The organism is Thermosynechococcus vestitus BP-1 (assembly GCF_000011345.1).
GTDB classification, from domain to species: Bacteria; Cyanobacteriota; Cyanobacteriia; order Thermosynechococcales; family Thermosynechococcaceae; genus Thermosynechococcus; species Thermosynechococcus vestitus.
On the sequence record NC_004113.1, the window covers coordinates 1,596,698 to 1,712,040 of the forward strand.

At 54.4% G+C, this 115,343-nt stretch carries 107 protein-coding genes and 2 tRNA genes (2 of these 109 running past the window's edge); 59 read left to right on the forward strand and 50 right to left on the reverse strand.

Translation table 11 applies throughout. From position 1 onward, the window contains the following. The 4 genes from psbB to TLL_RS07780 form a co-directional block, all read left to right on the forward strand. Positions 1-814, forward strand: the 3' portion of a protein-coding gene (psbB, locus tag TLL_RS07765; RefSeq protein WP_011057370.1) for a photosystem II chlorophyll-binding protein CP47. 719 nt of this gene lie to the left of the window's left edge; only the last 814 of its 1,533 coding nucleotides appear in the window; the start codon falls outside the window, past its left edge; it ends in the stop codon at positions 812-814. Between the two features lie 19 nt (positions 815-833). After that, positions 834-932: a photosystem II reaction center protein T gene (locus TLL_RS07770; protein ID WP_011057371.1), complete on the forward strand. Its 99-nt coding sequence runs from the start codon at positions 834-836 to the stop codon at positions 930-932. A 147-nt stretch (positions 933-1,079) separates the two neighbouring features. Then, positions 1,080-2,486, forward strand: a complete 1,407-nt coding sequence (locus tag TLL_RS07775) for a histidine phosphatase family protein (RefSeq protein ID WP_011057372.1) — start codon at positions 1,080-1,082, stop codon at positions 2,484-2,486. A gap of 3 nt (positions 2,487-2,489) precedes the next feature. Next, on the forward strand, positions 2,490-3,779 hold the full coding sequence (locus tag TLL_RS07780) for a dihydroorotase (protein WP_011057373.1): 1,290 nt from the start codon (positions 2,490-2,492) through the stop codon (positions 3,777-3,779). On the opposite strand, the gene fumC is transcribed toward TLL_RS07780, so the two are convergent. Then, a complete protein-coding gene (fumC, locus tag TLL_RS07785; protein WP_011057374.1) occupies positions 3,707-5,110 on the reverse strand; it encodes a class II fumarate hydratase in 1,404 nt (467 codons plus the stop codon). The two genes, TLL_RS07780 and fumC, sit on opposite strands and share 73 nt — an antisense overlap. 547 nt (positions 5,111-5,657) lie before the next feature. On the opposite strand from fumC, the gene TLL_RS07790 reads away from it, so the two are divergent. Further along, a complete protein-coding gene (locus TLL_RS07790) occupies positions 5,658-5,906 on the forward strand; it encodes a transporter (protein WP_011057375.1) in 249 nt (82 codons plus the stop codon). Between the two features lie 84 nt (positions 5,907-5,990). Beyond that, positions 5,991-6,620: an imidazole glycerol phosphate synthase subunit HisH gene (hisH, locus tag TLL_RS07795; protein ID WP_011057376.1), complete on the forward strand. Its 630-nt coding sequence runs from the start codon at positions 5,991-5,993 to the stop codon at positions 6,618-6,620. Between the two features lie 61 nt (positions 6,621-6,681). Here hisH and TLL_RS07800 read toward each other — a convergent pair whose 3' ends face one another. Then, on the reverse strand, positions 6,682-7,992 hold the full coding sequence (locus TLL_RS07800; protein ID WP_231833749.1) for a PrsW family glutamic-type intramembrane protease: 1,311 nt from the start codon (positions 7,990-7,992) through the stop codon (positions 6,682-6,684). Between the two features lie 206 nt (positions 7,993-8,198). Between TLL_RS07800 and TLL_RS07805 the strand changes: the two genes are divergently transcribed. After that, positions 8,199-8,271: transfer RNA gene (locus TLL_RS07805), tRNA-Ala, on the forward strand. 14 nt (positions 8,272-8,285) lie between these two features. Here the strand turns inward: TLL_RS07805 and TLL_RS07810 are convergent. Both TLL_RS07810 and chlG read right to left on the reverse strand, forming a co-directional pair. Beyond that, complete coding sequence (locus TLL_RS07810) at positions 8,286-9,212, reverse strand: RluA family pseudouridine synthase (RefSeq protein ID WP_011057378.1); 927 nt, start codon at positions 9,210-9,212, stop codon at positions 8,286-8,288. 9 nt (positions 9,213-9,221) lie between these two features. After that, entirely contained in the window at positions 9,222-10,217 is a 996-nt protein-coding gene (gene chlG / locus TLL_RS07815) for a chlorophyll synthase ChlG (RefSeq protein ID WP_164920891.1), read from the reverse strand. A 203-nt stretch (positions 10,218-10,420) separates the two neighbouring features. On the opposite strand from chlG, the gene TLL_RS07820 reads away from it, so the two are divergent. The 5 genes from TLL_RS07820 to TLL_RS07840 all read left to right on the forward strand — a co-directional run bounded on the left by TLL_RS07820 (position 10,421) and on the right by TLL_RS07840 (position 14,307). Beyond that, positions 10,421-13,480 carry a CHASE2 domain-containing serine/threonine-protein kinase gene (locus TLL_RS07820; protein ID WP_164920892.1) on the forward strand — a complete coding sequence of 1,020 codons (3,060 nt, stop codon included), beginning with the start codon at positions 10,421-10,423 and terminating at the stop codon, positions 13,478-13,480. 139 nt (positions 13,481-13,619) lie between these two features. Further along, positions 13,620-13,874, forward strand: a complete 255-nt coding sequence (gene psbE / locus TLL_RS07825; protein ID WP_011057381.1) for a cytochrome b559 subunit alpha — start codon at positions 13,620-13,622, stop codon at positions 13,872-13,874. Positions 13,875-13,881: 7 nt separating this feature from the next. Continuing rightward, positions 13,882-14,019 (forward strand): cytochrome b559 subunit beta, encoded by a 138-nt coding sequence (psbF, locus tag TLL_RS07830; protein ID WP_011057382.1) that lies wholly within the window; start codon positions 13,882-13,884, stop codon positions 14,017-14,019. A gap of 12 nt (positions 14,020-14,031) precedes the next feature. Beyond that, on the forward strand, positions 14,032-14,145 hold the full coding sequence (locus tag TLL_RS07835; protein WP_011057383.1) for a photosystem II reaction center protein L: 114 nt from the start codon (positions 14,032-14,034) through the stop codon (positions 14,143-14,145). A gap of 42 nt (positions 14,146-14,187) precedes the next feature. After that, the gene (locus TLL_RS07840; protein WP_071823295.1) at positions 14,188-14,307 is read left to right on the forward strand and encodes a photosystem II reaction center protein J; all 120 of its coding nucleotides are present in this window, start codon (positions 14,188-14,190) and stop codon (positions 14,305-14,307) included. Here TLL_RS07840 and TLL_RS07845 read toward each other — a convergent pair. After that, positions 14,304-15,200, reverse strand: a complete 897-nt coding sequence (locus TLL_RS07845) for a carbohydrate ABC transporter permease (RefSeq protein WP_011057385.1) — start codon at positions 15,198-15,200, stop codon at positions 14,304-14,306. The two genes, TLL_RS07840 and TLL_RS07845, sit on opposite strands and share 4 nt — an antisense overlap. A gap of 74 nt (positions 15,201-15,274) precedes the next feature. Here TLL_RS07845 and TLL_RS07850 point away from each other — a divergent pair, with 74 nt between their 5' ends. The 4 genes from TLL_RS07850 to TLL_RS12940 all read left to right on the forward strand — a co-directional run bounded on the left by TLL_RS07850 (position 15,275) and on the right by TLL_RS12940 (position 20,230). After that, a complete protein-coding gene (locus TLL_RS07850) occupies positions 15,275-16,309 on the forward strand; it encodes a ribose-phosphate pyrophosphokinase (protein ID WP_164920893.1) in 1,035 nt (344 codons plus the stop codon). A gap of 36 nt (positions 16,310-16,345) precedes the next feature. After that, positions 16,346-17,902: a bifunctional phosphoribosylaminoimidazolecarboxamide formyltransferase/IMP cyclohydrolase gene (gene purH, locus TLL_RS07855; RefSeq protein ID WP_011057387.1), complete on the forward strand. Its 1,557-nt coding sequence runs from the start codon at positions 16,346-16,348 to the stop codon at positions 17,900-17,902. Positions 17,903-17,911: 9 nt separating this feature from the next. Next, complete coding sequence (locus TLL_RS07860; protein WP_011057388.1) at positions 17,912-19,006, forward strand: metallophosphoesterase family protein; 1,095 nt, start codon at positions 17,912-17,914, stop codon at positions 19,004-19,006. An 84-nt stretch (positions 19,007-19,090) separates the two neighbouring features. Continuing rightward, on the forward strand, positions 19,091-20,230 hold the full coding sequence (locus tag TLL_RS12940; protein ID WP_011057389.1) for an AI-2E family transporter: 1,140 nt from the start codon (positions 19,091-19,093) through the stop codon (positions 20,228-20,230). A gap of 1,252 nt (positions 20,231-21,482) precedes the next feature. Here the strand turns inward: TLL_RS12940 and apcD are convergent. After that, positions 21,483-21,968, reverse strand: a complete 486-nt coding sequence (gene apcD / locus TLL_RS07875) for an allophycocyanin subunit alpha-B (protein ID WP_164920894.1) — start codon at positions 21,966-21,968, stop codon at positions 21,483-21,485. Between the two features lie 209 nt (positions 21,969-22,177). Here apcD and serS point away from each other — a divergent pair, with 209 nt between their 5' ends. From serS to TLL_RS07890, 3 genes are all read left to right on the forward strand, one after another. Further along, the gene (serS, locus tag TLL_RS07880) at positions 22,178-23,470 is read left to right on the forward strand and encodes a serine--tRNA ligase (RefSeq protein WP_011057392.1); all 1,293 of its coding nucleotides are present in this window, start codon (positions 22,178-22,180) and stop codon (positions 23,468-23,470) included. Then, positions 23,440-24,810: a UDP-N-acetylmuramoyl-tripeptide--D-alanyl-D-alanine ligase gene (locus TLL_RS07885; RefSeq protein WP_011057393.1), complete on the forward strand. Its 1,371-nt coding sequence runs from the start codon at positions 23,440-23,442 to the stop codon at positions 24,808-24,810. Before serS ends, TLL_RS07885 begins: the two co-directional genes overlap by 31 nt. Before the next feature lie 48 nt (positions 24,811-24,858). Next, a tRNA-Asn gene (locus tag TLL_RS07890) sits at positions 24,859-24,930 on the forward strand. 1 nt (position 24,931) lies between these two features. Here TLL_RS07890 and TLL_RS07895 read toward each other — a convergent pair. The 9 genes from TLL_RS07895 to TLL_RS07935 all read right to left on the reverse strand — a co-directional run bounded on the left by TLL_RS07895 (position 24,932) and on the right by TLL_RS07935 (position 32,490). Then, positions 24,932-25,546: a response regulator gene (locus TLL_RS07895; RefSeq protein ID WP_011057394.1), complete on the reverse strand. Its 615-nt coding sequence runs from the start codon at positions 25,544-25,546 to the stop codon at positions 24,932-24,934. Between the two features lie 118 nt (positions 25,547-25,664). Beyond that, positions 25,665-26,573 carry an AAA family ATPase gene (locus tag TLL_RS07900; RefSeq protein WP_011057395.1) on the reverse strand — a complete coding sequence of 303 codons (909 nt, stop codon included), beginning with the start codon at positions 26,571-26,573 and terminating at the stop codon, positions 25,665-25,667. Further along, positions 26,566-27,471, reverse strand: coding sequence for a bifunctional riboflavin kinase/FAD synthetase (locus tag TLL_RS07905; RefSeq protein ID WP_231833751.1), 906 nt, complete (start codon positions 27,469-27,471; stop codon positions 26,566-26,568). Before TLL_RS07905 ends, TLL_RS07900 begins: the two co-directional genes overlap by 8 nt. 159 nt (positions 27,472-27,630) lie before the next feature. After that, entirely contained in the window at positions 27,631-27,891 is a 261-nt protein-coding gene (locus tag TLL_RS07910) for a 2Fe-2S iron-sulfur cluster-binding protein (RefSeq protein ID WP_011057397.1), read from the reverse strand. Next, complete coding sequence (locus TLL_RS07915; protein WP_011057398.1) at positions 27,888-28,883, reverse strand: aspartate carbamoyltransferase catalytic subunit; 996 nt, start codon at positions 28,881-28,883, stop codon at positions 27,888-27,890. The genes TLL_RS07910 and TLL_RS07915 overlap by 4 nt, the downstream gene beginning before the upstream one ends. Next, complete coding sequence (locus TLL_RS07920) at positions 28,880-29,398, reverse strand: phosphoribosyltransferase (RefSeq protein ID WP_011057399.1); 519 nt, start codon at positions 29,396-29,398, stop codon at positions 28,880-28,882. The genes TLL_RS07915 and TLL_RS07920 overlap by 4 nt, the downstream gene beginning before the upstream one ends. Positions 29,399-29,403: 5 nt before the next feature. Beyond that, positions 29,404-30,339, reverse strand: a complete 936-nt coding sequence (locus TLL_RS07925; RefSeq protein WP_011057400.1) for a phytoene synthase — start codon at positions 30,337-30,339, stop codon at positions 29,404-29,406. Continuing rightward, complete coding sequence (gene pds / locus TLL_RS07930; RefSeq protein WP_011057401.1) at positions 30,323-31,756, reverse strand: 15-cis-phytoene desaturase; 1,434 nt, start codon at positions 31,754-31,756, stop codon at positions 30,323-30,325. The genes TLL_RS07925 and pds overlap by 17 nt, the downstream gene beginning before the upstream one ends. Before the next feature lie 98 nt (positions 31,757-31,854). Next, a complete protein-coding gene (locus tag TLL_RS07935) occupies positions 31,855-32,490 on the reverse strand; it encodes a chorismate lyase (RefSeq protein ID WP_164920895.1) in 636 nt (211 codons plus the stop codon). A gap of 127 nt (positions 32,491-32,617) precedes the next feature. On the opposite strand from TLL_RS07935, the gene TLL_RS07940 reads away from it, so the two are divergent. From TLL_RS07940 to TLL_RS07950, 3 genes are read left to right on the forward strand one after another with little or no spacing between them, the layout of a single operon-like run. After that, positions 32,618-33,274 carry a Mo-dependent nitrogenase C-terminal domain-containing protein gene (locus tag TLL_RS07940; protein WP_164920896.1) on the forward strand — a complete coding sequence of 219 codons (657 nt, stop codon included), beginning with the start codon at positions 32,618-32,620 and terminating at the stop codon, positions 33,272-33,274. 19 nt (positions 33,275-33,293) lie between these two features. After that, positions 33,294-34,634, forward strand: a complete 1,341-nt coding sequence (gene rimO, locus TLL_RS07945) for a 30S ribosomal protein S12 methylthiotransferase RimO (protein WP_011057404.1) — start codon at positions 33,294-33,296, stop codon at positions 34,632-34,634. Between the two features lie 58 nt (positions 34,635-34,692). Beyond that, positions 34,693-35,931 (forward strand): sensor histidine kinase, encoded by a 1,239-nt coding sequence (locus TLL_RS07950; RefSeq protein ID WP_164920897.1) that lies wholly within the window; start codon positions 34,693-34,695, stop codon positions 35,929-35,931. On the opposite strand, the gene TLL_RS07955 is transcribed toward TLL_RS07950, so the two are convergent. After that, the gene (locus TLL_RS07955) at positions 35,901-36,755 is read right to left on the reverse strand and encodes a DNA-formamidopyrimidine glycosylase (RefSeq protein ID WP_011057406.1); all 855 of its coding nucleotides are present in this window, start codon (positions 36,753-36,755) and stop codon (positions 35,901-35,903) included. The genes TLL_RS07950 and TLL_RS07955 overlap by 31 nt on opposite strands. An 11-nt stretch (positions 36,756-36,766) precedes the next feature. Then, complete coding sequence (locus TLL_RS07960) at positions 36,767-36,997, reverse strand: photosystem I reaction center subunit IV (protein WP_011057407.1); 231 nt, start codon at positions 36,995-36,997, stop codon at positions 36,767-36,769. 199 nt (positions 36,998-37,196) lie between these two features. Here TLL_RS07960 and TLL_RS07965 point away from each other — a divergent pair, with 199 nt between their 5' ends. After that, positions 37,197-37,544: an STAS domain-containing protein gene (locus TLL_RS07965; RefSeq protein ID WP_011057408.1), complete on the forward strand. Its 348-nt coding sequence runs from the start codon at positions 37,197-37,199 to the stop codon at positions 37,542-37,544. Positions 37,545-37,557: 13 nt separating this feature from the next. On the opposite strand, the gene TLL_RS07970 is transcribed toward TLL_RS07965, so the two are convergent. Genes TLL_RS07970 through TLL_RS07985 form a run of 4 tightly spaced genes read right to left on the reverse strand, consistent with a single transcriptional unit; the run spans position 37,558 to position 40,988 of the window. Beyond that, on the reverse strand, positions 37,558-38,619 hold the full coding sequence (locus TLL_RS07970) for a 3-deoxy-7-phosphoheptulonate synthase (protein WP_011057409.1): 1,062 nt from the start codon (positions 38,617-38,619) through the stop codon (positions 37,558-37,560). A gap of 35 nt (positions 38,620-38,654) precedes the next feature. Beyond that, positions 38,655-39,791 carry an LptF/LptG family permease gene (locus tag TLL_RS07975; RefSeq protein ID WP_011057410.1) on the reverse strand — a complete coding sequence of 379 codons (1,137 nt, stop codon included), beginning with the start codon at positions 39,789-39,791 and terminating at the stop codon, positions 38,655-38,657. Between the two features lie 2 nt (positions 39,792-39,793). Continuing rightward, positions 39,794-40,582 carry an LPS export ABC transporter ATP-binding protein gene (lptB, locus tag TLL_RS07980; protein WP_011057411.1) on the reverse strand — a complete coding sequence of 263 codons (789 nt, stop codon included), beginning with the start codon at positions 40,580-40,582 and terminating at the stop codon, positions 39,794-39,796. Next, a complete protein-coding gene (locus TLL_RS07985) occupies positions 40,542-40,988 on the reverse strand; it encodes an LptA/OstA family protein (RefSeq protein ID WP_011057412.1) in 447 nt (148 codons plus the stop codon). Before TLL_RS07985 ends, lptB begins: the two co-directional genes overlap by 41 nt. A 59-nt stretch (positions 40,989-41,047) precedes the next feature. Here TLL_RS07985 and holA point away from each other — a divergent pair, with 59 nt between their 5' ends. After that, positions 41,048-42,055 carry a DNA polymerase III subunit delta gene (gene holA, locus TLL_RS07990; RefSeq protein WP_164920898.1) on the forward strand — a complete coding sequence of 336 codons (1,008 nt, stop codon included), beginning with the start codon at positions 41,048-41,050 and terminating at the stop codon, positions 42,053-42,055. On the opposite strand, the gene TLL_RS07995 is transcribed toward holA, so the two are convergent. Then, the gene (locus tag TLL_RS07995) at positions 41,992-42,447 is read right to left on the reverse strand and encodes a hypothetical protein (RefSeq protein WP_011057414.1); all 456 of its coding nucleotides are present in this window, start codon (positions 42,445-42,447) and stop codon (positions 41,992-41,994) included. The genes holA and TLL_RS07995 overlap by 64 nt on opposite strands. Positions 42,448-42,825: 378 nt before the next feature. Between TLL_RS07995 and TLL_RS08000 the strand changes: the two genes are divergently transcribed. From TLL_RS08000 to TLL_RS08015, 4 genes are read left to right on the forward strand one after another with little or no spacing between them, the layout of a single operon-like run. Continuing rightward, positions 42,826-43,077, forward strand: coding sequence for a hypothetical protein (locus TLL_RS08000; protein ID WP_164920899.1), 252 nt, complete (start codon positions 42,826-42,828; stop codon positions 43,075-43,077). Between the two features lie 59 nt (positions 43,078-43,136). Continuing rightward, positions 43,137-43,460, forward strand: coding sequence for a metal-sensing transcriptional repressor (locus TLL_RS08005; protein WP_011057416.1), 324 nt, complete (start codon positions 43,137-43,139; stop codon positions 43,458-43,460). A 27-nt stretch (positions 43,461-43,487) separates the two neighbouring features. Further along, positions 43,488-43,781: a YggT family protein gene (locus TLL_RS08010; protein WP_164920900.1), complete on the forward strand. Its 294-nt coding sequence runs from the start codon at positions 43,488-43,490 to the stop codon at positions 43,779-43,781. Further along, positions 43,781-44,638 carry a DNA adenine methylase gene (locus tag TLL_RS08015; protein ID WP_011057418.1) on the forward strand — a complete coding sequence of 286 codons (858 nt, stop codon included), beginning with the start codon at positions 43,781-43,783 and terminating at the stop codon, positions 44,636-44,638. Before TLL_RS08010 ends, TLL_RS08015 begins: the two co-directional genes overlap by 1 nt. 21 nt (positions 44,639-44,659) lie before the next feature. Here the strand turns inward: TLL_RS08015 and TLL_RS08020 are convergent, their stop codons facing one another. Continuing rightward, entirely contained in the window at positions 44,660-45,556 is an 897-nt protein-coding gene (locus TLL_RS08020) for a hypothetical protein (protein ID WP_011057419.1), read from the reverse strand. A 182-nt stretch (positions 45,557-45,738) separates the two neighbouring features. Here TLL_RS08020 and TLL_RS08025 point away from each other — a divergent pair, with 182 nt between their 5' ends. Next, on the forward strand, positions 45,739-46,731 hold the full coding sequence (locus tag TLL_RS08025) for an IS481-like element ISTel1 family transposase (protein ID WP_165442174.1): 993 nt from the start codon (positions 45,739-45,741) through the stop codon (positions 46,729-46,731). On the opposite strand, the gene TLL_RS08030 is transcribed toward TLL_RS08025, so the two are convergent. Both TLL_RS08030 and TLL_RS08035 read right to left on the reverse strand, forming a co-directional pair. Beyond that, positions 46,712-46,939 (reverse strand): hypothetical protein, encoded by a 228-nt coding sequence (locus TLL_RS08030; RefSeq protein WP_011057420.1) that lies wholly within the window; start codon positions 46,937-46,939, stop codon positions 46,712-46,714. The genes TLL_RS08025 and TLL_RS08030 overlap by 20 nt on opposite strands. Further along, on the reverse strand, positions 46,936-47,469 hold the full coding sequence (locus TLL_RS08035) for a GIY-YIG nuclease family protein (RefSeq protein WP_011057421.1): 534 nt from the start codon (positions 47,467-47,469) through the stop codon (positions 46,936-46,938). Before TLL_RS08035 ends, TLL_RS08030 begins: the two co-directional genes overlap by 4 nt. A 388-nt stretch (positions 47,470-47,857) precedes the next feature. Here TLL_RS08035 and rodA point away from each other — a divergent pair, with 388 nt between their 5' ends. The 4 genes from rodA (at position 47,858) to TLL_RS08055 (ending at position 50,444) form a co-directional block, all read left to right on the forward strand. Continuing rightward, complete coding sequence (rodA, locus tag TLL_RS08040; RefSeq protein ID WP_164920901.1) at positions 47,858-49,132, forward strand: rod shape-determining protein RodA; 1,275 nt, start codon at positions 47,858-47,860, stop codon at positions 49,130-49,132. 54 nt (positions 49,133-49,186) lie between these two features. Then, the gene (locus TLL_RS08045) at positions 49,187-49,354 is read left to right on the forward strand and encodes a DUF3285 domain-containing protein (RefSeq protein ID WP_011057423.1); all 168 of its coding nucleotides are present in this window, start codon (positions 49,187-49,189) and stop codon (positions 49,352-49,354) included. An 18-nt stretch (positions 49,355-49,372) separates the two neighbouring features. Beyond that, a complete protein-coding gene (ybeY, locus tag TLL_RS08050) occupies positions 49,373-49,855 on the forward strand; it encodes an rRNA maturation RNase YbeY (protein ID WP_011057424.1) in 483 nt (160 codons plus the stop codon). A 136-nt stretch (positions 49,856-49,991) separates the two neighbouring features. Beyond that, on the forward strand, positions 49,992-50,444 hold the full coding sequence (locus TLL_RS08055; protein ID WP_164920902.1) for a diacylglycerol kinase family protein: 453 nt from the start codon (positions 49,992-49,994) through the stop codon (positions 50,442-50,444). 30 nt (positions 50,445-50,474) lie between these two features. Here the strand turns inward: TLL_RS08055 and ychF are convergent, their stop codons facing one another. The 5 genes from ychF to TLL_RS08080 form a co-directional block, all read right to left on the reverse strand. Further along, on the reverse strand, positions 50,475-51,566 hold the full coding sequence (gene ychF, locus TLL_RS08060; RefSeq protein ID WP_011057426.1) for a redox-regulated ATPase YchF: 1,092 nt from the start codon (positions 51,564-51,566) through the stop codon (positions 50,475-50,477). 235 nt (positions 51,567-51,801) lie between these two features. After that, positions 51,802-53,217, reverse strand: coding sequence for a type I glutamate--ammonia ligase (gene glnA / locus TLL_RS08065; protein WP_011057427.1), 1,416 nt, complete (start codon positions 53,215-53,217; stop codon positions 51,802-51,804). Positions 53,218-53,301: 84 nt separating this feature from the next. Further along, a complete protein-coding gene (locus TLL_RS08070) occupies positions 53,302-53,724 on the reverse strand; it encodes a DUF2085 domain-containing protein (RefSeq protein ID WP_231833753.1) in 423 nt (140 codons plus the stop codon). A 276-nt stretch (positions 53,725-54,000) separates the two neighbouring features. Further along, a complete protein-coding gene (locus TLL_RS08075; protein WP_011057429.1) occupies positions 54,001-55,359 on the reverse strand; it encodes a glycosyltransferase family 4 protein in 1,359 nt (452 codons plus the stop codon). A 59-nt stretch (positions 55,360-55,418) separates the two neighbouring features. Next, a complete protein-coding gene (locus TLL_RS08080; protein ID WP_011057430.1) occupies positions 55,419-56,495 on the reverse strand; it encodes a glycosyltransferase family 4 protein in 1,077 nt (358 codons plus the stop codon). A 344-nt stretch (positions 56,496-56,839) separates the two neighbouring features. Here TLL_RS08080 and TLL_RS08085 point away from each other — a divergent pair, with 344 nt between their 5' ends. From TLL_RS08085 to TLL_RS08100, 4 genes are read left to right on the forward strand one after another with little or no spacing between them, the layout of a single operon-like run. Next, positions 56,840-57,709, forward strand: a complete 870-nt coding sequence (locus TLL_RS08085; protein ID WP_011057431.1) for a branched-chain amino acid ABC transporter permease — start codon at positions 56,840-56,842, stop codon at positions 57,707-57,709. After that, positions 57,693-58,244, forward strand: a complete 552-nt coding sequence (gene rfaE2, locus TLL_RS08090; protein ID WP_011057432.1) for a D-glycero-beta-D-manno-heptose 1-phosphate adenylyltransferase — start codon at positions 57,693-57,695, stop codon at positions 58,242-58,244. Before TLL_RS08085 ends, rfaE2 begins: the two co-directional genes overlap by 17 nt. Further along, positions 58,220-58,927, forward strand: a complete 708-nt coding sequence (locus TLL_RS08095) for a GUN4 domain-containing protein (protein ID WP_011057433.1) — start codon at positions 58,220-58,222, stop codon at positions 58,925-58,927. Before rfaE2 ends, TLL_RS08095 begins: the two co-directional genes overlap by 25 nt. 42 nt (positions 58,928-58,969) lie before the next feature. Further along, on the forward strand, positions 58,970-59,365 hold the full coding sequence (locus TLL_RS08100; protein WP_164920903.1) for a hypothetical protein: 396 nt from the start codon (positions 58,970-58,972) through the stop codon (positions 59,363-59,365). 62 nt (positions 59,366-59,427) lie between these two features. On the opposite strand, the gene TLL_RS08105 is transcribed toward TLL_RS08100, so the two are convergent. After that, a complete protein-coding gene (locus tag TLL_RS08105; RefSeq protein ID WP_164921175.1) occupies positions 59,428-59,730 on the reverse strand; it encodes a carbon dioxide-concentrating mechanism protein CcmK in 303 nt (100 codons plus the stop codon). A 96-nt stretch (positions 59,731-59,826) separates the two neighbouring features. Between TLL_RS08105 and cofH the strand changes: the two genes are divergently transcribed. From cofH to leuB, 4 genes are read left to right on the forward strand one after another with little or no spacing between them, the layout of a single operon-like run. After that, on the forward strand, positions 59,827-61,008 hold the full coding sequence (gene cofH, locus TLL_RS08110) for a 7,8-didemethyl-8-hydroxy-5-deazariboflavin synthase subunit CofH (RefSeq protein WP_011057436.1): 1,182 nt from the start codon (positions 59,827-59,829) through the stop codon (positions 61,006-61,008). Next, positions 61,005-62,639, forward strand: a complete 1,635-nt coding sequence (locus TLL_RS08115; protein WP_011057437.1) for a DUF3352 domain-containing protein — start codon at positions 61,005-61,007, stop codon at positions 62,637-62,639. Before cofH ends, TLL_RS08115 begins: the two co-directional genes overlap by 4 nt. Before the next feature lie 46 nt (positions 62,640-62,685). After that, positions 62,686-63,615, forward strand: a complete 930-nt coding sequence (locus TLL_RS08120) for a pentapeptide repeat-containing protein (RefSeq protein WP_011057438.1) — start codon at positions 62,686-62,688, stop codon at positions 63,613-63,615. 57 nt (positions 63,616-63,672) lie between these two features. After that, the gene (leuB, locus tag TLL_RS08125; RefSeq protein ID WP_011057439.1) at positions 63,673-64,758 is read left to right on the forward strand and encodes a 3-isopropylmalate dehydrogenase; all 1,086 of its coding nucleotides are present in this window, start codon (positions 63,673-63,675) and stop codon (positions 64,756-64,758) included. 533 nt (positions 64,759-65,291) lie between these two features. Here the strand turns inward: leuB and cydB are convergent. The 4 genes from cydB to TLL_RS08145 form a co-directional block, all read right to left on the reverse strand. Then, positions 65,292-66,305, reverse strand: coding sequence for a cytochrome d ubiquinol oxidase subunit II (cydB, locus tag TLL_RS08130; protein WP_011057440.1), 1,014 nt, complete (start codon positions 66,303-66,305; stop codon positions 65,292-65,294). Positions 66,306-66,327: 22 nt separating this feature from the next. Continuing rightward, a complete protein-coding gene (locus TLL_RS08135; protein WP_011057441.1) occupies positions 66,328-67,773 on the reverse strand; it encodes a cytochrome ubiquinol oxidase subunit I in 1,446 nt (481 codons plus the stop codon). A 258-nt stretch (positions 67,774-68,031) separates the two neighbouring features. Next, positions 68,032-70,893: an aminomethyl-transferring glycine dehydrogenase gene (gcvP, locus tag TLL_RS08140; RefSeq protein WP_231833754.1), complete on the reverse strand. Its 2,862-nt coding sequence runs from the start codon at positions 70,891-70,893 to the stop codon at positions 68,032-68,034. 36 nt (positions 70,894-70,929) lie between these two features. After that, positions 70,930-71,568, reverse strand: coding sequence for a class I SAM-dependent methyltransferase (locus TLL_RS08145; protein ID WP_011057443.1), 639 nt, complete (start codon positions 71,566-71,568; stop codon positions 70,930-70,932). A gap of 148 nt (positions 71,569-71,716) precedes the next feature. Here TLL_RS08145 and TLL_RS08150 point away from each other — a divergent pair, with 148 nt between their 5' ends. From TLL_RS08150 to ctpA, 3 genes are all read left to right on the forward strand, one after another. Continuing rightward, positions 71,717-73,177 (forward strand): TolC family protein, encoded by a 1,461-nt coding sequence (locus tag TLL_RS08150; RefSeq protein ID WP_164920904.1) that lies wholly within the window; start codon positions 71,717-71,719, stop codon positions 73,175-73,177. Then, positions 73,177-74,040: a tRNA pseudouridine(55) synthase TruB gene (gene truB, locus TLL_RS08155; protein WP_011057445.1), complete on the forward strand. Its 864-nt coding sequence runs from the start codon at positions 73,177-73,179 to the stop codon at positions 74,038-74,040. Before TLL_RS08150 ends, truB begins: the two co-directional genes overlap by 1 nt. Positions 74,041-74,105: 65 nt before the next feature. Beyond that, positions 74,106-75,344, forward strand: a complete 1,239-nt coding sequence (gene ctpA / locus TLL_RS08160) for a carboxyl-terminal processing protease CtpA (protein WP_011057446.1) — start codon at positions 74,106-74,108, stop codon at positions 75,342-75,344. On the opposite strand, the gene gor is transcribed toward ctpA, so the two are convergent. Together gor and pipX are read right to left on the reverse strand one after the other, a co-directional pair. Next, a complete protein-coding gene (gor, locus tag TLL_RS08165) occupies positions 75,331-76,716 on the reverse strand; it encodes a glutathione-disulfide reductase (protein ID WP_011057447.1) in 1,386 nt (461 codons plus the stop codon). The two genes, ctpA and gor, sit on opposite strands and share 14 nt — an antisense overlap. Positions 76,717-76,777: 61 nt before the next feature. Further along, positions 76,778-77,059 (reverse strand): transcriptional coactivator PipX, encoded by a 282-nt coding sequence (gene pipX / locus TLL_RS08170; protein ID WP_011057448.1) that lies wholly within the window; start codon positions 77,057-77,059, stop codon positions 76,778-76,780. A gap of 197 nt (positions 77,060-77,256) precedes the next feature. Between pipX and TLL_RS08175 the strand changes: the two genes are divergently transcribed. The 4 genes from TLL_RS08175 (at position 77,257) to TLL_RS08190 (ending at position 86,061) form a co-directional block, all read left to right on the forward strand. After that, complete coding sequence (locus TLL_RS08175; protein WP_011057449.1) at positions 77,257-78,366, forward strand: S49 family peptidase; 1,110 nt, start codon at positions 77,257-77,259, stop codon at positions 78,364-78,366. After that, the gene (gene trmD, locus TLL_RS08180) at positions 78,366-79,079 is read left to right on the forward strand and encodes a tRNA (guanosine(37)-N1)-methyltransferase TrmD (protein WP_011057450.1); all 714 of its coding nucleotides are present in this window, start codon (positions 78,366-78,368) and stop codon (positions 79,077-79,079) included. Before TLL_RS08175 ends, trmD begins: the two co-directional genes overlap by 1 nt. A gap of 94 nt (positions 79,080-79,173) precedes the next feature. Next, positions 79,174-83,052, forward strand: coding sequence for a bifunctional diguanylate cyclase/phosphodiesterase (locus TLL_RS08185; RefSeq protein ID WP_011057451.1), 3,879 nt, complete (start codon positions 79,174-79,176; stop codon positions 83,050-83,052). Between the two features lie 9 nt (positions 83,053-83,061). Continuing rightward, positions 83,062-86,061 (forward strand): DEAD/DEAH box helicase, encoded by a 3,000-nt coding sequence (locus TLL_RS08190; protein ID WP_011057452.1) that lies wholly within the window; start codon positions 83,062-83,064, stop codon positions 86,059-86,061. Here TLL_RS08190 and TLL_RS08195 read toward each other — a convergent pair. Then, positions 86,058-86,840: a YaaW family protein gene (locus TLL_RS08195; RefSeq protein ID WP_164920905.1), complete on the reverse strand. Its 783-nt coding sequence runs from the start codon at positions 86,838-86,840 to the stop codon at positions 86,058-86,060. The two genes, TLL_RS08190 and TLL_RS08195, sit on opposite strands and share 4 nt — an antisense overlap. A gap of 1,029 nt (positions 86,841-87,869) precedes the next feature. On the opposite strand from TLL_RS08195, the gene ccsB reads away from it, so the two are divergent. Next, positions 87,870-88,829, forward strand: coding sequence for a c-type cytochrome biogenesis protein CcsB (gene ccsB, locus TLL_RS08200; protein ID WP_011057454.1), 960 nt, complete (start codon positions 87,870-87,872; stop codon positions 88,827-88,829). Between the two features lie 13 nt (positions 88,830-88,842). Then, positions 88,843-89,877: a tRNA lysidine(34) synthetase TilS gene (gene tilS, locus TLL_RS08205; RefSeq protein ID WP_011057455.1), complete on the forward strand. Its 1,035-nt coding sequence runs from the start codon at positions 88,843-88,845 to the stop codon at positions 89,875-89,877. On the opposite strand, the gene TLL_RS08210 is transcribed toward tilS, so the two are convergent. The 3 genes from TLL_RS08210 to TLL_RS08220 all read right to left on the reverse strand — a co-directional run bounded on the left by TLL_RS08210 (position 89,798) and on the right by TLL_RS08220 (position 96,604). After that, on the reverse strand, positions 89,798-92,191 hold the full coding sequence (locus TLL_RS08210) for a DNA gyrase/topoisomerase IV subunit A (protein WP_164921177.1): 2,394 nt from the start codon (positions 92,189-92,191) through the stop codon (positions 89,798-89,800). The two genes, tilS and TLL_RS08210, sit on opposite strands and share 80 nt — an antisense overlap. Positions 92,192-92,254: 63 nt before the next feature. Then, positions 92,255-95,389 (reverse strand): efflux RND transporter permease subunit, encoded by a 3,135-nt coding sequence (locus TLL_RS08215; protein WP_011057457.1) that lies wholly within the window; start codon positions 95,387-95,389, stop codon positions 92,255-92,257. Between the two features lie 6 nt (positions 95,390-95,395). Beyond that, entirely contained in the window at positions 95,396-96,604 is a 1,209-nt protein-coding gene (locus tag TLL_RS08220) for an efflux RND transporter periplasmic adaptor subunit (protein ID WP_011057458.1), read from the reverse strand. Between the two features lie 221 nt (positions 96,605-96,825). On the opposite strand from TLL_RS08220, the gene infC reads away from it, so the two are divergent. Beyond that, on the forward strand, positions 96,826-97,374 hold the full coding sequence (infC, locus tag TLL_RS08225) for a translation initiation factor IF-3 (protein WP_011057459.1): 549 nt from the start codon (positions 96,826-96,828) through the stop codon (positions 97,372-97,374). Between the two features lie 16 nt (positions 97,375-97,390). After that, positions 97,391-98,134, forward strand: coding sequence for a M50 family metallopeptidase (locus TLL_RS08230; protein WP_011057460.1), 744 nt, complete (start codon positions 97,391-97,393; stop codon positions 98,132-98,134). Here TLL_RS08230 and TLL_RS08235 read toward each other — a convergent pair. The 4 genes from TLL_RS08235 to TLL_RS08250 all read right to left on the reverse strand — a co-directional run bounded on the left by TLL_RS08235 (position 98,127) and on the right by TLL_RS08250 (position 102,491). Then, entirely contained in the window at positions 98,127-99,029 is a 903-nt protein-coding gene (locus tag TLL_RS08235) for a tRNA (5-methylaminomethyl-2-thiouridine)(34)-methyltransferase MnmD (protein ID WP_164920906.1), read from the reverse strand. The genes TLL_RS08230 and TLL_RS08235 overlap by 8 nt on opposite strands. Beyond that, positions 99,029-99,682, reverse strand: coding sequence for an FHA domain-containing protein (locus tag TLL_RS08240; RefSeq protein WP_011057462.1), 654 nt, complete (start codon positions 99,680-99,682; stop codon positions 99,029-99,031). Before TLL_RS08240 ends, TLL_RS08235 begins: the two co-directional genes overlap by 1 nt. Before the next feature lie 314 nt (positions 99,683-99,996). Further along, positions 99,997-101,013: a cobalamin biosynthesis protein CobW gene (gene cobW, locus TLL_RS08245; RefSeq protein ID WP_011057463.1), complete on the reverse strand. Its 1,017-nt coding sequence runs from the start codon at positions 101,011-101,013 to the stop codon at positions 99,997-99,999. 14 nt (positions 101,014-101,027) lie between these two features. Further along, a complete protein-coding gene (locus tag TLL_RS08250; protein ID WP_011057464.1) occupies positions 101,028-102,491 on the reverse strand; it encodes an FAD-linked oxidase C-terminal domain-containing protein in 1,464 nt (487 codons plus the stop codon). A 200-nt stretch (positions 102,492-102,691) separates the two neighbouring features. Between TLL_RS08250 and TLL_RS08255 the strand changes: the two genes are divergently transcribed. From TLL_RS08255 to TLL_RS08265, 3 genes are all read left to right on the forward strand, one after another. Further along, positions 102,692-103,390, forward strand: coding sequence for an MBL fold metallo-hydrolase (locus TLL_RS08255; protein ID WP_011057465.1), 699 nt, complete (start codon positions 102,692-102,694; stop codon positions 103,388-103,390). A 67-nt stretch (positions 103,391-103,457) separates the two neighbouring features. Next, positions 103,458-104,000: a rhodanese-like domain-containing protein gene (locus TLL_RS08260; protein ID WP_164920907.1), complete on the forward strand. Its 543-nt coding sequence runs from the start codon at positions 103,458-103,460 to the stop codon at positions 103,998-104,000. A gap of 3 nt (positions 104,001-104,003) precedes the next feature. Then, positions 104,004-104,891, forward strand: a complete 888-nt coding sequence (locus TLL_RS08265) for a sulfite exporter TauE/SafE family protein (protein ID WP_011057467.1) — start codon at positions 104,004-104,006, stop codon at positions 104,889-104,891. Here the strand turns inward: TLL_RS08265 and rbfA are convergent. Continuing rightward, positions 104,888-105,268, reverse strand: a complete 381-nt coding sequence (gene rbfA, locus TLL_RS08270; protein WP_011057468.1) for a 30S ribosome-binding factor RbfA — start codon at positions 105,266-105,268, stop codon at positions 104,888-104,890. The two genes, TLL_RS08265 and rbfA, sit on opposite strands and share 4 nt — an antisense overlap. A gap of 534 nt (positions 105,269-105,802) precedes the next feature. On the opposite strand from rbfA, the gene psbD reads away from it, so the two are divergent. Continuing rightward, the gene (gene psbD / locus TLL_RS08275) at positions 105,803-106,861 is read left to right on the forward strand and encodes a photosystem II D2 protein (photosystem q(a) protein) (RefSeq protein WP_011056308.1); all 1,059 of its coding nucleotides are present in this window, start codon (positions 105,803-105,805) and stop codon (positions 106,859-106,861) included. Further along, positions 106,845-108,230, forward strand: a complete 1,386-nt coding sequence (gene psbC / locus TLL_RS08280; protein WP_024124637.1) for a photosystem II reaction center protein CP43 — start codon at positions 106,845-106,847, stop codon at positions 108,228-108,230. The genes psbD and psbC overlap by 17 nt, the downstream gene beginning before the upstream one ends. 76 nt (positions 108,231-108,306) lie before the next feature. Here psbC and TLL_RS08285 read toward each other — a convergent pair whose 3' ends face one another. From TLL_RS08285 to TLL_RS08300, 4 genes are read right to left on the reverse strand one after another with little or no spacing between them, the layout of a single operon-like run. After that, positions 108,307-109,497 carry a lipid-A-disaccharide synthase-related protein gene (locus TLL_RS08285; RefSeq protein WP_011057470.1) on the reverse strand — a complete coding sequence of 397 codons (1,191 nt, stop codon included), beginning with the start codon at positions 109,495-109,497 and terminating at the stop codon, positions 108,307-108,309. Next, positions 109,494-110,921 (reverse strand): protein adenylyltransferase SelO, encoded by a 1,428-nt coding sequence (locus TLL_RS08290; protein ID WP_011057471.1) that lies wholly within the window; start codon positions 110,919-110,921, stop codon positions 109,494-109,496. The genes TLL_RS08285 and TLL_RS08290 overlap by 4 nt, the downstream gene beginning before the upstream one ends. 34 nt (positions 110,922-110,955) lie before the next feature. Continuing rightward, the gene (locus TLL_RS08295) at positions 110,956-112,698 is read right to left on the reverse strand and encodes a M48 family metalloprotease (RefSeq protein WP_231833755.1); all 1,743 of its coding nucleotides are present in this window, start codon (positions 112,696-112,698) and stop codon (positions 110,956-110,958) included. 34 nt (positions 112,699-112,732) lie between these two features. After that, entirely contained in the window at positions 112,733-113,725 is a 993-nt protein-coding gene (locus tag TLL_RS08300; protein WP_165442180.1) for an IS481-like element ISTel1 family transposase, read from the reverse strand. A gap of 95 nt (positions 113,726-113,820) precedes the next feature. Between TLL_RS08300 and TLL_RS08305 the strand changes: the two genes are divergently transcribed. Together TLL_RS08305 and TLL_RS08310 are read left to right on the forward strand one after the other, a co-directional pair. Further along, positions 113,821-114,513 carry a 3'(2'),5'-bisphosphate nucleotidase CysQ family protein gene (locus TLL_RS08305; RefSeq protein ID WP_011057473.1) on the forward strand — a complete coding sequence of 231 codons (693 nt, stop codon included), beginning with the start codon at positions 113,821-113,823 and terminating at the stop codon, positions 114,511-114,513. A 53-nt stretch (positions 114,514-114,566) separates the two neighbouring features. After that, positions 114,567-115,343, forward strand: the 5' portion of a protein-coding gene (locus TLL_RS08310) for a S1 family peptidase (RefSeq protein ID WP_164920908.1). It continues 792 nt past the right edge of the window; 777 of the gene's 1,569 nt are visible here — the first part of the coding sequence; the start codon lies at positions 114,567-114,569; the stop codon falls past the right edge of the window.

A 115,343-nucleotide genomic window follows, 5' to 3' on the forward strand; every position in this document is an offset into this window, starting at 1 on the left:
CAGTATTGCTGCCGTCTTCTTTGCTGCCTTTGTCGTTGCTGGCACGATGTGGTATGGCAGTGCCACCACACCCATTGAACTCTTTGGGCCAACTCGCTATCAGTGGGATAGTAGCTACTTCCAACAGGAAATTAACCGGCGCGTGCAGGCCTCCCTCGCCAGTGGCGCCACCCTGGAAGAGGCTTGGTCGGCTATTCCAGAGAAACTGGCCTTCTACGATTACATTGGCAATAACCCCGCTAAAGGGGGTCTGTTCCGTACTGGCCCGATGAATAAAGGGGATGGAATTGCCCAAGCTTGGAAAGGCCATGCCGTCTTCCGCAACAAAGAGGGTGAAGAACTCTTTGTCCGTCGGATGCCTGCCTTCTTTGAAAGCTTCCCCGTCATCCTCACCGATAAGAATGGCGTTGTCAAAGCCGACATTCCCTTCCGGCGTGCGGAGTCGAAGTATAGCTTTGAGCAACAGGGGGTTACCGTCAGCTTCTACGGTGGTGAATTAAACGGCCAAACCTTCACCGATCCACCCACCGTCAAGAGCTATGCCCGTAAGGCCATCTTCGGTGAGATCTTCGAATTCGATACGGAAACGCTGAACTCCGACGGGATTTTCCGCACCAGTCCCCGTGGCTGGTTCACCTTTGCCCATGCGGTGTTTGCCTTGCTCTTCTTCTTTGGTCACATTTGGCACGGTGCCCGTACCCTGTTCCGCGATGTCTTCTCTGGGATTGATCCAGAACTGTCGCCGGAGCAAGTGGAATGGGGCTTCTACCAAAAAGTGGGCGATGTCACCACTCGCCGCAAGGAAGCTGTTTAGTCATTCCTAGGGGACTACTATGGAAACCATCACCTACGTTTTCATCTTTGCCTGCATTATTGCGCTGTTCTTCTTTGCCATCTTCTTTCGTGAGCCCCCTCGGATCACCAAGAAGTAGCCTCTGACCGATCACTAAATAGGTCTTTAATATGTGCCGATCGCGCCCGCGGTCGGTTTTTTAATGTTGGTTTGATCTTCAAGGAGATGAGGGGCGCCGATTCCTGAATCTTTCGCTCCCAACGCCGCGGTTTCTGGTACAGTCTTTATGGCACAGTGGGATGGCCAAGTTTGTTGTCTGTCAATCGCTAAGGAGAAACCTCTGAGTACCCGAGTCATTATTGTCCGCCACGGTGAAAGCACGTTTAATGTCCAAGAGCGGGTGCAAGGTCACAGTGATGCCTCGTTGCTCACGGAGCGGGGTCGTTGGATGGCAGCCCAGGTGGGTCTAGCGCTGCGGGGTATTCCTATTCGCAAAATTTACACCAGTCCCCTGAAACGGGCACAGGAAACCGCAGAGGTTATCCATGCTCAGCTCCAAAACCCCGAACTCAAGCCACCCCATGCCCTTGATCTCCTCAAAGAGATTGCCCTGCCAGCTTGGGAAGATCTCCCCTTTGCCGAAGTGAAGGCACAGTTCCCAGAGGACTATCGCCGCTGGCAGGAAGCCCCAGAAACCTTGATGATGAAAATCACCACAGAAAGTGGCCAAACGAAGGAGTTTTTCCCGCTACTGGATCTCTACGATCGCGCGGGCATGGTCTTGGAAACGCTGCTAGCGGCTCACGCCAATGAAACGATTGTCATTGTGGGTCACAGTGGCATGAACCGTGCCCTGATCTGCACGGGCCTCGGCTTGGGGGTCAAGGGTTACCTGCGGCTCCAGCAGGCCAATGGTGGCATTAGTGTCTTAAATTTCAGCAATGGCCTGCGGCAACCTGCTCAACTGGAAGCGCTCAATCTCACTAGCCATCTTAATGATCCTTTTCCACAGCCCCGCTTCAAGGAACAAACGCTGCGGGTCTTTCTTGTCCGCCACGGTGAAACGGACTGGAACCGCGAAGGACGCTTCCAAGGGCAAATTGATGTGCCCCTCAATGAAAATGGCCGTGCCCAAGCAGCGGCGGTGGCTGAGTTTCTCAAGGATGTCCCCTTCCACCATGCCGTGAGCAGTCCCCTGCTGCGTCCCAAGGATACGGCCTTGGCGATTTTGCAGTATCACCCCCATGTGCAGCTGGAGTTAGAGCCAGCCCTTGCAGAGATTAGCCATGGGGACTGGGAGGGCAAGTTTGAACCTGAGGTGGAGGCGGCCTACCCCGGTGAACTGGAACGTTGGCGGACAACACCAGCCCTAGTGCAAATGCCCAATGGCGAAAACCTCGAGCAGGTGCGCGATCGCGTGGTCAAAGCCTGGGAACTCTGGCTGAAGCGCTGGAAAACTAATGCTCCCACTCCCCACAATGTCTTGGTTGTGGCCCACGATGCCACCAATAAGGTGTTGCTCTGCCACATTGTTGGTCTTGGCATTGAAAACTTCTGGCTCTTTAAGCAGGGCAATGGCAGTGTCACGGTGATTGACTATCCCCTCAAGGGGGGTCTGCCGCGCTTGCAGGCAGTGAATATCACCACCCATTTGGGAGGGGTACTGGATCGGACGGCGGCGGGAGCGCTATAGGGGATGGTGTGGCGATTGTTGCAACAGGTGCGGCTGCTGGATCCCGTCAACCGCCAAGATCAACACGCAGATGTTCTCCTAGAAGAGGATCAACTGGTGGCGATCGCCCCCGCAGAGATTCCTCCGGCTGCCGAAGTGATTGATGCCTCAGACTGGGTTTTGGCACCGCCTCTGGTGGATCTCTACAGCCACAGTGGTCAGCCGGGTTACGAGGCACGAGAAACCCTAGACAGCCTTTTGGCCGCTGCTGCTGCCGGGGGAGTGCAGTATTTAAACCTATTGCCCACCACGGAACCCGTGATCGATGATCCTGCCCCTTGGCAAGCACTACAACGGCAAATACCCCCCACCGCCTGGTCACAGGTACGGGTTTGGGGGGCACTCACCCAAGGATGCAAGGGAGCAGCCCTAACGAATTTAGCGGAACTGGCGGCCAGTGGTGTGGTTGGTTTTTGTGATGACCGCGGATTGACCCATTGGCCCTTGCTACAGCGGGCACTGACCTATGTCCAGCCCCTGGAAAAACCCGTTGCCCTTTGGCCCTTTGACTCGGCCTTGGCGGCCAGTGGTGTGGCGCGGCAAAGTGGGGTCGCCACGCGTCTAGGATTGGTGGAGCAACCGGTCTGCTGTGAAACCATTCCCCTATTGGCGATTTTGGAATTGGCACGCACGGTCTCAACACCGATTCACCTCATGCGCCTGTCCACTGCTCGCAGTGTCGAGATTCTCGCTCAGGGCAAACCCGAACAGGTGAGTGCCAGTGTGTCTTGGCTGCATCTACTTTTTGAGGTTGAGGATTTAGCCAACTATGATCCGAATCTCCGCCTTGACCCACCCCTAGGAACGGCCAGCGATCGCCAAGCGTTGATTGAAGGAATCAAAACCGGGATCATTGAGGCGATCGCCATTGACCACACCCCCCTGCTCTACGAAGAAAAAATGGTTTCCTTTGCCGAGGCCCTCCCCGGCGCCATTGGCCTTGAATTAGCCCTACCGGCTCTGTGGCAGGAACTGGTTGCCAAGGAGTACCTGAGTGCCCTCGAGCTTTGGCACGCCCTCAGCACGGCACCAGCGCGTATTTTGGGCATTGAGCCCCCCCGCCTAGAACCCCACAGTCGTAACTTTGTTCTCTTTGATCCCAGCGCTACTTGGACAGTCACGCACCAAAGCCTGCGATCGCGCGCCCGTAACACCCCCTTTTGGCAGCAATCCCTGCGGGGTCAACTGGTGCCCTTTTCGCCAAGCATCAGCTCTAGTCGTACCCAGCGGTCAAACTCCTCAGCAGTGAGATAGCCCAATTCCACAGCTGCTTCCTTGAGGGTTTTACCCTCACTGTAGGCCTTTTTCGCGACTGCCGCCGCCTTGTCGTAGCCTATGTGGGGATTGAGAGCCGTCACCAACATGAGCGATCGCTCCACATAGGCTTGAATTTGCTGCCGATTGGGCTCAACTCCCACTAAGCAATGGTCGGTAAACGATTGAGCTGCATCACTCAGAAGGGCAATAGATTGCAGCACATTGTAAATGATCAAGGGCTTATAGACATTTAACTCAAAATTTCCTTGACTGCCCGCTATTCCCACGGCTGCATCGTTGCCCATCACCTGCACACACACCATCGTTAAGGCTTCGCATTGGGTGGGGTTCACCTTGCCGGGCATAATTGATGACCCCGGTTCATTGGCGGGTAACCTCAATTCCCCCAGACCACAACGCGGTCCCGATCCCAACCAACGAATATCGTTGGCGATTTTCATCAGGGCGGCAGCCAGGGTTTTTAGAGCACCACTGAGCATCACTAGGGGATCGTGGGCTGCCAAGGCGGCAAAGGGGTTTTCAGCTTTACGAAAGGGATACCCCGTCATTTGCGCTAATTCTGCTGCCACGCGATCGCCAAAACCAGCGGGTGCATTCAACCCCGTCCCCACCGCTGTAGCGCCAATGGCAAGGGGATACAGATGCTGCAGGGCATATTCAATATGGGCTTGAGCGGCCGCAATTTGACTGGCGTAACCGCTGAATTCCTGGCCTAGGGTCAAGGGAACGGCATCCATTAAATGGGTACGGCCAATTTTGATAATCTCTGCAAAGGCAGCCGCTTTTTCCTGCAAGACCGTCAAGAGATGGCGTAGCGTTGGCAGCAGGCGCTCCTGTAGGGCAAGGACTGTGGCAACATGCATGGCCGTGGGAAAGGTGTCATTGGAGGACTGGCTACAATTCACATGATCGTTGGGATGGATGGGGCTTTTGCTCCCCTTAACGCCTCCCGCCAGCTCAATGGCACGGTTAGCAATGACCTCATTGACATTCATATTCGTTTGGGTGCCGCTACCCGTCTGCCAGATGGCGAGGGGAAACTGATCATCCCACTGTCCGGCAATAACTTCATCGGCGGCTTGAATGATCCATTTGGCTTTCTCAGGGTCTAAAACTCCTAAATCACGGTTGGCGATCGCCGCCGCCTTTTTGAGCCGTGCCATGGCATGGATCACCGCTAGGGGCATTCGCTGACTGCCAATGGCAAAGTGCTTGAGGGAACGCGCCGTCTGAGCACCCCAATAGCAGTCCGCAGGCACCTCAACGGCACCGAGGGAATCGTATTCTAGGCGAGTGTCAGTTGTCATGCAGAACTATTCAACCAATCGTTAATAGAAAATTAACCCAACTAACTGCCAATTACTTCCTTAAGGGACGGCATCGCTGACACCATGACGCTTAAGACTGGCCATTAATACACGATTAATACGGACAATATTAATACAGAATTAATACAGACAATGTGGCATCCTTCTTTAAAGGCTCTAAATCGCTGGGCAATCCTTGCCCCCTATCAGCTGGCACAGGCGGTTGATACTGTGCGAAGCTAAGTAGGGGGTCAACCCGTTTGCAGTCCTCAACCCCATCCTCAGGCGTCCGAAGGGGAATGGTTGTCATCGGCAGACGCCTGCTTAGCCACTTTTGAGCACTTCAGGGTTCATAGTACAGCCCTTTTCCCCGGGACGAAACAGGCTCAAAATTCTAAGAATCACTAGAGGGCAGATTGATTTACATCCCCTTTGTATTCCATAGTTTTAGACCAGGGCTGTCTTCCCACTCCTTGGCTGTTGCTCTGGCAACCGAGATGAGCCGAATCATATCCTAAAAGGATTTTGAGAAAGTCAATATCAGACTGTGGAGGTAGGGCGCGGGCGACCGATGGTGGCGATCGCTCCCCTGGAACTGCTGACCAATAGCTACGGCCTTTATGGGATTGCTAAACATCGGCAAGGAGAGGTTCCCATGGGTGCCCGTCGGATTTTTAGCCAAAATGACGCGGTTACCAATGTCAGTGGCACGATCGCCGGCGGGCGGGTTGTCCCCTTCCAGTCCCCCTATTTTGATTGGATGGTGGGGGTTGGCATTGCTGGCTTTGTCCTTTAGGAAGGTGCCATTGTGGGGGTGCAAGGGAAGCGGTGGTGAACCCCCCTGTAGAATTAGGTAGGGTTACTTTTGGGGAAATCGCCTGTGAGCGCACCAGCGATCGCCATCATTGACTATGATATGGGAAATCTGCACTCCGTCAGCAAAGCCCTTGAGGTCGTCGGCGCGAGGCCCCTCATTAGCGATCGCCCCGCGGAGATTTTCGCAGCGGATGCCGTGGTACTTCCCGGCGTTGGGGCCTTTGATCCCGCCATGGCTCGGCTTCAAGAGCGAGAATTGGTACCCGTCATTGAGCAGATCATTGAGCAGGGGATGCCCTTTTTGGGGATTTGCCTTGGTCTCCAAGTGCTCTTTGAATGTAGTGAAGAAGGAACAGAACCTGGTCTTGGCATTTTTGCAGGTAAAGTCAAACGCTTTCAGTCTGAACCTGGCCTTACAATTCCCCACATGGGCTGGAACCAACTGACCTTGAGGCCATCTGCCTCTCCCCTTTGGCAACATCTACCCCCGAGCCCTTGGGTTTATTTTGTCCACTCCTACTTTGTTGCCCCTGAGGATCCGTCATTAGTGGCCGCAACGGTGTGCCATGGTCAGCAAACGGTCACGGCAGCGATCGCCCGCAACAACCTATTTGCTTGTCAATTTCACCCCGAAAAGTCCGGCGCTGTGGGTCTGCAATTGCTGCGCAACTTTGTTGCCTTGGTTAAAGATTGATACCGAATGCTCTTGAGTCTTAAATCTATTGACTCTATTGAAGAAGCGGCAGGCCGTTGGCCTAACGGTACCCATAAAAGCGAGTGGCAAAGTTCTGCGATCGCGTGGGAGACAGTTGACGTGCTTTCAAAATAGCAGCAGTGAGAAAGACATAGGCGACACTCCCCACCACTGCCAAACCCATCGGGCCAAAACGGGCAGCAGCCGTGTTCCAAAGGGCGTGGAGGCCGGCGGCAAGACCAAGGCCAACGGTTAAAATCAAGGCAGCGCGACGGGGTCGCAAGACACTCAGCCCCACACAATAGCCTAAATAGCCCGTGTAGGCCATATGCCCCGTCAATGACCCCAACACCCGCGGAATGAGCACTTGCAAACCGGCTAAATCACCAAATTGACCCGCAATACTGGGGACGTACTGCCCAAGGGTTTCTGTCCAGGTAAAACCGAGGCCGGCAGCCGCTCCCAAAAGAATGCCATCTAGGGGTTCCCATACCCCCACCTTTTGTTTCCAGGGGCGAGGGAGCCATCGCCCCAAGCCGTAGGCCACAACAATGGGTAAGGCCTTGAGTAGCTCTTCCATTAACCCGGCACCAATAAAGTTACGGCTGAATAACACCCAAAATGAAGGATGGGGGGGAAGCCGTTGAGCGGATAAGACTGTGCGGAAGAGATAGATCATCGCTGGCAAAATTGGGCTTTGGAGAATTAAAATTTCCAGCGTCAACGTGCCAAGTAAAACCCATATCGGTTTGGGTTTGCCACAGAGTTGATAGATGAAGTAATAGGCAGCACTCCCTAAGTAGAGCGCCAAGATGACTTTGAAGGCATCGGGGGAGCCAGCGGTGGCAAAGAGGAGGATGACCGCAACAACAGTAACCATCCCCGGAGCTAGATAGGCTTTGCGTACCCAGTCGGGATGAACCGCAAAAACGGGCAGAAGTTGGGTGAGGGTGAGGGGTGGATCCGGCTGGGTGCTCACGACTTCGGTGAGGGGGAGGTATTCGAGGACAAATTCGGGTCCTTGGCGCCCTAATTGAATGCGATCGCCCGCATTCAGCACCGTTAAGGTCTCCACCCGCTGTTGATTGACATAGGTACCATTGACACTCCCCAGGTCAGCGATCGCCCACACGGGAATCGCGCCCCGCTTTTGACAGGTGAGTTGGGCATGGTGGCGAGAAACAGAGGTATAGATGTGAGCGTCAAGGACAATATGACAGGTATTGGGATCACGGCCAATAATCGTCACATCCTCTTGGGAGAGCCAAAACTGCCCCATTTCTGGGGAGACTTGTCGCAGCACACCCGCATAGGTCAGCCTTGGATTGAGGGGAGAGCGATCGCGATTCATCAGTACCCGTGTCAACTGCAAGGGGACAATGCGAATCCCAAAGTCCTACCTGCTCAGCACTCACACTCACTATACACTGGCTGCTTCATGCTTCCTTTGATCGGCAGGGCGATCGCGCCAGCACAGGGAAGGGGAAAACTTGGCTAGTGCTTCCGAGGAGGGGTTTGCTTTGTACTAGCAGTTGACAAAGGTCAGTCCTTTGGGTGATGATAGAAGTCTGCTGATTCGGGGCTATAGCTCAGTTGGTAGAGCACTTCAATGGCATTGAAGGGGTCAGCGGTTCGAATCCGCTTAGCTCCATCCAACTTAAAAACTTAAACAGTCTGCTGGCGCAATCGCTGTAGTAACCTTTCTAAGTGATCTGGTAAAGGAGCGATCGCCACAATCTCTTGGCCACTACGGGGATGCTGCAATTGTAAGCGATAGGCATGGAGAGCTTGGCCAGGAAGCTTTACTTTTAGGGGGCTGCCGCGGCCATAGAGGGGATCCCCCAACAGCGGCCAACCTAAATGGGCGGCATGGACGCGGATTTGATGGGTGCGCCCCGTTTCTAGGCGAAACTCCACAAGCGCACAGTGGCGAAAGCGCTCCTTTACGTACCAATGGGTAATGGCAGTGCGGCCTTTTTCAGGGGGCACCACCGCCATCTTTTTGCGATCCACTGGGTGACGACCCAGGGGGGTGATGACGGTTCCACGGTCCTCACGGGGCTGGCCATAGACAACACCAAGGTAGTGGCGCTGCATTTGCCGTGTTTTCAATTGTTGTTGCAGATGGTGTAGGGCAAACTCGGTTTTAGCAACAACCATCACCCCAGAGGTGTCTTTGTCGAGGCGATGCACAATCCCTGGCCGCTGGACACCGCCAATGCCGGTCAAATCAGGACAATGGGCCAATAAGCCGTGAACGAGCGTACCGTGGCTATGACCGGGGGCAGGATGCACCACTAAGTCCACGGGTTTATTGAGAATCAGTAACTCCTCATCCTCATAGAGAATACTCAGGGGTAGGGGTTCAGGGACTAAATCCAATGGCTCTGGCGTAGGGAGCACGACCTCCAGTACCTCACCACCACTGAGGGGCTGATTTTTGCGATCGCAAACTTGGCCATTCAGGCGGACGTGCCCCTGTTGGATCAACTGCTGCCAGCGCGATCGCGAGAACTCAGGATGCTGTTGGGCAAGGAATGTATCGAGGCGATTGCCCCCCTTTTCGACCTTGAAGGTTAGCGATGTCGTCATGCCCCCCAACTACACCAGCGTATGCCCAAGGGCTAAACCCACTACTAGCATCCCTAAGACGAGAAAGGGTTGAGCACTGGCTTGGTACTTCACATCGTTTTTTAGGGGATCCCGCAGGAAGTACATATCCTGAAAGACAATTTGGGGAATAATCAGCAAAATCAGCAGCACCGCATAAAGATTGGCATGGATCGCCATCAGGTAGCCCGCAATCCCCAACTGGAAAATGTCAATCATCAGGACACAAATCCAAGCTGCCGTGGTAATGCCAAACATCACAGGTAGAGACGCCAAACCCAGTTGGCGATCGCCCTCAACACTTTTGAAGTCATTGACAATGGCAATCCCCAAGCCCGCCAGACTGTAAATCAAGGTCAAGATCACAATCGTTGGCGTCAATTCACCAAAAAGGGCGTGACCTGCCCACCACGGTAAGGCAATGTAGCTTGCCCCGAGGGCATAATTTCCCAGCCAACCATTCTTTTTCAGTTTCAGGGGCGGTGCAGAGTAAATATAGGCCAGAAAGCCGCCCAGTAAGGCAATTTTGGTCACCGGGAACGTGGCATGGTCAGACCATAGATCGAGTAGAACCGCTAGAGTCAAACCCGCAACCAAAAGGAAAATAATTTGGGCACGCACTTGATTAAGGGAAATGGCTCCCGAAGGAATGGGACGGTAGGGTTCATTGATGGCATCAATCTCGCGATCGTAGTAATCGTTGAGCGTTTGCGTATAGCCAGCCATCAAAGGCCCCGACAGGAGCATACAGGTGGCTGCCTTGAGAATATCCTCCAGACTCCATGTAAATCCCCCCGAGGAGGCCGCACCACAGACCACCCCCCAAATGAGGGGAATCCATGTAATCGGCTTCATCAATTGCAGGCGAATTTTCCAGATATTGGTCTCACCGCTTTTGGCACCCTTCATGCCCAGCAGTTGACGTGCCGCTGCTGTTGTACTTTCTGAAGAGGTGGACGTCGTCGTTGAATCGGGGGTTTCCGTCATAGGGCTTGTTGTGCTCAGCAATACCTCAATGATTATAGTCCTTTCACTTTCTTCCACCTAGGGGGATAATGTTGCCCTCTGACGTGGGGAGGATGTTAAGAGTTGTTCGCCTCAATTTGCCAATCGCCCGCAGTGTAGGTCAGGATAGAACCGAAACTGCCTTTAGCATCTTTCAGCGTCAGCGCAAGAGCCCCAATTGTGCCATGAGCCCTATCTCCATCCCTGATCCTCTTAAACGTGCTTTACCAGTGGTTATGGCAGCGGCGATCGCCACGGTTGGTGTCCTTGCCCTGCGGGTGGGTGGCTTTCTGCAACCCTTGGAATTAAGAGTCTATGACCAATGGCTGCGCTGGCGATCGACACCCGCCACTTCCCAGCGACTGCTGATTGTTGAGATTACCGAGGCCGACATTCAAACCCTCAAGCAGTACCCCGTTCCTGACGAAGTGCTCATTCAAGCGGTCAATGAATTGCAGGAGTATCAACCCAGGGTCATTGGCATTGATATTTTTCGCGATTTTCCGGTTCCCGATCGCTTCAAATTGCCAACCAATGGGTTGCCCTCCCTCGGACGGGTGATGATGACCCAGCCGAACACCGTCATTGTCTGTAAGGCAGGAAGCGAAGGGGATCCTGGAATTGCCCCCCCCGCTGGACTGCTAAATGATCAAGTGGGATTTGCTGACATTCCCATTGATGATGATAGCGTGGTGCGCCGTGCTATTTTAGCAACTCAACCAGAAGCTAATGATCGCTGTTCTACCCCTCAATCCTTTGCCCTTGCCTTGGCGCGTCTTTTTCTGGGGGTTAATCCCCAAGCCGTGACTGAGAATCGCCTTGAGTTGGGGACGGCTCGCTTTCAGTCCTTAACTCGCAACTGGGGAGGCTACAACAACCTAGACGCTGCCGGGTTTCAAATCCTGATCAACTATGCCCGCCCGACCCAGCCCTATGAAACAGTGACTCTGAGCGAAGTGCTAAGGGGTGAGGTGCTGCCCTCCAAGGTGCGCGATCGCGCCGTACTCATTGGCCTTACTGGCAGCAGCAGTAACGATAAGTTTTTGATCCCAATTACCCTGCCGGAGTACACCAACCGCCTTACCCCCGGTGTTGTGGTTCAAGCAGCTATCCTTGAAGATCTGCTAGCAGCAGCTCTTGATCATCGCTCCCCCATGGGTACATGGCCCCAGGAGGCGATCGCCCTTTGGATTCTCGCTTGGTCTGGCCTCGGTGCCTTGATCATCGCCAAAGGACACCGCTGGGTGATGGTGCCGCTATGGGTTGCTGGGGGACTGGGTCTTAGTGGCCTCACCTTTGTGCTCTTTTTACAGGGGACTTGGATTCCGCTAGTGGCCCCTCTCATTAGCTTTGGCAGTGGGGCAGTTTTGATGCTTGGCTACCGTGCCTTAAGTTCTGCCGAATCAATGTCTACCCCCTCTACGCCAACGGCTGTCCCCAATGGAACCTCCGCAACTCCCTTGGAGTTCATTACTGAAGGCATTAGTCAATCAACGACAGCTGAATCAGCCCCCATTTTGGAAATTTCCGAAGTCTTGCCAACGGAAGTTTCTCGCCTAAAGACGGATACCAACGCAACGGTCCTGCAACCGGAAACGGCAATTCCCTTCACCCCCATTGAACCCACCCCACCCCCTGGGGATAAATCCTCCACAGCACCCACTCTCCTCACCGCCATCGTGGATCAAATTTCGCCCACAGAAATTCCTGAGACACCACCCCAACCCATTAATGAGAGGGAAACCTTCCTACTGGTTCACCCTGACGACGCTGCAACGTCTGCCACCGAATTGCCAAAAACCCCTGAACCCACCCCCGTTGATCTTCCTGAAACCCAGGTGGGGGTTCCTGCCCCGCCGCCAACAGTCCCCTCAGGGATACCCTCACCACTGCCCCCTGATTTACCAGAAACCCAACTGCCGGTTCCCGAAGCCTTGAGAACAATGCCGCAGACCCCTAGCGTCCCCAGTCTCGATTTGCCTGAAACGCAACTGACGCTACCAGAGCCACCGACCACGCCAGAACTGCCCTCGACGCCACCAACTCAATTCACAACCAGTGCGGACTTGCCTGAAACCCAATTGTCGGTGCCTGAGTCCGTTCGTCCAGGAGAAGTTATCTCAAATCCCGTTACCCATGGGCACATCCCCGAAACGCTACCGGAGATCCCTGCAACGCCGCCGCAATTTGCAACCAGAGCAGACTTGCCTGAAAGCCAATTGTCAACGCCAGAGGCCCCCAAGGGAGGGCAACCGGAAAGACAGCCCTCTCACCCTGACTCCTTGACCTCGATGCCTGCGGATGCCACCCCGATTCCCCCTAGGACAGTCCCCTCACCTCCATCTCCAACCACAGAGACGGCAACACCGATGGGCACCGAACCCAAAACCACTGCCATTTCTGACATCACCGCAGAACCCAGTGAACCGCTGCCACAAACGGTTGGCGGACGCTACCGAATCCTAAGTCAACTGGGGCAAGGGGGATTTGGGCGCACGTTCTTGGCTGCGGATTTACACCTGCCGGATCATCCGATTTGCGTCGTCAAGCAGTTGGTGCCCTCCCGTAAGGATGAACGTTTTTTGGCCATTGCCCGTCGCCTCTTTCAGCGGGAAGCAGAAACCTTAGCCCAATTGGGTCAGCACCAGCGCATCCCTCGACTACTGGCCTACTTTGAGGAGGGGGGATATTTCTATCTCACCCAAGAGTATGTGGATGGCGAATCCCTCAAAGAGGAGTTTGAAAAGAAAATTACCCTCTCCCAAGGGGAAGCGATTGCGATTCTCAAGAGTATTCTGGAAATTTTGCAGTACGTGCATCAGTTTGGCGTCGTGCATCGGGACATTAAGCCCGCCAACATCATACGCCGCCGCAGTGATCAACAGCTGTTTTTGATTGACTTTGGCGCAGTCCGCCATGTCCAGCCAGAGGATTTGCTCCGGCATGGCAAATATACGATCTCGATTGGTACCCGTGGTTATGCTCCTAGCGAACAAATGGCAGGACGACCCGTAATTGCCAGTGACATTTACTCTTTGGGCATGGTGATTGTTGAAGGTCTGACGGGACTTGCCCCGATGGATTTGCCCTCTGATCCCGACAGTGGGGATCTTATCTGGCAGCCGGGACGGCATCTTTCACCGCAGTTTGTTGCCATTATCAATAAAATGATCAAGTATAACTTTCGCGATCGCTACCAGAGCGCTAGGGAAGTGCTCACTGACCTCGCCAAAGCTGGCCTATAGCCTCAAAGAGGGCATCATCTCGTCTGAGGGAACAGCTTTGGGCTTCGGATGGCCAACGTCAATCCTTGTGAAAAAAGGCTGTATGATAGAGAGTACCGTTTCCTTTTTTTAGCATTAGACACTTTGGAGGCATTGCAACGTGGCTGGAACGACAGGAGAACGACCATTTTCCGACATTATTACCAGTGTCCGTTATTGGGTGATTCATAGCATCACCATTCCGGCGTTGTTCATTGCTGGCTGGCTCTTTGTCAGCACCGGTTTGGCCTATGATGTGTTTGGCACCCCACGCCCCGATAGCTACTATGCTCAGGAACAGCGGTCGATTCCTCTTGTGACCGATCGCTTTGAAGCCAAACAACAAGTCGAAACCTTCTTAGAACAGTTGAAGTAGGATTGCCATGACCAGTAACACACCCAATCAAGAACCGGTTTCTTACCCAATTTTTACGGTCCGCTGGGTGGCCGTTCACACTCTTGCTGTGCCCACGATTTTCTTCCTCGGGGCGATCGCGGCAATGCAGTTTATCCAACGTTAGGAGGGTGCACCCATGGAACCGAATCCCAATCGTCAGCCGGTCGAACTGAATCGCACATCCCTGTACCTAGGGTTGCTGCTGATCTTGGTTCTTGCGTTGCTCTTTTCAAGCTACTTTTTTAACTAAATTTCTTCACCTATAACTGAATCTGCTTAGGAGGAATTGATGATGTCTGAAGGCGGACGCATTCCCCTCTGGATTGTGGCTACAGTGGCCGGCATGGGAGTGATTGTGATTGTGGGCTTGTTCTTCTACGGTGCTTATGCTGGTCTTGGCTCCTCTCTCTAGAGATGGGGGTCTTGGCGCGTGCGCAATTGTAGCCAGAGGAGTCCAAGGGTAACCCCCAAAAGTAGCGTTGCTGCAGCAGCGGCATAGCCAAAGTCAAATAACCCAAACGCCTGTTGGTAAATATAAAATACCAGCAGGTTTGTTGTATTCAGGGGGCCACCACCCGTTACCACATAGACTTGCTCAAAACTGCGTAACGTGAAAATCGTTGTTGTTACAAACACTAAAACTAAAGTGGGTCGCAGCCCCGGCAACGTAATGTAGCGAAATTGTTGCCAAGCATTGGCGCCATCGAGGAGGGCGGCTTCATAGCGATCGCGGGGAATCGTTTGCAACCCCGCCAAAAAGACGACCAAATTAAATCCCAACTGCTTCCAGCTACTGAGCAAAATCAGCACTGGCATCGCCCAGGTGGGATCACTGAGCCAAGCAATAGGTTGCCCCCCAAAGGCTTGTACCAGTTGATTCACGGGGCCGTCGGTTTGAAACAGCCAACGAAACCCTAACCCTACGGCCACAATTGAGGTCATAGTGGGTAAAAAGTAGGCCGTACGGAGCAGATCTCGGCCCTTGATCCCTTGGTTGAGACCTACCGCCAAGAGTAGGGGGAGCACCATCGTCGGTAGCACCGTTGCCACTGTGAAATAGAGAGTGTTGCCAATCACCTGCCAAAAGTCTGGACTTAGGAGCAACTGTTGATAATTCTGCAGGCCAACCCAACGCACCCCCTCTTGACTAAAACTACCCGTCGTAAAACTGAGATAGACAAGGTACAAAATTGGCAAAAAAACAAAAATTGTCAGAAACAAAAGTGCAGGTAAAAGGAATAACCAAGCTACCCCTATCGATGACAAAAAAACATCCCCCAATCGTAGGAATTGCGATCGCGCCATTGGTAAAGATGATGACCTCAAAATTTCCTCTTGCTATAAATTCAATCCTAGGGGAGTGGCTCCCGAAATTGGAAATGATAAGATCAAAATCAAAACGCACGCCATCTTGGGGAGATGCTGTGATTCACACTGCGCCATTGCCCACGACGACCCCCTCTCACACTTCTGATCATAGTCGTCTAAAGCTGTTTTCGGGTTCTGCCAACATTGCCCTTGCTCAGGAAATTGCCCGCTACCTTGGTATTGATCTCGGCCCAATGGTGCGTAAGCGATTTGCCGATGGCGAGCTCTATGTGCAGATTCAAGAATCGATTCGCGGTTGTGATGTTTATCTGATTCAGCCCTGTTGCCGACCGGTCAATGACCACCTGATGGAACTGCTGATCATGGTGGATGCTTGCCGCCGCGCCTCAGCTCGTCAAGTGACTGCAGTGATTCCCTACTATGGCTATGCCCGTGCCGATCGCAAGACGGCAGGCCGCGAATCCATTACCGCCAAACTAGTGGCCAACCTGATTACCCAAGCGGGTGCCAGTCGGGTCCTGGCCATGGACCTGCACTCAGCCCAAATTCAAGGCTACTTTGACATTCCGGTGGATCACGTCTATGGTTCACCCGTGCTCCTGGACTACCTGCGCAGCAAAAATCTTGAGGATATTGTGGTGGTCTCACCGGATGTGGGTGGGGTAGCCCGCGCCCGTGCCTTTGCCAATAAGCTGGATGATGCCCCCCTAGCAATTATTGATAAGCGCCGCCAAGCCCACAATGTGGCTGAGGTCATGAATGTGGTGGGTGATGTTAAGGGCAAAACAGCGGTACTCGTGGATGACATGATTGATACAGCCGGCACCATTTTAGAGGGGGCGCGACTCCTGCGTCGCGAAGGTGCCAAAGAAGTCTATGCCTGTGCCACCCATGCTGTCTTTTCGCCACCGGCGATTGAGCGACTCCAAGGGGGCGATTTTGAAGAGGTGATTGTCACCAATACGATTCCTGTGCCGGAAACCCAACGCTTTCCCCAACTCACGGTGCTCTCGGTGGCTAGTATTCTGGGAGAAACCATTTGGCGAATCCATGAAGATAGCTCTGTGAGCAGCATGTTCCGCTAAAATAGGGGTTCTTGGTCGCCGAGGAGGATTGCAGGCATGGGGCGAATGGCCTTGCTCAGCACCAGTAATAAGCAGGGACTGGTGGAGTTGGCTAGGGCCTTGGTGCAGGAGTTTGGCTTTACGCTCCTGAGTAGTGGTGGCACCGCAAAGGCCTTGCAGACCGCGGGGATTCCTGTGACAACAGTCTCTGAGTACACAGGGGCACCAGAAATTCTGGGTGGGCGGGTCAAGACCCTGCACCCGAAAATCCATGGCGGCATTTTGGCACGGCGCGATCGCCCCCAAGACGAGGCCGATCTGCAAGCCCAAGCCATTCATCCCATTGATTTAGTGGTTGTTAACCTCTACCCCTTTGCCGAAACAATTGCCCAACCCAACGTCACCCTTGCCGAGGCGATCGAGCAAATTGATATTGGCGGGCCGACTTTGATTCGCGCTGCTGCGAAAAACCATGCCCATGTAACAGTGCTGGTAGATCCGAGTCAGTACGAAACTTACCTTCAGGAATTACGATTATACGGGGACGCCCAACCTGCCTTCCGCCTAGCCTGTGCCCAACAAGCGTTTGCACTGACAGCCCATTACGATCAGGCGATCGCTGAGTATCTCCAAAAAGTAACGGCCGCGGGTACTGAACCAGAAATTCTCCCCCCCGTTTTTCACCTCACGGGACGGCAAAAACAAGTCCTGCGCTATGGCGAAAACCCCCATCAACGGGCTTCTTGGTACGTCTGTGGGGCACACCCCAGGGGTTGGGCAGCCGCCCACCTGCTCCAGGGCAAAGAACTCAGTTACAATAACCTGCTGGATTTAGAAGCCGCACGGGGAGTGATTAGTGAATTCCTAGGGGACAGCCCCCCCGCTGCCGTCATTATTAAACACACCAATCCCTGTGGCGTTGCCGAGGGCAAAACCCTTGTGGAAGCCTACGAACGTGCCTTTGCAGCCGATAGGGTCTCTGCCTTTGGCGGCATTGTTGCCCTCAATCGCCCCTTGGATGGGGCCACTGCTGAAGCCTTGACCCGTACCTTTTTAGAGTGTGTGGTGGCTCCCGCCTGTGAGGAAGCGGCGCTGCCGATCCTGAAAACCAAGCCCAAGATGCGGGTTCTCACCTTACCTGAGTTGCATAGGGCGCCAACCACGGCGATTCAAACCATTGCCGGCGGCTTCCTTGTCCAAGAGATTCACCCCCTCCCCATTGATCCAGAGGCATGGCAGGTGGTCACCGCCACTGAACCCAGTCCAGAGTTGATGGCGGAACTGATCTTTGCCTGGAAAGTCGTGAAGCACGTCAAGTCCAATGCCATTGTTGTCAGTCGCGATCGCCAAACCCAAGGGATTGGGGCGGGTCAAATGAATCGGGTCGGTGCTGTGGAAATTGCCCTCAGTGCTGCGGGGGAGGCGGCGCGGGGGGGAGTGCTGGCCAGTGATGGCTTTTTCCCTTTTGCCGATTCTGTGGAAGCGGCTGCCCTTGCCGGCATTGCTGCCATTATTCAACCGGGGGGCAGTTTGCGCGATAGTGAATCTATCCAGGCGGCCAATGCAGCGGGAATTGCCATGGTCTTTACCAACCAGCGACACTTCCGCCACTAGGAAAGCGCAATGGCAGTGCGGCTTGGCATTATCAGTGATCCCCACATTGCCCTGCCGGAGACAATTCCGACAGATTACCCGCCTATTTTTCTGTATGAAATTAGTATCCCTGCCTTTGAAGCAGCCGTCACCCATCTCCTTGAACTCGGCATTGATGCCCTGCTGATTCCCGGTGACCTGACGCGGGATGGCGAAGTGGCGAACCACCGCTGGCTGAGTACCTATTTACAAACACTGTCGGTTCCCTGTTATGTGATTCCGGGGAACCACGATGTGCCGCTACCGCTAGGGGACAACTGCCGCATTGGCTGGGCTGACTTTCCCCAGTGGTATGCCCATGCAGGCTACGGCAACCCTGGCAAGCATTACTACCAAGCCCTACTTGCAGAAAATCTGCAACTGGTTGCCCTCAACTCCAACCAATTTAGTCCAACGGGACAACAGTTGGGAGTCGTCGATCAAGGACAGTTGGCATGGTTGGCGGCTCTATTGGCAGAACCCTTTGCCGGACTGCGCCTGGTCATGATTCACCACAATGTCCTTGAGCACTGGCCACAGCAGAGCCAAAGTCCGATGGGGCAGCGCTACCTCTTGGAGAATCGGGCAGAGCTATTGAACTTGTTGCGATCGGCGGGGGTGGCGCTGGTCTTAACTGGACATCTCCATGTCCAAGACATTGCCTATGAACAGGGGGTGTTTGACCTAACGACCGGTTCCCTCGTGAGCTATCCCCATCCCTATCGTCGTCTCATTTTGCAGGAACACCCCCAAGGGGGCTGGCAGGTGGACGTGGAATCCTATCGCATTGAATCCCTGAAGGCCTATCCCACCTTGAGTGATCTCTCCCGCCAATGGATGCTTCAGCGCGGCGCGGGGTTTATGGTGCGCTTTCTGACATTGCCGCCCTTTAATTTATCGGAAACTGAGGCCAAGCCCCTCGCCCAAGCCCTATCCTCCCTCTGGCCGGAAATTGCCCAAGGAGATACCCAAGTCATCCTACCGACCTTACCGGAACCCTTGGCCGCCTACTTTGCCCAGTTTAACCACAGGCCACCAACGGAGTATCCCCAGCTGCGGGACAACAATACAGTCTTTGTGATTTAGCTGATGCAAATTCCCTTTGCTTTAATGGCATTGTCCCAAAACCTGCTCTAATAGGGGGTTGAGACAGGAATTGGATGCAAAGCAGTGACATTTGGTCAGTGGATTGGCTTGCTGGTACTGGGGGTGTGTCTTTACATCCTCTGGGAAATTCGCCAAGTGTTACTCTTGGTCTTTTTAGCGGTGGTGCTGGCAACGGCACTCAACTGGCTGCAACTGCGGCTCCAAAGCTGGGGACTGCAACGGGGGCGGGCGATCGCCCTCAGTATGAGCTTGACGTTCCTAATCATCTTTGGCTTCTTTTGGATGATGATTCCTCCCTTTTTACAGGAGGCGCAGCAACTGGGTGTGTTGATTCCCAAGGGCCTAGGGCGGGTGGAAGCATGGCTGGATGACATGGCTCATTTTTTGCCCAGTGGTGGCTTTGACGACACACCGATGATCAATCGACTGATTACCCAATTAGAACCATTTCTCCAGCAAATCTTTAACAATTTCTTTGCTTTGTTTTCCAATACCCTGGCGCTCTTACTCAACACGCTGTTGGTCTTGGTGCTGACGGTGATGCTAGTGATTGATCCTCAGCCCTACCGCCGCGGGTTTATTCGCCTGTTTCCAGCATTTTACCGTTCCCGCATTGACACCATCCTCAGGGAAAGTGAACAGGCACTCTTGGCCTGGCTAGCAGGGACCGGCTTGAATATGGTGGTGATTGGCGTCGTCAGTGGCCTTACCTTGGCCCTACTGGGAGTGCGGTTGGTCTTAGCCAATGCCTTTCTAGCAGGACTTTTAGAAGCTATTCCCAACATCGGCCCTGCCCTCAGTGTAATTCCGCCAATGATTATTGCGTTTATTGATGATCCGTGGCGGTCAGTGGCTGTTCTCATGTCCTACATTCTAATTCAACAGTTGGAACAGTACCTGCTGGTGCCCCTTGTCATGGCCAAACAGGTGGCTCTACTGCCCGCTGTGACGCTGGTGTCCCAAATTATTTTTGCCACTTTCTTTGGTTTTCTCGGCTTACTCCTGGCATTGCCTCTAGTGATTGTGGGTCAGATTTGGTTTACGGAAATTGTACTCAAGGACATTCTGGATCGCTGGCAGGCCAGCCCGCCACCTGAAGCGTCAAATCCACCAATTTTGCCGCTGCCCCCGGGGATCCCACCTGCTGCCGCAAGTCCTGCCGCATCTGATCCAATTTCTGAGGATGATTCAGTAGATCAATAATTTGTTGGGCAACGGTCTGTGGGTCAATGGGACCCACCAACTCTGGCACAATTTCTCTGCCTGCCCAGATATTAGGCCACGCCTTGTAGCCGAGACCCTGTTTGACCAAGTCCCAATCTATTTCTGGCGATCGCCACAACTGCCAAAATCGCCACCAGCCCAAGCCCTTGGCGACCAGTGTCCAAAACACCAATACCGTCCACTGCCGCCCGATCGCCGGCAAGCCCACCAGCAATCCAGCTAACCCATCCCAAGGGTGTGCCCGCTGTACCCGCAGTTGTTGTGCAGGCAACAGAACAATCATCGGCACATTCAAGGCAGCCAGTTCAGCAGTATTGGCGCCAACCGTGGTCACACAGAGAGCAACCTGCCGCAGCAGGGGATAGTGGGGTAACTGCTGCCAGAGATAGATCTTTGTACCCCTTGGCGTCTCCAGATAGGGTAGACCTTCCCTTGGCTGGTTCAGTGTGGCAGTTGTGCCCTCAACGTACTTGAGCTCGGGGTTAAAGCGAGGATCGGCATAGCAACTGAGGGTGTTGAGGGTCAGGGTTGGTGCCACTGGAATTACACAGTGGATCGGGGGATGAGCCGCCGCTAAATGGTCAGCGATCCCTAGGGAAAGGGGCACCCCCAGCTTTAGTTTATTGGGCTTAGAACCCACCATCAAACCCACCAGGGGAGCATCTGGGGCAACGCCTAACTGTTGGCGGACATTGGGGAGACAATCGAGGGCAAGGGCTTGCACATCCGTCATCAAATCCCCCACCACGGCCACCTTAGCTTTGGTGTTGCCCACGGGGAGAGGACGCCGCAGCCCAATACCATCCACCCACCGTTGCCAGCGGGCCTGCCACTCACAGTAGAGCACACAGCAGTAGCCTAGACGTTTGGCCAGCAGCACCGCAAAAAGTTGATCTCCCCCCAAGAAGACCACAACCCCTTGGGGAAACCAATCCCAATTGCTGCGAGTGGTCTTTGTGCGTAGGAGGTGCCAAAATTCGGTGGCTGGCAGCACCCGATCTACCCCTGGATAGCGGCGAGCAATTTCTGCTTCCTGACCACTGGCATGGGGACAGGGAACCATCACCACTGAAACCCGCACCCCTTGTTTGACCCGTTGCCGCAGCCTTGTTACAAAAGGATAGACCCAGGTGGCCAGTTCACCGGGACCATTGCTGAGAAGCACAATTTCAAGGGGAGATGTCATAGATTCTCTTCCCCTTGCAGAAAAAATTGAGTCCCGCTAGTCTCCCTAGGACATTTCTTGAATAATGTAGTCAAAGTAGGGTGCCGCCACTTCAGCATCTTCAGTGCTCAACAGGGCCAAGGAGGCGTCCTTGAGGCAACGCATGGCTTCTGCCATCCCTGTCATTGGCACACCAAGGGAGTTGTACATTTCCCGTACCCCAATAATACCCGTGCGCTCAATGGGGTCTTTGTCACCGGCGAGGATGCCATAGGTAATCAGGCGCATATACCAGCCATAGTCCCGCAGACACAGGGCGCGCTGTTTCTGGCCGTAGGCGTTGCCCCCCGGTGAGATAAAGTCAGGCCGCTTCTGCCACAGTTGTTTGCTGGCTTGCTCAACAATGCGTTTCTCATTTTCAGCCAGAGTCGTGGCAATGCGGAGGCGTTGCTCACCCGTTTGGAAAAAGTCACTAATCGTCTGGAGTTCGCCCGTGGTGGGGTAGCGCAATTCATCGTCCGCTTTAAGAAGAACCTGACTAATGACACTCATATTGCTAACACCGCTTAATACATCCCTCATTTTAGAGGACGGCGACCCCTTATTGACGCTACCAATAATCAAAATCTCAACGGTTGATAGAGGAACTTAGCCGTCTCGATAGTAAGCAACAGTAGTAAGCAACAGTAAGATAGCTCCCTAGAGTCAATTTCCCCCTTGGTGATAGGATCAATGCGGTTTGCACTGGTTTTTGTCCACCTGTGATTGATCTAAAACAACTGCGAGAAAATCCCCAAGCCTTTGGCGATCGCCTGCGGCGGCGCGGCGGTGACTTTGACCTGGACCGCATTTTAGAATTGGATGCGCAGCAGCGACAGCTTGAACAACAGCGATCGCAACTCCAAGCCCGCAGTAATGAAATTGGTGCCCTCGTCGGCAAAAAGATCAAGTCCGGCATTGCCCCCACTGACCCCGAAATTCAAGCCCTCAAAGCTGAGGCCAACGCTCTCAAGCAAAAACTCAGTGATCTGGAGCCCCAGGAACGGCAGTTGAAAGAGGAGCTAGAGAGCCTGCTGCTGACGATTCCCAACCCCCCCAGTGAGACCACCCCCATTGGCCGTGATGAAACTGACAACGTTGAGGTGCGGCGGTGGGGGGAAGAGTATAAACCCACCTACCCTTGCCAACCCCACTGGGACATTGGAACTCGACTGGGACTCTGGGATGTGGAGCGATCGGTCAAAGTGGCTCAGAGTCGTTTTGTGACCCTATTGGGCCTGGGGGCTGCCCTTGAGCGGGCCTTGATCCAATTCATGCTTGATAGCCACCGCGAACGCGGCTATGTGGAAGTCTTGCCCCCCTTACTGGTCAATACTGCCTCGCTGACGGGAACGGGGCAGTTACCGAAGTTTGCTGAGGAGAGTTTTCGCTGTGCCGATGACGATCTCTGGCTAATTCCGACAGCGGAAGTACCGGTGACGAATCTCTACCGCGATGAAATTTTAGCCGCTGATCAACTCCCCATTTACCACTGTGCCTATACCCCCTGTTTTCGCCGCGAAGCAGGCAGCTATGGCAAAGATACCCGCGGTCTGATTCGACTGCACCAATTTAACAAAGTGGAGTTGGTGAAGTTTGTGCATCCGGAAACCTCTGCTGCTGAACATGAAGCCCTGGTGGCTGATGCTGAGTTCATTCTCCAAGCCCTCAAGTTGCCCTATCGAGTGATTGAACTGTGTACTGGGGATTTGGGGTTTGCTGCCATGAAGTGCTATGACCTAGAGGTGTGGCTCCCCGCTGCTGGCTGTTACCGTGAAATTTCCAGTTGCTCCAACTTTGGCGATTTTCAAGCGCGGCGTGCCAAGATTCGCTTCAAAGGGGCTAAGCACAAGGGAACGCAGTTTGTCCACACCCTCAATGGTTCTGGCCTCGCTGTTGGACGAACGATGGCAGCCATTCTCGAAAACTACCAACAACCGGATGGCACGGTGCGGGTGCCGGAGGTGCTGCAGCCTTATCTGAAATGCAGCCACATTGGCGGGGCAAAATCGTGAACACCACCCTAGGGGCGATCGCCCAAGCTTTGGGGTTAGATACGACGCATCCAAATCTGCCCATCACAGGAATTTGCACCGACTCCCGTCAAATCGCCGCCGGCAACCTGTTTGTTGCCCTGCGGGGGGAAACCTTTGATGGCCATCAATTTGTCGATCAGGCCGCCGCCGCTGGAGCGATCGCCCTGATGGTTGAAGCACCGCTGTCTTCTGATCTTCCCCAACTGCAGGTCGCCAATACCCTGAGTGCCTATCAACGGTTGGGACAGTGGTGGCGGCAGCAATGTCCAGCCAAAGTCATTGCCGTCACTGGCTCCGTGGGCAAAACCACCACCAAGGAAATGATTGCCGCTGTCCTCAGTCACTATGGCGCGGTCCTCAAAACCGAAGCCAACTTCAACAACGAGATTGGCGTGCCCAAAACACTTTTACAACTGGAACCCCACCACCAATTTGCGGTGATTGAAATGGGCATGCGTGCTCGCGGTGAAATTGCCCTGTTGAGCCAGATTGCCCAACCGGATGTTGCGGTGATTACCAATGTTGGGACTGCCCATATTGGCCGCCTTGGTTCCCGGGAAGCCATTGCCCAAGCCAAATGCGAACTTCTTGCTGAAATGCCCCCAGGGGGAACAGCAGTGCTCAATGCCGATAGTCCCCTACTTTTGCCGACAGTGGCGCAGGTCTGGTCAGGGCGCACCATCACCTATGGCCTTGAGGGGGGCACCCTACGGGGAATTTACCAACCGCCCCAAACCCTCCATGTGGGTGGACGCACCTACACCGTTCCCCTTGCGGGGGCACACCATGCCCTGAACTTTCTGGCTGCCCTTGGCGTGCTGCAGGCCTTGGACGTCGAGAGCGATCGCCTGCCTGTACAGTTGACCCTAGAATTGCCCAGTGGTCGCGGTGGTCGCTATCGCCTCGAACCAGATATTCTGCTCCTAGATGAAACCTACAATGCGGGCCTGGAATCGATGGTGGCGGCTTTGCACCTGTTGCGATCGCTCCCCGGTCAGCGCCATCTGGCGGTTCTTGGCCCGATGCGGGAATTAGGCGCCTTTTCTCTCTCCTTCCATGAGCAGGTGGGGGCAACTGTGGCCCAACTGGACCTCGATGGGCTCTTCATCCTCGATCAAGGTGAGGAAGGGGCAGCCCTGGCGCAGGGGGCAGGGCAGATTCCCACTCAACAATTTGGTTCCCATGAAGAATTGGTGGAGTACCTATTGCGGGAGTTGCAAGCGGGCGATCGCCTCCTCTTTAAGGCCTCCCATGCCGTTGCCCTTGATCGAGTGGTCAATCAACTGCGGCAGCGCTGGCCAAAACTGCAGTCGGGTTGAGGCTTGCCAACAGGGGTCAACTACGCTACACTAGAAAATTGCTGATATTCCTCAGTAGCTCAGCGGTAGAGCGGTCGGCTGTTAACCGATTGGTCGCTGGTTCGAATCCAGCCTGGGGAGTTTAATAACTGGAGCCGCGATAGCGACGGCGGCGCTGGCTCATATCTTCACTCTTGGGTAGCGGAGCTGTGTCAGCAGCGGTGCTAATGCCCCGATACTGGGTATTGGGTGGGGCAGCCAGAGGGAGCAGTGGCGGTGCGGCTGGAGTCGGGGCTGGTGGCGGTGCTGTTAAGCGACTCAGGCTCTCCATCAGGGCATCCTGCTGAATGGGTAGGGCATCGAGAATCTCCAACACCCGAGTCAGATGGGAAACGGCTGTAGCCATGAGACTGGACTCTTGGATGCCGGGCAAGAGATCCACAGCCCCCATACGTAAGGCCCAGCGCCGTTCTACTGCACTAATTTGGTGATCCCGACCCGCCGTAATGACCACCGGTATCCCCGGAAAACGAGACTGGGCCACCTGACAAAAGCGGTAGGGATTGGTGAGCGTCATCCCCATATCCAACAGGAGCAGTTGGGGCAATGCGACGCCAGCGGCTGCCATCCCCTGTAGCACAGCAAGGATGTCAGCATCCAGGTTTTCCCAAATGACAGTCATGTTTTGACTGCTGAGGATGTTGTGCCAAATTTCTCCCTGCCGTTGGAGGGCCTGTGTCATGAGTATCGTTGTCATAAATGCCTAAATCCTTCGACGGTTGCGAGGGCGATCGCGATGTTAAAAACGCTTAACACTAAGATGACAGGTTGGCGATCGCAGAAATGTTCATAGAGAACAGTCGCGTTCACTCTCCCTAGGGGACCGGAACCATCTCCAGCAATTCTGCCACACAGGCACGCCCTGAGTGCCCGGCTGCTGTAATCAAACGATGAGCCAAGACGTGGGGAGCCAACTGCTTGACATCATCGGGAAGGACATAGTCACGGCCATTGAGGAAAGCCAAGGACTGAGCCGTGCGCTGAAGCATCACAGTACCACGAGGACTGACCCCCAAGGTAATGCGATCGCTTTCGCGGCTGGCCCGCACAAGGGCAAGAATGTATTTTTGCAAGACTGAATCCACCCGCACCTGTAGCACCTGCTGCCGCAACTGTTGAATCTCCGCCAAGCTTAGGCAAGGTTCCAGTTGGTTGACATCTAAGCCCCCCTGCACCCGTTGCAGCATTTGTAGCTCCTCTTCCTCGGTGGGGTAGCCCAAACTAAAACAGAGGGCAAAACGATCCAACTGCGCCTCCGGCAGGGGAAAGGTGCCTTGGTACTCCACCGGGTTTTGGGTGGCAATGACGAAAAAAGGCTGAGGCAGGGGATAGGTGACACCATCAATGGTGACTTGGTACTCCTCCATGACCTCTAGAAGTGCCGATTGGGTCCGCGGGGTGGCACGGTTAATCTCATCCGCCAGCAGGATATTGCAGAACACAGGACCTGGGCGAAACTCAAACTCCGCTGTTTTGGGATTCCAGATATTGGTGCCCGATAGGTCCGTGGGTAGGAGATCGGGGGTGGCTTGGATGCGCTGAAAGGTGCCCGCCAGCGATCGCGCCAGGGCTTTAGCTAAGAGGGTTTTTCCCACCCCTGGTACATCCTCCAGCAAGACGTGTCCCCCCGCCAGCAATCCCACCAACAGCAGCTCAATGGCCGCTTCTTTGCCCACCATGACCTGTCCAAGGTGATTTCGCAGTCGCTGTAGGGGTTCACGCATAGGAGACGACTCGTTCTAGGAGATCAACCGCTACTTGGCAATCGGCGGCAATTTGCGCCCGTAGGGCAGCCAAACTGGGCAGTGTTAACTCAGGACGAATAAATGCCTCCAGGTGGAGCGTGATCTCTTGGTTGTAGAGATTCCCCTGCCAGTGCAATAGGTGCACTTCCGTCCTGACCTCCTGCCCCCCCACTGTGGGTCGCACGCCGATATTCACTACCCCCAAGTGCTCCCTGGGGAGAGCTGGCCCGCTGACACGGCAGGCATAGACGCCGTAGCGAGGCAATAATTTTTCGCGAGGGAGGACTAAATTGGCCGTAGGAAATCCCAACTGACGGCCCAACTGTTCCCCTTGAGTTACCGTGCCTGTTAAGGTATAGGCGCGTCCCAGCAGCTCCCGTGCCAAGGCCACCTCTCCTGCGGCAAGGGCGGCTCGTACTGCGGAACTACTCACGCGATCGCTCCCCCGACAATAGGGAGGCACAATATGCACCACAATGCCAAAGGGAGCACAGAGACTGCGCAAATCCTCTGCGGTTCCCGATCGCCCCCGCCCAAAGCCAAAATTAAAACCAACACTCAACACCTTGGCCTGCAACTGCTGTACCAAAATCTGCTCAACAAACTCTAAAGGCGAGAGTTGGGCCAGGGCCTGGGTAAAGGGCAGGACAATCACCTGTGCAATGCCACACTGGTGCAAAAGGGCACGTTTTTCAGCCTCTGGGGTCAGCAGCAGTCGCTCTTCTCCCGTAAAAAATGCTTGGGGATGGGGCGAAAATGTCATCACTGAAGGGTAACAGTCGGGAGGCGCTGCTTTAAGAAGAGTACGGATGACCTCTTGATGCCCTCGATGGACACCATCAAAGTTGCCCAGGGCGATCGCCGTCGGAGTTTGCAAGGGTACGCCGCTCTTAAATTGACACAGGAAACATTTTGACACATCTCACCCAAGTGCAACACGCCAGAAAACTCCCCTTGGGATTTTCTATTCACTTCATAGAATAAATTCGACGTCTCATCTCATTTGATCTTGACCCCTGCCTAAGCTTGCCTTGCCTCACCAGGTGGGATCGCGAAAAACATAAGCCGTAATGTGGGGGCAGTCCTCTAAGGGGGCGGGGTCGCGATCGCCCGCAATCGTGGAGATACAGGCGCGAATTTCCTGGCCGTCCTCCAGTTCGAGGGTACAGGCACCGCAACTGCCCATGCGACAACCCGTGGGAATCTCTACCCCCGCGCGGGCTGCGACGCTCAGCCAAGCTTCACCCGCTGTCGCTTCCACAGACACCTGATCCGGCAAAAACGTTACTCTAATCATGGCTTGACTCCGTGGTACGTTCCCATCAAATACAGTAATGCCATCCGCACTGCCACCCCACTGCTGACCTGCTGATTGACTAAGCTGAACTGGGGATCGTCCAGCAAGGCCGAACTCAATTCCACACCCCGATTCACAGGTCCCGGATGCAACACTCGGACATCGGGTCGGCACAGGCGCAGCCGCTCATGGGTCATGCCAAAGTGTTGATGGTATTCCCGCAAACTGGGAATTAAGTACTGATCCATGCGTTCCCGTTGCAGGCGCAGGGTCATAACAATATCGGCATCGGCTAGGGCGGGTTCCAGTGTCCAGTGGAGGGTTGCCCCATAGTCTGCAAATTCTGGCGGCAAAAGGGTGGGCGGCCCTGCCAAGTGAACATCGGCCCCAGCGGTCTTGAGGCTATAGAGGTTCGATCGCGCCACGCGGGAATGGCGAATATCGCCAACAATGACAATTTTCTTCCCCTGCAACAGGGCACAGCGGGGCTGACGCGGATCGTAGAGTTGGCAAAGGGTAAACAGATCCAGGAGCGCTTGGGAGGGATGCTCGTGCAAGCCATCGCCGGCATTGAGAACCGCCACTTGGCCGCCAAGGCGGTCCATTTCCGCAGCAATCGTATGGGGTACGCCCGACTGCCGATGGCGAATCACCATGAACTCTGCCCCCATCGCCCACAGGGTCTTAGCGGTATCGAGGATGGTTTCCCCTTTATTGAGGGCTGAGGTGCCGGGAGAAAAGTTGAGAATATCCGCAGAAAGACGTTTGGCCGCCAGTTCAAAGCTATTGCGAGTGCGCGTCGAGCTTTCAAAGAAAAGATTGGCCACAACCCGCGCTTGGAGGGTGGGGACTTTTTTGGTGCGACGATTCAGGACTTCCTGAAAGCTCAGGGCTGTTTGCAAAACAATATCTAGCTCCGCCACTGTAAAGTCCTGGAGGGAGAGGACGTGGCGACGCTGCCATTGCAGAGGTGGCGTGAGGGTAGGGGTCATGGACAGGGGGTGAGGGTTTGAGCAAGATCAGCGGCTGTCAGTTGTTCGTAGCGTTCAAAGGGCTGATGGATCCACGGATTGTCGGGCAGGTAATGAACGTAGTAGTCCGGACGAATGCAAGAGGCCGCTTTGTACCAGAGGACAGCGGTGCGCACTTCCTCCACTGCAAAACCATATTTAACCTCCAGCCAGCGCAGGGTTTTTTGCAATGAAAGACCAGAGTCCACCAAATCATCCACCAAAAGGACATGGCTGCCCAAGGTCGCGGTGGTCATCGTTAAGTCCCGCGCAAAGGTAATGCGACCGCGCTCTTGATGATTGACACCGCCATAGGAGGACACCGCCAGAATTGCCAGGGGCTGATTAAAGAGGCGGCTGAGAATATCCCCCACCCGCAGGCCGCCCCTAGCCAGGCAGAGGATTTGATTGAACTGCCATCCTGATTCATGGATGGCGATCGCCAACTGTTCAATCGTGCGATGATACTCTTGCCAATCCACGTACAAATCTGCCATGGTGCCTAGAAGCTGGCCTTGAGCCAAGAAACGGGAATAAAAAGCAGCTTGCGCCAGTCGGAAACAAAGGCGCGCCGATTAAAGACATCGTAATCGTTAGCTTCGATGACATCAAGAATCTGGCGATAGAGCATCAGCGCTGACCACACAGGCCAACGGGCATCCCGCTCAAGGTAGGCAACCCCCACTTCTGCTTCTCGATAAAATTGCCGTGCCCGCTGAATTTGAAAGCGCATGAGTGCCCGCCAGCGATCGTCAATCACTCCGCGCTGTAGGTCTTCTTCAGTGTAGTTAAAGGCAGCCAAGTCCTCTAGGGGCAGATAGATACGCCCCCGCCGCATATCTTCACCCACATCCCGCAGGATATTCGTGAGTTGATTGGCAATGCCAAGGGCAATGGCCTGATCCTTGAGGGTCCCTTTGGCCTGATAGGGATCCACCCAAGGGGCACAGAGGCGATCGCTATAGGGGTCTCCTCCCATGACCTCAAGGGACATCAAGCCAACGGTACCCGCCACGCGATAGCAATAGAGTTCCAACTCGGCAAAAGTTTCATAGCGACTGCGGCGCAAGTCCATCCGCTGCCCAGCAATCATGTCCCGAAAGGGTTGGATGTTGAGGGGATAGTGTTCCAGCGTCGCCGTCAAGGCCAAGTCCATAGCATCATGGGGACGGCCGCTAAAAATATCCTCAAGGCGAGCTTCCCATTCATCGAGGGTGGCCAGTGTTGTCGTTGCTGCTTGCGGGCCATCCACCAGTTCATCGGTGCGCCGACACCAAACGTAAATCGCCCAAATGGCGCGGCGCTTCGCAGGGGGCATCAACAGCGTGCCGAGGTAAAAGGTCTTGGCGTAGGTGGCAGTTACCTGACGACACAGCTCGTAGGCTTCGTCGAGGGAAACCAGGGGAGGGACGTACTCGGCTCTAGGCAGTTGCAGCATTGGCGACAGTCGGAGTAGAGGGTTGGGGGGGCTGTGGGGCGTTGCTCTCTGCGAGCCGCTTCGCGATCGCCTGCGCTGTCAGCTTACCAGAAAGTACAGCCCCTTCCATACTCCCTAGGTAAGGCTGCAGGGTGTAGCTCCCCGATAGGAAGAAGTTAGGAATGGGCGTAGCCTGATGGGGGCGAAAGGCTTGGCGACCGGGGGTGGCTTTATAGACTGAGCGGGGGGTTTTGACCACCGCTGTTTTCAGCACTTTAGCAGGTTCTGGTAGGTGATTGGGGAAGAGCTTGGCCAGTTCCGCAAGGGTGGCCTCAATAATGTCCTCATCACTACGCCCAATCCACTCCGCCGCAGGCGCCAAGACCAGCTCTAGCATTGACTTGTCGGGATCGGCATAGCCCCTGCAGGTTTCGCTCATATCGGCATACACACTCAGCAGGGGCGATCGCGAGAAGAGCAGGTGATCCACCGTGGGCAATTTGCGATCAAACCAGATTTGGACGTTAATGACAGGGACGCCTTCGAGGCCATTGAGCTTCTGGAAAAAGGGCAGGTCTTGCCACGGCTTCGGCAGCAACAGTTTAATCGCATCCACAGACATTGCCGACACGTAGGCATCGGCAGTCACTTCAAAGCGCCGTTGTCCCTCGCGATCGGCCATCACAAAACTTTGCACTGAAAGGTCTTCCTTGAGAACAATTTCCCGCAGGGCAACATTGGTATGGACTTCACCGCCCCGCGCTGTCACGTAATCCACAATGGGCTGACACAGCCGTTCTGGGGGTGCCCCATCCAAGAAAGCAATTTTTGAGCCATAGCGCTCCCGCAGGAAGCGGTTCATGGCCGTCAGGGGAATCGTGGCCGAGACTTCATCGGGGTTCAGGAAGGTGAGTGCCTTGGAAGCGGCAATAAAAATATCGGAGTTTACCCGCTCATCGATCCCTTGGCGGCGTAGCCACTCTAGAAGGGTATACTGATCCATGGCCTCGACGTATTTTTGGCCGCGCACAATCGCTGGCCACAGCCCCAAGGCAAAGCGCAACTTTTGCTCCCACGTCAGCATATCGTTGTTGCGCAAAATGGAGAGCAGCACATTAAAAGGGGCAGGAATATCCGGGACATCAAACCACGAGAGCACCCCTGGCTTTTCCGGTTGGTTAAAAATCAGGGCATGGCGTTTCCATTGCAGGCGATCGCTAATCCCCAATTCCTCTAGGAGTTGCAGCATATTGGGGTAGGCGCCAAAGAAGGCGTGCAGGCCCGTTTCCACCCAATCGCCATCGGCATCCTGCCATGCCGCGACCAAGCCACCAAGAACATTGGCACGCTCAAACACAATGGGGGTATGTCCTGCATCCACTAGATACTTGGCACAGGCTAAGCCCGCTAGGCCACCACCGGCAATTGCAACTCGCATGAATGACGCTACCCTAACTGACGAAGATGAACTCGGTCCCCGAGGGGGATAAAAATCTTTTCATATTATATTTACAAAACGTTACGGAAACACGCGTCTTAGGCGAAGGGGAGGGCTGAATTTGCCCAATAGGCTGTACTTCCCATCGGGCCAAGGTAACGGCAGAGGTAGGGAGAAAAAACTTCATAGATGAGGGTAATGGGGCGGCGATCGTGCCAAAAGAGGTAGTGGCGTCCCCAAAACGGTCCGGCTTCGCCAAAGGCCGCCGCCAAGGTTTCAGAGTGCCCTAGATACACCGCCTGAATGTCCCGATAAAGCTCCAGCTTGCGCTGCGCGAGGTTTGTCCAAATGGGCATGGCACGGTTTTGCAAATACTCATCCACATGGGCGGCTTCCCACCAGGAGGTGGCATAGGCCAAGCGTTGACCCGAGGCTGTTCGTAGCCACACTTGACGCCGTAGCCGTGGGCCGGGAATCAGTTGCAGTTGCGCTGGGGCGCGATCGCCGGCATGGCCAATGGCCGACATATCAATCACATCCACTTCCGTGGTTTCGCCGGTCAGCAGTTGCAAGTGGCGAGTGGGGGAGCCATCCCCAAGAATCAGGATTTGCCACGCCGGCGCTAAAAGATCATGGGGCAATCCTTGGGCGATCGCCACCGCATCCCCCTGCCAAATGGGATCCAGGGCATGCCAAGGGGTTGAGCAGGTGGAGGGCAACAGCGAAACAGTCAAGAACGTGACACAGCGCTTAACAAAACTTCGTTAATTGTAGCAAGGATTTTATCTGTCGCTTAGGAGGACCGCAAAGACCACCGCCTAGAGTACAGTCGTAGTGAGCAGCACTTTTGGGGCAATCTCTATGGCAACCACGGCAGCATCTACCCTTGAACTGACACCGGAACAAACGGCCATTTGGATTAAGGGACTTTTGAGTGTTGCCTGCGCCGATGGTCATTTTGATCCGGAAGAGAAGCAACTGATTGCAAGCCTGATTCAGGAGGAAATCGCTCCGGAAATTGACACTGATCACTTCGCCCCCGTCACCGATGAAGAACTGGTGGCAGCCTTTGGGGGCGATCGCGCCCTTGCTGAAAATTTTGTGCGTACCGCTGTGATGGTGGCGCTGGCCAATGGCATTTACTCCCAATCAGAGGATGCCGAACTGCAACGCTTCTGCAGCGCCTTAGGCCTCGAAATTGATGCCCTAGAGTCCCTAAAACATACCCTTGATGGTCAGCACGGGAGCAATGAACAAACTCTGCGCCTATTGGATCCCGTGCGCCATTGGCTGGATGGCTTAGAAATCAAAGATGCCAAGGTCGCTCGCTTTCTCTGCCGGCTGATTCCCCCCCAATGCCCCTTTGAGCGCGATATTATCCTCTTTGGTCGCAAGATTGTCCATATTCCCCCCCTCTGTAAACTCAATCCCCTTTATGATCAATTAGTGGGGTTGCGCTTCCGCGCGCTCACCTATTTGGCCGATGAGTGTGGTGAAGACATTACCCCCTACTGTTAGATGGTGCGGACCTGTTTAGATGCCAAACCCCAAAAAACCGAAAATTGCCTTTGCCCACCTTGGTTGTGATAAGAACCGCGTGGATACGGAGCACATGATTGGTCTTCTGGCCGCAGCGGGCTATGGGGTGGGTACGGATGAAACCGAAGCCGACTACGTCATTGTTAACACCTGTAGCTTTATTCAAGCCGCCCGCGAAGAGTCGGTGCGCACCCTAGTCGAGCTGGCGGAGGCCAATAAAAAAATTGTCATCACAGGCTGCTTAGCCCAGCATTTTCAAGGGGAACTGTTGGCGGAGCTTCCTGAGGCAGTGGCCGTTGTCGGCAGTGGCGACTACCAGCACATTGTGGAGGTCATTGAGCGCGTAGAAAGGGGTGAGCGGGTGCAGCAAATTAGTGCCGTGCCCACCTACATTGCCGATGAAACCGTTCCCCGCTACCGCACCACACCGGCGCCTGTGGCCTACCTGCGGATTGCTGAGGGCTGTGACTATCGCTGTGCCTTTTGTATCATTCCCCATCTGCGGGGCAACCAGCGATCGCGCTCCCTTGAATCGATTGTTAGCGAAGCTCACCAGTTAGCGGCTGAAGGTGTCCAAGAAATCATCATTGTTTCCCAAATTACGACCAATTACGGCCTGGATCGTTATGGCCAACCCCAATTGGCGACTCTGATTCGCGCCCTCGGCGAAGTGGATGTGCCGTGGATTCGCCTGCACTATGCTTATCCCACTGGGCTAACCCCTGAGGTGATTGCAGCCATGCGGGAAACCCCCAACATCTTGCCCTATTTGGATTTGCCATTGCAACATTCCCATCCCGAAGTCCTACGGGCGATGAATCGCCCTTGGCAAGCAGGGGTTAACGATCGCCTAATTGAACGGCTGCGGCAGGAATTACCTGAAGCAGTGGTGCGCACGACCTTTATTGTGGGCTTTCCCGGTGAAACCGAGAGCCAGTTTGAGCATCTCTGCCAGTTTGTGCAGCGGCATGAATTTGACCATGTGGGGGTGTTTACCTACTCCCCTGAGGAGGGGACCGCTGCCTATGATCTGCCGCATCAGATTCCCGAGGAGATCAAAAGGGCGCGCCGCGATCGCCTCATGGAACTGCAACAACCCATTGCCCAGCGCAAAAATGCCGCTGAAGTGGGTAAAATCGTGCCGGTCCTCATTGAGCAGGAAAACCCGCAAACGGGGGAATTCATTGGGCGATCGCCCCGATTTGCCCCGGAGGTGGATGGGGTTGTCTATGTCAAGGGAGCCGCTACCCTAGGCACGATTGTCCCCGTGGAAATTACTGCTGCTGATATTTACGATCTGTACGGCATCATCCCCGCCTCAGTTCGGTTTTACCCCTAGGCGAATCGGAAACGTTGGGGCTATGGTCAAGGCAGTTGGGGACATTGCATCGGCTGCTATGGGGCGCTCGCATTCCACCATGGATCGTTATGATAGCCGTGCCAGCGATCGCTTTTGGCAGTGGCAAGCGGGGGTTGCCGCCTTAGAAAAATTATTGGCAGTGATCCATCCCATTGAGGGCTTTTTAGTTTCTTTCCCCAGCCTTATTCTTCAAGACTGTCCCTTAAAAACCTATGTCCTTCTTCCCCAGGGGCGATCGCTTCCCTACTTGCCACCGTCAGAGGCCAATCCTGCTCTACCAGCAATGACCCTCTTGCCCTTAGTTCAGGGGGGGATGAGTCCCTTTGGCTTGCTTCTGAGTCCAGAGGTGAATCTTTTGCTGGTTTATCAAGGGGAGCGAGGACTGCACTTTTCCTTTGCCCCTGAGGAAATTCATGCTTTTTGGCAGCAGTTGCGGCAGCAACTTCCCTTAACCGATCTCCACGCCATTGATCAGTGGTTGGCCAGCGTGGAGATGGTACCCCCCAGCTATCGCTTAGTGAGTCAATTTGGTCAATGGCTGCTGGACTATAGTCAACCGGCGACCCCGCCCCTGCCTGTCACTTCTATCCCCATGGCCGCTGACATTCGGCTGCTCCAAGCCCTCTCCCACGAGGTGCGTACTCCCCTCACCACCATTAATACCTTGATCCAATTGCTACAACGGCAAGAGAATCTCCCTCAGCGCACATACCAGTATCTGCAAAAAATTGGTCAAGAGATTCAGGATCAAATCAGCCGCTTTAATCTCCTGAGTGATGCCGCTGAAATCTTCACCAGTCCTAGCCCCAAACCCCGCCTTGCTTTCGGGCAGACCCACTTGACGGAACTCTTGACAACCAACTTGGCTCGCTGGCAAAAACAGGCGGCGCGGCGTCAGGTCAAATTAGTGCTAGATTATCCGCCCAATTTACCCTTTGTCCTCAGTGATCCAGCCTCCTTAGACCAGGTCTTGACGGGGTTAGTGGAATACTATAGCCAAACCCTTGCCTCGGAGAGTGAACTGCAATTGGTGGTGCAGCGGGCAGGACAGCACGTGAAGTTAGAATTGCGATCGCCCCAGTACAAACACCGCAGTGATCTCGCTGCCTTGGGGCACCTCCTCCTCTGGCATCCGGCAACCGGGCAAGTGAGTCTCAACTTTCAGGCGGCAAAACTCCTGATTGAAGCAGTTGGCGCTAAGGTGATTCAACGGCGCGATCGCCAAGCGGGAGAAATCCTCACCCTTTATTTGCCAATTGCCGAAGACAGTGGCTGACACTGGGGGCAATAGTGACTGGAGCGTCCTGCCAAACGCAGCCGTTCAATGGTTGTGCCACAGACGCGGCAGGCCTCCCCTTTGCGACCATAAACCCATGCTTGACCTCCATAGTGACCATTCACCCCCGCCGGGCTCATAAAGGTGCGGATAGTGGTGCCCCCCGCTGCAATGCCCTCCCGCAGCACTTGACAAATGACCCCATGAAGCCGCTGAACTTGTTCTGGGGTGAGGGTATGGGCCGATTGGGTGGGGTGGAGGCCACTCAGGAAAAGGCTTTCATCGGCATAGATGTTTCCCATGCCCGCAACAATGCTTTGATCCAAAAGCGCTGTTTTAATGGAGCGACGACAGTGAGCCAGCCGCGCCGCCAAGAATGCCACTGTAAAGGCCTCACTCAGGGGTTCCGGTGCCAATGTGGCCAGGGCGGGAATGGCCTCTGCCACTCTACAATCTGGTGGCAGCCACCAACAGCGGCCAAAGGTACGTTGATCAACAAAGCGGAGTTCTGCCCTTGTTGGGAAAAACCAGCGCACACGGGTATGGGGACAGGGGGGCTGAGGAGTGGTCAGCCACAACAACTGGCCACTCATGCGTAGATGAATCACGAGGCGGCTGCCGTCATCTAGGGTCGCCAAAAGGTACTTGCCCCGTCGTTGCCACTGTTCAATGGCGCGATCGCGCAAGTGCTCGATGAAGGCTTGCGGCTCTTTGGGAAGCGCAATAGAGCGGGCTAGAAGCACTTCGACGTCAACAATGGGTTGTTTAAGGGTGACGAGCTCTAGCCCACGACGTACCGTTTCAACTTCCGGTAATTCCGGCACAATCCCAAAAACTATTTACCTTTTTTGGGGGGAGCCACTTCTTGCACTTCGTGAAGCGCAAAGTTATTTGTGTTCACACCGCTGGCACTGCCGCTATAGCCCGTGTAATTGACTTTGTCAAAGCGCACAATCACAGGATATTTGACGCCGGGAGTTTGATCCACAGAGGCAACAGTGCCCACTTCGTTGTACCAGTAGGATTCAGGGCGGAGAATCTTGACTTTAGAACCACGTTGCACCATGAGTTATCGTCCTAAAAATTTCTCAACGGCTAGAGTTAAGCCTACTATGACGACTACGGCTTGTTACGCTCGCTCCACAAAATTTCACAGAGCAGCCCCTCTCTGGAACTGAGCAAAGGGGGGTATGCGTTTGTCCCCTGAGGAATCTCTGTAAAAAAAGGCTGTATACTAGCGGGGAACTCCTTTCTGTCATCCGGTTATGGCCAACACTGTCGAAGTGATGAAACTGTCTGGGGTCTTTGGTGGCCCGCAAGCTCAGGAATTTCGTCAAACCATTAGTGAGCTGGTTCAAGGGGGGACTAAAGCTCTCTTGCTGGATTGTAGGGATGTCACCTTTATGGACAGTTCTGGCTTGGGGGCTCTGGTGGTTGCCATGAAAACTATCCGTGCCGGTGGGGGACAGCTTTACCTCTGCAATATTCCCAAACAAATGATGATGCTCTTTGAGCTCACGAGCATGGATAAGGTCTTTCATATCCTCAAAGACGAGGAAGAATTCTTTTCATTGAAGCTACCCCCCCAAGGGGCAAGTAACGAGACTTCTTGAGTAGGCAATCCAGTTATCTGGCCACCAGTTGCGATCCTACCGCACTAGCCAATTGTTCGAGCATTGTTACTGTTGTTGCAAAGTCCACGCAGGGATCGGTAATACTTTGGCCATAGACCAACTGCGAGAGATCCTTGGGAATTGGTTGATTACCCGCCTTGAGATGACTTTCGATCATCACACCCGCCAAATAACGGGAGCCTTGCTGGACCTGATGGGCGAGGTTCTCACACACTAGCACTTGGCGTTGGGGGTCTTTGGCAGCGTTGGCATGACTACAATCCACCATGAGCCGTGGTGTGAGTCCCTTACGCTCTAAGAGTGCGGCAGCCATCTCAATGTGGGCGGCAGAATAGTTGGGGCCGTCTTTGCCGCCCCGTAGCACCAGGTGAGTATCGGGATTCCCAGTGGTGGCAACAATACTGGCGCGGCCTTCAGCATTAATGCCCAAAAAATGGTGGGACTGCTGGGCCGCAATCATGGCATTAATGGCAGAATCTAAGTGACCATCGGTGCCATTTTTGAAGCCTACGGGCATCGAGAGACCCGAGGCCATTTGACGGTGAGTTTGGCTTTCGGTGGTGCGAGCGCCAATAGCAGTCCAACTGACAACATCGGCAATGTACTGGGGAATGATCGGATCGAGTAATTCTGTAGCGGCGGGTATTCCTAAGTTGGCCAAATCCAGCAGTAGCTTGCGGGCAAGGCGTAGCCCGGTGTTGATATCATAGCTGCCATCGAGGTGCGGATCGTTGATGAGGCCTTTCCAACCTACAGAGGTCCGTGGTTTTTCAAAGTAAACCCGCATCACAATTTCGAGACTATCCCGCAGGCGATCGCGTATCCGGGCCAACTTTTCCCCATATTCCAGCGCTGCCTTGACATCGTGAATTGAACAAGGCCCCACAATCACCAGCAGGCGGCGATCGCGCCCCTTGAAAATCTCACGAATGCGATCGCGAGTTGTGGCCACAAGGGTAGCTTGGGATTCAGTCAGCGGTAAATCCGCCAGCAGGGTAGCAGGCGTCAACAAGGGTCGTGTCTCAACAACGTGAAGATCAAAGGTTTGCGGCATGGATGAGCAATCAGCACTTCTTTCATCATAACTCTCTAGCTGCGATCCGCACGCCACAGTAGGGCGATCGCCACCACCAAGCCAATGCTGTGGGGCAACCACGCCGCCGCCAGGGGCGAGAGGGTGCCAGTCGTCCCCAGCGCACCCAGAAAAAACGTCAGTACGTATTGACCAAACACCACTGCCACACTAATGCCAAATCCCTGCCGCCCCCGCCGTTGGGAGGGACTGAGGCCAAACCCCACCCCTAAAAGGGCAAAGACCACGGCCAAAAAAGGCTGAGCATAGGACTGAGCCAAATGAACCTTAAGGGCACGCACCAATTCTGGCTCTCGATCGGGATCGAGACGTTGCAGGGCACGGCGGGCTTGGGTGATCGAAAGCTCATTCACATCTGTCGGCCGCAGGGGTTGGGATTGGGCAGGCCGAGGCAAGCGGATCTCCTGCTGGTCAAATTGCAAGAGATTGCGGCTGACCCCCGTGTGGCTAATGAGATAGGCTATCCCCTGAGAGAGTAACCAGCGACTCTCACGTACATTCCACTCAGCGGATTCAGCACTAATGACCTGAGTCACCTGGGGTTGCGAAAAATCCAAAACCGTAATCCCCTGGATGCGGCTGCCATCAAAGCGATGGCCATAATACAGTCGCCGCACATTCCCATGGCGATCGTACTCAGGGTAAAAAATATCGGTGCCTGAGCCAAGGCTGCGCTCTTGCTGCAGTAACTCGCCCATGAGTTTTTTTGATTCATACTTGGCGATCGGTACCGCTGTTTCATTCAGCGCGAGGGTCAACCCACTCACCAATAGAGCAAAAACCACCACAGGTATGAGGACACGGCCCAGACAAATGCCCACACTGCGCAGGGCAATCCACTCCCCTTCCTCCGAGAGCCGACTCATCGCCCCCACAACCGCCAGCAGCACCGCCATGGGAAAGACCAAGACCAAGACGGCAGGCAGTTGATAACCAATCAATTGCAGCAAAATCGTTAGGGGCAGTTGTGCATCGGCGATTTGCCGCACCAGATCAAAAATCGTGCCAACGGTCAACGCCAAGGTGGTGAAGACAGTGAGGCCAAGAACAAACCCCGGCAGCAGTAGCGAGAGAAGATACTGATCTAGCTTGGGAAGGGTCGGCAGCTCGATCTGCCGCAGTGCTCTAATCATGCCTAGAAACGAAAATCCTCACCCAGGTAGTATTGCCGCACCTTGGCATCCTGTGCCAATTCCCAGCTATTCCCGGCAGCTAAAATCTGCCCTTCCCGTAAAATGTAGGCGCGGTCAATAATTTCCAGTGTTTCCCGCACATTGTGATCGGTAATGAGAATGCCCATTTGGCGATCGCGCAGCTGCGCAATCATCTCCTGGAGGTCATGCACCGCAATGGGATCCACGCCCGCAAAGGGTTCATCGAGCAGTAAAAAACTGGGTCCTTGGGTACCTGCTGCCAAGGCACGGGCTAGTTCGGTGCGCCGCCGCTCTCCCCCTGAGACTCGCCGACCAAGGGTGTGGGCAATATGGGTCAGCCGAAATTCAGTCAGCAGTTGATCCAAGCGATCGCGCCACTGCCGCCGAGGCACCCCTGTTTCCTCTAAAACCAAGAGAATATTTTCAGCAACCGTCAACTGGCGAAAGATACTGGGTTCTTGGGGCAGATAGCCAATGCCCCGCCGTGCCCGCTGATGCAGGGGAGCAGAGGTAATATCCTCATCATCCAGCCATACTCGACCCTGATCCGGTCGTTCAATCCCCGTGGCTATGTAAAAGGTCGTCGTTTTCCCTGCACCATTGGGCCCCAGCAGACCCACCACTTCTCCCCGTGCCACCGAGAGACTGACATGATCCACCACCCAACGACTGCCATACCGTTTACAGACTCCCTCGAGGCGAAGCGTAGTCGGCAACGCAAACCGCCCACTAGGGCTGCACAGGTGTAAGAATTTGTTGGTTAGGGTCATCTGGGATCATTAAAATAGATTCGACTTGGCGGCTAGGGGCAGGCAAAGCGACAAATTTTGCTTCCCTAATGAGATAAGTGATGGTATCGGCCCGAAGACTGTTCCCCTGTTGCAAAACATACACATTCCCACTGAGAACAATGCGCCCCTCCCGGCTAAAGTATTGTGCCTGTGCCGCCGTGGCTTGAATTTGGCGGGCAGGATAACGCAGTTGCACATTGCCCCGAGCCGTAATAACCCCTGTGATTGCATTTGCTTGCTGTACATCAGCTATGATGGTGAGGGCTTGGGAAGGGGGTTCTTGGGAATCGGCCGGCCGCCAAAACAGGGGAGCCATTGCTAACCCTACCCCCAGTGTACCCAGTACCAAAAGGCGGGATGGCCATCGGGAACAAGATTGCAACATGTCCTAAATTCTTCGCCACAATGTCTTTATCCTAGTGGATGAGGGAAAATTTCTGCATCATGCCCGTTTACTTCTACTGGGGGGAGGATCAATTCCAACTTGAGCAGGCCGTCAAAAACCTACGGCAACAGGTCGTTGATCCCCTTTGGGAGAGTTTTAACTTCGAGAAATTTGCTGGGGAGGATGCCGTAGCCGTTCAAGCCGCCTTAGCGCAGGCGATGACGCCGCCCTTGGGTGGGGGCGATCGCTTGGTGTGGCTGATGAATACAACGCTGGGTCAACGCTGTAGTGCGGAGCTACTTGCAGATTTAGAACTGACCTTGCCGCAAATTCCCCCTAACTGTCATTTGCTCCTCACCAGTACCCAAAAACCCGACAGCCGTAGTAAAGCGGTCAAGCTGCTGCAACAGCATGGCAACATTCAGGAATTTAATCCAATTGCCCCTTGGAAAACCGCGGAGATCGAACAGCAGATCCGTGAGGCAGCTCAACGCTATCAGCTGCACCTACCCCCGGAAGGGCTACAACTGCTGGCAGAGGCTGTGGGTAATGACAGCCGCCAACTCCGCAACGAACTAGAGAAATTGGCTTTGTTTGCGGGCGATCGCCCCCTTACCGCTGAAGACATCACAACCCTTGTTCATGCCACCCAACAAAACAGCCTCACCCTTGCCAGTACCCTGCTGCGGGGAGATACAGCCGCTGCCCTAACCCAGCTGGAGGACTTGCTTCTACAAAATGAACCCCCGCTGCGCCTGTTGGCTACCCTGACGAAACAATTTCGCACCTGGTTGTGGGTCAAGTTGCTCAGCCATGAGCGGGACAATCAACGGATTGCCAAGCTCGCTGAGGTAGGAAATCCAAAACGGGTCTATTTCTTGCAGAAAGAGGTGAACGCTGTGGCTCTGCCGAGCCTTCAGGCCTGCTTACAGATTCTCTTGGCCACGGAGTATCAACTAAAGGTAGGGGCTGAGCCAGTGGCTACCCTCCGCCAAGGGATGATTCAGCTTTCCTTGACCTGCTCACGGCGGTCTTGGGGCGATCGCTCTGGTGGCGGTGACAATTGACTCGGGGGCAGGCGCGAAGGTTTGCGACTGGGACGATTCCACGTTTGCCATGCAGCTTTTACCCCAGCAAAGACACTACGGGTCGTCACTTTCACCTCTTGGACCTGACGTTTTGCCACTGCAATCCCTTCATCCACCTGCTTGACCACGTTTCCAGCACTTTCTACTCCTTGGCTAATGTCGTCAGTGAGATCGCTAATCTCGAGACCCGTCAAGCGAATTGCTTCTAGGGTAGGGGGAAGTTCACGCCCCAAAGTATCAAAGAGCTTTTCAGCACTGCGCGCCGCCCGCGCCAACTCCATAAATGCCGGAATCGCAGCAACCAGAACGGCTGCCAAGCATACGGCCACCAATACCAGTGACACCGCCAACCAAAAAACTGGTTCTGTCACGTTGCTTCGTCCACTGAGTCCTGTGGGGGATGTGTCCCGATACTATCACGACTTCCCTAGGAGCAACAGTTACGGAAGTGAAGCCCAAGGCAGAGGCCCACTGAAAACCTGAGAAATAAGCCGTAATATTCCTGCCCAAAACCAAGCGCCGCTAGCAAGTTTGCTACAATTGCTGTGCAGCCATTGGTTGCTGTTCCGTGCGAGGAATGATCAATGTCTTTACGCCAGCCGTTGCTCTGGGGAGGTGCCACGATCGTTATCTCTTCAATCAGTTTAGGGGCGGCTGCTGCTCCCTTGTCCCAATGGATGGAGTGCTTCAACCTGAGATCTCAGCAAGCCCGGCCAATGCAATCAATCAACGAACGGTATAGGCAAAAAGTGCAACCGGCAACATTGAACACGGCTAAAGAACACATAGAGAAATGCTTGGTCGCGGGTGCCCTAGCTGCTCAACTCCAGCAACGATTTGACTGGGTGATAAGCTTACAGCAGATGCTGCAACGGAGACGTTTTGTGGCTGCTTTAGAAATGCAGCCAGTTCTCACCCCCAGTTGGCGCCAACAACCGGCAGCTATGAATGGCCAAGGGTTGGTGAATTTACCCAATCCCCAGGGGGCAACCATGCCCTAGTTGGTCGGCTTCTTGAGGTATCTGCTGATCGTTGGACTGATTGTTTAGGACGGTTTGCCGTGAGCACTGAATCCCATTCCCATTTTTCCCCTTCTGTGCATTCCCATCCCCATCATCACAGTGAAGAATCCCTGCGGGCAATTGTCAATCGGCTTTCGCGCATTGAGGGACATGTGCGCGGCATCAAAACAATGGTGCAGGATAGTCGTCCTTGCCCCGAGGTGCTGATTCAAATCGCCGCGGTGCGGGGAGCATTGGATCGGGTGGCACGATTGATTCTAGATGAACACTTAGACGAGTGTGTTACCCGTGCGGCTCAAGAGGGGCGCATTGATCAGGAACTCGCTGAACTTAAGGCTGCCCTTGATCATTTTTTGGGATAATAGGTTGGGATAGGGTAAGCAATGCCAATGCCTGCTGTTGTTGTGGTCAATTGGGTACTGGGAATCATCCTTGCCATTTTTACCCTGATCTTTTTGGTGCGGATTGTCCTGACGTGGTACCCACAGATTAACCTCACCCAAGGGCCATTGAAAGTGATTTACTGGCTCTCAGAACCTGTGCTGGCACCCACCCGCCGCATCGTGCCGCCTCTCGGGGGAGTCGATATTAGCCCGATTATTTGGGTGGGTATTGTCACACTCCTTCGGGAATTACTCGTGGGGCAGCAGGGGCTGTTGTTCATCCTGTTTCCACCGGCCTAGTGGCGACAGCAACGATCCTCAAGCCGCGGCCATTTCTCAAGTGGGCGGGGGGTAAGTCCCAATTACTGAGTCAAATGGCCCCCTACTTACCCCGTCAATGTCGCTGTTATGCTGAGCCATTTTGTGGCAGTGCAGCCCTCTATTGGTATCTCTTTGGTCAAGCCCAGCAAGGGCAGTTTCAATTTCAGCAGGCGTGGTTGAGCGATCGCAATCCCGAGCTGATTAACTGCTACCAAATCGTGCGCGATCGTGTTGAGGACTTGATTCAACAACTCACAGAATATCGACAACAGCACAGTGAAGCCTTTTACTACCACATTCGGAGTTGGGATCAACGGCAACTTGATCCCCTGACCCGTGCCGCTCGCTTGATCTATCTAAACAAAACCTGTTTTAACGGCCTCTATCGCGTTAATCGTGCGGGGCAGTTCAACGTTCCTATGGGGCGTTATCGCAATCCCCAGATTTTTGATCCAGAGGCTCTGCGCCAGGCGAGTATTGCCCTCCAAGATGTGATACTGAGCGTGGCCGATTTTCAAGAGGTCTTAACTTGGGCAACGGCGGGAGACTTTATCTACTTTGATCCGCCTTATTATCCTCTTTCCAAAACAGCCAGCTTCACCAGTTACACCGATCAGCCCTTTGGCGAGGCAGAGCAGATTGCCCTAGCTAACGTTGTCGCTGAATTGGCTCAACGGGGATGCTACGTCATGCTTAGCAATGCCTGGGTTGAACCCATGCTGCAACTCTATCGCTCTTGGCGCTGCATTGAACTTAAGGCCAGCCGTGTCATCAACTCCAATCGCCATAAACGCGGCAAGGTTAGTGAACTGTTGGTTGTCACCTATCGTTGCTAAATCCAGCAATTCTGAAAAGGCTCATTCTGGGAAGTATTTACCCCGTGTCGTGATCATGACGGCACCCCGTTCTCGAATTAAATCCTTGGCGGCCCGTTCCAAGCGATAGCCAAAAAAGAGGGGACGAATCTCCTCAGTTGCCTCTACCTGAGCCATAAGGTTCAAGAATCGCTCCACTTCTGCTTCTGTAATGTTGCTTTTCACCTCCCCTAGCACCAATACAGGACGCCCCTCCACCTGAGCGCGAATCACTAAATCAAACTCATACTCACGATTATTGCGCAGGGGCAGGGTGTCGCGATCGCAAAACTCAATCTCCATCCCCCAGCGATACTCTAGAATTTCTGGCACCACTTCTAAAGCCAAGTCTTCCAGGGAGCCACCGAGGGCTTCACTGAGACCTCCCACCTGTCGCGCCAGTTGTTTCACTGCCCTTTCTGTGCGCTCTTGGGCAGCAGACAGCCGATCTACAGCAACAGCTAGCTGATCCACCCGTTCCTCAGTACGTTTTTGCGCTTGGGCAAGTTCCTCTACCCGTTCCTCAGTCCGCTTTTGTGCCTCAGCTAATTCTTCTAACCGTTCTTCAGTGCGTTTTTGGGCTTGGGCAAGTTCCTCCACCCGCTCCTCAGTCCGCTTTTGTGCTTCAGCTAATTCCTCTACCCGTTCTTCAGTACGTTTTTGGGCTTGGGCAAGTTCCTCTACCCGTTCCTCAGTGCGTTTTTGGGCTTGGGCCAGCTCTCCTACTCGCTCTTCAGTACGTTTTTGTGCTTGACCCAGATCAGAAACGATTGACTTCAGTTCATTGAAGTCTTTCGCCCTTACAACATCATCATAGGCTTCACGGATCACTTCCACCAATAGATGTGCCTGTTCCGGTGTAAAAGCAGTCCGTAGTTTTTCTTCCAGCGTAGAGGCCATTACCTTTGGAATTTGTTCGGTACTTTATATTCTAACGACAACCCAATTCAGCGGTTACTAGTGATTAAATGTCAGGTCCCGCATCATTATATTCCCAGAAGTCGTGCTAAACTCTTCGAAGCGTACCGGCTCCTTGAGTGCTTGTTCCAAGGTCGGAAAGCGTTCAACGATGGAGTATCACCATGCCACGTATTCATGCCAACGCCCGAACGACACCCCGAATTCGCCGTGAAATCCAACAAGCACCGGCTTCGATCAGTCATCGCGAGCTTGCCAGACGTTACGGGATCCACCGGCACACGGTAGCGAAATGGCGTAAGCGCGCAACCGTTGAAGACAAAAGCACCCGCCCGCACCGCCTGCAAACGACGCTTACGGAAGCGCAAGAGCTTGTGATCGTTGAGGTGCGTAAGCTCCTTTTGCTGCCTCTTGATGACCTTCTCGTTCTTGCCCGGACGTTCCTCAACCCCAATCTGAGCCGCTCAGCGCTGGATCGCTGCCTGCGTCGCCACGGAGTCTCGAACCTCAGGATACTGCAAAAGGAACGCGAAAGCCTCGAAGGCAGTCCCAAAAGCACCACGCGGCAGTTCAAAGCGTACGCACCTGGGTTCATCCACATCGACGTCAAATACCTGCCACAAATGCCGGATGAGGAGCAGCGCCGCTACCTCTTTGTCGCGATTGATCGGGCAACGCGCTGGGTCTATTTGGCAATCCACGAGGAGAAGAGCGCAGAATCGGCAACGCGCTTTCTTGCAAATGTCCTTGCCAACGCTCCTTTCGTGGTGCGTACGGTGCTGACTGATAACGGCAAGGAGTTTACCGACCGTTTCTCCTCCGCAGGCGAACGCCAACCCACGGGACACCATCCGTTTGATCAGCTCTGTCGTGAAAAGCGCATCACCCATCGGCTCATCCAACCCCGCCATCCGCAAACCAACGGGATGGTGGAACGCTTCAACGGCCGCATTGCGGAGATTCTGCGCGCTGAACGCTTTGTCTCGGCAGCCGACTTGCAAGAGACGCTCACGCGATACCTTTGGGCGTACAATCACCGCATTCCCCAACGCGTTTTGGGCCACATGACTCCCATTGAGAAACTGCGATGGTGGCAAACTGAGCGACCAGACCTCTTCGTTTCAAGGGTAGATAATGTCACGGGTCTTGACAGCTAATGATGCCATCCTCAGGAAACCAAGCACGAAATTTCTGACTCAGCAGCCGATCCAAGAAGCGATCAATACTGGTGGCAAAGTCTTGGCGTCCCTTTTCAATGACATCAAAGGGTTGCTGTGCCAGTTGCCGGGCCCGTTGCCCCGCTTGGCGCAGGAGTTGATTGATCTGCCAGACTTGGCTAGAAGTCAGGGGGGGAGAAGTCGTCATTTGAGATCCAGCCGTCCACTTTCCTTTAGTTTGGCGTTAAAGACCAGCGGCTCCTGTAGCGATCGCTGCCGTAGCTGTTCGAGAATCGCTGCTTCAACTCGCCGCGCCACCTGTTTCAGCAGTTTTGGTTGAGTGAGTGAGTCGGCACTGGCCCATGCACTGCGTTCGGCTTCGGTCATTTGCTCCTTGACATCAATGGCATTTTCCCACTGGCGGCGATCGCGATCGTTGCCTAGGGGCACAGTTCCCAATTCCGCTAGCCACTGCTGTTTCACGGTTTCTAGCCACGGGCGATCAGGGCGTTCAATGGCGATCGCCTTATAGCCACTACACCCTTGGGGACAGCGCACCAGGTGTTGTAGCAAACTCAGTCGCATATCCCGAGAATAGCCAATATACTGCACGCTGCCAGCCGCATCAAAAATGGCATAGAGACCGATCGCTCCCTTGAGATCAGGTGCCACACGACCTGAACCATCAATATAGGGATGGAGGGGCAATTCGGCCAAAGTCGGCGCCGGGAGGCTCATGTCGGCAGTGGTGGCTCGTTTTCGCGTGCTTCACCCTCAGTATGCCCTATCTCTGGATATGTGGTAGTGGGGGGATGGGGTGTGGGCCCGTTGGTGCAGCTCTTGGCAATAGTTAGTGCTGGTAATTGCAGCAACAGATTTTTGTCGCTTTTCCTGGTCCATTTCGATTTTTAGTTGACTGAGTTCCTTCTCCCGTTGATCTTGACGCTGTGTTACTGCCTGTGCCATCGCCAAAAAAACTTAGTCAAGGTCTGCCATGTTATCACTCTCGTCAAACGGGTCATCCTTGAGGGCGTGGGCGGCAAAGCATAGTGCCACTCAGGCTAAAATGGGAGTCTTGATCAAACCACCACTGTTCCAGCCTAGTGGGAACGAAGGATATTTGGCGATGTTTTGGACAACTCGGCTATGGCAACGCCGCTGGTCTGCTTGGCTCTATCCTTGGCGGGGGATGGATTGGCTACTTTTAATTGCAGTATGGTTGATTACGCTGTTGGGAGCAGTGGCCATTCACAGTGCTGAGCTGCACATTGGCGAAAAGGATGGCTTCCAACATCTGGCTATCGCGGGCCTGGGTACTATTTTGCTTTTCCTCCTGGCACGGGTGCCGACTTCGGTTCTTATCTCAGTCCACTGGTGGGTCTATGGCATTAGTTGTTTCCTCCTACTGGCTGTGAGCCTATTTGGCGTTGAAGCGAACGGTGCCCAGAGTTGGCTGCCCATTGCTGGCTTTAACCTCCAACCTTCTGAATTTGCCAAAATCTCGATCATTCTCACCCAGGCTGCCCTCCTCCAGCGGGTTCCTGCCCATGGCCTCAGCGGCATTCTACGGGTGTTTGCGGCCACAGCCTTGCCCCTCGGGTTGATTTTATCGGAACCCGATCTGGGTACTTCCCTGGTCTTTGCTGCCATCACCTTAGGAATGCTCTACTGGGCCAACGCCCGTTTGGGTTGGATTGTGCTGATGCTCTCCCCTTTGGTGGCAGCCATTCTCTTTGCCCTACCGCTGCCCTATGAACTAAACCTGGTGCTGTGGTTCCTGTGGACATTAGGGATGGGGGTTGTGGCATGGCAAAGCCTTCCGCTCGGTTGGATTGGGGCGATCGGTGGCATTGTTCTGAATCTTTCGGGGGCAGGGCTGGGGCAATTGCTGTGGAGCGTTCTCAAGGACTACCAAAAAGACCGCCTCTTGATGTTTTTAGACCCCGATAAGGATCCCTTAGGGGCAGGCTATCACCTCATCCAATCCCGCATTGCCATTGGGGCGGGTGGACTGTGGGGGCGAGGGCTATTTCACGGAACGCAGACGCAATTGGGGTTTATCCCTGAGCAGCACACGGACTTTATTTTTTCCGCAATCGGTGAGGAATTGGGTTTTTGGGGTGGCTTGCTGGTTTTAGGGCTGTTTTGGTTAATTGGGCTGCGGCTTCTACAAATTGCCAATAGTGCCCGTGATGATTTCGGCTCACTGCTGGCGATCGGCCTTTTTGCCATGTTGATGTTCCAAGCGGTGGTCAATATCGGCATGACCATCAACCTATTTCCGGTGACAGGCATTCCCTTGCCCTTCCTCAGCTATGGCCGTTCTGCCCTTTTGGCAACCTATATTGGGTTGGGGCTGGTACAAGCGGTGGCCAATCATCGCCCGCGATCGCGCTACTGAACTCAAGCACCCTTTGTTAAAATTCATGAAGATTGCCAATAGCCGTGAAATCCCATGAGCGAGTCCCCCGAATCCACGTCTTCCCCTACTGAGCAGCCCAGTTATGTCAAACTGGCCATGCGGAACATGGTGCGTAAGGGACGTAAATCCCTGACCCATTTTGCCCTCACCACTATCGGTCTGCTGGCGCTGTTGGTGGGCTTGTCTTACCTCACCCGTTAAGCAGAACCCACGGCTCCCATGACGGTCACCGTCTATCTAGAAGTCCATGATCCTGCCCTACCAGCCGAAGTAACAGCGCTTCCCTGGGAAAGGTGGTTTAGGACGTGGATGGCCATGGTTGAACCGACCCAAGGCAAGGTCTATGAGCTGACACTGCGCCTGACAACCGATGCCGCAATTCAGGCTCTGAATCAGCAGTATCGCGATCGCGACACCCCTACCGATGTGCTTGCCTTTGCCACTCGCGATGGGGCGTTGCCCCTTCCCCTTGGGGAACCCGAATACCTTGGGGACATCATTATTTCTGGCGACACTGCTCGTCGGCAAGCCGCAGAAAGTGGGCATACTCTCTCTATAGAGATAGCCTGGCTGGCCTGCCATGGCCTCCTCCACCTCCTGGGCTGGGATCACCCCGATGAAGCGGAACTGGCACGCATGCTTACACAGCAGGCTCAGTGTCTTGAGGCAGTGGGTCTTACGCCTCCTGCTGCCCTGCAATGATCCATTAGATACATAAGGAAAAGTTAAGAGGTGTGCTTAAATGGGAGCGTTAACAACTGCTGAAATTTTTCCTTTGAAGTGGATAAAATCTGGCGTCAATGCTTAGATACGCATGTTTGGTGTGATGGGTAACCTTATGACACAAAAAGTTCTTGCTACCTATGTTGAGAAAGCATCAGGGATAACCCTACTGCGACAGCGCTCCTACCGTGTGGCCTCCTCCCTGCTGAATAGTTTCCGTTATGCGTGGGCGGGAGTGGTCTATGCTTTCCAAACTCAGCGCAATTTTCGGGTTCACACAGCAGTTGGCCTTAGTGCGATCGCCCTCAGTGGCCTGTTGAAACTTCCCCCTGTTGAAGTGGCGGTGATTGTTCTAACCATTGCCGTGGTGATGGGGCTAGAGTTAGTGAATACGGCCTTGGAAGCCGTTGTGGATCTCACGGTGGGCAGAGAATACCACGAGCTTGCTCGCATTGCTAAAGATTGTGCCGCTGGTGCGGTTCTTCTCAGTGCGATCGCGGCGGTGGGGGTGGCGATGGCCTTAATTGTGCCCCCCTTGGTTTATCCGATTGTCGGAACACTGTTATAAGCTATCGGCCTGTGATCCAATGAGGAGGGGCTAAACATTAAAGCGGAAGAGCATCACATCTCCCTCCTGCACAACGTAGTCTTTGCCTTCGCTGCGTACTAGGCCTTTTTCCTTAGCCACCGTCATGGATTGACAGGCCACTAGATCGTCATAGCTCACCGTTTCGGCGCGAATAAAGCCCCGCTCAAAGTCACTATGAATGACACCCGCCGCTTGGGGCGCCTTGGCACCCGCTGGAATCGTCCACGCCCGGGTTTCCTTAGGCCCTGTGGTAAAGAAGGTTTGCAGACCAAGAAGCTTATAGGTTGAGCGAATGAGCGATCGCAGGCCCCCCTCGCGAACCCCAAGACTAGCGAGATACTCGGCGCGATCGCCCTCAGGCAAATCCACGAGTTCGGCCTCCACTTGAGCAGAGACAATCACCACCTCTGCCCCCTCCTGCTTTGCAATCTCCTGAACTGCCGCTGTCCATTCATTGCCAGTGGCCAAATCCTCCTCGGCAACGTTAGCGGCATAGATCACAGGCTTACGGGTCAGCAATCCAAGAAAGCGAATGGCTGCTTCTTCCTCCTCCGTCAGTTGACACAGACGGGCAGGCTGCCCCTCATTGAGTACCCCCAGGAGCTTTTCAAGCGCCGTGAGTTCAATCTGTGCCTCCTTTTGCGATCGCGCTGCCTTACGGGTGCGTTCAATGCGCTTTTCTATTTGAGCTAAATCCGCCAGTGCCAACTCTAAGTTGATGACCGCAATATCCTCCACAGGATTCACACGACCTGCAACGTGGACAATATCGTCATCTTCAAAGCAGCGCACCACGTGAACAATGGCATCCACCTCGCGAATATTTGCCAAGAACTGGTTGCCCAGTCCTTCCCCTTTACTGGCTCCCTTCACCAAGCCGGCAATATCCACAAACTCGATCCGCGTCGGCACAATCTGGGCTGATTGGGAAATTTTTGCCAGTACCTCCAGCCGCTCATCGGGGACTGCCACCACCCCAACATTGGGTTCAATCGTACAGAAAGGGAAGTTGGCTGCCTCGGCCTTAGCATTGGCCACAAGGGCATTAAACAGCGTTGATTTGCCCACATTCGGTAGGCCGACAATTCCAGCGCGTAGCATAAGACCCTACAACCTAATTCTGAGGGAAAAATATTCCCCATCAATGACATTGAAGAACGGGAATGTTAATTTTTAGTAACATCTCAACTTATCAGAAATTCCGGTCCTAGGCAACCGAGAGCGCACTCAAAACCTGTATCAGGGAAGAATCGGCAGCAAAAATAAAAAAGGCACCCCTTGATGAGTGCCTTGAAGTGCTATGTCGCTAAATGCAGGTCCCTAGCAGTTTATTTCCCTAGGCATCAAAGTAGAGGGCAAATTCATAGGGGTGAGGACGCAGTGACATGGGAATGACTTCTGTGTCCAGCTTGTACTGAATCCAGTTGAGGATAAAGTCTTCGCTAAAGACACCCCCCGCTGTGAGGAAGCTATGATCCTTTTGCAGGTTTTCCAAAGCCGCCATCAGCGAACCAGGAGTCGAGGGAATCTTGGCCAGTTCTTCAGGGCTGAGGTCGTAAATATCGACATCAAGGGGGCTACCGGGATCAATTTGATTCTTAATGCCATCAATGCCAGCGCACAGCATCGCCGCAAAGGCAAGGTAGGGGTTACTGGTGGCATCGGGACAGCGGAACTCTAGGCGCTTCGCTTTGGGATTGGGACCCGTGAGGGGAATCCGCACAGAGGCGGAGCGGTTGCCTTGGGAATAGGCAAGGTTCACGGGGGCCTCAAAGCCGGGAACCAGTCGTTTGTAGGAGTTCGTTGTTGGGTTGGTAAACGCCAATAGCGCTGGAGCGTGCTTGAGGATACCACCTATATACCAGAGGGCAATCTGGCTCAAATTGGCGTAGCCGTCTCCCCAGAACAGGGGCTGGCCATCTTTCCAAATCGACTGGTGGGTGTGCATCCCTGAACCGTTGTCGTTGAAAACCGGCTTGGGCATAAAGGTGGCCACTTTACCGTGCTTGCGGGCAACATTCTTGACGCAGTACTTATAGGTCATTAGCCAGTCAGCAGCTTGAACGAGGGTGCCAAAGCGGAAACCCAACTCGCACTGACCGGCGGTGGCCACTTCGTGGTGATGCTTTTCAATGGGCACGCCGCACTTGGCCATCGTCAAGAGCATTTCTGTGCGCAGGTCTTGCAGCGTGTCTGTGGGGGCAACGGGGAAGTAACCCTCTTTACCACGGATTTTGTAGCCAAGGTTGCCCCCTTCTTCTTCGCGGCCACTGTTCCAAACACCTTCAATACTATCAATGTAGTAGTAGCCAGACTTTTGGTTTTGGTCGTAGCGAACGTCATCGAAAACAAAGAACTCAGCTTCGGGGCCAAAGTAAGCTGTATCGCCAATGCCTGTTGCTTTTAGGTACTCAATGGCACGGGTGGCAATGGAGCGCGGGCAGCGATCGTAGAGTTCGCCGGTGCGTGGATCTTTGATGGTGCAAATCAGGCTAAGGGTGGGTTCTTTCATGAAGGGGTCTTCCCACGCGGTATTTGGATCCGGCACCATTACCATGTCGGATTCGTTGATGGCTTTCCAACCACGAATACTTGAGCCGTCGAAGGGCACACCCTCAGTAAATGAGCTTTCACTGATTTGGCTTTTGTGAACCGTGAGGTGTTGCCACGTACCGGGCATGTCAGTAAATTTCAAGTCGATGAGCTCGTACTTGCTGTCGATCAAATTCAAGATTTCTTGGGGTGTTGCCATGTATAGGTTACTCCTTCTGTATTGGGCGCACCGCAGCGACAATCTATGGTAGAAAGTGACCCCAAGAGTTTTTTGTATCAAGGACTACAAAACCTTGTTATTGCTGTTGTAGCTGGAGGGAATGGAGGGAATAAGGTCCTGTTTGGGATACAGCAGGGGCATGATCAGGAGTCCTAAGCCCAATCCAGCGATCGCCCCAAAGGGAAAGACAATCCAATTGGAATAGCCCCAAATGCCGTAGTGTTGTAGTGCCCACTCTAGGGGGTAAAACAGCATGAACACCACCGCCACGAAAAAGCCCCCCAGACCATATTGCGGTAGCCAGTACCACTCCCGACCAGTCCTAGAACGCTGAATCCACCAGCGCGTTAGGAGAACTCCAGCAAGGGTGCCGTAGCAGCGCATACACACGGCCATTTTCCAAGGGGGGGCCACCATTAACCCCATTTCCGGTTGCGGACACACATGATCCCCCATGGTGTAGATGATCTGAGCAATTTTAGGCAAAAAAAGAAAATTGCTGGCGGTCAAGAAAGGGGCAAATAGGGGGCCTAGAATGAGTGCCGCCAGAATAACATCAGGCCATAGAGGAGAAAGCGATCGCCACCGCACCATTGGATTTCAGAAATGATACAAAACGATAAACAATCCCCTAAAATTTAACAAATTCTTCACCGCAAGGGCAATTAACAGTCGGGCAGAGCGCACAGATAGACGCGACCGTTCCCGCGGATATGCTGCTTGATCTTGTCTTTAGACACTCTGCCCCTGAGTTTAAGCTCCTTAGGAGGCTAGGGCCGCTTTGGTCACCGCTGCCAGTGAGGCGGTGTTCTTAACCATCTCTAAGCGAGGGGAGTTCCCCATGAGGGAGGCAGCAAAGAGTTGACGGTAGAGTTGCCCCATCTGAAGGGCGATCGCCTCCCAGTTGAAAAGGGCTTGCACCCGCTCGCGACCATTTTTGCCAAGGGTACGCGCCCACGCTGGATCAGCCAAGATGCGTTGAATGGCATTGGCCAAGGCGTTGGCATCCTGAGGCGGCACCAGTAAGCCTGTTTCCTCGGGAATGACTGTGAATTGCAGCCCCCCCACAGCGGAAGCAATCACCGGCGTTCCACAGGCCATCGCTTCAATGGCCACCAAGCCAAAGGGTTCATAGTAGCTGGGCACAACGCAGACATTGGCTGCACTGTAGTACACCGCCAGGTACTCGTGGTCAATTTGGCCCACAAAGGTCACGCGATCGCCCAAGTTGTACTCCTGAACTAATCCTTCAATGCGCCGCCGTTCAGCACCATCGCTGCGCTGCGGATCACTACCTCCCACCAGCAGGAGCTGACCTTGGGGGATTTGAGCCATGGCCGCCACGAGGGTTTCGATCCCTTTGCGGCGATCAAAGCGACCCACATAGAGAACAATCGGCTCATCGGCCGGTAAATTCAGTTGGGCACGGGCATCGGCCACTGGGTAAAAGAGCTTCAAATTTGTTCCACAGGGAATCAGGCGTGTTTGCCCTGCCTTGGAGACCCAGCGCCGCAGATAGGCTTCCTCTTGGGGGCTAGTCACAATCACACAGTCGGCATTTTCAAGGATTGCTTTTTCGACCATGAGGCGGGTTTCATCCCGTTGGGCTTGCTCTGAAGCCACTTGATATTTGACAACCCCCAAGGAGTGGTAGGTGTGCAGCCATTGGAAATTGAACTGCTGACGCAACTGCCAACCCACCCAGCCGGAGAGCCAGTAATTGGTGTGGATCAGCGGATAGCCGTACTTGGCATGGTAGGCCTTAAAGGCTTCGACAAACTTGGGTAGGGTCTCAAAGAGCTTTTCCCGAGGAATATAGGTCAGCGGGCCTGCTTGTAGGCGAATGGTGCGACAGTGGGGGCTGTGCTCAATCACATCGGGGTCATTGGGATCAGTTTTGCGGGTAAACATATCCACGTGCCAGCCAGCTGCCGCTAGGGCTTCCCCCAATTGTCGGACATAGATATTTTGACCACCGGCGGATTCATGGCCGACATCAGCGGCGGGATCCCCATGAACAGAAATCAAGGCAATGGGTTGACGGGCAGGCACCTGGGGCTGGGGCATGGCAAAGGCCCGGGGAAGTGTATTTTTTGCTGTACGGGTTGATAATGCTTGCATAAATACACCTTTTGAATAACGGTCAAAGAAAGACTTTTGCAAAGGGGTTAGGGGTACACCTAACTGGCCATTAGTTCAATTGTTCCCCTACGATGTCCATTATGAACAAAGGTATTGGCGAGAACGGTATCATAGACTGCTTCATACTCGCTCACCATCCGCTCGACACTGAAGCGCTGCCAAACGTAGTCTCGACAGGCCATGCGATCCAGTTGCGGCACTTGGGCAACGGCAGCAACACAGTCTTCGACGGAGTGACAGAGGAAACCGGTTTTACCATGCTCAATGACTTCGGGGGCTGCTCCCTTGGCGATCGCCACCACTGGCGTACCGGCTGCCATGGATTCAATCATGACTAGGCCAAAGGGTTCTTGCCACGTAATCGGAAAGAGCATGGCGATCGCCCCCCCCAGGAGGGCATTCTTCGTCGGATGATCCGCCTCGCCAATGAACTGGATAAATTCACCATCAATGTGGGGTTCAATTAATTCCTTGAAGTAGTCGCGATCGACCCGGTCCACTTTACCTGCCATCCGCAGCGGAATACCCACCCGCTTAGCAATTTCAATGGCATGGTGAGGGCCTTTTTCGGGGGAGAGCCGTCCCAAGAAGGCCAGATAGGGGGGATCGCTGGGCTGGGGATAGAAGTGATGGGTTTCCACGGCAATGGCGTTATAAACCGTGGCAATGTAGTTCAACTCCCGCAGTTGCCGCTGGGAATGGGAAATACTGACGTAGTTTTGATTGCGATATTGGCTGAAAATGCGCTCGTTGTCCGCCGTAAAGCGACCATGGAGGGTGTGAACAACGGGTGTTTTCACTAGACTGGTGTAGGGTAAAGCCGTATAGCCCACATGGGAATGGATGACATCAAATTCATTGGCGCGACTAAAGACTTCTCCCAGTTGAAGAGCCTCATAGACGGCATATTCCTGCACATTAGGATCAAGGCGAATGGCGTGGGGATAGGTAGAAACTAATTTGGCTTGGGTCATTGAATCACCACTGGCAAACAGTGTGACCTCGTGCCCCCGCTTGACTAATTCTTCCGTGAGCAGACTCACCACCAACTCCACACCCCCGTAGGCTGGCGGCGGTACCCGTTCCCACAGGGGGGCGACTTGAGCAATGCGCATATAAGCCTCCTCGAACAATACGGTTGGTCACCGATGCCTTGATGCTAATCGCGCGATTGACTCAGCAGCATGGCTGCCTCAACGGTACGCAATCTCACTGAAAAAGACCAAGGGGGTAAATCCCTACCTGAAACTTCGGGAATCCGTACTATTATTTGTTATTATCGCTACATTTTGTCAATTTAAGACGTGATAAAATTTATTGCTTAACTTTTGAATTTTCTGAGGCAAGAGCACTTTTGTTAATCAGAGAAAAAAGGATCGTGAAAACGTTCCTCCGATCGCTATTCTATGAACAGGCGCTGTCCATTTCGCACTTCCTAAAATTTTAGTCGCAATTGTTCATGGATATTCAACTGATTCAACTTTTCGTTAATGGCTTGGCGGTGGGGAGTATTATTGCCCTTGCAGCCGTGGGTTTAACGCTCACCTTTGGCATTTTGCGCCTGCCCAACTTTGCCCATGGTGATTTCATGACGGCGGGAGCCTACCTGACGTTGGTGGCCAATGCAACAGGACTGAATATTTGGCTCTCAATGGCGATTGGGGGCTTGGGGACGGCCGGGTTGATGCTCCTAAGTGAGAAGCTCCTGTGGCAGCCGATGCGCGATCGCCGCGCAACCTCAACAACTCTGATTATTATTTCCATCGGTCTGTCATTCCTGCTGCGCAATGCTGTGATCCTCATTTGGGGCAGTGAAAACCAAACCTATCGGCTACCCGTCATCCCTGCCCTTGATGTTGGCGGGGTGAAAATTATTTACTCGAAGGTGATTGTAATGATTTTGGCGGTGGTAGCGATCGCCACTGTGCATTTGATCCTCCAACGCACCAAGGTAGGCAAGGCCATGCGAGCCGTAGCTGATGATCTCGACTTGGCGCGGGTTTCCGGGATTGATGTCGAGTGGGTGGTGCTGTGCACTTGGCTTTTGGCAGGGGTACTCACAGGGGTGGCGGGGGGTCTCTATGGCCTGATTACCGCTGTGCGGCCAACGATGGGTTGGTTTTTGATCTTGCCCCTCTTTGCCAGTGTGATTCTGGGTGGCATTGGTAACCCCTACGGGGCGATCGCCGGCGCCCTGATCATTGGTGTTGCCCAAGAGATGAGTACACGGATGATCCCTGCTGAATACAAGCTGGCTGTTGCCCTAGGGATGATGATGGCAGTGCTTTTAGTGCGCCCCCAAGGGCTATTTCGTGGCACCCTCAGCTAGTGTTCCTAGGAGAAGGAGAAGTCCCCTGAACCTTTACACCCTTGAAACCCTTGTTGCTGCCATCAATGCTGCGCCTCAAGATTGGCGCCCTTTGGTATTGACCAATGGCTGTTTTGACCTGATCCACGCTGGTCATGTGCGCTATCTAGGGGCAGCCCGTGCCCTGGGCAAACGCTTGGTGGTGGGCTTAAATAGCGATCGCTCGGTGGCCGCCCTCAAGCCAAAACGGCCAATTATTCCCGAAGGGCAGCGGGCAGAGGTGCTGGCTAGTTTACGATCAGTAGATGCGGTGGTGCTATTTAGCGATCGCACTGCCACGACCCTGATCGAGGTTCTCCAACCGGAGATCTACGTCAAGGGGGGCGATTACCAACTGGAGACCCTACCAGAAGCAGCGGCTGTACAGCGCTATGGTGGCCGCATTGAATTCATTCAAGTAGAGGTTCCCAGTTCAACAACGGCGATCGTCCAACGCATTCTAGAGTTGCATGGGGAGGAGTCACCGGGCGCATGGTCACCACAGAACCAGCCTTAGCCGATTTACAGGAGCAGTTGTACAACGGCAACGAAAAATCCCAACTGGCCGCCATGAGCACCCTCAGTACGGCAGGCACTGAAGGTTATCACCTCCTACAGGAGTTCCTCAAAGACAGTGCCACCTTTTCCCCCCCACCCGCCCCTTGGATTCGTGGTCAAGCCTATCGTCTCCTATTCCACAGCCCAGAAGCCTCTGTTCAAGCCTTTTTACAACAACACTATCCCCAAGGGGTGATTCCGCTGCGCTCCGATCGCGGGGTGGACTATCAAGAACTGGCTAAACTTCTGGTGGCCGAAAAATTTGAAGCGGCTGATCGCCTGACGACGCAAAAACTCTGTGAACTAGCCGGGCCCCTAGCTCAAAAACGCCGCTGGCTTTACTTCACGGAGGTGGAGCAGTTGCCGATCCCGGATTTGCAAACCATTGATCAGTTGTGGCTGGCCTTTTCCCTAGGCCGCTTTGGTTATTCAGTACAGCGGCAACTGTGGCTGGGTTGTGGTCAAAACTGGGATCGGCTTTGGGAGAAAATTGGCTGGCGGCAGGGTAAGCGTTGGCCGCGCTATCCCAATGAATTTATCTGGGATTTGAGTGCTCCCCGCGGACATTTACCCCTGACCAATCAGCTGCGGGGCGTACAGGTGCTCAATGCTCTCCTTAATCATCCTGCCTGGACCGCCTAGAATAGGGGTAGCAATCGTCGCAGTAGTGGCAAGGTGGCAAGCATGAAAAAGAATATTCAGCGATTGATGGTGGCGATCGCCCTTGCGGTAGGCATCAGTGGCGCAACCCTTCCCCCCCAAGTTGTGGCTCAAACCAGTGGCGGACTACTGACCGCTGAGCAAATGAAAAAACTCAATCTCAGTGTTGAGCAAAAACAGGCGGTACTACGGTTGACACTGCGCACCAACGATCGCATCCTCCAGATCCTGGATCGCAACCAACAGCGCATCTTTCGCAATGCCATCAAACAGGGGAAATCCACCGGTGAAGCGATGAACTTGGTTGCCCTGCGCCCCGATCAAAAAACACAGTTGTCGAAAGTAATGCAGGATACCCGTGTTGAAATGCTGACAATTCTCACCCCCGAACAGGTAAAGCAACTGCAAGCATCCCAGTGAATGCCAGGGAATGAGAGGGCGTTAAGTGCATCGACGAGGGCTGCGGATGGGCGATAACCAACTCAAAGCAGAAAATCCTCAGGTGGCTGGTGAGGAACACCAATGGGCAGGACCTGTTCCAGATTGCCATCGGGACGGGCAATAATCTGGTAAGAGATCACCGCTTGGCCACTCAGCGATCGCGCTGCTCCGACCGCCGCCTTCACGTCCGCCACCTCTCCCCGGATCACCACTGTCCAGTAGCCTGCACCAATCCCCTCACAACTGACAAGGGTGACCTGAGCGGCTTTCACCAATGTATCGGCTACAGCAAGGGCTGCCGGGTACCCTAAGACCTGCACCATGCCCACCGCTTCTACTGCCATCGCCATTCCCCCTTCCACGTTTCCCATATTTTAGAAAAGGACTGTGATTAAGCTACAAAAATGGTGCCCTAGTTTGCCAAAGCTGGAGGCTGTCCCATGCAGACCATAGCGGCGATCGCCAAGCTAGAGGAGATTTTGACCAACAATGGTATTTCTGCCCAACAAGCCTTAGCCCTTTTGACCACCGCCCTTCCCTTAGCGACAACCAGCGATCCTCAAGAGCCATTGCCCCCACTACTCAGGGCACTGCAAACTGCGAGCGATCGCCTGCGCCAGCAACAGGTGGGAGACACTGTCACCTACGTCATTAACCGCAACATCAACTTCACGAATATCTGTGAGCAACACTGCGCCTTTTGTGCCTTTCGTCGCGATGCCACCGCTAGCGATGCCTACTGGCTCAACATTGAAACGATACTGAGCAAGGTGGCTGAGGCAGTTGCCCAAGGGGCTACAGAAATCTGTATGCAGGGGGGACTCAATCCGGCCGCCAAGGAAGGCGGCTCCAGTTTGCGCTACTACCAATTCCTAGTGCGGGAAATTAAAACAGCCTTTCCCCAGATCCATCTCCATGCCTTTTCGCCCCAAGAAATTCAATTCATTGCCCGTGAGGATGGCTGCTCCTATGCCCAAGTGATTGCCGCCCTCCATGAAGTTGGGGTAGACTCCATGCCCGGCACCGCTGCGGAAGTGTTGGTGGATGCCGTGCGTTCAAAAATCTGCCCTGAAAAAATTCGCACCGCCACTTGGCTTGAGATTGTGGAGACGGCCCATCGTTTGGGGGTGTGGACGACCAGTACGATGCTCTGCGGCCATATTGAAACCCCAGCGGATCAGATGGCTCACCTGCAACACCTACAGCAACTTCAACAAAAGGCTTTGGAACATGACTATCCCGCCCGTATCACCGAGTTTATCCTGCTGCCCTATGTTGGGGAACTTGCCCCCAAAGCAATGCGACAATGGGTAGGACACCACCAACCACGGTTATTACCCACGTTGGTGCTAACGGCAGTGGCGCGGCTCTTTTTGGGGCAGTGGATTGTCAACCATCAGCCCAGTTGGGTCAAACTAGGCCTTAGGGGGGCAACAATGGCTCTCAACTGGGGGTGCAATGATCTAGGGGGGACCTTGATGGAAGAACACATTACATCAGTGGCTGGAGCACAGGGGGGTACAGGGGTTAGCCCAGAGGATCTTGTGGCAGCCATTCACTCCTTGGGTCGAACGCCGCAGCAGCGGACAACTCTTTACAATCCCGTTGGAGAAAGGCAATGACGACCCAATCGCAGCCTTCTGTGGGCTCTCGCCCTCAAGTTCGCCCTTGGTTGGTGGGTGGTGTCGCCCTGGTCATTGTAGGGACCGCCACTGCTGCCGGGGTTTTCCTATGGCAACGCTTCAGTCAACGTCCGATCGCCCCCGGAATGGCGATCGCCCCCAATAATGCCCTATTGACCCTTACCTTACCCACGGATCCCCAACCTTGGGAAGCCCTTGCCCAAACTGGCCTGTTACGCGCCCAACCATGGTTGAACCCCACCTATGATCCTCTCTCGCCCGAGGGAGTGAATCTGGCCCAACTGGATTACCTCAAAGACGTGCGTCCCTTTATTGGCGATCGCGCCACCCTTGTGCTGCTGCCCATTACTCCGGAATCGGTAAAGGAATCGCCCGTGCCGCCCTACATTTGGGTTGTGCCAACGCTGAATGTACCGATGGGGGAGCAACTTCTGCAAAGTGTGATTGGCGACCCGATCACAGAAATCAAGGAGGTGAAAATTTTTAGGGCCAAGGGGATTCTCCCTGACCCCCATAGTGGCGCGATCGCCCTCCTCAAGCATCAAGACCAAGCCTACATCCTCTGGAGTCAGCACCAGAGCGCCCTGCAACAAGTCATTGCCACCGCCCAAGCCAACAACGGCATTGCCAGTCAGCCCACCTATCAACGGGCAATCAAAGGCTTATCCGATCACCGCCCCCTGGTGGAACTCTACGTGAACTTGCCCACCTTTTTAGCCAGTCAGATGGCTGCTCCTGAGGGAAGTCTACCTGAGCCGCCACGGGAACTGCAAGGGATCGTGCTCACCGCCGATATGACTCCTGAGCAAATTGAAGTGGAGGCGGTGACTTGGCGCCCTGAGCAGAATCAAGCCTTGGTCCGTGAAGGTCAAAGCCGTGAACTCAGCCGTCTTGTCCCTGAAACAACCCTTGCCTTTTACGCTACAGGCTCCTTCAAGAATTTATGGCAGAATACCCCCGCCTCCGTCAAAGAAACGATCGCCAGCACCGTTAAAGATCTCACTGGCCTCGATTGGCAACAGGCTTTTGTGCCTTGGATGGATGGCGAATTTGCGGCTGCCTTTGTGCCCCTTCCCGCCTTGGGAAATGTCCCTAGCTTACTCTTTCTCGCTCAGACCAGCGATCGCCCCCAAGCCAGCCAAACCCTTAGCCAACTCGATACCCAAATTCGCGATCGCCTGCGGTGGCAAGTGCAACAAACCGCAACAGACCCCCAACCCCTCACGACTTGGCGCCTTCCCCCAGGTTTGCCTGTGGGGCAGCATGGCTGGCTCAATGACCAGATCCTCTTTTTGGGACTCGGTCCTCTGATGGATATGAGTCGCCGACCTGAACGCTCCCTTGCCGACTCTCCCCTTTACCGTGCGGTACTTCCCCAGCCCAAGGACACACAGTTTTACCTGAATTTGAGTAACCTGCAGTCATTGCAAAATAACTTACTCTTGCCCGAACTGGCCCCTCAAGTGGCGCGATCGCTCCAACCCTTTGCTGCCTTAGGCATCACCAGTCATGTGCGAGATAATCAGTTTACCCACTACATTGCTCGAATTCGCCTCAAACCCACTTCCATCCCCGTAAGTTCAGCGAAAAGGGGGGAAACGCTAAACTAGACCGACTAGACCCAGAGCTGCTACTTAAGGACGCGACTCAACTACTGTGGAGCCTGATGTCTTACTGAAACGATATAGCGTCGGCGATCGCGACTTTGCCGGCATACACTTGCGCCGTGCTCATCTGAGTCGATGTATTCTAACGGGCATTGATCTTTCCCGTGCCGACCTCACCGATGCTGCCCTCCAGAGCACAAATCTGCAAAGGGCCGATTTGCGGGGAGCCATTCTGACTGGCGCCAATCTCAGTCAAGCGGATTTACGGGGGGCTGATCTGCGGGGTGTGATTTTAGTGAGTGCCGATCTACGTTGGGTATCGCTGCGCAAAGCCAACCTGACAGGGGCGGATCTGACCCGTGCCAACCTTGCCAATGCCGATCTCAGTGAGGCCAATCTCACCGGTGCCCAACTGAGTGAAGCAATTGTGCGGGATGCCAACTTGACGCTCACAGATCTGACCCTTGCCGAACTTGAACGTGCCAACCTCACCCGTGCCAACTTAACTGAAGCCTACCTGCGAGGGGCTGATCTCACGGATGCCGTCTTGCGGGAAAGTCAACTGCTACAGGCCAATTTACGGGGTGCCAATCTCAGTGCCACCAATTTGCAGCAGGCCAATCTAGAGCGGGCGATTTTGATCGGAGCGAATTTGCGTCGGGCTCGCCTTGAGGAAGCCAATCTCCGCGAAGTGGCCTTCAAAGAAGCCAATTTACGCCATGCCTGTTTGGATAAAGCCAATCTTGTTGGAGCGGATTTGCGGGGGGTGAGCCTGGCTCAAGCACTGCTGCGGGGAGCTAATCTCAGCTCTGCCATTCTCATTGGCGCCAACTTGATGGGTGCCAATCTCAGCGGTGCTGATCTGCGGGGAGCCAATCTCATTGAGGCGATTCTCACCGGTGCCAGCCTCAATGGTGTTGATCTGAGCGCCGTGGATATGAGCGAGGCAATCTTACCGGATGGCTATCTCTCCCCATAGCCCCAAGGGAAGACCACTGCTGGTGTAGATTAGAAGATCGGTGATTTTGAGACAGGCATGGCAACCACGTATCGCATTGCTGTTTTGGCGGGGGATGGTATTGGCCCAGAAATTACGGCCGTTGCCCTTGATGTATTGCGGGCGATCGCCCCTCGCTTTGGGTTGGACTTTGACTTTGTTCCCGCCCTTGTGGGGGGCTGCGCCATTGATGCTGTGGGGGAACCCTTGCCAGCAGCAACGCTAGCCACCTGTCGTCAGAGTGATGCCGTGCTCCTAGCTGCCATTGGCGGAACGCAGTGGGATAGCCTACCCCGTCATCTGCGCCCGGAAACCGGATTACTTGCCCTGCGGTCTGGTCTAGGTTTATTTGCCAACCTACGCCCCGCCAAAATCTTTCCCCAGCTTCTCCATGCCTCCTCCCTCAAGCCGGAAGTGATTGCCGGTGTGGATCTCATGGTGGTGCGCGAACTGACGGGTGGCATTTACTTTGGTCAACCGCGCGGTATTTTCACCACTGAAACGGGTGAGCAGCGGGGGGTGAATACGATGGCCTATACCGCCACGGAAATTGATCGCATTGGCCGTGTTGCCTTTGAAACCGCTCGCAAACGGCAGGGCAAACTCTGCTCCGTGGATAAGGCCAATGTCCTTGAAGTCTCCCAACTGTGGCGCGATCGCCTGACCGCCCTCAGTGCTGAGTACCCGGATGTGGAACTGACGCACCTTTATGTGGACAATGCAGCAATGCAACTGGTGCGCGCCCCGAAACAGTTTGACACGATTGTGACCAGTAACCTCTTTGGTGATATCCTCTCCGATATTGCCGCCATGCTCACCGGTAGTATTGGCATGCTTCCCTCCGCCAGCCTAGGGGAATCGGGGCCAGCTCTGTTTGAACCGGTTCATGGCTCTGCCCCCGACATTGCCGGCCAAGACAAGGCCAACCCCCTCGCCATGGTGCTCAGTGCGGCAATGATGCTGCGTTATGGTCTGAACCAACCAGCGGCAGCGCAAGCGATCGAAGAGGCCATTACTGCCGTTTTAGATCAGGGCTACCGCACCGGCGATTTAATGTCTGAGGGCTGCACGCTTGTGGGCTGTCGCGAAATGGGCAACCTCCTAATCAAGGAATTGTCCCGATAAACTAGTTTTGATCCAGTTTGAAACTCGCCATTAGACTAGATAACATTTCACCACAGGGAGCATCGGTGTGTCTCTGCTCGGCTTTTAGGAGCCTTTAGCTCTCGGTGACCTGAATGTGAAATTGTCAAAGCTGGAGAGACCGGTCTTTTTAGGCTATTTCCGTCTTTTGTGATTATTCCATTTATAGTCATTCCAATAAAGAATGAGACACTACCCAGCACAATAATTGCGAATCACCTGATCAGTAGAACCGTTTGGCCCTACATACATCCGCCCTGACTTCAGCCCACTCAAGTCCTGCTCAATCTGTTCAAATTAGGAGAGTAAATTAGGAGAGTAACACCTCATGACCCGCTGCTTTGATACTGTCTGAATCACCCCTTTCGGATGAATCGGTGTATGATCCGTCCTCCACGGCAAAGGTTTCTCTAACGCTGGCAAACAATACTCCCTCAGCCAGCTCACAAACGCGAACGCATTCAAATACCCGGAAAACAGCATCGGCTGTTTTGATCTCTATTACCTGCCAAGACCTAGGCCACGACTTTGCCCCGGAACACCAAATAATTGTAGAGATTGTAGGCCAGCATAATCGGAATTAAGAAAGCCACAAAAATCAACATAAAGACTTGGGCACTAGGAGATGCTGAAGCTTCGTAAATGGTGACACTGGGAGGAATAATGTTGGGAAAAATCACAAACCCCAAACCAATAAATGAGAGGAGAAACAGGAGAAACGTCCAGACGAGGGGCATGACTTCTTCCCGTTTTTGTAAACTACGCAGCAATAGAAAGATAAGCAACACCCCCAGCAGTGGAATAGCCGCAAAAATGTAGAACAGAGGGGGCTGAAACAGTTGAGCACGCAGTTGCTCATGGAAGATGGGGGCAGTAATCGTGATTAAAACGGCACCGATAAACGTCGTCCAAGCAGCAATTGTGGCGGTGCGATAGTGGGTTTGCTGCAACTCACCTGTGGTTTTGTAAATCAGATAGGTTGACCCAATCAGCACATAGCCCTGAATCAGCGTCAGTGCCACCAACAGGGAGTGCCATGTCAACCAATCCCATATGCCGCCGGCAAAGTGACCCGCAGCATCCACTTTGATGCCCTCAAACACGGTGCCCACCGCAAAACCCTGCCCCAAGGCCGCTAGGAAACTGCCAATGCCAAAGGCAAGGTTCCACACCCGTTTATTATTGGCATTTTCGCGAAACTCAAAGGAGACTGCCCGCAAAATCAACCCCACGACCATAATCACTGCCGGCAGGTAAAGCGCGTTGAGGATGGTGGCATAGGCCAAGGGGAAGGCGCCAAATAGGGATCCGCCCATCAGCACTAGCCATGTCTCATTGGCATCCCAGACATTGCCAAGGCTAGTCATGAGGATATTGCGGCGCCGTTCATTGCTACTGGTGAGGGAGAGAATGCCAATACCAAGGTCAAAGCCATCCAGCAGAATGTAGAGAAAGAGGAATAGACCAAGGATAAAAAACCACACCTGAGGCAGAAAGTGCTCTAGGGGGGCAAGGGGACTGGGTTCCATGGGTATTGCTATTTCCTTATTGCTAAATGTCTAGGGGACGGCGATCGGGTTGGTGTTGGGCCAATTTGATGCGAATTTCCAGTTCTTCCGCATTGGCTTGGCCGGGTATTGGTAAAGCAACGTTGGGGCCTTTTTGGATGATGCGACTGCCAAAGAAAAGAGCTGCAAAGAAGAAAATTGTGTAGAGGGCAACCAAGCCGCTGAGGGAAAAGAGCACCACTTGGGGGGGTAAATCGGAAGCGGCTTCAGCCGTTCGCAACTGACCATAGACAATCCAGGGTTGACGCCCGACACAGCGCACAATCCAGCCCGCTTCAACTGCAAGGTACCCCAAGGGCCCCGCAAAAATCCAGCCCCACCAGAGCCACTGGTAATTGCGCAGGCGATCGCCCTCAAGACCCGTGCGCCACCAAACAAAAATCGTGACAATTGCCAGGGCAGCGAGGTACAGACCAATGGCCACCATCAGTCGAAAGGAATAGTAAATCAGGCCAACCAGATGGGGGCGATCGCTGGGTGCCCACTCCTTCAAGCCAAGAATGGGGGTGTCTAGCTTGGGCCGCAGTGCCAGTAGGTAGCTCAACAGAGCAGGGATTTTCACTTCAAAGGTATTGGTTTCTGCCGCCTCGTTGGGTAAGGCAATTACACTCCAGTCTGCGGGGGTACCCGCTGGCACAGTTTCCCAGAGGGCTTCCATGGCGGCTAGCTTGGCCGGTTGGTAGTGATAGACCTGCTCAGCACTCAGGTGGCCGACAAAGACCTGTAGGGGGGCAATCACCAAGGCCATGACCAACACCACCTTTAGGGATTTGGTAAAGAAATTGGGTAGGCGGTTTTGCAGCAAATACCAAGCACTAATGCCACCAATCACAAAAAGGGACGTTTCAAGGGTGGCAAAGAACATGTGGGCAAAGCTCTTGACCATGAAGGGGTTGGCGATCGCCTGGAAGTAGTCTTGAACGCGGAATTTACCCTCGACAAACACGCCCCCTGTAGGAGTCTGGAGCCATGAGTTGGCCGAGAGAATCCAGAAGGTGGAGAGGTTGGCACCAAAGGCAACACAAATGGTCGAAATCCAGTGCATCACCGGCGGTACCCGTTGCCAGCCAAAAATCATAATGCCCAAGAAGCTGGCTTCTAGCATGAAGGCCATGGTGGCCTCAAAGCCCAAAAGGGTACCAAAGAAATCCCCCACGGATTCAGAGAAGGGAGCCCAGTTTAGGCCAAACTGAAAGGCCATTGGTAACCCCGAAGCCACGCCAATGCCAAAGTTGAGGATATATAGCTTTGACCAAAAGCGAGCATGGTGATAGTAGGTCAGGTTCTTGGTTTTCAGCCACAGCCCCTCGATGACTACGAGGTAAATACTCATGCCCGTCGTCAAGACCGGCCAAAGCATATGGAAAATGGCCGTGAGGGCAAACTGCCAACGGGAAAGTACAACGGTGTCGAGGCTCTCCAATGCCATAGAACCACCCAGAGGTTGACCTGCCTTACTTTTAGCAATTCCTTTTTGGCTTGGACAAGGCAAATCGGCAACTTTCGCAAAAATTTTAGCTTTGCTTAAGACTCTAGGCTTTTGACTTTCTCCCCACACCTAAAGGTCGGGGATTCTTTCCACTGCCCGACGCTAAAACGCTGGACCTGACACCTAATACCTCCGTGAGAGGGTATACGTATCCCCCTGTCTGAACTCAGGGACATGTACCACCCTCTCAGGCTCTCCCTAGTTGGTCAGGGGCATTGAGCAGGTACAAACGAGGTGGCGATCGCCATAGGCATTGTCAATACGGGCTACCGCTGGCCAGAATTTGTACTCCCGCAGCCAGGGGGCAGGGTAGGCGGCCACCTCCCGCGAATAGGGGTAGGGCCATGGCTCTGTGGCCAGCATCAGTGCTGGATGGGGGGCATTTTTCAGGGGGTTTTGCTGGCGATCGCTGACCCCGGCCTCAATTTCAGCAATTTCTGAACGAATGGCAATCATCGCCTCACAGAAGCGATCCAATTCCGCCTTGGTTTCACTCTCTGTGGGTTCAATCATCAGCGTGCCGGGCACTGGCCAAGAGACAGTGGGAGCATGGAAGCCGTAGTCCATCAACCGCTTGGCAATATCCTCCACCTCAATCCCCGCTGATTTTTTCAGGGGACGCAGATCGAGAATGCACTCGTGGGCCACCAAGCCGTGGGCACCCTTGTAGAGAACGGGATAGTAGGGTTCAAGGCGTTTGGCAATGTAGTTGGCGTTGAGGATGGCGATCGCCGTGGCCCGGGTCAGCCCCACCCCCCCCATCAGGGTGATATACATCCATGAAATCGGCAAAATACTGGCACTGCCCCAAGGTGCGGCGGTCACAGGGCCAGTTTCTGACCCCTGGGGAATCACCTGCGTCGTTGGCAAAAAGGGAGCTAAATGGGCCTTGACTCCGATGGGCCCCACCCCCGGCCCACCCCCACCGTGGGGAATACAAAAGGTTTTGTGGAGGTTGAGATGGCAAACATCAGCACCAAAGTCCCCCGGACGGCACAGCCCCACTTGGGCATTCATATTCGCACCATCCATATAAACTTGCCCACCGTAGCGATGGATGATGTCGCAGATTTGGCAAATTCCCGTTTCAAAGACGCCATGGGTGGAGGGATAGGTGATCATCAAGGCCGCCAGGCGATCGCCATAGGTCTCAGCCTTGGCCGCCAGATCCGCCACATCAATGTTGCCTTGGGCATCGCAATTCACAGCCACGACTTGCATGCCAGCCATCACGGCACTGGCGGGGTTGGTGCCATGGGCAGAGGTGGGAATGAGACAGACATTGCGCTGACTTTCGCCGCGGCTGTGGTGGTACTGACGAATCACCAAGAGTCCCGCATACTCCCCTTGGGAGCCAGCATTGGGTTGCAGGGAAATGGCATCAAAGCCCGTAATTTCCGCCAGCATGGCCGCCAGTTCCCGAAAGAGCGCCTGGTATCCCTGAGCCTGTTCTTGGGGAGCAAAGGGATGGAGCTGATTGAATTCTGGCCAACTGATGGGCAGCATTTCAGCTGTGGCATTCAGCTTCATCGTGCAGGAGCCAAGGGGAATCATTGAGGTGGTGAGGGAGAGATCCTTGGCCTGAAGGCGATGAATGTAGCGCAGCAGCGCGTGTTCGCTGTGGTAGTCCTGAAAGACCGGGTGCTGGAGATAAGGGGATTGACGTTTCAGGGCGGCGGGCAGGCGATCGCCCCCCTCAACTTCAGCAGGACGGGCGCCAAAGAGGGCCAGTAAATCCGCTACATCTTTCTCAGTGGTGGTCTCATCGAGGCTGATACCCGCACTGCCATCGTCAAAGTAGCGCAGGTTGATGCGGGCTGCCGCTGCCCGCTCCTTGAGCACAGGCACGGGCAAGTTCCCCAAGCCAATGCGTAGGGTGTCAAAAAATTCAGAATAGTAGAGTTGATAGCCTGCCGCTTCTAAACCTGCTGCCAGTCTCACCGTCCGTTGATGAATGCGCTCAGCAATTTGCCGCAGCCCATCGGGCCCATGATAGACGGCATACATACTGGCTACCACTGCCAGCAGGACTTGGGCAGTGCAAATGTTACTGGTAGCCTTTTCACGACGGATGTGCTGCTCACGGGTTTGCAGGGCAAGGCGCAATGCCCTTTGCCCCAAGGCATCGTGGGAAACCCCCACTAGGCGCCCTGGCAACTGCCGCTTAAAGTCTTCACGGGTGGCAAAGAAGGCGGCATGGGGACCCCCATAGCCCAAGGGCACCCCAAAGCGCTGCGAACTACCCACGGCAATATCTGCCCCCAATTCCCCCGGCGGCCTCAACAGGGTCAAGGCCAGCAAATCCGTGGCTACGGTCACCAGAAGTCCCCGTTCATGGGCAGCGGCAATCAGGGCTTGGGGCGATCGCACCGCGCCATCGCTAGCGGGATATTGCAGGAGGAGGCCAAAGGCATTCTCCCAGGGCAATTCCCCAGCGATCGGGTCAATGGGCACAATCTGGATGCCAAGGGGTAGGGCACGGGTACGCAGAACGGCAAGGGTTTGGGGATGGCAATCCTGGGCCACCAGGAAGCGGTTGGCGCCCCTTTGACGGCAGGCATTGAAGCTCAGGGTCATGGCTTCGGCGGCAGCCGTGGCTTCATCGAGGAGGGAGGCATTGGCAATGGCCAGGCCCGTCAGATCGCTCACCAGGGTTTGAAAGTTAAGGAGGGCTTCCAGGCGTCCTTGGGCAATTTCCGCTTGGTAGGGGGTGTACTGGGTGTACCAGCCGGGGTTTTCAAGAATGTTGCGCTGAATGACGGAGGGTGTAATGCAGTTGTAGTAGCCCATGCCGATATAGCTGCGCCAAACTTGGTTTTGCTGGGCAAGGGTGCGTAATTTTTGCAGGGCTGCCGTTTCACTCAGACCCTCGCTAAGGGCAAGAGGGCGTTGCAAACGAATCTCCGGCGGAATGACGGCATTGATGAGTTCCTTGAGGCTGCCATATCCCAACAGGCTCAACATCTTCGGTAGATCGCTGGGCGTAATACCAATGTGCCGCGCTACAAATTCGGCATCGGTCTCTAAGTTGATCTCTAGTTGGGGCGGTGAACTGACCATCACTATCGCACTCGTGTTGCAAGTCGTTCATATATCTTAATCGTTTGCGCAGGGTTTGCGGCCATGGAGAACCTGTAAACTGCGTCCTAGGTGGTAAGTCTGCCGCTCCACAGTAAAGCCCTGTAGCCGTAGCTGCTCAGCTAAGTCCGTTTGCAGCAGTTGCCAAGCCGTTTCCGTTTCAAAGAGCCAGAAAAAGAGGGCAATCCCCGGCCAAAGGAGGGGCACTTGGGGACGGTGAAAATCAATGAGGGCAAACCAGCCACCGGGCTTAAGAATCCGCCACACTTCCGCCAAGATAGCATCCCGTTGAGCTGCGGTCATTTCGTGGAGCGCCATGCTGGTGTGTACCAGATCAAAGGTGGCATCGGCAAAGGGCATCTTCTCAGCAAAGGCCTGTACGTAGGTGGCTTGGGGTACCCGCTCTCGGGCACGGGCGATCGCCTTTGGGGCGGCATCCAACCCTGTAACCTGATCAAAGGCCTGAGTTAAGGCTTGAGTGACAATGCCGTGGGCACAGCACAGATCTAAAACCACGGCGGTGCGGGGTAAATTCAAGTCTTGCCAGGCAAGGCGATGCAGGCGATCGCTCCCCCCAACTGCTATTGCGGCAAGGGCGCTAATTGTGTCGTACAGCCAAGGAGATTGATAGCTCCAAGTGCGTAGGATGGTTGCCACAGTGCTGGATCAAGCCTTGAATGGCCTGGGGTTTGAACCAATTGAGTGCTAGTGTACCGCGCTTTTGGGGAACGATTCCTTGGAAAAGGACTGTTATAGTCTTATGTGGTAGCGAGAATCCCGAATTATAACGGTGTTGGGAGTGAGCATGGGTCAACAATTCATCTGCCAACAAATCTGCCAACAAAGCAGTTTGCTCCTGGGAAGTCTGGCCAGTGTTTGGATTGCGCTGGCGGCGGGGGCGATCGCCCAACCCAATCCTAGGGCAACAGATCTCTTGCCCCTCAATCCCAATCCCGATCCCCTCTATCTCCCCAGTCGTCCCGATCAAGTGAAAATTGATTTGGATCGCCCCATTACCCTCAACGAAGCGATTGAACTCGCCCGGCGCAATAATCGCCAACTGCAAATCATTGAGGCGCAACTCCAACAAAGTCGGGCCGTGCTGCGCCAAGCGAAGGCTGCTCTTTATCCCAGTATTTCCCTACAATTGGGGATGAGTCGCACGGATTCAGCGGCGATTCGCCTGCAAAATGCCCAACTGCCGCCGCCGCTGCGGCTAAATTCCACCAGCAACACGTGGACCAGCACCGTGCAACTGGGCTACAACCTCTTCACCTCTGGCCAGCGGGATGCCAGTATTAAAGCGGCCCAGGAACAGCTGCGCAATGCCGAGCTGGATCTACAGCGGCAATTGGAACAACTGCGTCAGGAGGTTACCAATGCCTACTACAACATCCAAGAGGCGGAAGCGCTGGTACGCATTGGCGAAGCGGCAGTGCAAAACTCGCAAATTAGCCTGCGGGATGCGATCGCCCGCGAACGCGCTGGCTTAGGCACACAATTTGACGTCCTTACAGCACGGGTGCAACTGGCCAATAACCAGCAGCAATTGGTGCAAGCCCAAAGCCAACTGCAAACGGCTCAACGCCAACTGGCACAGGTGCTCAGCCTCAATGACAAGGCGAATGTGCGCGCTGCTGACCCAATTCGGGTGGTGGGGCAATGGCAGCTTTCCCTGGAGGAGAGTATTGCCTTGGCCTTTCGAAATCGTGTGGAATTGGAACAACAACTGACGCAACGGAATGCGGCACTACAGCAACGACGGGTTGCCCTGGCAAACCTCGGCCCGCAGTTGGTGGCAGGGGGGAGTTTTAACACCCTTGATAGCCTCACCGATGGGGTCGGGCCCCGTTGGGGATATACTGTGGGTGGTCAACTGAACCTCACCCTCTTTGATGGAGGAGTCTCCCGTGCCAGTGCCGCCCAGCAGGAAAGCGCTGCTGCGATCGCTGAAGCCCAGTATGCCGCCTTTCGCAACTTAATTCGCTTCCAAGTGGAGCAGGCCTACTATACCCTCAAATCCAGTCAGGAAAATATCCGCACCAATGAAGTGGCGGTGCGCCAAGCCAAGGAGGGGCTGCGCCTGGCCCGTCTGCGCTTCCAAGCAGGGATTGGTACCCAAGCGGAGGTGAGCAATGCCGAAACCGCTCTGATTCAAGCCCAAAGCAACCTGTTGAGTTCAACCCTTGACTACAACCGGGCGATCGCTGCCCTGCAACGCTTTGTCAGTGGGTTACCCTTGAGTCCCGCAACAACCACCCCTTGATGTTTGGTTTTTTGAATCTGAATAAACCTGCTGGCTGCACGTCCCACGACTGTATTAATGAACTGCGGCGGCGGCTGCGGCTCAAACGGATTGGCCATGGGGGCACATTGGATCCGATGGCCACAGGGGTACTGCCGATCGCCCTTGGGGCGGCAACGCGACTTTTGCCCTATCTCAGCGATCGCAAGGCCTACATTGGCACGGTGCGCTTTGGCATGAGCACCACCACCGATGACATCACAGGGGAAATTTGCCAAGAACAGGGGGCCAGTCATCTGACGCTTGCAGCCATCCAAGAACAGCTCCCGCAATTTATTGGTGAGATTGAGCAATTGCCCCCTGCCTACAGTGCGATTCAAGTGGCTGGCCAGCGGCTCTATGCCCGTGCCCGGGCGGGTGAGGTCGTCAGCGTTCCACCGCGGATCGTGACGGTGTACCGTATCGAGGTGTTGCATTGGCAACCGGGTCGTTATCCTGAACTCACCCTGCACATTACCTGTGGCAGTGGTACCTATATTCGCGCCCTTGCCCGCGATTTGGGGACTGCACTGGGGGTCGGTGGCACCCTAGCCGCCCTGCAACGGATTGAAAGTGGTGGCCTGCGGATTGAGGAGAGCCATTCCCTAGAAAGCATTGCCCCAGAACATTTACCCCTGTGCTCGCCCCAAGAGGTGCTCTCCCATCTGCCGTGGCTGGAACTCAATGCCGCACAACTCAACGACTGGTACCATGGCCGCGCCGTGATTTGTGAGGGGCTGCCGCCGGCGGACAGTTGCGTGGGCGTGACCTTTGCCACTGCCTGTGTCGGCGTTGGCATCAGTGGCGGCGATCGCCTGCATCCCAAGGTAGTGCTCAAGGAGTAGCTGTCCCTGCCTAGGGATTTTTCTAGTGCTAGCTTAAGAGAAAGAAGCAATCAGCAGGTGAAGGAATGGGGATTCGTTGGCTGCAACGTCTCATTGGTTGTTTGGTTGTCCTCGTGGGGATCTGGGGCATTTTCCCCCCTGACTCGGCGATCGCCCTGACGGAGGAACAAAAACTCTTTAATGAGGCATGGCGTATTGTTAACCAAGCCTATGTCGATCCCACCTTTAATGGTCAAAACTGGTGGCGAGTGCGCGAAAAAGCTCTAAAGCGTCCCCTGCCCGATCGCGAGGCAACCTATGCTGCCATTGAAGCAATGCTGGCCACCCTTGAGGATCCCTTCACCCGGTTCCTGCGGCCTGAGCAATTTCGCAGCCTACAAACCACCACTGCGGGTGAACTCATCGGCGTTGGCTTGCAAATTAGCACTGACCCTAAGACCGGTGTCCTTGAAGTGATTGCTCCCATTGATGGCTCCCCCGCTGCCGAAGCCGGTATTCAACCCCGCGATCGCATTCTCGCCATTGATGGCATCTCCACCAACCAGCTCAGCCTTGATGAGGCCGCCGAAAGAATGCGGGGGACAGCCGGTTCTGCGGTTCACCTATTGCTGCAGCGGGGCAATGACACCCCTCAGGAATTGATCCTGCACCGGGGACACATTGAGATTAATCCGGTGACGGCTGAGGTTCGCCAAGTGCAGGGGCACACCGTTGGCTATATTCGCCTCAGTCAGTTTAGTGCGATGGCCCCCACAGAAATGCGCAAAGCTATTCAAATCCTAGAGCAGCAGGGGGCTGAGGAGTACATTCTTGATCTGCGCAATAATCCGGGGGGACTGTTGCAGGCGGGCGTGGAAATTGCCCAATTGTGGCTGGACTCGGGGGCAATTGTCTATACCGTCGATCGCCAAGGGATTGTTGATAGCCTCAATGCCAGTGGGGGGGCTCTCACCCATGATCCCCTAGTTGTCCTGGTCAATGGTGGCACAGCCAGTGCAAGTGAAATTTTGGCCGGTGCCCTCCAGGATCATGGGCGCGCTCGCTTGGTGGGCGATCGCACCTTTGGCAAAGGCTCGATTCAGTCCCTCTTTCATCTCAGTGATGGCTCTGGCCTAGCGGTGACGATTGCCCACTACGAAACCCCCAATCACCACAACATCAACAAAGTAGGGATTGAGCCAGATCGGCGGGTGCTCGATGCTCCAGAGAGTCTCATGGCCATGGGTACCGCAGCAGATCCCCAATATCTGGCGGCTCTAGAGCTGCTCCACAGTCCCATCCAAGTGGCCACTAGCGCAGGGTAACAAACTCCTCAGCGGTGGAGGGGTGAATGCCAAGGGTGGCATCAAAGTCTTTCTTGGTGGCGCCCATTTTGAGGGCGATCGCGATCCCTTGAATAACTTCAGCCGCATTATCCCCCACCATGTGGGCCCCCAGCACCCTCTCCGTATTGTTCTCCACCACCAATTTGACGATCACCTGTTCAGGGCGCCCCGTGAGGCTGTGGTACATGGGCCGAAAGGCCGCGCGGTAGATTTTCACATTCTCTTCCCCCAATTTCGCCTTCGCTTGCGCCTCCGAAAGCCCCACAGAAGCTGCCTCCGGCTGGGAAAACACCGCCGAGGGAATATTCTCATAGCTCAAGGTGCGGGGTAGATTGCCAAATTGGGTATCGGCAAAGGCGCGTCCTTCCGCAATGGCTACGGGGGTGAGGTTGACGCGGTTGGTGCAGTCGCCCACAGCAAAAATATGCTCTTGATTGGTGCGGTAGTATTCATCCACCGCAATGGCCACAATTCCTTGGCGATTAGTTCTGAGGTGAACCCCTGCCCGATCGAGGCCTAGCCCCTGCAAATTGGGAGCGCGCCCCACCGCACACAGCACCGTATCAACTTTGGTTTCACGGGTTTGTCCCTGCTGTTCGTAGCGAATGCGGATATTACCCTTCTTAGTGAGCTTCAAGCCAGTAATGTGGCACTGGGGACGCACATCAATGCCGTGGCGAATCATTCCCCCATAGACGCCATCTTGAATGTCTTGATCAAAGCCCCGCAGGGGGCGATCGCCCCGCAGAAAGTGGATCACCTCTGTTCCTAGTCCCTGCATAATGCCGGCAAACTCAACACTAATGTAGCCACCGCCAAGGATGGCCAGGCGCTTTGGCTGTTTGGGCAACAAAAACATCTCCCGCGAGGTAATGCTGTGTTCAATTCCCGGCACATTGGGTTTAATGGCTTCGCCGCCGACGGCAATCAGGATTTTTGCTGCTGTCACCCGCCCCTGTACCTGTCCTTGGCGATCCACCAGTTCTAGGGTGTGGGGGTCAGCAAAGCGGGCAAAAAACGGTAACAGTTCAACACCTGCTTTTTCCAAATAGCTAATGTGCAGTTGACTGAGCCGATTCACCTCCTGATCCACCGCACGAATCAGGCGTTCCCAATTGAGTTTTGCCTTAACGGGGTGCCAGCCATAGCCGACAGCGTCTTCAAAGAGGTGGCTAAACTTGGAGCCATAAACCATGAGCTTTTTGGGGACACAACCCCGAATCACACAGGTGCCGCCGACTTTATCCCCTTCGGCAATGGCCACCCTAGCACCATAGGAAGCTGCCCGCTTTGAGGCCGCCAAGCCACCGGAGCCAGCACCAATCACAAACAGGTCATAGTCGTAGGTCATTCCGGGTCCCCAACACCTAGCCTCAGTTTAGCGAAGTCTATCGGATCTCTCTGAAGCAACATCACAGGAAGGCTTGCCGATGAATGGCCTCTAGGGCTTTGTACTCAGCCGTTTTGCCTAGGCGCCGCAGCGATCGCAACCGCTGTTCAATAAGCATTCGCGCATCAGTGCGACTGATGGACTCAAATTTCATCCCTCCCGGCCGGTGGCTGACAATGAAGAACAGCCGCTGGGCATACAACGTTGTAAAAAGTTGCCGATGCTCATCCAGAGGGCAGACCCCATAGAGCAAGCCAAAGGTGGGATGATTGAGATACTGCTCAGCAGTAATCGGGGGCTTCATTAGAAAGGAGAACCTACTTCGCAAAAGTGATGACAGGCCAAGACGGCAAGGGTTCAGTCGTGAGGAGGAAAAGCAAAAGAAGACCGCCTACTGTGGCTAAAATAAGTTAATTCAAGTTAATTCAGTCATTAAAACACTGAAGCGGCTTAGCTGAAAAGCTGTTCAGATTATACCGAAACCCTCCCCTCTGTTTATCCATGGCACGTTCACTTCCCCCCTTTTGGCCTAGTGTGTTTCACCGTTGCGGTGTGATCTTTTTTGGCACGCTGACCTTTTTTTTCACCCTGGGGGTGGTGGGCTTTAGTGCCACGGTTTTCTTTGCCCTCCTCGGCATCCTGTTGGCGCCCGCCAGTGAAACAAGTCCCTATGAGCATATCAGCGGCAAGGAGAGCAGTCGCGATCGCATTCTTCAAATTGACATTGCTGGTCCAATTCTAGGCAGCCCCCAAAGTGAAGAGGATATCTTCTTTGCCCCTCTTGTGGGCGTCACCTACGGCTATGAAGTGCAGCGGCAGTTGGCAGAAGCCGCTAAGGATAAAACTATTCAGGCCGTCTTTGTCAATATCAAGACTCCCGGTGGCACGATCTTTGGCTCCCAGGCGATCGCCGAGGGCATTAGGCGCTACCGCAAAGCAACCCAAAAACCCGTCTATGCCTTTATTGAGGGCATTGCTGCCTCCGGTGGGGTTTGGGCAATGGTGACAGCGGATCAGATCTACGCTGATCATGGCAGCATGGTTGGCAGTATTGGCATTCTCGGTCCCAGTGTTTTCTACTACGATCGCCCCACCAGCCTCGATAACGGCCTACTGAGGGGAGGTGTCACCGCCAATAGCATCGAAGAACGGACCCTGAGCGCTGGCCGCAGCAAAGATATTGGCAATCCCTTCCGTCGCCTCACCCCCCAAGAAATTCAGGTCTTGCAAGCGGGCCTTGAGCAGGAATACACCAAGTTTATTAATCATGTGGCCCAGGCCCGGGGCATTGATCCCAGCGTTATTCGCAACGAAATGGGAGCGATGATCTTCAGTAACGATCAGGCGCAGCGCTACCGTCTCATCGATGGGACCCGCAGCCGCTCAGAAACCCTCAACGCCCTCGCCAGGGCCGCCAATCTCAAGGAGGGAGAATATGCCATTGTCCGTTTTCGGCGCGATCGCTCCCCCTTGATCAATCAACTCTTTGGCGTTCAGTCACCTCCCCCGCCCCTAGAAACCCAACGGGCGTGGAAACAGGAGCAACTTTGCGCCCTTAGTCAATTGCGTGCCCTTGCCTACTATGGTTCCCTCTCTTGCCACCGTCAGTAATGCGTTTTGACATTATTACCCTCTTTCCAGAGTTTTTCGCTTCTCCCCTGAGCAGCGGTTTAATGGCCAAAGCCTTGGCACGGGGGATTGCCGAGGTTGTCCTGACCAATCCGCGTCACTTTAGTACCGATAAGCACCAGCGGGTGGATGATGAACCCTACGGCGGTGGTGTGGGCATGGTGATGAAGCCGGAACCCCTCTTTGCTGCGGTGGAATCACTGCCCGCTTTGCCTCGCCGTGAAGTGATCTATGTTACCCCCCAAGGGCAACCCCTCACCCAACAGCACCTTTGGCATTGGTCACGGGAGCGGGATCAACTGGTGATTCTCTGTGGTCACTATGAGGGGGTAGATGAGCGGGTTGTTGAACACTTAGTCACCCAAGAAATCTCCATTGGCGATTTTGTCCTCACCTGTGGTGAAATTCCAGCCCTTGTGATTCTCAATGGTGTGCTGCGACTTCTGCCGGGCACTGTAGGTAAAGCTGCCTCCCTCCATCAAGATAGCTTTGAAGATGGCTTGCTGGATTATCCCCACTACACCCGACCCGCAGAATTTCGGGGTTGGACGGTACCCCCTGTCTTGCTCTCAGGTCACCATGGAGAAATCGCTGCTTGGCGACGGGCACAGCAAATTGAGCGCACACGACAACGCCGCCCTGACCTCTATGCCCGATGGCTAGCTCGAACTCAGGGGCAAGCTAAAACCCATTGAAACCCCTTAATTAAACCATCGGCCACAAGTGGGAAAAACTGTGCTAACCTCAAGGCAAATTCTCCCCCCTTAGAAGCTTTACAAGCGGCTTTCCATGGATGGTTCCTCACCACGCTCCTTGGCTGTTGATTCATGGCGTTTGGCAGTCTCTACCCAAGGACTGCTTCAGCTCCTCCAAGGGCGGGTTGGCTACGATCTCGAACACTACCTAGCGGCGGTTCTGTCCGTTTTGCCCGTTGGTGTTGCTCTTTATGATGTTACCGGCGAGATTGTTTACATGAACCCCGCTGGACGCGCCCTGTTGGGTGTTGAGGACCCCGCGACAACGGCTAGCCAAATTTGTGCGGATCTAAGGATTTTCTACTGCGGTAGCGATCGCCCCTATCCCAAGGATGAGTTGCCCGGGATTCAAGCCCTGCAAGGACTCACGGTACCGCCAATGGAGCTAGAGGTGCAGTATGGCGATCGCCAGCTCACGGTGGAAGTGCAGGCTAGTCCGATCTTGAACCCCGCAGGTCAGGTGGAATTTAGCATCAGTACGTTTTGGGAGATTACTGCCCGCAAGCGCAGTGAACTCGAACAACAAATACTAAAAAACTATTGGCAAGCCCAGGCCAACCGTTACTATGAGATTCTGCAAAGTCAGTCAGACTTGGTCTTGTGCTCCCGGGCTGATACCACCATTACGTTTGCCAATGATGCCTTTTGTCAGTTCTTTAGCCGCCCTGCTTCGGTAGTCATTGGTTGCCCTTGGTCGGAATTTGTCCTAGCGGAAGATTTACCTCCGCTTCTAGAAAAAGTGGCTCAACTGCGTCCCGATGCCCCTACCTTTGTCAATGAAAACCGGGTGTATCATCCCCAGTATGGATTGCGGTGGACGCAATGGATGAACACTGCCATTTTTGATGCTGAGGGCAACCTCAGGGAAATCCAATCCGTTGGTCGTGATATCACAGCTCTCAAGGAACAGTTACTGCGGGAGCAGGCCCTCAACCACGTCATTCAAGCCATTCGCAACTCCCTTGATCTCGCCACGATTTTTGAGACGGCGGTGCGGGAAATTGCCCAAGTAGGGCTAGGCGTTGATGCTGCGGTGGTGCAGTACTTACCGGAGCAGGGGGTGTGGCGGCATATTGCCGAGTATCACCACGATCCTCACTTTCCCTGTGGCGAGGGTTTGGAAATTCCCGATCGCGATAACCCCTTTGCCGCTGATCTCAAAGCAGGGAACATTGTCATTATTGCCGATAGCCGTGAAATTACTGATCCCGTTAACCAAGCAATTGCACCTGCTTTTCCGGGAGCATGGTTATTGATTCCCTTGATAGTGGCGGATCGCGTTTGGGGCAGCTTGACCCTCTTCAATTACCCGGAACCCCATGAGTGGTCAAGGACAGAAATTGACCTGGCCCGTGCTGTTGCCACCCAACTGGAGGTGGCCATTTACCAAGCCACCCTCTACCAGCAGGCACAACAGGAACTGGCTGAGCGCCGTCGTATTGAAGCTACCCTGCGGCAAAGTGAAGAATGCTTTCGCCTTACGGCGACGAATGTTCCTGGGGCTATTTTCCGCTACATCCAATATCCCGATGGCCGCAATCGTGTCTTTTATCTCAACCCCATGTGCGAACGTCTCTGGGGAGTACCCGCGGAGGCCGCTGCTGAAGATGGTGAGCATTTGTGGCAGCTGGTGCATCCGGAGGATCGAGAAGCAACATGGCAATCCGTCCTTCGTTCAGCTGAAACCTTGACCCCTTGGTTTGCCCAATGGCGCATTATTCATCCCACCACAGGAGAAATCCGCTGGCTGGAGGGCGCTGGTCAACCCACACGGGATGCCGATGGCGCTGTTGTCTGGCACACCGTGATTTTGGATGTTACGGATCGACACCTAGCGGAGGCGCGTCTCAAGGAACAACAGGCGCAGTTAGAGCTGGCGGCACGGGTCTCTAATATCGGTTTCTATTTTTGTGATTTGCATACAGGGACCTTCTACGTGTCCCCCAGCTACAAAGCGCAATTGGGGTATCCTGCCACCACTCAGGAAGTCAATCTTGAGGATTGGGAGGAGCGACTCCACCCAGAGGATCGCGATCGCGCCCTTGCCGCCTACCGCCAGTTCCTACGCGGCGAGGCACACTACAGTATTGATCTGCGGCTGCGCCATTGCAATGGCACCTATCGTTGGTTCCACAGCGAAGCTGTATTGATTCATGACGAGCAGGGTCAGCCCTCTAAAGTAGTGGGTACCAACGTTGATATTACAGAGCGCAAAGCCACTGAACTGGCGCTGCGCGAAAGTGAGGAACGCTACCGGCTCCTAGCGGAAAATACCAGCGATATTATTTGCCTTTTGGATTGCCAGGGTAGTTGTTTGTACGTCAGTCCCTCCTATGAAACGCTCTTGGGCTGGCCTACAGAGACCCTGATCGGTGAGCATTTTACGCAACTATGTCATCCCGAAGAGCGATCGCGGGTGAAGCAGGAACTGCAACAGATGATAGAGCAGCGGCAGTTTTGGCCTATCACCTATCAGGTTTGCACCGCTAGGGGGGATGTCCTCTGGCTAGAAACCTTGGTCAAACCTCGCTACGACAGTCAGGGACACGTGCAACAGTTACAGACCACTTCCCGCGATGTCACCAGCCGCGTACAGGTGCAAATGCAGCTCCACCACGATGCTTACCATGATTCATTGACAGGGTTGCCCAACCGCCTCTACTTCATGGAGCAATTGGCAGCAGCAATTAGCCAAGCGCAGACAAATCCTCAGTTTCACTATGCCGTGCTGTTTTTCGATCTAGATCGCTTTAAGGTGATTAATGACAGTCTCGGCCATGGGGTGGGGGATCAGGTTCTAATTGCTTTTGCAACTTGGCTGCGGCGTCTTGTTGGCAATCAGTACACGGTGGCTCGCTTCGGCGGGGATGAGTTTGTCATTCTGCTGACCCATGTGCCCCACCCACAGCGCGCGATCGCCCTTTGCGAAGAGCTGATCCATTCCCTACAGCAACCCCTCAGGGTGGGGGAGCGGCAGATCTTCCTCAGTACGAGTATTGGCGTTGTCTTTGCCCAAAACGAGTATGAAACGGGTATGGCTGTCCTGAGGGATGCCGATACTGCTATGTATGCGGCTAAAAGGCAGTCAGGAAGGCGCTATGCCGTCTTTGATACCCAGATGTACGAACAGGTTCTAGAGCGCCTCCACCTTGAACATGATCTGCGCCAAGCTCTGAATCAGGGGGGACTGCAACTCCTTTATCAGCCCGTTGTTCATTTGCAGAGCCAGCGATTGGTTGGCATGGAGGCCTTGGTGCGCTGGCAACATCCTGAGCGGGGGCTCGTCTCACCGGCACACTTTATTCCCATTGCGGAGGATACAGGGTTGATTGTGGCCCTAGATCAGTGGGCGTTGGCGCAGGCCTGTTGGCAGCTTTGGACTTGGCGACAGCAGTATAGCACTGCAGCGAATTTAGTGCTTAGTGTCAATGTCTCTGCTAAGACACTCCAGGATCCTACTTTCCTCCAGCACCTTGACACGATTCGCCAGAGGTACCCCCTGCCCAAAGGACAGTTGCTCCTAGAACTCACCGAAAGAATTGGGATTGAACTGGGGAGTGAAATGCTGAGTCTGCTGGAATCCCTCAGGCATCGCCACGTTGAAATTAGCATTGATGACTTTGGCACAGGGTATTCCTGCCTCAGCTATCTCCATAGCCTCCCAATTCAACACCTCAAAGTTGATCGTTCCTTTGTCAGCCAACTGGAGGAAAACGAACGCAACTTGCAAATTATCCGCATGATCTTACTGCTGAGCAAGCAGCTAGGCTACCGTGTCATTGCCGAGGGCATTGAAACGCCAAAACAACTGCAAATCCTTCAGGAACTGGGATGTGATGAGGGTCAAGGCTATCTCTTTGCCCGCCCCCTGCCGCCTGAAACATTTGCATCCCTCTTCTTAAAACCCCATTAAAATATTCCCATGGCTATTTTCCATGGCACATGGCTCCCAGAGCCGGCGCCACAGTTTTTCATTTGGGCGGAAGAATGGCGATCGCTGGCTCAGGCAATCACGCCTTGGGCTCCCCCGGCGATTCCGGTTTATCCCTACGCCACCCAGAGAAAAACACCTCTTAGGAAGACAGCCCGCCCAAGTGCCACCTACGTTGCTTTACCGGCCCAGATTCAGGGGCATCAACTGTTACCACCACCGCTGGCGGAAGTGCAGGGGGAACTCCTATTTTTGTGGCAGGTGCCCGGCTGGTCAATTCCCGCTTCAGAAGTTTTAGAACAACTGCATCAACTGAGTCTTCACGGCCAAGACAGTGGCAGTATTGGCGATGATTTGCGCTATTGGCTGCACGTGAGTCGCTGGTTGCTGGATTTAATTGTGCGTGGCCAATACCTGCCAACACCAGAGGGCTGGCGGATTCTGCTGACCCACGGGGGCGATCGCGATCGCCTGCGCCACTTCAGCCAATTGATGCCGGATCTGTGTCGCTGTTATCAAGCCGATGGCACAGCGTTGCAGTTGCCACCCCATGCTGCAGATCTCCTGGCGGATTTTCTACAGCACACCCTACAGGGTTATCTCCACACTGCCCTTGCTGACCTCGAATTGCCCAAAGTAGGCTTAGCCAAAGAACATGGCCACTGGCTAGCCTTCCTGAAAACGGGTCAAACCCCGGAACTGCCACCTCCCCTCATTGAACGCCTGCACCGCTGGCAAGAACCCTACCGCGAGCAGTTGCATCTGCGTCCCCAATGGCGACTGGCTCTGCAATTGGTTCCCCCAGATACTGCCGATGGTGACTGGCACTTGGCCTTTGGGCTGCAAACGGAAGGGGAAACGGACACCATGCTAAGGGCCGCCGAGATTTGGCAATGCACCCAAGAGGCCCTCCTCTATCAAGGGCAGGTGCTCTGGCAGCCCCAAGAAACCCTGTTGCGGGGACTGGGCTTGGCCTCCCGCATCTATCGTCCCCTCGATCGCAGTCTTCAAGAACGCTCCCCCGTGGCTCTGACTTTGCACACCACGGAAGTTTATGCCTTCTTGCAAAGTGCAATTGCGCCCCTTGAGCAGCAGGGGGTTGCGATCATTTTGCCACCGAGTCTGCGCCGCAATAGCGCCCAACATCGCTTGGGTCTGAAAATAATTGCCACATTGCCGCCGCCGGCCACTAACGGCTTGACGATTGACAGCTTGATGCAGTTTCAGTGGCAGTTGCAGTTGGGGCAGCATCCCCTCTCGGAGGCGGATTTTGATCAACTGCGCCGCCAAGGGACGCCCCTGGTTTATCTCAATGGTGAGTGGGTCTTGCTGCGCCCCCAAGAGGTCAAGGCCGCTCAAGAGTTTCTCCAGTCTCCCCCAAAGACCCAACTCTCCCTTGCAGAGACACTGCGCATTGCTACGGGGGATACGGTAACGGTGGCCAAGTTGCCGATTCTTGGCTTAGACACCAATGATGCACTCCAGACCCTCTTGGATGGCCTCACGGGCAAACAAAGCCTTGATCCAGTGCCAACACCGCAGGAGTTTTGCGGTGAACTGCGCCCCTACCAGGCACGGGGGGTGGCGTGGCTGAGTTTCTTGGAACGCTGGCGGCTGGGGGCTTGCTTGGCGGACGATATGGGCTTGGGGAAAACCATTCAACTGTTGGCCTTTTTGCTCCACCTCAAGGAAACGGGACGGGCCTACCGACCGACACTGTTGATCTGTCCTACCTCGGTGCTGGGGAACTGGCTGCGGGAGTGCCAAAAGTTTGCCCCAACCTTGCGGGCCTATGTCCACCATGGGAGCGATCGCCCCAAGGGCAAGGCATTTCTGAAAAAGGTTGAAACTCACGATCTAATTTTGACCAGTTATGCCCTCCTCCAGCGCGATCGCACCACCTTGCAGCAGGTTCTGTGGCAGCATTTGGTACTGGATGAAGCCCAAAACATCAAGAATGCCAACACCCAGCAGTCCCAAGCAGCGCGGGAACTTTCCGCCCAGTTTCGCATTGCCCTGACGGGAACCCCCCTAGAAAACCGCCTCCTCGAACTTTGGTCCATTATGGACTTCCTCCATCCGGGGTACTTGGGCCATCGCACCTACTTTCAACACCGCTATGTCCGTCCCATTGAACGCTATGGCGACACCACCTCCCTCAATGCTCTGCGCACCTATGTCCAGCCCTTTATTCTGCGGCGCCTGAAAACCGACCGCAGTATTATTCAAGACCTGCCGGAAAAACAGGAGATGCTGGTGTATTGTGGCCTCACCCTAGAGCAGATGCAGCTTTACACTGCTGTGGTGGAAGACTCCCTTGCTGCTATCGAAAATAGTCAAGGCATTCAGCGGCGGGGCAATATCTTGGCCACCCTGACCAAGTTGAAGCAAATCTGTAACCATCCCGCCCAGTATCTCAAGCAAGAAGACTATGCCCCCGATCGCTCAGGTAAATTGCAACGGCTTATAGAAATGCTGCAAGCGCTTCAGGAAGTGGGCGATCGCGCCCTTGTCTTTACCCAATTTGCCGAGTTTGGCACCCACCTGAAAACCTATCTGGAAAAGGCGCTCCAGCAGGAGGTGTTTTTCCTCTCAGGACGCACCCCCAAAGCCCAGCGGGAACTCATGGTGGAACGCTTTCAACACGATCCCGAGGCCCCCAGGGTCTTTATTCTTTCCCTCAAGGCAGGGGGCGTCGGTCTCAATTTGACTCGCGCTAACCATGTCTTTCACTACGATCGCTGGTGGAACCCAGCGGTAGAAAATCAGGCCAGCGATCGCGTCTTCCGCATTGGTCAGGCCCGCAATGTCCAAATCCATAAATTTATCTGCACGGGTACCCTCGAAGAAAAGATCCACGAGCAAATCGAACAGAAAAAAGCCCTTGCGGAAATGATTGTGGGTAGTGGCGAACACTGGCTGACTGAACTCAACCTCGACCAGTTGCGGCAACTGCTCACCTTAGACAAAGAGCGGCTGATCACCCTCTAGGCCATGGCCCACTGGGCGGCCTGTTCACCCCGCAGAAGGCGAATTTGGGCGATCGCAAAAATGGTGGGAATAATGCGGGCATAGTTAGTGGAAATGGCTTGCCAACCCAAATCGGCAATAAACCATACCCAGAGGGCCGTACTGACAAAGGCCAAGATACTGCGCCCCACTGCCAATCGGGCGACTCCCATGGCCGCTCCCCGTGACACCAAGGGGGCAATTGAGAGTTTGGAGCCGGCAAAACGAATCGCAAACTGCCGTGCCACCTGCTGCACCACCATCGAGCGCACAACAGAACTGATGGCGATCGCGGCACCCCCCTCGAGGACTAAGCGCACCATTTCCATGGAAATGGGGTGGCCATGGTGCAATTCGGGCAAGCTCTCTTGAATTTGGGCAGCCAAGACCCGCCGATCCTGATCCCCCAGCTTTTTCCACATCCGCTGCAACACATTCAAGAAGATCTCCATTTCCAGTTCAGGCACGGTCCAACTGGGGGAAAACTTAATTTTTAAGTAACGACAGACCCGCATCAATGTTTGCCGATAGCTGATTTGCTGGGCTTTGCCCTTAAGCACCGTCAAACCATCGGCTGCCAAAAAGCGAAACCGCTCTTCAATGTCATCTAACCAGGCTTGACGATCTTGGGCTTGTACCGCAATCGGATCCGGCGTGGTTAGATAGTCCAAGGGATTGAGCCGACGACGAAACAGAATTTCTGTTAGGTCTTGCAACTCCTCCTCTGTCGCCAATTCCAGCGCAGCCCGTAGCTCGTTCATGGGGTTCTTGCTCCAGCAGCAGCACAATAGAATAGGATGATTCTTCACCCCTGATTATAGAGATTCAGGCTAAATTGTGGTACAGCCCTTCTGACTAAGAATGGAACAGTGCGACACGAAGTCGTTTAGATGATTGTCCCACTAGCCCAACAAGCTAGAACGGGACCGGTTGTGCCCCCAACCGTAGCCTAGGGAGGCATGCGTGACTGGTAACGGTCAGGTATGAAGCCCTCCCGACAACGGAGCCCGAACCGAAAGGTTGGAGCTGAATCCGCGAGGAGGAAGCAACTTTGCCAGCGTCAGGCGATAGGGAGCTAGGCTTGAGGGTATGGTGAGCACATGCGAAGTGATGCCAGAAGCCTCGTGATCTTAGACAGGCCAAAGACGCTGATAGGCCTGGGCCAAAATGGCAAACGGACAGGACTCACTGTTTGTTCTTCAGTGAGCGGGGACGATAGCTCCGTCGGGGCAGAGTCACCACCTAACCCCTCATATGTCATCTAAACGGAACGTGGTAAGCCCGTACTTTCGCCTTGATAGGCTAAGAACAAGGCAAGTGGACTGCGAGGAACAACCATGGAAGTGCGGGTAAAGGAGGTGGGAAAAAGCGAATGCCAATCTGTAATGGGTTGGATAGGGATTGAGGATGGTGGCAGGACATCCAACATCATCCCACTCGAAAGAGGGCAGACTTCCCACTGGTCCCCCGTTACGAGAAAACTCACAGAACCTCCCTAATGGTGACAAAGCAAATGGCGGTGATCTTGAGTCACTGGTGCGGTCACCAACCTTCCACCAAAGGTAGAGAGGCTGTAGATGAGTATCGTAAAGGTTGCATGCACAACCAGTTCCTCTTAAATGAGGGGTCCTGGGGGGCTCGAGCCGGATGCAGGGAAACTTGCACGTCCGGTTCCTAGGGGGCTAGGGGGCAGCAATCCCCCCCTGCTACCCGACCACTCCCCCATTCCAGAAAAGCGGGGTTCGGACAGTACAATACAAAAGAGTAGCAGGCTGGCAATAGGAAAACCTATGGATTTATTGACCCTAGAAGGTTGGCTGGATAATACCGCCTTTGCCGTACTTTTTCTCACCATGTTGCTCTACTGGTGTGGGGCAGCATTTCCCCAGTGGCCGCTGCTGACCGCCGCCGGTCGCACGGGGATGGCGATCGCCAACCTCTGTATTACTGGCTTGCTGGCGGCGCGCTGGATTGAGGGGGGCTACTTTCCCATCAGTAATCTCTATGAATCCCTCTTTTTCCTGTGTTGGGGACTGACGGCCATGCACTTTGTCGCCGAGTCCATCAGTGGCCAGCCCCTTGTGGGAGTTGTCACCGCACCCGTGGCAATGGGAATTACGGCCTTTGCTGCCCTCTCTCTGCCCCCTGAGATGCAACAGTCAGCCCCTTTGGTGCCAGCTCTCAAGTCCAACTGGTTAATGATGCATGTCAGTGTGATGATGCTTAGCTATGCCACCTTGATGGTGGGCTCCCTGCTGGCGATCGCCTTGCTTGTCGTCACCTGGGGCCAGCCCGTCAACCTCAAGGGCAGTTCTGTGGGAACAGGCAGCTTCCGCAGTCGCAGGCCAGAACCTTCCCTGGAAGCCTCGACGGGGAACGGTGGCACAACGGTACTGACCCCACCAGCTCTGCAATTGAGTTTGCAACGCCTGACTTTAGCTGAAACCCTCGATAACCTCAGCTACCGCATGATTGGTCTGGGCTTTCCCCTGTTGACAATTGGCATTATCTCCGGTGCTGTATGGGCCAACGAGGCTTGGGGGGCACCTTGGAGTTGGGATCCAAAAGAAACTTGGGCATTGATTGTTTGGCTGGTGTATGCTGCCTATCTCCATGCCCGCATGACCCGCGATTGGCAGGGACGTAAACCTGCGATTCTCGCTACGGTTGGCTTTGGGGTGGTCTGGGTCTGCTACCTGGGGGTGAATCTGCTGGGGAAGGGTCTCCACTCCTACGGTTGGTTCTTCTAGTGGGGGTTTGCCCGTGTGGGGCATTCACCACGCCCGTTTGCATACCACCTTAAAAACCCAGCAATGGCTTCCTTTGGGGTCACGGATTCTCATTGCTCTATCGGGGGGGCAAGACTCCGTTTGTTTGACGCGCCTGTTGCTGGATCTACAGCCCCACTGGCAGTGGTCTTTGGTGGCTGTCCACTGTGATCACCGCTGGCGTGCAGATAGCACCGCCAATGCAAATTTTGTCCAACAGCTAGCGCAGAAATGGCATCTACCCTGTGAGGTGGTGAGTGCCCCTGATCTGCCGAAAACTGAGGCCGCCGCCCGTTCATGGCGCTACCAAGTCTTTGAGAGCGTGGCCAAGGCGTTGGATTGCACCCATGTGGTGACCGCCCACACCCAGAGCGATCGCGCTGAAAGTCTATTACTGCATCTGTTGCGTGGCACTAGCCCCGATGGCCTCGCCACCCTCTTGCCCAGCCGTTCCTTGGGCGCTATTCAGTTGGTGCGTCCGCTCCTAGGCATGACCCGCGCTCAAACCGCTGCTTTTTGCCAAGCCTACGGATTGCCCATCTGGCAGGATGAAACCAACCACAATTTGGAGTATCGCCGCAATCGGCTGCGTTTGGAGTTAATCCCCTATCTACAACAGCACTTCAATCCGAATGTGGAAGAAGCGCTTGCCCAAACCGCTGAACTGCTCGCTAGCGATCGCGCCTATTTCGAGGCTGAGGTGGAGCGTCTTGCCCCCACCGTGCTCCGCGAGCATCCTCCGGCCTTAGATCGGTTGCGCCTACGGGAATTCCCCCTTGCCCTGCAACGCCGCTTAATCCAGTGCTTTCTGCGGCAGCACCTGAAACGGGGTCTCAACTTCAGGGTGATTGAAGCAGTGCGAGCTCTGATGACGACCGGCAATGGTAGCCAAACCGCAAGCCTGCCGGGAGGCCAGCACCTGCGGGTCTGTGGTCGCTGGATTGAATTAGTTAGGCCAATGCCACCACCGCCTGCACCTGTTCCCCCGGATCCAGGGGAGCGATCGCCCCCCCCATCACCTCTCTATTGAGAATGGGGATCTCTTCCCCATGGGTGATCCAGGCCCGTTCTTGGGTGGTCACCAGTGCGAGGGGGCGACTGCCACGGCCAATGCCCGCCAAGCGATCCAATTTTTGTCCCAGGGGTATTGCCAATTGACCTAAATGACCGAGGGGCACAACTTCAATCAGGGACAGCGGCACTTGTTTACCAAGGCCTGAAGCAGTAACGAGGATAACATTCTCGTGCTCCGAAAGGGCGATCGCCCCCACCAAGATCTCCTGCCGACTGAGGCGCACCGCCGCTTGACCTTGATGCAGCCGTCCCAATACGGGAATGTCGGGGAGGAAAAAGTGAAAAACCCGCCCCCGTGAGGTGGCCAACACCAAATGATCCCCCTGCGCAGGTAGTACCCAGCCGAGGGTATCCCCCGCCTTCAGTTTGGTGAGTTGGAGACCGCGCCCCCTTAGGTTTTGCAGGCTTGAGCTGGGAATGACTTTGATGCGACCTTGGCGCGTCAGCAGAATGAGCTTGTCCGCTGTGGCTTGACTGGGAATAACGCTAAGGAGGGTTTCCCCTTGAGCCGACTCCGGTAGGAGGGTAAGCAGCGGTTGGTCGCGATCGCCCTCACGGTGGCTGGTGACGGGTAGTCGCTCCACAGACAGCGGATAGACCTTGCCACTTTCCGTAAACACCCACAGGCGATCGCTGGTCTGTGCCGAGAAACCCAAGGGCAATGGCTCCGACCACGGTCGCCACGTTTGCAACGGCAGATCGCCGCGATAACTCATTTCTAGCCACAGGGAATCACCCCCACAATCCGGGACTGCCTCAGGAGCAGGGGTTTCCCTCAGAATTTGGGTAAGGCGAGGGTCACCAAATTCTTTTTTCAACTGCCGCAATTCTTTCTTTAGTGCCTTGAGGCGCTCAGGCCGCTGGTGAATCAGGGTTTGTAAGTGGGCAATCCGCCCTTGCAGCACCGCCTGTTCCCGTTCCAGTTCTTGGCGTTCCTGTTGGGTGAGACGGCGTAGGGGCATGGCAATCAGGGCACTCGCTTGGCGATCGCTCAAGCCCAAGCGGATCATCAATTCCGACTGGGCAGCCCTGGCATCGGCCGCCGATCGCACAATCTCAATCACCTGCTCCACGGCATTGAGGCTGATTAAAAGTCCCGTCACCACATGTTGGCGGGCTTGAGCGGTTGCGAGATCATGGCGATATTGCCGCAGCAGCGTCTGTTCGCGGAACTGCAAAAACTCACTGAGGATCTCCTTGAGGGAGAGTTGGCGGGGTTGATTGCCCACCAGTGCCATCAAGTTGATGCCATAGGTCACTTGCAATGCTGTTAGGTGATAGAGCTGCTCCAAGAGTTGCGCCGCTGGGGCATCCCGCTTTAGTTCAATCACCACCCGCAGCCCCTCGCGATCGCTCTCATCCCGCAGATCGGCAATGCCCTCAAGGCGACCTTGATTCACCAAATCCGCCACCTTTTCAATCCATGCCGCCTTATTCACCTGATAGGGCAACTCCGTCACCACAATCCCTTGGCGGCGGTGGCGGCCGCGTCCGGGCGCCATATCCTCAAGGGTCGCCACCCCCCGCAGTGTAATCGTTCCTCGACCCGTCCGGTAGGCCCGTAGCAATCCTGCCCCCTCCACAATCACGCCCCCCGTGGGAAAGTCTGGTCCCGGCAGATAGGTGAGGAGCTCCCCTAGGGAGAGATGGGGGCGATCAATGAGGGCAATCAGTGCATCCACCACTTCCCCCAGATTGTGGGGTGGAATGTTTGTAGCCATCCCCACCGCAATTCCCGTTGAGCCATTCAGCAGCAAAATCGGCAGTTGCGCCGGCAAGACCAATGGTTCTTCTTGGGAACTGTCAAAGTTGGGAGCAAAATCCACAATGGCCTCGCTGATATTCTGCAGTAGCATGCGGTGGGCGATCGCTGCCAAGCGCGTTTCCGTATAGCGCATTGCCGCCGGTGGATCACCATCAATGGAGCCAAAATTGCCATGCCCCGCCAACAGCGGATAGCGACTACTAAAGGGCTGCACCAAGCGCACCAGTGCCTCATAGACCGCTTGATCCCCGTGGGGGTGATATTTCCCCAGCACATCCCCTACGACCCGTGCACACTTGCGAAAGGGGCGATCGGGCGTCAGCCCCAACTCGTACATTGCATAGAGAATCCGGCGCTGTACGGGTTTTAGCCCATCCCGTACATCTGGTAGGGCCCGCCCCACAATCACACTCATGGCGTACTCCAGGTAGGAGCGTTGCATTTCACTGTGCAGTGGTGTAGGAATCACCTGTCCAGAGGTCAGCAAATCCAGTTGTTTGGGCACGATCACGAACGAGCCAAAGGATCATTCCCCACGATACAAGAGTTTTGCGAATTGTAAACTCAGTTAAGACGCCGTTGGTGTTGCGTCCTCGGGCTTCTCCTTGGTCAGCCGTGCCACCACTTCCTTAATGAGGATGTAAATGATCGGCACCACAAAGAAACTGAGGAATGTGGCCGCAATCATGCCACCCGTGACACTGGTTCCCAAGGAGTGACGGGATTTTGCGCCAGACCCCGTGGCAATTACCAGCGGGAAGATACCCAAAATAAAGGAGATTGCCGTCATCAAAATAGGGCGCAGTCGTTCTTCGGCAGCATTAATCACCGACTTGACAATGGCAGTGCCCTTGCTTTCACGAATTTGGTTGGCAAACTCCACAATCAAGATTGCATTCTTACTGGCGAGGCCAATCAGCATCACCAAGCCAATTTGGCAAAATACATCATTATTCAGCCCCCGCAACCACTGTGCCAGCAAAGCGCCCATGATTGCCAAAGGCACCGAAAGGATGATGATCAAGGGGTCAATATAGCTTTCGTACTGCGCTGAGAGCACAAGGAACACAAACACAAGACCAAGGCCAAAAATCAACGGTGCTTGGCCTGCGGACCGGAGCGACTCTAGGGATAACCCCGTCCAGCTGTAGCCGATGCCATTGGGGAGAACCTCCTCAGCCAAGGATGCCATTGTCATCATTGCTTGACGATCACTGAGGGGCGGCACATTTTGGCCGGTCACCTCTGCTGAACGGAACAAGTTATGGTGATAAATAATGGGCGGTGCCGAGACCTCTTCAATTTTTACGAGATTACTGAGGGGAATGAGGGCATTTTGCTCTGAACGCACATAGATGCGGTTGATGTCATCGGGATTCGAGCGAAACTGCTTATCCGCCTGCACAATCACTTGGTAACTGCGGGCAAAGATTGTGAATTGGTTAACGTATAACGACCCCAAGTAAATCTGCATAGCATTAAAAATGTCCTTGAGGGAAATCCCCAAGGCAAGGGCGCGGGTGCGATCGACCGTCACATTTAACTGGGGGGCATTAATGGCAAAGGGGGTATTAACAGCAACAAAACCGGGCGTGCTATTTGCTTTCAGGATCAGCTCGTTCACCGAACTGGCAAGGGTTTCAAGACCTAGACCCTGCTGATCCATCACCTGCATATCAAAGCCGCCAAGGCCACTGCCACCAAGGTCAATGGTCGGCACATTGGACGAAAACACCACTGCTCCGAGTTCACCCGCTACCACCTTCTGAAACTGGGGTAGCAACTGATCAAGGGCTGGCCGCTGTGACCAAGGCTTGAGGCTCGTAAAGATAATTCCTTTATCTGAACCTATGCCGAAGAAGCTAAAGCCGCCAATGGCAAAGGTATGTTCAACCGCTGGATTTCGGGCGATCGCGTCCGCTATTTTGAAGACAATATTACTCGTGTATTCTAGGGAGACCCCTTGGGGGGATTGTACGAGGGTGACAAAATAACCCTGATCCTCTTCGGGGACAAAGCCACCGGGAACGATCTGAAACAGCCAGTAGGTCACCCCCAGCAGGGCGACAAAGCCCGCCAGTACCCAGTATTTTAATCGCACAATCACATTTAGGCTTCCTGCGTAGCCCCGCCGCGTTCTTTCAATCAAGCGGTTGATCCAGCGAAACAAGATAAAGTTCGCCATCGGGGGGCGTTCCCGCCGTAGGAGCAGGGCGCACAAAGGGGGAGAAAGGGTTAAGGCATTAAAAGTAGAAAGGGCGATCGCAAAGACAATCGTCAAAGCAAACTGCTGATACAGCCGCCCAGTAACCCCCGGAAAAAAGGCCACAGGGATGAAGACCGCCATCATCACCAATGAGGTGGCAATCAACGCTCCCGTTACTTCCTCCATTGAGCGACTGGCTGCTTCTTGGGGAGTCATGCCCTCCTCTTCTATGAGACGGGTGACATTTTCCACGACCACAATCGCATCATCCACCACCAGCCCCGTCGCCAGCACCAGACCAAACATGGTCAAACTGTTAATCGAGAACCCAAAAGCCTTCATAAAGGCAAAAGTGCCGATCAACGAGACGGGGATTGTCACCGATGGAATAATTGTGGCACGCCAATCTTGAAGAAATAAAAAGATCACCGCAATCACAAGGATGATGGCCACAATCAGGGTAATGACTACCTCTTTGATCGACTCCTGCACCGCATCGGTGGTGCTAAATCCCACACTCCATTTGAGGCCGGGGGGAAATTTCTCGGCTAAAATAGCCATCTCTGCTTCCACAGCACGGGCAATGTCGAGGGCATTGGCACTACTGAGTTGATAGATACCAATCCCAACTGCGTTACGGCCATCAAACTGAAAGTTGGTGTTGTAGTTTTGTGCTCCTAGCTCGGTGCGACCGACATCGCGAATACGAACCACGGAACCATCTTCACCGCGCTGAATAATAATGTCGGCAAACTCTTCTTCTGAAGCTAAGCGACTTTGGGCTTGAATGGAAATTTGAAACTCCTGTCCCTCTGGTGCTGGGGGGGCACCAATAATTCCGGCCCCCACTTGGACGTTCTGATCGGAGAGAGCGCCCACCACATCCTGAGCCGTGAGACCGCGACTGGCTAAGCGATTGGGATCAAGCCAAATCCGCATGGCATAGGTGCGTTGACCAAAGATCTGAACCTTCCCTACACCCTTCAGACGTTGCAGAGGTTGCACCACATAAAGTGTCGCGTAGTTGCTGATGAAGGTGGCGTCGTAGTCGTACCCCTCCTCTGGGTACAGGGCTAAGGCCAAAACAATCTGATTCGTGGATTTGCTAACATTGACCCCAGTGTTAATGACCTCTGGTGGCAGTTGTGAGGTAACAGAGGCAACTAAGTTATTCACATCCACCGCAGCAATGTTTTCGTCATAGCCCTCCGTGAAGGTAATCGTGATATTGCTGTTGCCAAAGCTGTTACTGGTGGAGTCAATGTAATCCATCCCTTCCACGCCATTAATTTGCGTTTCTAGGATCGTGGTGACATTCGTTTCGACCGTTTCGGCATTCGCACCTGCATAGTTGGCAGACACCTGAATTGTTGGTGGTCTGACGTTAGGGTAGTACTCAATGGGTAGGGTTGGCAGCGCGATCGCCCCCACTAGAATAATAAGTAGAGAACAAACCGTTGCAAAAACAGGGCGTTTAATAAAAAAATTGCTAATCATGCTTTTTTAAGACTCAGGAGTAATGGGGACACCATCGCGCAGGCGCTGAATTCCCGAGACAACAATTTGCTCTCCCGGTTGGAGGCCTTGAAAAACTTGATATCTGTTCCCTTGGATCCCCCCCACTTGAATGGGCTTTTGTTTGGCAATCATTTTGCCCTCGGTGTCTTTTTCGGCAACAAAGACAAAGTTTTGGCCGGCAAGATTGGAGACAGCCGTCGTCGGCACCAGAATCCCCGGTTGCTGATCGAGAATAATACGGGCTTGAATTTGTTGATCGGCACGGAGATTATTGCGAGTATTGTTGTAGAGCGCTTTAACTAAAATGGTTTGGGTATTGTTGGTGGTGTTAGGGGCAATAAAAAAAACGGAACTCCTACCGACAACGCTGCCATTCATGTCTACTAACTCGACCGGCGTTCCCACCCGAATGCGGGGGATCTGCTCAATGGGCACTTGGATATAGACCTCTAAAGGTTGATTGGAGGTCAGGGTGAGGAGGTTGGTTTGGGGGGTTACAAAATCGCCCACTTTGGGGGGAATATTGCCAACAACACCACTAAAGGGAGCGCGCACCTGAAACCAGTTCAGGACAACGGCCTGCTGCTGGGCATTGGCTTGGGCAGCAAGGAGGGCTTTTTCTAAGCGAGCAATGGTGGCCTGTTGGGCACGAATATCGGCTTCGGTTTCTTGGAGTGCTGCTTGGGCGGTGCGAAAGCTGGTGATGAAGGATTGCGCTTGTTCTTTGGAAACCGCTCCTTCTGCCAAGAGCGCCGTATAGCGTTCCGCTTGCATCCGATTGAACTCTACGGTGGCGAGATTGGCACGTCGCTGGGCTTCAAGGGCGCGGAGGATGGAGCGGGCATTCTCCACATTCGCTTGAGCGGATTGAATCGCGGCTAAATTGCTGGCAAAAACAGCTTGCTGTTCTGAGGGATCAATGAGGATGAGGGGCTGACCTTGATTGACAAACTGACCATTTTGAACATTGATTTGAGCAATTCGACCCGAAACTTGGGGTTGTAGGGTAATGGACTGACGCGATTGCAAAGAAGCGTTGTAAACAGCGGTTTGCGAAAGAGTTTCCGTTTGAACTGCAGCAAGTTTCACCCGTGCCGCTGGTGGGGGAGCCTTTGCCTTTGGTTGACCACAGGCGGTAGCAAGGAAGCAAAGACTTCCTAGGAGAGCTGATGTGAACAGTTGTCGTTGCACCATACCTCAGAGCTTATGGGATCCAGAGCCGGCAATAAATACCCTCAGTCTAGCCTAAAGGCTCCTAAGGCGAGTGCTGGTTTAACAATTAGTTTCTGTATATCTGGGATGGGTAGAGAATACCTCACTATTGGCAATCCTCCGCTAAGATGTAGAGCAGGGAGTAAGGGTTGATGTCTGGCTCACCTTAGGGCCTAGGACAGTCCTTGCACCAACCTTTATCAATGACAGTACAGGTAGCAGTGGCTCTTACCAAGAAAACGCAGCAAGAACAACCGATGATTAATGAGCGCATCCATTTTCCGCGGGTGCGAGTGGTGGATACGGATGGTTCCCAATTGGGGATTATGTCGTCCCAAGAGGCGATCGCGATCGCCCGCGAAAAGGAACTTGACCTTGTTCTTGTCAGTGACAAGGCCGATCCACCCGTTTGCAAAATTATTGACTACGGCAAGTTTCGCTTTGAACAGGAAAAGAAGGCGCGTGAAGCTCGCAAAAAGCAGCATACCTCCGATGTCAAAGAGGTGAAGATGCGCTACAAAATTGAAGAACACGATTACAACGTTTGTATCAACCGCGCGGAGCGTTTCCTCAAAGCCGGGGACAAAGTGAAGGCTACTGTAACATTCCGAGGCCGAGAAATTCAGCACTCCCACTTAGCGGAAGAACTCCTCAACCGTATGGCCAACGACCTGCAAGCGGTGGCCGAAGTGCAGCAGGCACCGAAGCAAGAAGGGCGCAATATGATCATGTTTTTGGCACCGAAGCGGTAATCAATGCTGGGGGCGTATGTTTGGCTTTCCTCCAGACCCCAAATCCACCCGACTCGGTCTTTCGGCCAATGAGAAGCCCCCTTCGGCACTGCTGCTGGCGATCGCTGCCCTAGCCACAATCATTCTTTGGCAGATTCCCTTGGGGAACTACCTGCTCTACCCCTTCACAATCTTGGCCACATGGTTCCACGAGATGGGGCATGGCCTCACGGCGATTCTCTTGGGGGGCTACTTTCGGGAATTAGTTATCTATCCCAGTGGTTCAGGATTTGCGCGCTATGGGGGTGAGGTCTTCCTGGGAAATTTAGGACATGGCTTAGTTGCCATTGGTGGGCCACTGGGACCTGCGATCGCTGGCAGTCTCTTTATTTTGTCAAGCCGCTCCCATCGTGCCACAGACCTTTGTCTCAAAGCCCTGGGGATGATGATTGTTGTCTCACTGCTGCTGTGGGTGCGATCCCTCTTCGGCATTGTCTTCATGACGTTGGTGGGGATTGCCACTCTGCTTGTGGCCTATCGCGGGAATTGCTGGCTCAAGGGGATTGCCATTCAGTTCCTTGGGGTGCAGGCCTGTATTAGCACATTTCAGCAGGTGGACTACCTTTTTACCGATGCTATTCCGGGGGGCCAGCTTTCCGATACGGGCCTTCTTCAACAGTACCTCTGGCTTCCCTATTGGCTGTGGGGAGCAATGATTTCTGTGATCACATTGTGGTTGCTGCTGTGGAGTCTCAAGGTGGCCTATACCCGCCCTAGGTAATGCCCCAGCGCTGCCGCCAGCGACTCGTGGACTCACGGTTAGCGGTTTGCTGCTCCACTTGGCGGCGCCATCGAATCGCCTGTGCAGTATCCCGCAGGTGGGGATCGCGGTAGGGAATACCCGCACGGGTTTGTAAATGTTCCTGCTCCATCAGCGACAGGGGAATGAGTTGATCCGGTTGCCAGCGAGCCACGGTTCCCTGTGCCCATTCATGGCGGTGCTGGGGGGCAACAATTGGCAGTGTCCCAAGGTGCAAACCCGCCTCCTGCAAAGCGCAACGAACCGCAGCTGCACGACAATAGGTAGCCAAATGCCCCTCCGGTGCCAAACACTGAGCCACTAAGCTGAGAAACTCCACCGTCCACAGTTGCGGACAGCGCTGGGGTGAAAAGGGATCGAGAAAAATCGCATCTGCTTGGAATCCTTGGCAAACAAGGTCTTGAATTGTTTGCCGGGCATCGCCAATTAACAGTCGTGCCTCACACCGTGGGGTGCTCACCCGCTGCTGCCGAGCCAACCCCTCAAGAATCTCTTGAACCGATGCTGGCCAAGGGGGCATCACCCCTAAAGCGGCTTGGGCAACCCCCACATCTAGCTCTAGGCCAATGAGCGTGACCTGACAGGTGGGATTGTGCTGCCAAATGACCTCTAAGGCAGCGGCAGTGTTGTAGCCTAAACCATAGCAGATGTCTAAAAGCCGCAGATGAGAGGCTTGGGCTTTGCCGGGCAGATCGGTGGCGATCGCAAACTTTTCAAAGGCTTCTTGACGCGCTCCCCCAAGGCTATGGAATGTTTCGCCAAACTCTGGAGAAAAAAATGTAAAAGAGCCATCTGCTGTGGGTTGGGGTTGCCAGATTGAGTTCAAGGCAGGAGCTAAGTTTTTCGAAGAAGCCATCACTGCGTTTGTGTGGGGGTCTGTGGTTGGGGGGCAGGGGGTCGGTTCATGATCAGAACGCCCATTGCCGCGATCGCAAGAACAATGACCATCCCGGCAACAATCAGCAGCAAAGGGGAAGTGGATTTGGGTGTTGCAGCCGCCGCTGGGGGAGCATCAGATGGCAGCGAGGGGGGAGTGGCATTAAATTTGGTTTCTTCTTCTGATGGTTTATCCTCTGCACCTTCCTCTGCTTCGGTAATCGTTGCAGTCATGGGCACTGCCTTAATACTGTGATAGTTGACGCTCTTCAAATATTTAACAAACTCCCCATCCCCCATTGACAGGGTGACGTAGTGCGCCTTGACGGCTCCACCAAAGTTAATCTCATCTCCATCTTTTAGCTCATGGCTTTGCACTCGCTGGCCATTCACTAGAACACCGTTGGCGCTGGGCTTACCATCGGCATTACCATCCACCACGCGATAGCGATAGCCATTTGGTGAGGGAATCCGCAGCAGCAGGGCATGTTGCCGTGAGACACCGTGACCATGAATGACAATTGCATTGGTGACATCGCGACCAATGGAGTAGGTTGCCGCATCCAAGGGGATTGTGCGCTTACCCGTTTCATCCTCAATTCGGAGTAGATGGTGCTCGCGGTTACCGCTCATGGGAACAACCTACCATTGATGGATGATCGCTAATCACTATCTTAGCCTCAGGATTAGAATTCCCAAAGATACCCAAAAAGCGAGCCTCTAGCCGAGATCCCATCCCCTATAAAAACGAGAACATCAACGTGGAGCGCAAACCCCCAACCACTGGGGTTAGGTTATCCCTGTTGAACTCAGATCACTGGAAAAATATAGCGCAGTTTGTAGAGGCTGCAGTGGCGATCGCTAAGATCAGGGAACCAAATTGCACTGCTACCCAATCGTTGGCGCAGTTGGCGGTCAATGACCTCCTCAAGGCTAGCCGTCTCCCCCTAGCCAAAATGGGATAGCAACTCCCGTTGATCCAGCCGACGACCAATAACCACGAGGCGAGTTTGACGGGTCTCCGCCGCTTGCCACGGGCGATCGTAAAATGAGTCTAACCGCTGACCGACCCCCTGTACCACCAGACGCAGCGGCTTGTCCTCAATGGCTGCAAAACCCTTAATGCGATAAATGTCCGGTACGTGCAGCAATCGCTCAAGGGATTGACGTAGGCGTTGCAGATCCCAAACCCCCAACTCTAAACAAACTGCCTGAATCTCTTCGTCGTGATCATGTTCCTCCTCAAAGTCATGGTGGCTAGGTCGCTGTCCCAAGTTCTCCTCCACGGCTGCATTAAATCCCAGCAAAAGATCTGCGGGCACCTGTCCTTGCTGAGCCGCTAGGACCTTAATCCGGGTCGGCAGTTGCTGGCGGAGTTCCCTCAGGCATTGCTGTACCTGATCGGGGGTCAGTTGATCTGCCTTGTTGAGGATAACCAAGTCGGCACAGGCCAGTTGATCGTTAAAGAGTTCCTCAAGGGGCGTATCCTCATGCTGTAAATTGGCATCCGCCTCTTTCTGGGCAAAGAGCGCTTCTAAATCTGCACTCACTTGACCCGCGGCCAAGGCCACACCGTCCACAACGGTCACCACGCCATCAACGGTGGCGGTATGGCGCACCTCCGGCCACCGGAAGGCCATGACTAAGGGCTTGGGCAATGCCAGTCCCGATGTTTCAATGACAATATGATCAATCTCCTGCCGCCGCGCCAAGAGGGTCTGCATCGTTGGCAAGAATTCATCCTGCACCGTACAACATAGACAGCCATTGGTGAGTTCCCAGATGCCCACTGTGCGATCGCAACAGGCCTGTAGCAGCTCGCCATCAATACCGACATCGCCAAACTCATTCACAATCACGGCAATGCGCCTGCCCGCTGCATTCTGAAGTAACTGCCGAATCAGAGTCGTCTTACCACTGCCGAGAAAGCCGGTAATAATCGTCACTGGAATTTTTGCACTCATTAAAATACCTCGATTTAAAATGCCTCAATGTTGGGAAAGTCGTTAAGTTGATGAGCGGCTTCACCACAGGTTCGCGGTGTCGGAAAGATCTTTTCGGGGTTGGCCAGACGTTTTGGATCAAAGGCAGCACGCACCTGCTGCATCGTGTCTAGGTCTGCTGGACTGAACATTTCGCTCATAAAGCAGGCTTTATCACTGCCAATGCCGTGTTCTCCAGAAATACTGCCGCCCACGCGCACACAGAGCTTGAGGATTTCACCTCCTAGAGCCTCCACCTCCGCAAGCGCACCGGGTACCGCTTGATCGTAGAGAATCAAGGGATGCAGGTTGCCGTCGCCCGCGTGAAAGACATTGGCAATCCGATAACCACTGCGGCGGCTGAGCTGTTCAATTTCCCTCAGGACAGCGGCCAGTTGACTGCGGGGAATGACCCCATCTTGGACAAAATAGTTGGGACTCAGGCGGCCCGCAGCAGCAAAGGCAGCTTTGCGCCCCTGCCAAAGGCGGAGGCGATCTTCCGCCTCGGTGGCAACCGTCACATGGCGTGCCCCCTGTTCATAGCAAATCCGCATCACGCGCTCCTGCAAAATGGGCACTTCGACATCTAGGCCATCCACTTCCACAAGCAGCACAGCGCCAGCATCACGGGGGTAGCAATTGGTGGCCACCACATCTTCCACGGCGTTGATACTGAGGTTGTCCATAATTTCCATGCCTGCAGGAAGGATCCCCGCCCGAATAATGGCAGAAACGGTTTCCCCCGCTGCTTCAATCGTGGTGAAGTCCGCCAGTAGCACAGCGATCGCTTCCGCCTGTTTAAGAATTCGCAGCCGAATTTCTGTGGCAATACCCAGCGTTCCCTCGGAACCCACAAAAACCCCCATGAGATCGTAGCCGGGCATTTCTGGGGCAGCCCCACCCAACTCGACAATTTCCCCATTCGGCAAAACCACTGTGAGTCCTAGGACATGGTTTGTGGTCACACCATACTTCAGGCAGTGAACACCCCCAGAGTTTTCGGCCACGTTGCCACCAATGGAGCAAATAATTTGACTGGAGGGATCGGGGGCGTAGTAAAAGCCCTGATCGGCGACGGCTTGGGTCACCCATGCATTAATAACCCCCGGCTGCACCACCACCTGCTGATTGCTCAAATCAATCTCTAAAATCCGGTTCATGCGAGAAGTGACGATAAGAATCCCCTCGCTGTGGGGCAAAGCACCGCCGGAGAGCCCCGTGCCTGAGCCACGGGCAACAAAGGGAATCCGATAGCGATCGCACACTTTGAGGATGGCAGAGACTTGGGCAGTGGTTTCAGGCAATACCACCAGCTTTGGCCGCTGCCGATACATGGAGAGGCCATCGCATTCATACACAAGGGCTTCCGCGGCATCACTGATGACGCTCCCCTTGCCGACAATGGCTCTTAGCTCCTCCGTTACCCGCCGCCAGGGGGTAATTTGCTGTAGTGCGAACATTCCCGGTGCTCTGAAACTACCTTCTTTTATCGTAAATGGGTTCCTCCTTAGAAAAATGGGGACAGGGGGGATTTGACATTTATCTACTAAATGGTTATAAAATTATATTTAGATTAACTAGACTGAAGGAGTTACTGTTTTAAGTCTGGTTTTTAGGCTGAAGGAGTCCCCTTACGCTTTACCCCATAAAGGAGGCCGCTATGCTGTTTCGCCAACTTTTTGACTACGACACTTGGACCTATTCTTACCTAATTGCCGATGAAGCCACGGGTGAGGCCGCCTTGGTGGATAGCGTCCTTGAGCAGGTGGATCGCGATGTGCAGTTAATTGAGCAATTGGGATTGAAACTGCGCTACTGCCTAGAAACCCATGTCCACGCTGACCACATTACTGGTGCAGGTAAGGTCCGCGAACGCACGGGCTGCAAAACCCTGGTACCTGAAAATGCCCATGTGGATTGTGCCGATGGCTCTATTAAAGACGGTGAAGTGATTCACGTCGGCAGCCTCCCGATTCAGGCGATCGCCACCTTGGGGCATACCGATAGCCACATGGCCTTTTTAGTGAATGGCACCCACCTGCTGACGGGGGATTCTCTCTTTATCCGTGGCTGTGGGCGCACTGACTTCCAAAGTGGCGATGCCGGTGCAATGTATGATGCGGTAACCCAGCGGCTGTTTACACTCCCAGACACCACCTTGGTCTATCCCGGCCATGACTATCGCGGTCACACTGTTTCCACCATTGGTGAGGAAAAACGCTTTAATCCCCGCTTTGTCGGTCGCGATCGCCAGCAGTTCATTGAATTCATGGCCAACCTGAACCTGCCCGATCCCAAGAAAATCATGGAAGCGGTGCCCGCTAACCAACAGTGTGGCATGGTTGCCGCTGTTGTCTAGTCCTTTGACCCCTGATCGCCCCTGTCTTCTGAGCTAACCCTGAGTCACTACTTGAGAACCAATGACAATGACGACAATAACAATGGAGTCTCCCCTCATTTCTGCGGCTGAACTGCACGATGCCCTGCAACGACAACAAGTGCTGCTCATTGATGTGCGTGAGCCAAGCGAATACAACAGTGCCCATATTCCCGGTGCACTCCTTTGCCCCTTGGCCAATGTCAAGGAACTTGAACCCCCCTGTCGCTCTGACACCCCTGTGGTGCTCTACTGTGAATCTGGCCGCCGATCAGGCATGGCCTATGAAACCCTTGCCAGTCGAGGCTGGAAAAATCTGAAAGGCCTTGAAGGGGGCATTCAGCGCTGGAAACAGCGGGGCTATCCGGTTAAGGGTGCGGCTAGGGCCCCCATTAGCCTGATGCGGCAGGTGCAAATTGTGGCTGGCAGCCTGATTCTCACCGGTGTGATCTTAGGCTTTACCGTCAATCCGGCATTCTTCCTTCTGTCGGGCTTTGTCGGTGCTGGTTTGCTGTTTGCCGGTATCACCGGTATCTGTGCCCTAGGGCGGGTGTTGGCATTGCTGCCCTTCAATCGCCCACAGGTGAAATAGCCCATGCTGAGCTACTGGATAGGGCATGGTCTGGCGATCGCCATCGGCTTGAGTCTGGGTCTATTGGGGGGCGGTGGTTCTGTCCTTGCCCTGCCAGTATTGGTCTATGTCATGGGCATTGAAACCAAAGTCGCGATCCCAATGACGCTTGTGATTGTCGGCAGCGTCAGTTTATTGGCGGTGATCCCCCAGTGGCGGCGCGGCTACGTCAACCTGCGTCTAGCTCTGATTTTTGGCTCGGCAACCATGGTGGGTGCCTACCTGGGAGCACGCCTGGCAGCCTTGCCTTGGATTACCGATACAGTGCAACTTCTACTCTTTGCCATTGCCATGCTGGTAGCGGCTATCTTAATGATTCGGCGGCAACAGCGTCCCCCTGCCCCTGAACTAACCCCGCCGGAAAGTTCCCTTGAAAGCCAGCTTTATGCCCCCCCAATATGTAAGTACTGTTGGCTGTGGCTCCCCACTGAAGGTCTAGGTGTCGGTGTTTTAACGGGGTTGGTGGGGGTTGGTGGGGGGTTTGCCATTGTGCCCGCCCTTGTTTTATTGGGAAAAATTCCGATGCGGCAGGCGATCGGTACCTCACTGCTGATTATCACTATTAATTCAGTGGCTGCGGTTTGGGGCTATCTGGGCACGGTTACCCTAGATGCGCGCCTCACCCTGACGCTAACCTTAGCAGCCGCTGGTGGGTCTGTTGTCGGGAGTTATCTCAGCCATCGCCTTTCTGCCAAGCGACTTCAGCAGGGCTTTGGCTACTTCTTAATTGGCATTGCGGCCTTCGTGATCCTGAAAACCCTACTGGCACCCCCCCAGCGCAGCAAAAGTCCCTCCCTGCTGCCGAGGCACTACCTTAGTGCATCCATTCCCACAAGAGCAAGCCGCACTTAAGACTCTAGGACTTCTGAGGTACTTTGCTGTTGCCCAATTTGATTGAGCAGCGCAAGAACGCGACTGCCCCGTTCCAGCGATCGATCCTCAATAAACACAACCTCAGGTGTCCGCCGCAGGCGAATGCGCTGCCCCAATTCCCGCCGCACAAAGCCCGAAGCGGCCTTCAATCCCGCCATCGTTGAGCGCCGTACTTCCTCAGTGCTGTAGATACTGACGAAAATCTTGGCGTGCTGCAAATCACCGGAAACTTCCACATCGGTGACACTGACCATGCCCGCCCCCACGCGCTCGTCGCGGATTTCATACATTAACAACTGGCTGACTTCCCGTTTGATTAATTCTGCTACCCGTGCCACCCGTCGTTCGGTTGCCATGGCGGGCCTCCTTTTCTCGCTTGTTGGCAAAGACTATCCTGCACCTCTCCTATCTTATCAAGATAGCTATTCCTCTGTTTCTGGCTGGGAGGCGATCGCTCAAGACCTCTGTCGCAGTAACCGCCGCCAGTAGTGTTACAATGCTTAACATTTCTTGCTGGCGTTTTGTTCAGGCTGAAGCCTCAATTTACTGCTGTCTTGCTCAGTTGTGCCCCTTGCTCAAAAATGAGAAACCTGAGAAGCTAGGCAACAATCACCTTGATATTTCGTAAGAATTCCGCTATCACGTTAATATAGTTCTCCCGCAGCAAATGCTGATGGGAAGCTTAACCTACCCTTGGTGAGTGCCAACAGCAACTAGGTAAAACCACCTACTAGCCCAAGCCTTAGCAAGGGAAGGGTTTCTTATTTATGAAGCCAAATTAACAGGATGCTGGAGCGATCGCTCCTGAGTTTTTAAGGAGCTGATAACGCCCTACCAGCAACTGTAAGGTTCTAAATCTGGCATCTATATCTGCAAGAGGATTTAATTCCATGACGATCGCGATTGGACGAGCGCCAGCGGAACGGGGATGGTTTGACATCCTCGACGACTGGCTCAAACGGGACAGATTTGTCTTTGTCGGCTGGTCAGGCATCCTGCTTTTCCCCTGCGCCTACCTGGCGCTGGGGGGCTGGCTGACCGGTACCACCTTTGTGACCTCCTGGTACACCCACGGCCTGGCCTCCAGCTACCTAGAAGGGTGCAACTTCCTCACCGTTGCCGTTTCCACCCCCGCCAACAGCATGGGGCACTCCCTGCTCCTCCTGTGGGGACCTGAAGCCCAAGGGGACTTTACCCGCTGGTGCCAACTGGGTGGTCTGTGGACCTTTATCGCCCTCCACGGCGCCTTCGGTCTCATTGGGTTCATGCTGCGGCAGTTTGAAATTGCCCGCTTGGTGGGCGTCCGTCCCTACAACGCCATTGCCTTCAGCGCCCCCATTGCCGTCTTTGTCAGCGTCTTCTTGATCTATCCCTTGGGGCAATCCAGCTGGTTCTTTGCCCCCAGCTTTGGCGTCGCCGCCATCTTCCGTTTCCTGCTCTTTTTCCAAGGGTTCCACAACTGGACCTTGAACCCCTTCCACATGATGGGGGTAGCCGGTGTGCTAGGGGGTGCCCTGTTGTGTGCCATCCACGGCGCCACGGTGGAAAATACCCTCTTCCAAGATGGAGAAGGGGCGAGCACCTTCCGTGCCTTCAATCCCACCCAAGCGGAAGAGACCTACTCGATGGTGACGGCGAACCGTTTTTGGAGCCAAATTTTTGGGATTGCCTTCTCGAACAAGCGCTGGTTGCACTTTTTCATGTTGTTTGTGCCGGTGACGGGGCTGTGGATGAGTGCGATTGGCGTGGTGGGTCTAGCGTTGAACCTGCGGTCCTATGACTTCATTTCGCAGGAGATTCGGGCTGCGGAAGACCCTGAATTTGAGACGTTCTACACGAAGAACCTGCTGTTGAACGAGGGTATCCGCGCTTGGATGGCGCCCCAAGACCAACCCCATGAAAACTTTGTCTTCCCAGAAGAGGTACTCCCCCGTGGTAACGCTCTCTAGTAACTCCATTTTTGCCACCAATCGCGACCAAGAATCCTCCGGTTTCGCGTGGTGGGCCGGTAATGCTCGTCTGATTAATCTCTCCGGCAAACTCTTGGGTGCCCACGTCGCCCACGCTGGCCTCATCGTTTTCTGGGCCGGTGCCATGACCCTGTTCGAGTTGGCTCACTTTATTCCCGAGAAGCCAATGTACGAGCAAGGGCTCATTCTCATTCCCCACATTGCCACCCTTGGTTGGGGTGTTGGTCCCGGTGGTGAAGTCGTGGACACCTTCCCCTTCTTTGTGGTTGGGGTGGTGCACCTAATTTCCTCCGCCGTCCTTGGCTTTGGTGGGGTTTACCATGCAATTCGTGGCCCGGAAACCCTTGAGGAATACTCCTCTTTCTTTGGCTACGACTGGAAAGATAAAAACAAAATGACGACGATCCTCGGTTTCCACCTGATCGTCCTCGGTATTGGTGCTTTACTTTTGGTGGCCAAAGCAATGTTCTTTGGTGGCCTCTACGACACTTGGGCACCCGGTGGCGGCGATGTCCGCGTCATTACCAACCCCACCCTTGACCCAAGGGTAATTTTTGGCTATCTGCTGAAGTCTCCCTTTGGTGGTGAGGGCTGGATCGTTAGCGTCAACAACCTTGAGGACGTTGTCGGTGGTCACATTTGGATCGGCCTGATCTGCATTGCCGGTGGTATCTGGCACATTCTGACGACCCCCTTTGGTTGGGCACGCCGTGCCTTCATCTGGTCTGGGGAAGCCTATCTTTCCTACAGCTTGGGCGCCCTGTCCATGATGGGCTTCATTGCCACCTGCTTTGTCTGGTTCAACAACACGGTCTATCCCAGTGAATTCTATGGTCCTACGGGTCCAGAGGCTTCTCAGGCTCAGGCCATGACCTTCTTGATCCGCGACCAAAAACTGGGTGCCAATGTCGGTTCTGCTCAAGGTCCTACCGGCCTTGGTAAATACCTGATGCGCTCTCCCACAGGTGAAATCATCTTTGGTGGTGAAACAATGCGCTTCTGGGATTTCCGTGGTCCTTGGTTGGAGCCGTTGCGCGGCCCCAATGGTCTTGACCTCAACAAGATCAAAAATGATATTCAGCCTTGGCAAGAGCGACGTGCGGCTGAGTACATGACCCATGCACCTCTGGGTTCCTTGAACTCCGTGGGGGGTGTGGCCACCGAAATTAACTCGGTGAACTTTGTCTCACCCCGCTCTTGGCTGGCTACGTCCCACTTTGTCTTGGCTTTCTTCTTCCTAGTGGGTCACCTGTGGCATGCTGGTCGTGCCCGTGCAGCGGCAGCGGGTTTTGAGAAGGGAATTGACCGCGAGTCTGAACCTGTCCTCTCGATGCCCAGCCTTGATTAGGGTTACTGAGTCAACTTAACTCAACTCTGTACTTCTTGGCTCCCATCGACGGATGGGAGTCTTTTTTTAGCAGGACTCAATTGCTAAGTATTTTTAACAGTTCCTCAGCAATGCGATCGCTCGCTCCTGGATGCCCCATGCGCTCAACGCCGTTAGCGGCAATTCGAGCCAGTAACTCCGCATCTTGCCAAATCCTCCAGAGGGTAGGCAGGGCTTCCAGGGGATCATCCAGCAAAAAAATCGACTCCCCCAGTAGGCGTTTTTGACGGCGGGCAAAATGGCGGGTAAATTGAGGGCCTTCACCAGCGAATGTAACGACTGGTTTCCCAAGGCCAACACACTGCTCGGTTGCGGTTCCGGCGAGGGCAATGCCCCCTGCTGCCCAGTGCAAAAATTCACGAAAGTGGTGTGAACTTAAGATCAGTTGTTGCTGACCCAACTGCCATGCGCTAGTCTGGGGTAATGGACTGGCTATGGGTTGCCAACCCTCAAGACGCTGCTCAAGAATCTCTAAGTTAAGGCCGGGACTCACAGCGGCCAGAAATATCAGGGGCTGATCCTGATAGGGCGTTAGTGCCTGTAGGATCCGCTGCCAATTGCGGTAGGCTTCGGGGGCACGAGACCCCGGCAGCAGCACAATAGTTTTGGTGCTCAAGGGCGATCGCTCAGGGGGGGGCATCACTAAGTCCATCATTGGATTGCCACAGTAGTGAACCGTGTAACCCAATTGCTGCAGCCCCTTGGCAGTTAACCTATCGCGGACAAAAATGCCTCGACAGCGGGGCGATCGCCACAACCACCGTTCCCAGGGAAGATAGTCACTGCCTGCCCAACCCCTCCCCCAACCATAGGGGCGCCCCGTCCTATCGTAAAGGTAATAGTCAGACTTGGCAGTGCCAATAAAACTGTAGGTGCTGCCACTGCTATAGGCCAGCAACAATGGCACAATATCCCCCACCGCCAAAAGATGCCCTCCCGACTGCTGCCAAGCTTGGATGGTGCGAATCTGCGATCCTAAAAGTCCCAGCAAACCAGCCTTCAGATCCCGCCATAAATGCCGCAAATCCATGTAGATAAACCCACCGGAGGGCAGGACTTTTCCTGGGTGCAACAGCGGAATACCGAGCCGAGTATAGGCAGACCCTAAGCCCACCAAGGGCAAGGCCATTAGATCGATATCTGGGCAACGCTGTTTCAGGGCTTGTAAAGTGACACTGGCGATCGCGTCCTCACCGTGACCATTACTGAGGCAAAGGAGTCGCTTCATACCTGCATTAGTTCAAGAGTTGCCCTAAATCGCGACCAATCATCCTCCTGATCAATGGCTTGCCAAATCTGTTCGATGTGGGGACGAGTGACGATGACAAGGGGGTTGGCTGCCCGTAGGGTCTGGGGAATGGCTACCCGCTGGGGAGGAGTTGCCTGCTGCAATCGCTCAAAGTAGCATCTTTTCCAAGCCTCTAGCAATTTCTGATCTGCTGGTGTCAGGGTTGGGCTTCCCGAAAAGAGATGACCCACATCGGCAGCCCACTCTGGGGAAAATTCCTGCCGCAAGCTGATAAAGAATTGAGGATAACTGATGAGGCTGCGACTGAGGAAAGCTTGGGTCTCCACTACGAGGGAACGGCCAAGCTCTAGGGGAAGATCTGCCCAGCCAAGGCGTTTGAGCATCAGTTTCAAGTAAGTGGTTTGACAGCGATCGCCAAAGGTTTTCAGGGCCGCTGCCATTTCCTCAAGGGGAATGACCCAAGACAACGGAATTTGCAGTTTCTCCAGATTCCAAGCACAAATTGCCGGTTGATTGCCATAGGCATATCGGCCATAGTAGTCAAAGGAGGCCGCCGTAAATCCTAAATCATACCGTTCCAAAAAAGCATAGGGACCATAGTCAAAACTCTCACCCGTGATGGCCATATTATCGGTGTTCAAAACACCATGGCAAAATCCCGCCACCAACCACTGTGCCGCCAGATCCGCTGTGCGTGCCACCAGTTCACGATAGAAGGCACAATTTCGTTCCTTGGGGTCTGGGATCTCTAGTAAATGGGGATAGTAGTAGGCAATGACGTGGTCGAGCAACCGTTGAATCAAGTCCGGTCGCCGCAGATAGTGGAGCCGCTCAAAGGTACCAAAGCGAATATGGGAGCGGCCAAGGCGCACCAAGACACTCGATCTCGTTGGCGATGGCTCATCCCCTCGCCACAGGGATTCCCCCGTTTCCACTAAACTGAGACTGCGAAAGGTGCGCACCCCCAAACGATGCAGCAGTTCACTGGCCAAAACTTCGCGGACACCCCCTTTTAATGTCAGGCGACCATCTCCCCCTCGCGAATAGGGGGTGGTGCCAGAACCCTTTGTGCCAAGGTCATACAGTTGACCATCCACACCGCGGAACTGGCCATAGAGAAACCCGCGACCATCTCCTAAGTGGGGGTTATATTCCCCAAACTGATAGCCGTGGTAACGCATCGCCAAAAAGGGTTCTCGCCCCTGAAACTGGCCGAAGGCTGCAATAAAATCGGCATCTGTGACTTCAGCAGGATCTAAGCCCATCAAGGGTAAGAGAGCATCATTGCGAAAACGCAGAATATGCTGCGGAAATGTTGCTGCCTGTACCTTGTCCCAGTACTGTTCCCCTAGGGAGAGAAACGCGGGTTCGTACTCAAGGGCTTGAAAACGGTGTCCAGACATTCAAAACATATTCAAAACTTCAGGGCGGACTGAGCTATTGGGGTGTCTTGGCAGTTTCCCGTTTGGATTTTGGGGCATTGGGGGGATCCACAAGGGTACGCAAGTGTGCTTGAATGCGTTGATGCCGTTCGAGCCCCTCAAAGGCAAAGGGGGTGTACCCGCGATCGCGCATCAAGCCACGGATATAGCGAATGCGTTCATTAGTCGGCGGGTGCGTGGAAAACCACGGTAGCGGTGGCTCCTGATTGCGGTATTCCTTTTTGAGGGTGTGCATTAGGTTAAGTAGGCCATCTGCCGCATAGCCTGCCCTTGCGAGAATCTGCGTGCCCAAAATATCCGCCTCTCGCTCCATTTCTCGACTATAACTAGTCACGACAATCCCTGTCACATAGCCACCAGCGGGTAATAACCGCGTCAAGTTGGCAGTGGCCGTGCCTTGGGTCATCAAGCGAAAACCGTGGGAGAGGACTGTGTGGGCAATTTCGTGGGCCAGTAATCCTGCAAGTTCCGCTTCGGTACTAGCTTTGAGAATTGCACCAGAGTTGACAAAGATCTTGCCGCCGGGAAGGGCAAAGGCGTTGAGATCATTATCTTTTATCACAAAAAATTCATACGCAAATTCATTGCGACCGGCCACTTTGGCGAGGCGCTGCCCGACTTCATTGACATAGGTCTGGACTGCCGCATCCTCAAGGAGCTTGACTTGGCGGCTAATGTTCCGCGCTGCTGAGCGGCCTAGGGCAGACTCCCCTTGCATCATTAAGGTCATCATTTGAATCGAGTCCAAAGACAGCAGGGGATTGCCCGTGAGGGCGACACCGACTAGGCCGGTGAGGGCACCCACAACCATGCCTTCGCGCAATTGTCCTTGAAGACGGCGCCGGAACCGTTGCATGCGCTCTGCGGCCAGTTGCTCAAATTCCGGTGTGGCAGGATGATCAGGATTGAGGAGGGCAAACCGCTGGGCGGCAAGGGCCGCTTCCAGCCACTGCTGCTGGCGATCGTAGAGTGTGATCAAACCACGTTGAATGTCCGGCTGATCTGGGTAGAGACTGGCGGCCTTCTCTAGATGGGCACAGGCCTCTTTGAGGGAACCCTGCTGAGCTAGAAACTCGCCAAACCGCACTTGAGCGGGAATAAACTCTGGAAATTGCTCCACCAAGAGCTGGAGCGGCACCGCTTGGGCAGTGTAAAGTTGGGAGCCAGACTGAACTTCTCGCCAATAGACTTGGGCCGCCGGGGGCAGCTGACTAATTTCCAGTACAGCGGGAGGTATGACATGGGGTGGTGGGACATTCAGGTCAGCTTTGGCCTTCTGATAGTAGGTTCGGGCGGTGGTCAGGTCGCCTAATTGCCAGTAGCGATCGCCCTCCCGTAGAAGTGCTAAACGCGCCTCCTGTACTGCTTGCTCTGCTGCTAATTGCGGTGTTGTTGGGACCCCTGGAGAATTGTCAGTCGTTGGCGGTGAAGGTTCCACAGGAGGAGCTGGCGAATCACCCTTGACCTCAATGGTGGTCGGTAGGGAAGCGGGAGCTTCTCTAGGGGGATCAACTGCTGCGGTGGGCTGGGGTGGCAGCGGCAATAGATCAATAGCAGAGCCTTCAGATTGTGGCAGGCGAGCTTGGGCAAGGGAGTCTACTTCAGTGAGGGCAATTAACTCCTCTTGTGCTAGACCAGTTGGAGGTAGGAACATCTCCGCTGCTCTGACGGGTTGAAGACCCACCCCTAAAAGAAAAGCCATACCCAGCGGCCAGTAGCGTAACCCGTCTTTCACCATCACACCGTCCTCGAGCCACCTGATTGTTTATAGTTTAATTGTCAAGACCCGTGACATTATCTACCCTTGAAACGAAGAGGTCTGGTCGCTCAGTTTGCCACCATCGCAGTTTCTCAATGGGAGTCATGTGGCCCAAAACGCGTTGGGGAATGCGGTGATTGTACGCCCAAAGGTATCGCGTGAGCGTCTCTTGCAAGTCGGCTGCCGAGACAAAGCGTTCAGCGCGCAGAATCTCCGCAATGCGGCCGTTGAAGCGTTCCACCATCCCGTTGGTTTGCGGATGGCGGGGTTGGATGAGCCGATGGGTGATGCGCTTTTCACGACAGAGCTGATCAAACGGATGGTGTCCCGTGGGTTGGCGTTCGCCTGCGGAGGAGAAACGGTCGGTAAACTCCTTGCCGTTATCAGTCAGCACCGTACGCACCACGAAAGGAGCGTTGGCAAGGACATTTGCAAGAAAGCGCGTTGCCGATTCTGCGCTCTTCTCCTCGTGGATTGCCAAATAGACCCAGCGCGTTGCCCGATCAATCGCGACAAAGAGGTAGCGGCGCTGCTCCTCATCCGGCATTTGTGGCAGGTATTTGACGTCGATGTGGATGAACCCAGGTGCGTACGCTTTGAACTGCCGCGTGGTGCTTTTGGGACTGCCTTCGAGGCTTTCGCGTTCCTTTTGCAGTATCCTGAGGTTCGAGACTCCGTGGCGACGCAGGCAGCGATCCAGCGCTGAGCGGCTCAGATTGGGGTTGAGGAACGTCCGGGCAAGAACGAGAAGGTCATCAAGAGGCAGCAAAAGGAGCTTACGCACCTCAACGATCACAAGCTCTTGCGCTTCCGTAAGCGTCGTTTGCAGGCGGTGCGGGCGGGTGCTTTTGTCTTCAACGGTTGCGCGCTTACGCCATTTCGCTACCGTGTGCCGGTGGATCCCGTAACGTCTGGCAAGCTCGCGATGACTGATCGAAGCCGGTGCTTGTTGGATTTCACGGCGAATTCGGGGTGTCGTTCGGGCGTTGGCATGAATACGTGGCATGGTGATACTCCATCGTTGAACGCTTTCCGACCTTGGAACAAGCACTCAAGGAGCCGGTACGCTTCGAAGAGTTTAGCACGACTTCTGGGAATATAATGATGCGGGACCTGACAATTAGCGAAGAAAATGCCGACTCCCCAGCAGTTTTTCAGGAACCGAAAAATCGCTACTGGCTGATTGATCCCCTTGATGGTACCGATGATCTGATTCACCATCGCCAAGGCTATGCCCTAATGGTGGGTTTACTGGAGCACTACAGTCCAGTGGCGGGCTGGATCTATGCCCCCAATCTGGACCATCTTTACTACGGCGGTAAAGACTGGGGACTCTTTCAAATGAGCAGCGGTGGTCCACCTGTTCCCCTATTACCCGTTTGTCCACCTTCCCCTAGTGCAGACCATTGCCCGATGATGATTGGCTATCGCGACTACCGTACCTACGGCGATGCAATTCATCGGGTGTTGCCCCAAGTGGAATTTCGCTTTCTGGGCAGTTTTGGCCTCAAGGTGATCGAAGTCATTTTAGGACGGGCAGGACTCTACCTCTACTTAAATCAACGGGTTAAGCTCTGGGATACCACAGGCCCCTTGGCTTTGGCAACAGCGGCAGGCTTGGTGTGCACTGACTTGCAGGGAAATCCCTTGCGTTTTGATGCCACCGGTTTACAGGAACACACCCTGGCCCATCAGCAACCCATTCTCATTGGCTGGCCAGAGTATATCGCTGCGTTGCGATCGCCCTTGGTGGAGGCAATCACGGCGGTTCAACTGTCCTTTGGCTCTGCCTAGAATTCCTTAGAAATAGGCTATCGTGGGGCTAGAGTCTGCTTGGAGGTATCCCAATGGGGCGCTGGCACAGGTGGTTATTGGTGGGAATGGCGATCGCCACCTTCCCCATTGCTCAGCCTTTTCCAAGTCAAGCAGTCAGCGTTACAGAAGTTGCCCGCATCGCCAAAGAGATCACCGTGCTGATTGAAGGTGCCAACAGCCATGGCTCAGGCATCCTATTGCAGCGTCATGGCAATACCTACGTCATCCTCACCGCTTACCATGTGATTGAAAAGGGCGGCCAGTACACTGTGAAAACGGTTGATGGCCAGCGCTATGCCGTGCGACCCAGCTCAATTCGTCGCTTGCCCAGTGTTGATCTAGCCACGCTAGAAATTGAAAGCAACCGTGATTACACCCTTGCCACACTGGGAAACTCTGGGGAAGCCGTGGAGGGTATGCCTGTTTTTGTCGCTGGTTTTCCTGCGCAGGAGGCCTCGGTTCTGGGTGGCATTTATCAATTTACAGAGGGGCGACTGACGGCCAATGCCTCACGTCCGATTCAAGATGGTTATGCCCTCGTCTACAGTAACCCCACGCTGCCAGGGATGAGTGGGGGGCCTGTCCTCGATGAAAATGGCCGTTTAATTGGGATTCATGGCAGTGCCGATATAGCTTCTACCCTTGTCCAGGAAGGTAGTGGCGCTAGTACCGTCTTTGTTAAACGCGGCTTTAATCTCGGCATTCCCATTCATACCTACCTGGGTTTGGCAACACCGTCGCGGCAAACCACGGTTCTACCGGCTCTGGCCTCCATGAAGGCGGCAGACTATTTCCTTGCCGCTGAGGTG

Coding starts and splice junctions, on each gene's coding strand:
- TLL_RS08195 (WP_164920905.1), bottom strand. CDS start 86,840: ATGAACGAGCTACGGGCTGCGCTGGAATTGGCGACAGAGGAGGAGTTG.
- pds (WP_011057401.1), bottom strand. CDS start 31,756: ATGCGAGTTGCAATTGCCGGTGGTGGCCTAGCGGGCTTAGCCTGTGCC.
- purH (WP_011057387.1), top strand. CDS start 16,346: ATGGGGCGAATGGCCTTGCTCAGCACCAGTAATAAGCAGGGACTGGTG.
- ctpA (WP_011057446.1), top strand. CDS start 74,106: ATGGGGATTCGTTGGCTGCAACGTCTCATTGGTTGTTTGGTTGTCCTC.
- truB (WP_011057445.1), top strand. CDS start 73,177: ATGTTTGGTTTTTTGAATCTGAATAAACCTGCTGGCTGCACGTCCCAC.
- TLL_RS07975 (WP_011057410.1), bottom strand. CDS start 39,791: ATGATTAGAGCACTGCGGCAGATCGAGCTGCCGACCCTTCCCAAGCTA.
- rodA (WP_164920901.1), top strand. CDS start 47,858: ATGTTTTGGACAACTCGGCTATGGCAACGCCGCTGGTCTGCTTGGCTC.
- TLL_RS07960 (WP_011057407.1), bottom strand. CDS start 36,997: ATGGTGCAACGTGGTTCTAAAGTCAAGATTCTCCGCCCTGAATCCTAC.
- TLL_RS08115 (WP_011057437.1), top strand. CDS start 61,005: ATGACGACCCAATCGCAGCCTTCTGTGGGCTCTCGCCCTCAAGTTCGC.
- TLL_RS07860 (WP_011057388.1), top strand. CDS start 17,912: ATGGCAGTGCGGCTTGGCATTATCAGTGATCCCCACATTGCCCTGCCG.
- infC (WP_011057459.1), top strand. CDS start 96,826: ATGACAGTACAGGTAGCAGTGGCTCTTACCAAGAAAACGCAGCAAGAA.
- TLL_RS08010 (WP_164920900.1), top strand. CDS start 43,488: ATGCCTGCTGTTGTTGTGGTCAATTGGGTACTGGGAATCATCCTTGCC.
- ychF (WP_011057426.1), bottom strand. CDS start 51,566: ATGCTACGCGCTGGAATTGTCGGCCTACCGAATGTGGGCAAATCAACG.
- ybeY (WP_011057424.1), top strand. CDS start 49,373: ATGACGGTCACCGTCTATCTAGAAGTCCATGATCCTGCCCTACCAGCC.
- gcvP (WP_231833754.1), bottom strand. CDS start 70,893: ATGGTCAGTTCACCGCCCCAACTAGAGATCAACTTAGAGACCGATGCC.
- TLL_RS07810 (WP_011057378.1), bottom strand. CDS start 9,212: ATGACGACATCGCTAACCTTCAAGGTCGAAAAGGGGGGCAATCGCCTC.
- TLL_RS07845 (WP_011057385.1), bottom strand. CDS start 15,200: ATGGCGCGATCGCAATTCCTACGATTGGGGGATGTTTTTTTGTCATCG.
- TLL_RS07770 (WP_011057371.1), top strand. CDS start 834: ATGGAAACCATCACCTACGTTTTCATCTTTGCCTGCATTATTGCGCTG.
- TLL_RS08265 (WP_011057467.1), top strand. CDS start 104,004: ATGCTGAGCTACTGGATAGGGCATGGTCTGGCGATCGCCATCGGCTTG.
- TLL_RS07900 (WP_011057395.1), bottom strand. CDS start 26,573: ATGCGTGAACCCCTACAGCGACTGCGAAATCACCTTGGACAGGTCATG.
- TLL_RS08080 (WP_011057430.1), bottom strand. CDS start 56,495: ATGCGCATTGCTCAAGTCGCCCCCCTGTGGGAACGGGTACCGCCGCCA.
- TLL_RS07895 (WP_011057394.1), bottom strand. CDS start 25,546: ATGACAACGATACTCATGACACAGGCCCTCCAACGGCAGGGAGAAATT.
- TLL_RS08175 (WP_011057449.1), top strand. CDS start 77,257: ATGGCACGTTCACTTCCCCCCTTTTGGCCTAGTGTGTTTCACCGTTGC.
- TLL_RS08185 (WP_011057451.1), top strand. CDS start 79,174: ATGGATGGTTCCTCACCACGCTCCTTGGCTGTTGATTCATGGCGTTTG.
- glnA (WP_011057427.1), bottom strand. CDS start 53,217: ATGGCAACACCCCAAGAAATCTTGAATTTGATCGACAGCAAGTACGAG.
- trmD (WP_011057450.1), top strand. CDS start 78,366: ATGCGTTTTGACATTATTACCCTCTTTCCAGAGTTTTTCGCTTCTCCC.
- cofH (WP_011057436.1), top strand. CDS start 59,827: ATGCAGACCATAGCGGCGATCGCCAAGCTAGAGGAGATTTTGACCAAC.
- TLL_RS08095 (WP_011057433.1), top strand. CDS start 58,220: ATGGTCACCACAGAACCAGCCTTAGCCGATTTACAGGAGCAGTTGTAC.
- cobW (WP_011057463.1), bottom strand. CDS start 101,013: ATGAGTGCAAAAATTCCAGTGACGATTATTACCGGCTTTCTCGGCAGT.
- TLL_RS07925 (WP_011057400.1), bottom strand. CDS start 30,339: ATGCTGCAACTGCCTAGAGCCGAGTACGTCCCTCCCCTGGTTTCCCTC.
- pipX (WP_011057448.1), bottom strand. CDS start 77,059: ATGAAGCCCCCGATTACTGCTGAGCAGTATCTCAATCATCCCACCTTT.
- TLL_RS08100 (WP_164920903.1), top strand. CDS start 58,970: ATGAAAAAGAATATTCAGCGATTGATGGTGGCGATCGCCCTTGCGGTA.
- holA (WP_164920898.1), top strand. CDS start 41,048: ATGCCCGTTTACTTCTACTGGGGGGAGGATCAATTCCAACTTGAGCAG.
- TLL_RS07835 (WP_011057383.1), top strand. CDS start 14,032: ATGGAACCGAATCCCAATCGTCAGCCGGTCGAACTGAATCGCACATCC.
- TLL_RS08235 (WP_164920906.1), bottom strand. CDS start 99,029: ATGGCTTCTTCGAAAAACTTAGCTCCTGCCTTGAACTCAATCTGGCAA.
- TLL_RS08150 (WP_164920904.1), top strand. CDS start 71,717: ATGGGTCAACAATTCATCTGCCAACAAATCTGCCAACAAAGCAGTTTG.
- cydB (WP_011057440.1), bottom strand. CDS start 66,305: ATGGAACCCAGTCCCCTTGCCCCCCTAGAGCACTTTCTGCCTCAGGTG.
- TLL_RS07940 (WP_164920896.1), top strand. CDS start 32,618: ATGGCAACCACGGCAGCATCTACCCTTGAACTGACACCGGAACAAACG.
- TLL_RS07820 (WP_164920892.1), top strand. CDS start 10,421: ATGAGCCCTATCTCCATCCCTGATCCTCTTAAACGTGCTTTACCAGTG.
- TLL_RS08025 (WP_165442174.1), top strand. CDS start 45,739: ATGCCACGTATTCATGCCAACGCCCGAACGACACCCCGAATTCGCCGT.
- TLL_RS08230 (WP_011057460.1), top strand. CDS start 97,391: ATGTTTGGCTTTCCTCCAGACCCCAAATCCACCCGACTCGGTCTTTCG.
- TLL_RS08085 (WP_011057431.1), top strand. CDS start 56,840: ATGGATATTCAACTGATTCAACTTTTCGTTAATGGCTTGGCGGTGGGG.
- TLL_RS07775 (WP_011057372.1), top strand. CDS start 1,080: ATGGCACAGTGGGATGGCCAAGTTTGTTGTCTGTCAATCGCTAAGGAG.
- TLL_RS08285 (WP_011057470.1), bottom strand. CDS start 109,497: ATGAAGCGACTCCTTTGCCTCAGTAATGGTCACGGTGAGGACGCGATC.
- TLL_RS07965 (WP_011057408.1), top strand. CDS start 37,197: ATGGCCAACACTGTCGAAGTGATGAAACTGTCTGGGGTCTTTGGTGGC.
- TLL_RS08055 (WP_164920902.1), top strand. CDS start 49,992: ATGACACAAAAAGTTCTTGCTACCTATGTTGAGAAAGCATCAGGGATA.
- TLL_RS07915 (WP_011057398.1), bottom strand. CDS start 28,883: ATGACCCCTACCCTCACGCCACCTCTGCAATGGCAGCGTCGCCACGTC.
- TLL_RS07970 (WP_011057409.1), bottom strand. CDS start 38,619: ATGCCGCAAACCTTTGATCTTCACGTTGTTGAGACACGACCCTTGTTG.
- TLL_RS08250 (WP_011057464.1), bottom strand. CDS start 102,491: ATGTTCGCACTACAGCAAATTACCCCCTGGCGGCGGGTAACGGAGGAG.
- leuB (WP_011057439.1), top strand. CDS start 63,673: ATGGCAACCACGTATCGCATTGCTGTTTTGGCGGGGGATGGTATTGGC.
- TLL_RS07950 (WP_164920897.1), top strand. CDS start 34,693: ATGGGGCGCTCGCATTCCACCATGGATCGTTATGATAGCCGTGCCAGC.
- TLL_RS08020 (WP_011057419.1), bottom strand. CDS start 45,556: ATGGCCTCTACGCTGGAAGAAAAACTACGGACTGCTTTTACACCGGAA.
- rimO (WP_011057404.1), top strand. CDS start 33,294: ATGCCAAACCCCAAAAAACCGAAAATTGCCTTTGCCCACCTTGGTTGT.
- fumC (WP_011057374.1), bottom strand. CDS start 5,110: ATGACAACTGACACTCGCCTAGAATACGATTCCCTCGGTGCCGTTGAG.
- TLL_RS07885 (WP_011057393.1), top strand. CDS start 23,440: ATGCAGCCACATTGGCGGGGCAAAATCGTGAACACCACCCTAGGGGCG.
- TLL_RS08300 (WP_165442180.1), bottom strand. CDS start 113,725: ATGCCACGTATTCATGCCAACGCCCGAACGACACCCCGAATTCGCCGT.
- apcD (WP_164920894.1), bottom strand. CDS start 21,968: ATGAGTGTCATTAGTCAGGTTCTTCTTAAAGCGGACGATGAATTGCGC.
- lptB (WP_011057411.1), bottom strand. CDS start 40,582: ATGACCCTAACCAACAAATTCTTACACCTGTGCAGCCCTAGTGGGCGG.
- TLL_RS07780 (WP_011057373.1), top strand. CDS start 2,490: ATGGTGTGGCGATTGTTGCAACAGGTGCGGCTGCTGGATCCCGTCAAC.
- rbfA (WP_011057468.1), bottom strand. CDS start 105,268: ATGGCAACCGAACGACGGGTGGCACGGGTAGCAGAATTAATCAAACGG.
- TLL_RS08240 (WP_011057462.1), bottom strand. CDS start 99,682: ATGAGCGGTAACCGCGAGCACCATCTACTCCGAATTGAGGATGAAACG.
- TLL_RS08035 (WP_011057421.1), bottom strand. CDS start 47,469: ATGAGCCTCCCGGCGCCGACTTTGGCCGAATTGCCCCTCCATCCCTAT.
- psbD (WP_011056308.1), top strand. CDS start 105,803: ATGACGATCGCGATTGGACGAGCGCCAGCGGAACGGGGATGGTTTGAC.
- TLL_RS08075 (WP_011057429.1), bottom strand. CDS start 55,359: ATGCAAGCATTATCAACCCGTACAGCAAAAAATACACTTCCCCGGGCC.
- TLL_RS08220 (WP_011057458.1), bottom strand. CDS start 96,604: ATGGTGCAACGACAACTGTTCACATCAGCTCTCCTAGGAAGTCTTTGC.
- TLL_RS08305 (WP_011057473.1), top strand. CDS start 113,821: ATGATGCGGGACCTGACAATTAGCGAAGAAAATGCCGACTCCCCAGCA.
- chlG (WP_164920891.1), bottom strand. CDS start 10,217: ATGACGGAAACCCCCGATTCAACGACGACGTCCACCTCTTCAGAAAGT.
- TLL_RS08030 (WP_011057420.1), bottom strand. CDS start 46,939: ATGACGACTTCTCCCCCCCTGACTTCTAGCCAAGTCTGGCAGATCAAT.
- TLL_RS07920 (WP_011057399.1), bottom strand. CDS start 29,398: ATGGCAGATTTGTACGTGGATTGGCAAGAGTATCATCGCACGATTGAA.
- TLL_RS08260 (WP_164920907.1), top strand. CDS start 103,458: ATGACGACAATAACAATGGAGTCTCCCCTCATTTCTGCGGCTGAACTG.
- TLL_RS08295 (WP_231833755.1), bottom strand. CDS start 112,698: ATGGTGAAAGACGGGTTACGCTACTGGCCGCTGGGTATGGCTTTTCTT.
- TLL_RS07840 (WP_071823295.1), top strand. CDS start 14,188: ATGTCTGAAGGCGGACGCATTCCCCTCTGGATTGTGGCTACAGTGGCC.
- TLL_RS07910 (WP_011057397.1), bottom strand. CDS start 27,891: ATGATTAGAGTAACGTTTTTGCCGGATCAGGTGTCTGTGGAAGCGACA.
- TLL_RS08215 (WP_011057457.1), bottom strand. CDS start 95,389: ATGATTAGCAATTTTTTTATTAAACGCCCTGTTTTTGCAACGGTTTGT.
- TLL_RS08290 (WP_011057471.1), bottom strand. CDS start 110,921: ATGTCTGGACACCGTTTTCAAGCCCTTGAGTACGAACCCGCGTTTCTC.
- TLL_RS08105 (WP_164921175.1), bottom strand. CDS start 59,730: ATGGCAGTAGAAGCGGTGGGCATGGTGCAGGTCTTAGGGTACCCGGCA.
- TLL_RS08255 (WP_011057465.1), top strand. CDS start 102,692: ATGCTGTTTCGCCAACTTTTTGACTACGACACTTGGACCTATTCTTAC.
- TLL_RS08045 (WP_011057423.1), top strand. CDS start 49,187: ATGAGCGAGTCCCCCGAATCCACGTCTTCCCCTACTGAGCAGCCCAGT.
- TLL_RS07850 (WP_164920893.1), top strand. CDS start 15,275: ATGATAAGATCAAAATCAAAACGCACGCCATCTTGGGGAGATGCTGTG.
- TLL_RS07985 (WP_011057412.1), bottom strand. CDS start 40,988: ATGTTGCAATCTTGTTCCCGATGGCCATCCCGCCTTTTGGTACTGGGT.
- psbF (WP_011057382.1), top strand. CDS start 13,882: ATGACCAGTAACACACCCAATCAAGAACCGGTTTCTTACCCAATTTTT.
- TLL_RS08190 (WP_011057452.1), top strand. CDS start 83,062: ATGGCTATTTTCCATGGCACATGGCTCCCAGAGCCGGCGCCACAGTTT.
- ccsB (WP_011057454.1), top strand. CDS start 87,870: ATGGATTTATTGACCCTAGAAGGTTGGCTGGATAATACCGCCTTTGCC.
- gor (WP_011057447.1), bottom strand. CDS start 76,716: ATGACCTACGACTATGACCTGTTTGTGATTGGTGCTGGCTCCGGTGGC.
- TLL_RS08135 (WP_011057441.1), bottom strand. CDS start 67,773: ATGGCATTGGAGAGCCTCGACACCGTTGTACTTTCCCGTTGGCAGTTT.